Here is a 115343-nt window from a genome sequence, read left to right as displayed (position 1 = left end):
CCTGCCCGTACGCACGGCGTTGCCCGTTCTGACGAGGGCGCGCACCGGCAGCGACGCGTCGCCCGCCGCCGCGTTCTGGGGTGCGGCCACCGTGCTCGCGCTCCAACTCGTCGCTCGCGGGCTGCTGTTGCCGGGGCTGACCGCTTACGATCACGACACCTGGCGCGTCGGACCGCTGACGCCCGAGGATCTGGAACGCATCCGCCGGCTCGCCGCGTCGATGCCGCCCGCCGCCCACGCCGTGCCACTGGACGCCGCGGCCGAACCTCTCCTGCTGCACGAGCCCGAACGGCTGTTGCGCTCGTTCCTGGACGCCGTGGCGGACGGTCTGCCGCGTACTCCTGCCGCCCCTCAGGCCGCCGGCGGTCCCGCCTTCGCCGTCCACAAGGCGCAAAGGCTGCCCGCCGCGCGGACCTGGGCCGCGGATGTCGCCGCGGGTCACGACGCGGGCGTCCGTCTGTCCCTGCGTATCGAACTCACCGAGCTGGATTCGGCACAGGGCCCGGCCTTCCGTGCCGTGCTCCAGATGCACCGCGTCAGTGATCCGGCCGTCGTCGCGGACGCAGCCGACGTCTGGGCGGGCAGCAGGTCGAGCGCGGAGTTCGGGCCGCGCGCCCGGATGGACGCCCTGCTCGCGCTCCGCCGGGCCGCCCGCGCCTGGAGTCCCCTCACGCCGCTGCTCCACGCCGCCGTGCCCGACGCCATCGAGCTCGCCGACGAGGAGATCACCGAACTCCTCGGCGAGGCGGCACGCGCACTCGCGGCCGGCGGAGTCCAGGTGCACTGGCCGAAGGAGATGGCGCACCGGCTCACCGCACGTGCCGTCGTCGGCCCACCCGACGAGGGGCCCCGCACTCCCGGCGCGGAGGGCTCCGGGATGCCCTCGTTCCTGTCCGCCGACGCCCTTCTCGCCTTCAACTGGTGGTTCGCGCTGGGCGACAAGCAGCTCAGTCGCGAGGAACTGGACCGGCTCGCGGAGGCCGGCAGACCCGTGGTGCGGCTGCGCGACCAGTGGGTCCTGATCGACCCCGAAGAGGCTCGGCGCGCCCGCGAACGCCAGAACCGTACGCTCTCTCCGGTCGACGCACTCGGTGCCGTCCTCACCGGTTCGACCGAGGTCGACGGACGCCGTGTCGACGTCGAGGCATCCGGCTGGGTGGCGCAACTGCGTGACCGGCTCGCCGACCCCGAGGGCGGTACGCAGGAGATCGAACAACCCGCCGCGCTGAGGGCGACCCTGCGCGACTACCAGCTGCGCGGGCTGAACTGGCTGCACCGGATGACCTCCCTCGGCCTCGGCGGCTGCCTCGCCGACGACATGGGCCTCGGCAAGACCATCACCCTCATCGCGCTCCATCTGCACCGGCAGACCGACGCATCGGCCGCCGGTCCCACCCTCGTCGTCTGTCCGACGTCGCTGATGGGCAACTGGCAGCGGGAGATCGAGAGGTTCGCCCCCGGCACGTCGGTACGCCGTTTCCACGGCGCCTCCCGCAGTCTGGAGAACCTCGCCGGCGGCGAGTTCGTGCTCACCACCTACGGCACGATGCGGCTCGACGCCGTCCGCCTCGGGCAGGCCGCGTGGGGCATGGTCGTCGCCGACGAGGCGCAGCACGTCAAGAACCCGTACTCCGCCACCGCGCGGCAGTTGCGCACCATCGGCGCCAAGGCCCGGGTGGCGCTCAGCGGGACACCTGTGGAGAACAATCTCTCCGAGCTGTGGGCGATCCTCGACTGGACGACACCCGGGCTCCTGGGGCGGCTCGGCACCTTCCGCAGCCACTACGCGCAGGCGGTGGAGGGCGGGAGCGACCCCGCGGCGGCCGGCCGACTCGCCGCGCTGGTACGGCCGTTCCTGCTGCGCCGGCGCAAGTCGGACCCCGGCATCGCACCCGAACTGCCCCGAAGACCGAGACCGACCGGGCCGTGTCACTGACCGTCGAGCAGACCGGGCTGTACGAGGCGGTGGTGCGCGAGACCCTGGCCGCGATCTCCGAGGCCGACGGCATGGAACGCCGTGGCCTGGTGATGAAGCTGCTGACCGCCCTCAAACAGATCTGCAACCACCCGGCGCAGTACCTCAAGGAGGAGCAGCCCCGGATCCCGGGCCGTTCGGGCAAGTTGGAGCTGCTCGACGAACTGCTCGACACGATCCTGGCCGAGGACGCGAGCGTGCTGGTCTTCACGCAGTACGTCCAGATGGCGCGGCTGCTGGAGCGGCACCTGGCCGCGCGCGGTGTACGGACGCAGTTCCTGCACGGCGGTACGCCCGTCGCGGAGCGCGAAGCCATGGTGAACCGCTTCCAGGACGGTGAAGTCCCCGTCTTCCTGCTGTCGTTGAAGGCCGCGGGCACGGGACTCAACCTCACCCGCGCCGGTCATGTCGTGCACTACGACCGCTGGTGGAACCCGGCTGTCGAGGCCCAGGCGACCGACCGCGCGTACCGCATCGGGCAGACGCAGCCGGTGCAGGTGCACCGGATGATCGCGGAGGGGACCATCGAGGACCGCATCGCCGAGATGCTGGCGCGCAAGCAGGAGCTGGCCGACTCGGTGCTCGGCTCCGGCGAGGCCGCGCTGACGGAACTGACCGACACCGAGCTGGCGGATCTGGTGGAGCTGCGAGGGGGCGCGCGATGAGCGTGGGGGACGACAACGAGCGAACGTTCGCGGCACTGCAGCCCGAGGGCGGCCGCGGCTTCGCCCACACCTGGTGGGGCCGGACCTGGCTCAAGGCGCTGGAGGACACGGCGCTCGACTCCGGGCAGCTCAAGAAGGGCCGGCGGCACGCCCGCGAGGGTGCGGTCGGTGCCGTGTCGGTGCGCCCCGGACGGATCACCGCCGTCGTACGCGACCGGGACGGCACCGGGCAGCGCGCCGATGTGCTGCTCCAGGAGTTCGACGAGGCCGCGTGGGACCGGTTCCTGGACATGGCGGTCGACCGCGCCGGGCACATCGCGGCGCTGCTCGACCGGGAGATGCCGCCCGTCCTGGTGGAGGACGCCGCCGCGGCGGGCCTTGAACTCCTGCCGGGAATCGGCGATTTGGAGCCAGAGTGCACGTGTGGCGCCTGGGACCTGTGCCCGCACACCGCGGCCCTCTGCTACCAGGTGGCGAGGCTCCTCGACCAGGACCCGTTCGTCCTGCTGCTCATGCGGGGGCGCGGTGAGCGCCGGCTGCTGGACGAGCTCCAGGCCCGGAGCATGGCGCGGGCTTCGGGCGACACACCCGAGGAGGAGGCCGGGCCGGCATCGGAAGGAGTCCGGGCCGACGAGGCGTTCGCGGCCGGGGGCATACTCCCGCCGCTGCCCGCTCCCCCGCCGCTGCCGAACGAGCCGGGTCAGCCGCCGTCTCTGGACACCGAGACGGAGCCACCGCCCGGCATCGACCCCGGCGCGCTGGAGTTCCTCGCCGCGGACACGGCCACGCGAGCGCACCGGATGCTCGCCGAGGCGATCACGCCAGGTCACCAAGGCCAGGCGGTTGAGGCAGAGCTGACGTTCGATCAGGATCTGGTGCGTCTTGCGTCGTCTGCGCCCGCGGGTGTGATCGCGTCCCGTCTTGCCTCGGCCACCGGGCAGCAGCGCGCCGAGCTGGATCTGGCGGTTCGCGCGTGGCGTTCGGGAGGCCCGGCCGCGCTGTCCGTGTTCGACGAGGAGTGGACGCCGGAGCCGGCGGATCTCGCCCGGGCGACGACGCTGCTGGAGGAAGCCTGGGAGGAGCCGGACCGGCCACGGTTGCGCGTGTCGGGGCCGGGACGGTGGGCGGTGCCGGGCTCCGGTGCGCAGTTGCGTCTGGGCCGTGACGGCCGCTGGTGGCCGTACCGCAAGGAGAGTGGACGCTGGGCCCCCGCCGGTCCCGCGGACCACGATCCGGCGGCGGCGCTCGCAGGGGTACTGGAACAGGCCTGACCGTCCGGCCAGCGCTGATCCGGGCCACCCCTCGCGCGGCTGAGGGTGGAAGTGAAGCGGCCGACCGCTCGTGGCCGGCCGGCCCTTCACGCACCCCTGAAAGAGCCGAACAGGCCTGCCGCGCACGGGCGATGGCGGCACGTCAGGCCGCGTTCACCCGGATGTCTCGTGACGTTCGGCGTGAGCGCACAGCCTGTCCGCTGTCAGTCGATCTGTAGGCCAGGAGGCCCGATGTCCCCGTCTGCGCGTGTGTTGCCGCGTTCCGTGCGCCGTTCTCTTGCCGCGGGGCTGCCGATCGCCCTCGTCGCCGCGATCGCCGTGGCCGGCACCGCCACGGGCGCGCCCGGCCACACGGGCGGGCACGGAACGGCTCCGCGCGTGACGGGCACCGCCGTGCTCGGGGACATCCCGCTGGCCTCCTTCAGCAACTCCCTGCTCAAGGGGTCGGTCGCCGACGACCGTGGGGTCGACCTGGGCGGGATCGGCAGCGACATCTTCCCCGCGGGCCGCAAGGGCGAGTTCTGGACGGTGACCGACCGCGGACCCAACGGTCAGATCAAGGTCGACGGCACAAAGCGCCGTACGTTCCCGGTACCCGGGTTCGATCCGGCCATCGTGAAGGTGCGGGTGTCCGGCAGCCGGGTGACGGTGCTGACCGCACTTCCGATCACCACGTCGCGCGGCAAGGCCGTCACCGGTCTGCCCAACCAGGCGTCCCGCGACGAGGCCCCGTACACGTACAACGCGTCGACGCCGCTCTCGTACGACCCGAACGGTCTGGACACCGAGGGCATCGTCCGGGCTTCCGACGGCACCTTCTGGCTCGCCGACGAGTACGGGCCCTCGCTCGTCCATGTCTCCTCGCGCGGCCGGGTGCTGGCGCGCTATGTGCCCAAGGGCCTGGGGCTGCGGGGCGCCGGCTACCCGGTCGTCGAGGCGCTGCCGTCCATCCTGCTCCAGCGCAAGATCAACCGCGGTTTCGAGGGGCTGGCCCAGCTGCCCGGCGGTGATCTCGTCCTCGCGGTGCAGAGCCCGCTGTCCGTGCCGGACGAGGACGCGGGTGAGGCATCGCGCAACACCCGCCTGCTGCGCTTCTCGCCCGTGAAGCGCGCAGTGACCGCCGAGTACGCCTACCGTTTCGACGCGGTGGACGTCGTCGATCCGGGTGCGGACGACCCCTCCGAGCTGAAGATCTCCTCGCTGGTCGCCCTCGGCCGCGACACCCTGCTCGTGCAGGAACGCACAGACGCCTCGTCCCGGGCGCACCGTGTCACGCTGCCGCGTGGCGCGGGCATCCTCGGCGGCCGCTGGGACAGCGCCACGACCTCCCCCTCGTACGAGCAGCTCGAGGACCCGGCGGCGGCGGGAGTCCCGGTGCTGCGCAAGAGCCTGGTCGCGGACTTCGGCAAGGTGGCGGGCGTCCCGGGGAAGGTCGAGGGCATCGCTGTGGTCGGCCGGAACACCCTCGTGCTCATCAACGACAACGACTTCGGCATGACGGACGGGCCCGAGGCCTTCGACACGCAGGGCCGGCTGGTGGACAGCGGCATCGAGACGAGAGTGACGTACGTGCGTCTGCCGCGCCCGCTGCACGGCTGAGCCCGCTCACCGGGAGCCGCCCCCGCCCTGCGCACGGGGTGGGCTTCCCGTATCAACTCCCCATCCCTGGGCCGCCTTTGATCGCTGCCGGCGTCTTCCGCCCCCGTGCGGCCGACCGTACCGTGATCCCGCGGCCGGTCCGCCCGGGGCCGGCGGACGGGAGCAGTGGACCTTGAGCGACCCGCGGATCGTGACCGTGCGCCCGGGGCCGGGCGAGTACGCCTGGACGTTCGGCGGCGCGCCGCCCGTGGCGCGGATCGCACCGGGCACCGTCCTCGACCTGTTCACGGAGGACTGCTTCGCGGGCCGCGTCCGCTCCGCGAAGGACCTGGTGTCCGAGGTCTGTGAGTTCCCGTTCCTCAACCCGCAGACCGGGCCGTTCCACATCGAGGGCGCCGAGCCCGGTGACACGGTGGCCGTGCATTTCGTCTCGGTGGAGCCGGCTCGCGACTGGGCGGCATCGACGACCGTGCCGCTGTTCGGGGCGCTCACCTCCACCCATGCCCACGGCCACCCTTCAGGACCCGCTGCCGGAGGTGGTGTGGATGTGGCAGCTCGACCGGGAACGCCGCACCTGTCTGTTCAGCGCCCGGGACAGTGACATCGAGATCGAGCTGCCGATGGACCCCATGCACGGCACGATCGGCGTCGCGCCCGCCAACCTGGAGGTGCGGTCCGCGCTGGTCCCGGACGCGCATGGCGGGGCACGGCGGGGCACGGCGAGAACATGGACACTCCCGAGATGCGCGCCGGTGTCACCTGCTACCTGGGCGTCAACGTTCCCGGTGCGCTGCTGAGCCTGGGTGACGGGCACGCCCGGCAGGGTGAGGGCGAGACCTGCGGTGTGGCGGTGGAGTGCGCGATGAACACCGTGGTGGTGGTCGAGCTGCTCAAGGGGGGTGCCGACGCCCTGGCCGCCTATCGAGTCCGACTCGCACATCATGTCGACGGGCTCCGCACGCCCGCTCGAAGACGCGTTCCGGATCTCCCAGTTGGACCTGGTCCAGTGGCCGGCCAGGGACTACGGACTGTCCCGGCTCGACGCGTACCAGCTGGTCGGCCAGGCGGGTGAGGCTCCGCTCGCCAACGTCTGCGACACCAACCACACCTGCGTCGCCAAGATCCGCAAGGAATGGCTGCCGGCAGGAGATCCTCATGGCGGCCTCCACCGTCATCTGCGGGAGGTCGCCTCCGTACTGCCCCGCTTCTGACACCCCCACCAGGAGAGGCCCCATGGACCGTAGACGACTGCTCAAGGGCGCCGCGTCCGTGGCCGCCACCGGCGTCCTGCTGCCTGCGGCTCACGCTCGGGCCACCACCGCGGACACCGACTTCCCCACCGCCGAGTGGCTGCCGGCGACGGCGTCCAACTTCACCCCGTCGAGCCGCCCTTCGTCGTACCCCGTGAACTTCGTCGTCGTCCATGTCACTCAGGAGACCTTCGGCGACACGATCGACATCTTCCAGGACTCGGCCCGGCAGGTCTCCGCCCACTACGTCGTGCGCTCCGCGGACGGACATGTGGCGCAGTGCGTGCGGGAGCGGAACGTCGGCTGGCACGCGGGCAATTGGGACTACAACACCCGCAGCATCGGCATCGAGCACGAGGGCTGGGTGGACAGGCCCGAGTACTTCACCGACGTGCTCTACGAGCGGTCCGCGGCGCTCACGTCCTCGATCTGCGACCGCTACGGCATCCCCAAGGACCGCACGCACATCATCGGCCACAACGAGGTCCCCGGCGCCACGCACTCCGACCCCGGACCGTTCTGGGACTGGGGCCGCTACATCCGCCTCGTGAACTTCACCTGACGCCGGGACGCTTGTCGCGCCCCTCCGCCTGGGTCACGATGGGCCGGGGAGGCCGAGTTGAGCGACGCATGGGTGGCTCTCGAACCGGGCGCGGATCCGTCGGAACGGATCGCCGTGCTGCGCAGGGCCTACGACGCCTATCTGACCGCGGGCCGTGTCGAGCAGCCCGTGCGATCCGTGGTGGCCGACTCATGGAAGCGTTCGGCCCGCGCCCATGTCAGCCCCGACGGCACGGCCGGCGTCGAACTGGACGACGACGCCCTCACCGCCTGCCGCGAGGATCATCCGCTGGCCCGGGTCATGCCGCTGATGCGGGAGCTGATGGGCGCGTACGCCATGGACGGCGAGCACCTCGTGGCGGTCTGCGACGCGCATGGACGGCTGCTGTGGGTCGAGGGTCCGCCCACCACCCGGCGCAGGGCCGATCTGATGAACTTCGTGCCGGGCGCCCGCTGGGCCGAGGCCGTCGCGGGGACGAACGCCCCGGGCACCGCGATCACCCTCGACCGGCCGGTCCAGGTCTTCGCGGCCGAGCACTTCCGCCGTCCGGTCCAGGCCTGGACGTGCGCCGCTGCCCCGATCCACGATCCCGCCACCGGGCGACTGCTCGGAGCGGTGGACATCACCGGCGGCGACCGGCTGGCGCACCCTCACAGCCTCGCGTTCGTCGGGGCCGTGGCGCGGGCCGCCGAGTCCCAGCTGGCACTTCTCGCCCCACCGCCGTCCGCGGAGAGCGTGCAGCTGTCGGCGCTGGGCCGCGACGAGGCGCTCCTGGTGACGGGCGGCCGCAAGCTGCGGCTGAGCCGCCGCCACAGCGAGATCCTGGTGCTGCTGGCCCACCGGCCGGAGGGTGTCGGCGGCGACGAACTGATGATCGAGCTGTACGAGGACGAGTCGGTCACCCCCGTCACCCTTCGGGCGGAACTGTCCCGGCTGCGCGGTCTGCTCGGCCCCGATCTGCTGCTCTCCCGGCCCTACCGGCTGGGCGCGCGCGTCGACGCGGACTTCGACGCGGTGACCCGGCGGCTCGCCTCGGGTTCGGTGACGGGCGCGCTCACCGCGTACGGCGGTCCGTTGCTGCCGGCGTCCCAGGCACCGGCCGTGGCGCGGCTGCGCCGGCGTCTGGAGAGTCAGCTGCGGGCCGCGCTGATCGCCCGCGGCGATCCGGGCCTGCTCGCCGACTGGGCGTACAGCCCCTGGGGCGAGGACGATCTGGCGGTGTGGCGGGCCCTGGCCACCGCACTCCCGTCGGCGCAGCGTCCGTCCGCTCTCGCCCGCGTACAGGAACTGGACGCCTGGCAGCGGTCCTGACGAGAGCCGGGCCGGGATCCTTCGCGTACCCGTCGGGCGGGGTTCCGCCACCGAATGACCGCTCCGTACTGCGAATCCCGCGCTACCTCCTTACTGTCAGTTGATGGAGCACCAAGGTCCGACCCCGCCGCGGCGGGGTCGCCCGACCGTCCGACCCGGAGGAGCACGCCATGCCGGAGCTGTTCATCGGCGGCAAGTGGACTGCCGCCCTCGACGGGCAGGTGCGTGAGATCCGCTGCCCCGCGGACGGCACCCTCGTCGCCACCGTCGACGAGGCCGGCCCGAAGGACGCGGCGGCCGCGATCGCCGCCGCCCGCGACGCCTTCGACCGGGGCCCGTGGCCCCACACGGCGGCCGCCGACCGCGGCAGGGTGCTGCTGCGCGTCGCCGGCCTGCTGGAACGCGACAAGGACGCGTTCGCCCGAGCCGAGTCCCTGGACACCGGGAAGCGGCTCGTGGAGAGCGAGTACGACATGGACGACATCGCGAACTGCTTCCGGTACTTCGGCAACCTGACGGCCGCCGGCGGCGAGGACCGGATCGTCGACACGGGCAATCCGGAGGTGGACAGCCGGGTCGTGCACGAACCCGTCGGGGTGTGCACGCTGATCACGCCGTGGAACTATCCGCTGCTGCAGACCGCCTGGAAGGTCGCTCCCGCGCTCGGCGCCGGCAACACGTTCGTCCTCAAGCCCAGCGAGCTCACTCCGCACACCTGCATCATGCTGATGCGGCTGCTGACCGAGGCGGGAGTCCCCGCCGGCGCGGCGAACCTGATCCTGGGCGCCGGTCCCACGGCAGGTGCCCCGCTGAGCGAGGACCCGCGGGTCGACATGGTCTCGTTCACGGGCGGTCTGGTCACCGGACGGCGCATCATGGCGGCCGCCGCGCCCACGGTGAAGAAGGTCGCGCTCGAGCTGGGCGGCAAGAACCCCAACATCGTCTTCGAGGACGCCGACTTCGACGCTGCCGTCGACTACGCCGTGATGGCGATCTTCCTGCACTCCGGCCAGGTCTGCTCGGCCGGGGCCCGGCTGCTGGTCCAGGACGATCTGCACGACCGGTTCGTGGACGCGGTGGTGGCCCAGGCCAAGGAGATCAGGCTCGGTGGCCCGTTCGATCAGAACGCCCGTACCGGACCGTTGATCTCCGCCCAGCACCGTGACAAGGTCGAGGCTTATGTGGCGGCAGGTCTCGCCGAGGGCGCTGTGCTGCGCTGTGGTGGCAAGCGTCCCGACGACCCGGCGCTGCAGGACGGGTTCTACTATCTGCCGACCGTGCTGGACGAGTGCGCTCCGGGCATGTCCGTCGTCCGTGACGAATCGTTCGGTCCGGTGCTGACCGTCGAACGGTTCCACGACGAGGAGGAGGCGGTCGCCCTTGCCAACGACACCGTCTACGGCCTGACCGGCGCGGTCTGGTCGCAGGATGTCGGCCGCGCCCACCGGGTGGCTTCCCGGGTGCGCGCCGGAACCGTATGGATCAATGACTTCCATCCGTACGTCCCCCAGGCGGAATGGGGCGGGATGAAGCAGTCCGGCTTCGGCCGCGAACTGGGCCCCGCGGGTCTCGCGGAGTACCAGGAGGCCAAGCACATCTGGCGCAACCTCAGCCCACGTCCCCAGCGGTGGTTCTCATGAGTGTTCATGACGACAGCAAAAGCAGCAGGGCCAGTGCCCAAGGGCAGGAAGACGACGACGCGCTCGGCGCACTCGGCTACAAGCCCGAACTGAAGCGCACCCTCGGCAACTTCCACACCTTCGCGGCCGGCATCAGCTACATCTCGATCCTCACCGGCACCTTCCAGCTCTTCTACTTCGGTGTCTCCTTCGGCGGGCCCGCCTACTGGTGGTCGTGGCCGATGGTGTTCGTCGGACAGCTGATGGTGGCCCTGTGCTTCTGCGAGCTGGCCGCCCGCTATCCGGTGGCGGGGTCCATCTACAACTGGGCCAAGACCATGGGCGGCCCGCACGTCGGCTGGCTCGGCGGCTGGATGATGATGACGGCCACCATGGTGACGCTCTCCGCCGTGGCCCTGGCCTACCAGATCACGCTGCCGCAGATCGACAGCTGGTTCCAGTTCGTGGGCGACGGCAGCGGCAAGAACGACGCGGCTGCCAACGCCGTCCTCCTCGGCACCGTGCTCATTCTGTTCTCGACCCTGGTCAACGCCTTCGGCGTGAAGCTGATGGCGCGGATCAACTCGGCCGGCGTCTTCATCGAGCTGGTCGCGGCCGTGGCTCTGATCATCCTCCTGGCGGCCCACATCACGCGCGGTCCGAGCAGCGTGCTGACGGACACCTACGGACTCGGTGAGGGCCAGACGCTGGGCTACTTCGGCGCCTTCCTGACGGCCTCGCTGGCCTCGGCCTACGTGATGTACGGCTTCGACACCGCCTCGTCGCTGGGTGAGGAATCGCACGACCCGAGCCGCAACGCGCCCCGGGCCATCCTGCGCGCGCTGGTCGCCTCGTTCCTCATCGGCGGCCTGATCCTGCTGTTCGCCCTGATGGCTGTCCCCAACATCAACGCCGAGGAACTGTCCACGGTCGGCCTGCAGTACGTGGTGCTGGCGACTCTCGGTTCGACCATCGGCGAGATCGTCCTGTGGTGTGTGGTCATCGCCATCACGGTCTGTGTGCTGGCGGTCCAGGCCGCCGGTATCCGGCTGATGTTCGCCATGGCACGCGACAACAACCTCCCCGCCGGCACTCATCTCGCCAAGGTCAGCCCCCGCTTCAAGACGCCTGTCGTGCCTGCCGTCGTCATCGGTGTGGTGGGCGTGCTGATCCTGGTGATCAACGTCAACCAGCCGCAGATCTTCTCGGTGATCACCAGCATCGCGATCATCATGATCTACGTGGCCTATCTTCTGGTCACCACGCCCATGCTGATCAAGCGACTGCGTGGCAAGTGGACGCCTGCCGAGGGCAAGTTCTCGCTCGGCAAGTTCGGTCTCCCCATCAACCTCCTCGCGGTGCTGTGGGGCCTGGCCATGTCCATCAACCTCGCCTGGCCGCGCGCCGAGGTCTACAACGCCACCGGGCCGCAGCACTGGTATCTGCGCTGGGGCGCGTTCGTATTCGTCGGCATCGTCGGGCTCGGCGGCTTCGCCTACTACTGGTTCGTGCAGCGGCACCGGACCGGTGTCCTCGAATCGCACCGCTACGTCGCATCGACCGGCACCGGTGAGCCGCCGGCACCCTCCGCCTGACTCTCCCCACGAACCAGTTCTGGAGACGCCATGTCCACACAGAGCCCCGTCCAGGAGTTCGACTACGTGGTGGTCGGCGGCGGCACCGCCGGCGCCGTCATCGCCGCGCGCCTGTCCGAGGATCCGGACGTGAGCGTCTGTGTGCTGGAGGCGGGCCCCTCCGACGTCGGAGACGACAACATCCTGCGGCTCGACAAGTGGATGGCACTGCTCGAGTCCGGTTACGACTGGGACTATCCGATCGAGCCGCAGGAGAACGGCAACAGCTTCATGCGGCACGCCCGGGCGAAGGTGCTCGGCGGCTGCTCGTCGCACAACTCCTGCATCGCGTTCTGGGCCCCCGCCGAGGACCTCGACGAGTGGGGCGCGATGGGCTGCGCGGGCTGGAGCGCGAAGGACTGCTTCCCGCTCTACCAGCGTCTGGAGAACAACGACGCGCCCGGCGACCACCACGGGCGCACAGGCCCGGTCGTCATCCGCACCGTCCCGCCGATGGACCCCTGCGGGGCGGCGCTGCTGGAGGCATGCGCCGCCGCCGACATCCCGACGACGCCGTTCAACACCGGCAGCACCGTGGTGCGAGGCGCCCACTGGTTCCAGATCAACCGCCGTGAGGACGGCGTCCGTTCGTCCGCGTCGGTGTCGTATCTGCACCCGATCCTCGGCAAGCGGCCGAACCTCGACGTACGCACGGGACTCCAGGCCCGGCGGCTGCTGTTCGGTGACGACGGCCGGTGCACCGGGGTGGAGTACCTGGAGCCCGACACCATCCACACCGGATCGGTCACCGCCCGGCGTGAGGTCGTCCTCTCCTGCGGCGCCATCGACTCGCCCAAACTGCTGATGCTGTCCGGCATCGGCCCCGCCGGTCATCTGCGGGACGTGGGGATCGACGTCCGCGTCGACTCCCCCGGTGTCGGCTCCCACCTCCAGGACCACCCGGAGGGCGTGATCATGTGGGAGGCCAAGCAGCCCATGGTCGACCGGTCCACGCAGTGGTGGGAGATCGGGATCTTCACCAACACCCGGCCCGGTCTCGACCGGCCGGACCTGATGTTCCACTACGGCTCGGTGCCGTTCGACATGAACACCTACCGACGCGGCTACCCCACCACCGACAACGCGTTCTGTCTGACACCGAACGTGACCCGCGCCCGGTCGATGGGCACGGTCAGGCTGCGCACGCGCGACTTCCGTGACAAGCCGAAGGTCGACCCCCGCTACTTCACCGACGAGCACGACATCCGGGTGATGACCCACGGCCTGCGTCTCGCCCGCGAGATCGTCTCCCAGTCGCCCATGGCCGACTGGGCGGGCGCGGAACTGGCGCCCGGACCGGCGCTGCAGAGCGACGACGAGCTGTTCTCCTACATCCGCGAGACGCACAACACCGTCTACCACCCCGCCGGGACGGTGCGGATGGGCCCGGTCGACGACGCCGACTCCCCGCTGGACCCGCAGCTGCGGGTCAAGGGCGTGCCGGGGCTGCGGGTGGCGGACGCCTCGATCATGCCGTTCCTGCCGGCGGTCAACCCGTGCATCACGACCATGATGATCGGCGAGAAGTGCGCCGACATGATCAAGTCGGGCTGAGGTTCCGCCGACGGGCCCGTGCAACGTCCTCGCAACCTCCCGGTCCCTAGCCTCCCGTCAGGCGCCGCCCAAAGGCGGGCGGCACCCTCACCGGGAGGCCCTGGAGATGACCCGATACGCAAGCCCGGGCAGTGACGGCGCGATCGTCTCGTACCGCCCTCGCTACGACCACTGGATCGGCGGCCGGTACGTACCGCCGGCCCGCGGCGAGTACTTCGAGAACCCGAGCCCCGTCGACGGCCGCCCGTTCACCGAGATCGCCCGCGGCACCGCCGACGACGTCGAAGCCGCACTGGACGCGGCGCATGCCGCGGCGCCCGCGTGGGGCCGCACCTCGGCGGGCGACCGTGCGGGCATCCTGCTGAAGATCGCCGACCGGATGGAAGCGCATCTGGAGGAGCTGGCGGTCGCCGAGAGCTGGGAGAACGGCAAGCCGGTCCGCGAGACGCTGGCCGCCGACATCCCTCTGGCCATCGACCACTTCCGCTACTTCGCCGGAGCGCTGCGCGCCCAGGAGGGGTCGCTGAGCGAGCTCGACGACGACACCATCGCGTATCACTTCCACGAGCCGCTGGGCGTCGTCGGCCAGATCATCCCCTGGAACTTCCCGATCCTGATGGCGACATGGAAGCTCGCCCCCGCCCTGGCCGCCGGAAACGCGGTGGTCCTCAAGCCCGCCGAACAGACCCCGGCCTCCATCCACTTCTGGCTGAGCCTGGTCGCCGACCTGCTGCCGGACGGTGTCGTCAACATCGTCAACGGCTTCGGCGTGGAGGCGGGCAAGCCGCTCGCGTCCAGTCCGCGCGTCGCGAAGATCGCGTTCACCGGCGAGACCACGACGGGGCGGCTGATCATGCAGTACGCCTCCGAGAACATCAAACCGGTCACCCTGGAACTCGGTGGCAAGTCGCCCAACATCTTCTTCGACGACGTCTGGGCGGCCGACGACGATCTGCGGGACAAGGCGCTCGAAGGCTTCACCATGTTCGCCCTCAACCAGGGCGAGGTCTGCACCTGCCCCTCGCGGGCACTCATCCAGCGCGGCCACTACAGCGAGTTCCTCGAGGCGGCCATCGCCCGCACCGAGAAGATCGTGTCCGGCCACCCCCTGGACACCGACACCATGATCGGCGCCCAGGCCTCCAACGACCAGCTCCAGAAGATCCTTTCGTACCTCGACATCGGGCAGCAGGAGGGCGCCAAGATCCTGACGGGCGGTCAGCGCATCGAGCACGAGGGGGAACTGGCCGGCGGGTACTACGTCCAGCCCACGATCTTCGAGGGCGACAACCGTATGCGCGTCTTCCAGGAGGAGATCTTCGGCCCGGTCGTCGCGGTCACCTCCTTCTCGGACTTCGACGACGCGATAAAGACCGCGAACGACACGCTGTACGGCCTGGGCGCGGGCGTCTGGACCCGCGACATCAACACGGCGTACCGGGCCGGCCGCGCCATCCAGGCGGGCCGGGTGTGGACGAACTGCTACCACGCGTATCCGGCACACGCGGCGTTCGGCGGCTACAAGCAGTCGGGGATCGGGCGGGAGAACCACCGGATGATGCTGGAGCACTACCAGCAGACGAAGAACCTGCTGGTGTCGTACTCGCCGAAGAAGCTGGGCTTCTTCTAGTCACAGACATAGGGCGCCTGAGCAGGTATTTCACCTGTCAGGCGCCCTTCGTGGCGTGCATCCAGGCCGTGGTGCGAATGACGAAGCAACTTCCGACATCTCCCACTCCCATCCCGCCTTCCGGGCACGGGGACGTCGGAGCGCACAATCGGGAGACCCATGGCAACGACGCCCGCACCGCACCCGCATCGAGACCACGCCCGCAGGCCCGCGACGCGGTCACCGGAGCAGGTGGCGCCGACCCGGTCGAGCCGCTGACCACCTGGCGAGGCTGGCACCAATTCGCCACAATCCGGGGTCGACTGTCGAGTCCTGACGTCCACGCGCGGCCCCGGGCTTGCTGGAGTTGTTCGGGAACCTACGGCGTGACGTTGTTCACCTCCGGCACGGGAGGAAGCGACACCAACCGCCGCGATCATGACACGTGTGACATACGCCAACCGCCGCACCGTACTGACCGGCCTCGCCGGCGCCGCCCTCAGCGCCTCCGTACTCAACGCCTTTACCGTCGCACCCGCCTACGCGGCCGACCTTTACGCATCGAACACCGATCTGTACATCAAGCTCGCGGGGAAGGAGGGGACGGACTTCACCCGCCGCTACAAGCGTCATGAGCCGTTCGACAACAGCAACGACCAGAGAGGCCCCGTCAATCGGACCACGATCATGGCCCTCCACGGCGGCGGAGTCGAGGGCGGGACCTCCGAGCTGTGCCTGGCGATCGCCGGCTACCACCCTGCCACGCTCGCGGTCAGCCCGGCAGGCGGCCCGGTCCACGACTACTGGATGTTCGAAGGCGTGCGCCGGTCCGGCAACAGCGACCTGCACGTCCCCTCGACGAACAATGACGACCGGGCCGCGCTTTCCATGGCCGCCGGCAGCCTCAATGTCCTGAGCCTGCACGGATGTACGGGGGCGCAGGCCGGAGTTCCCCATGACCAGCCTGAGGCCGTCGTTGTCGGCGGTCTCCATACCAACTTCAGGACGTATCTGCGTGAGGAGTTCCAGGCCGCCGGTTTCCAGACCATCGACGGCTCAACCGTCCCTGCCCTCGCAGGCGAGGACCCGAACAACATCTGCAACAAGACCCTGCTCGGCATGGGCGCACAGCTGGAGATGACCACCGAACTGCGCCAGAGCATGTTCGACCCCGGCTACTTCAGCCAACTCGAGCGACCCACCCATACGAACGGCCGCTTCGACGCCTTCGTCGGTGCCGCTCGCAAGGCCATCGCCCGCTTGGAGGCCGGGACGGACCAGGTCGTCCTCTGATCCGGTTACATCGAATGCCTGTCCACCGAGGAGGTGGGCAGGGCCTTCGTGCTCCGCAACCGACGATCCCTCACAGTGGCCCGGGTCGAGCCGACGGTCCATCCAGTCGACGAGACGAAGCCTCGCGGCTGCCGTCGCGGGCGTACGGGCGGGTCACAGCCGCTTGGCGCTGCGCAGCGTCTTGGCGTAGTAGCCGTTGCCGTCCAGCCGGGAGACCCCGCCGACGTCGCCGATGGTGGGACCGTTGACCTCCTCGCGGCTGGAGACAAAGATCAGGTGACCCCCGGTGTCGTAGCCGAGCACCATGCCGACGTGGTCGAGCCGGTCCTTGGTGCGGGCGTCAAGCTTGAAGAAGACGAGGTCGCCGGGCTGGAGCTGGTCGATGGAGGACGGTCGGCCTTCGGCCCCCACTCCGGCCAGCGGCAGCACGTCGACGCCCTCGTCGGAGCGGGCCATACCGTTCGCGGTGCGCGGCAGTCCGTCGCCCGACTTGTCCGAGGACATCAGCGGGTAGCGGGTGCGGTAGCCGAGCACCATCCGTATGAAGCCCGAGCAGTCCAGGGACTTGGCGCGCAAGGTCTCGGGGGTGCCGGTCTGGCCGTCCCGGAAGGGGTAGGGCAGGCCGAGATAGTCGTAGAAGTCGGACTGCTCCAGGCGCAGATCGCCGCCCTCTGCGCCGGCGGTGTTCAGCGGTCCGAAGTTGGCGTCACCGGCATAGACAGTGCCCTGCTGGTCCTTCTTCTGCGGGGCGCCCGCCACATACTGGAAGGCGGTGGCAAAGAGGTCGTCCTCCTTACTGTCCTTGTACTCGGTGTACCAGTCGGTGAACCACTTCTCCTTCTCGCCGCCCTTCTTCCAGGACTCGGGCATCAGCCGCACCCAGTCCGTGGTGGAGACCTTGGAGGAGGTAGAGGCCGGTTCGGCAAAAGTACGGGCCGGGCCGGTGAGTGTGGCCAGACGCGCCCCGTCCGTGAACACCGCCTGGATCTGGCCGTCGGAGCCGCGGAGCACCGAGCGCGCGGGGTTCTCCAGCCGGGACCACTGGGCCTCGCCCTTGTCGTCGGGGGCGGAGCTCTTGCCCTTGCCGCCTTCCAGAACGCCGACGTTGCGGACCTCCGTCACCCCGGGCGCCTCCTGCTTGCGCAGTTCCAGGGTGAGGTACCCGGAGGTCGCGACGAGACCGAGCACCGCCAGACCCGAGACGACGGGCCGCGACTTCTTCTTTCCTGCCATCGGTTACTCCTCGGTTGTTCTGTGGCGGCTTGTCAGACGGTCGGCATGATGCCGAGCAGCAGCCCGGCGGCGACGACGATGTAGGCCATGAGCGAGACCGTGCCGGTGGCCAGGAGGGTGGGGCCCTTGGGCTGGCGCACCATCTGGTAGGCGATCAGGCCGGGCACGATGAAGCCGAGGGTCTGGTTGCCGTAGAGCAGCGGGAACTCCAGCGAGAGCAGGATCATCACCGTGCCCTGGAGCAGCACGCCGAGGAGCACCACCGAGGCGAACAGTCGCTTGCCGTAGAGGATCACCAGCCGTTGCATGATCTTGGTGCCGCCGTAGGTGAGGGCGGTGACGCCCACCACCATGGCCGCGCGCTGGACGTCCTCGATCAGCGTCAGGGCGAGCCAGCCCGGAGTGATCATGCCGCCGGGCGAGAGATTGGTGGTGAGGTAGCACAGCAGCGAGAAGAACAGCCCTACGGCGATACCCAGGGCGGCCATCTCGGGGGTCAGTGCGGCGGTGGTCAACGGGGTCTCCGGGCGTCATCGTGCGGCTGGTCGTGGGGCGGCCAGGTCTGTTGGGCGGATTCGTACGGCTGCTGCCGCGGCGCTTCGACGTACTGCTCGAAGGGCTCGTACCGCTCCTGCTGTGCGTAGTGCTGATGGGGCTCGTGCTGCCGGGACGGCCGGGCCGGGATGCGGACCACCGGGATCTCCTGGGTCTGCGAAGCCTGGTACCGCTCCTCGTACGCATGGGGGTACGAGGCGAACGGGTCCAGACGGGACGCCTGCGCCGGGACCGCCGTGGCGGCAGGACTCGGCGCCGCCTCGTCCGTGTCGCTCTCGTCGGCGGGGAGTTCGGCGAGGTACTCCAGCAGTTCCTCGCCCTGGCCATGGATGTTGCCGATGGCCACCAGGGAGGAGCCGTCGGACATGCGGCCGAGCAGAGCCGGCATGAATTCCTCGGCGGCCCGCTTCTCGCCGCCCAGGTCGACGGCCCGGTCCCGCCACTCGGCGGGGATGGCGTCGATGGCGCTCTTGGCGGGGTGCCCGATGACGAAGACGTGGTCCGGCTGGAGGTCAGGGATGATCTCGCCCATCTGCCCGTTGCGCTCGACGCGGTCGGGGCGGCAGTTGATCACCACGTTCAGGGGGCGGCGGATGGCGCCGAGGTCGAGGAGCTGGTTGATGTTCATCAGCGTCGACTCGGGGTCATTGGCCGCGAAGACGTTGGCGAAGGCGAGCCGGTTGCCGTCGGGGGCCACATAGCGCTCCACGGAGAGCACGCCCGGGTCCGGTGGGGCGTCGTACATGCCCTGGAGGGCGACGTCGCGCTCCACGCCGACCAGGTCGGCGACGACCAGGGCGATCGCCACGTTCTCCTTGAAGGTGAACCAGCTGAAGCCGCGCAACTCCTCGTCGCTGACGGTCTCCGGGTCGGCGTAGACCAACTGGCAGTTCCGGGCGTCCGCCTCCTCCTGGAGGATGTGGAAACGCTCCTTCTCGGCGGTGACACAGATGCCGTCCTGGGGCATCGAGCGGCACAGCGAGCGGGCCACGTCGTCGAGGGTGGGGCCCATCTCGGCGAGGTGGTCCTCGCGGACGTTGCACAGCACGCCGATGGTGGAGCGGATCAGCTTGCTCTGGTTGACTTCCTGGAGGGCCGGCATCACGGCCATGCACTCGATGACGAGTGCGTCGGGCCGGTAGGTGGCGGCCCGGCGGACGATGCCGATCTGCTCCACCACGTTGGCGATGCCGAACTTGCGATAGACCGGCTCCTCGGTGGCGTCGGGATGGATGAAGCGGGCCGCCGTCCCGGTCGTCTTGGCGACGGTGATCAGGTCACCGCCTCGCAGCGCGCCCGCGCAGAGGCGGGTGATGGAGGACTTGCCGCGGATGCCGTTGACGAGGACTCGCGTGGGGATGGTGTGCAGCGCGGCATAGTGCCGCCGCTGCTCCACGATGCCCGCGACGAGCAGCGACAGACTGCCGATCAACAGGACGAAGTAGAGGTAGAGCACGCTTGGTCACCTTCCTCCGGCGTCGAGCCGGGGCTCGGCGGGCCGGCGCGCCTGGTTCTGCCGACGGGCCTGCAACTGCTGGCGGATCAGTTCGAGGCTCCGGACGACGGCGCCGACCTCGTCCTGGTAGCGGGGGTAGTGCACGGTCTTGAGGTCGCCGTCGGCGAGGTTCTCGGCGTCGGCCGCGAGTGCTCGCAGGGGCCGTACGACAACGAGGTGGATCCAGCCCAGGCAGACCACGATCAAGGCGAGGCCGAGGAGACCGGCGAGCACCGCCCGGTCCTCGCGCTCGTAGGCGGTGATCTCGAAGCGGTCGGCGTTCTGCCAGCTCACGACGGTCCAGCCGAGGTCGGAGGCGATGCCACCGCCGGTGAACGGCGCTGCGGCGGCCACGGTGACGGCGCCGCGGTCCCGGATGAGCAGGCCATTCTCCACGGGCCCGGCGCCCACCTGCACATTGCCGGCGCGCACCAGGTCGGGCAGCGCGTCGTTCGGCAGCCCCTCGAAGGCGAGGAAGCCGTCGCTGGCGGCGAGGGTCCGGGCGTCGGCGTTCACGATCCGGACCTCGCCGAGGCCGGGCCGTTTCAGCAGCGAGTTGAGGAACTCCACCCGTACCTCACCGACGAGGGTGGTGCCCTTGTGCTTCGGCACCGGCGCCCCGGTCTGGACGACGGGCTTCTTCTCGCCCTTGCCGGACACACGGACCAGTGACCGCTCCTCCTCGCTCCACGCGTGGGGGTCGCCACCGGCCCGGGCGACGACGTTGCCGTCCTCGCCGACGACGTACAGCGCCTGGTAGCGGGTGTGCTCGCGCAGGGCGTCCTTCAGCAGGGTCTCGGTGGCGCCGGGGTCGTCGACGTCGATCAGGCGTGAGATGGAGAGCACGTCGGCCTGGGCCTCGTTCAGCGCCCGGCGGACCCGGTCGGCGACCAGGTCGGTGCGGTCACGCTGATCGTTGACCATGGCGGCGGGAATGCTGACGGTCCCGTCCGTGCGGTTGAGCAGGAGCCCGACGGGGACGCACCAGAGCAGCAGGAGCACCGCCGTCAGCGCCAGCGGCCCGCGCCCACCGCCCCGGAACCTCCTGCGGCGGGCATCGCCGGCACCGTCAGGAGCGCTCACGCCGCCGAGTTGGCCGCGGGTGCGCTCCAGTGCGGAGCCGATGCGGGCGGCCTCGCCCCAGCGGGGCACCGTGACGGGGCGGATCAGGTCGCCGCGGGCGAGCCGGCGGGATTCCAGGAACAGGGCGAGCAGCGGACGTTGCACGGTCACCCACAGCACTGCGACCGCGAGCAGTCCGAGCAGGACCAGGGCGCCCGCCGCGAGCAGACCGTAGAGCTGCCTGCTGTCCACGGTGGTGGCATGCTGCTGGACGACGGGGAGCATGGCGACGACCGTGAGGCCGAGGCCGGCGGCAACGCTCTCCCCGTCCTCCGGGTCGGCGGCAGCGAGGGAGGCGTACCCGGCGGTGGCGACGCGCCCGTTGTAGCCACCGCCGAGCAGGGTTCCGCTGACCCCGGGGTAGCCGCCGGAACCGGGTTCCCTGACGCTCAGGGGGTTCTGTTCGGTCTCCTCGGCGGCTCGGTCGGACAACCGGGTCATCTGCTTCTGCAGAAAGGTGAGTTCTTCACGCTCCGCGTCCGAGTTGAGTGCCTCGGACTGCTCGAAGCCGGCTGTGGCGAGGACCTCGCCGCCCCGCGCGACGACGGCCATGCTGCGGAACGGGCCCAGGTTGATGGAGGGCACGGCGAGGCTGTTGGAGGCGATCAGCAGTTGCTGCGTCTCCCCCTTCCCCTCCAGCACGGCCATCGTCATCAGGCGGACGTCGCCGGTCTCCAGCCGCACCATGCGCGGGGTGAGGGCCTCGTCACCGGTGAGGACGTCCTTGTCCAGCCAGGCGAGCGGGATGCGCTCCCCGCGGGCGGCGAGCACCTCGCCGCTCTCCAGGTCCAGCACCGTGGTGCCGGTCCACTTCTGGTACGCCTTGCCGAGGTCCGACAGGACGCGCTCGGGGTCCGCCCCACTGCCCGCGTTCAACGCGGTGGCGGTGCGTTCGAGGTCGGTGACGCGCTCGTCGATCGAAGCGCGCAGGGCGATGGCGCCGTCCTGGGCGAAGTGCTGCTGCGAGGAGAGCACCGCCTTCGGCACGACCGGTTCCGCGTCCGGGCCCAGGACCTTGGCCGTCAGACCCGCGAGGGCGAGGACCAGCACGCACAGCAGCGCGATGGGCGGCCGGATGCCGCCCAGCAGCGGCATGTCCGCGCGTCTGCGGCTGCGCCGCCGGCCTTTCGGCACCAGAGGCGGGGCAGGAGTCGATGTCACTGGTCTTCTTCCTTGATCGCTGCGGGTGCTCAGCGCCCGAAGGAAGCCGCGCTGTCGCGCGGCAGCGAGACACTGCCACAGGAAAGACTGATAAGCGCCGACAAGGTTGTGTCCGCCGGGACGCAGGGGGGTGTGGCCCTGCTCACTTCTCCAGCGACAGCCGCTTCAGGCCGTCACCGCCCGGCGCTCCCCGGTTGTAGAGGAAGCCGCGCGTGCGGTCCTCGGCCAACCGGTAGCGGGCGATCCGGTCGTCGGACAGTCCTTCGGGGTTCTCCAGCGCCTGCTGGACGTCCACCACCCGGAGGTCCTCGACCGCGCCCTCGGGCGCCTTCTTCCCGGCCTCGATCTCGGGCGGGATGTCCACCAGTGTGGTGCGGTAGCGGGCGGAGACGTCCCAGCCGTCGGCGGTCTCATGGAACTCGAACCAGCCGATGGCCCCCTCCTCGGTGAGGCCGGTCGGCGAGGAGTGCCGGGCCACCTGGTTGCCGAGGCTGTAGGCGGCCCAGGTGCCGTTGACTTTCTGGATCGGCTGCACCACATGGGAGTGGTGCCCGATCACCAGGTTGACCCCGGTCTCCTCGGTGATCCGCTGGGCCATGTCCAGCTGCGGGACGCTCGGCTCGTTGTAGTGCTCCAGGCCCCAGTGCAGGGAGAGGATCACCACCTCGGCGCCCTTGTCGCGGGCTCGCTTCTCGGCCTTCTTGATCTCGTCCGTACTCGATCGGTTGAAGGCCCAGCTCTCCTTCGCAGGGGTGGGATTGAGGAAGGACTCCCAGGAGTAGGCGAGGTGGGCGACCTTGACGCCGTTGACGTCACGGATGTTGATCTGCTCTGCTTCCTTCGGTGTCCGCGCCGACCCGGTGTGCCCGAGGCCCACCTTGTCCATGGTGTCCAGGGTGCGCCGCACCGCCTTCAGCCCGTGGTCGAAGGTGTGATTGGAGGCCGTCGAGCAGGTGTCGTACCCCACATCCTTCAAGGTGGTCAGGATCTGCGGCGGAACGAGGAACTCCGGGTATCCCTCGAACGGTCCTTCGGGCTTCCCGACGGGCGTCTCCATGTGACAGATCGCCAGGTCGGCCTTGCTGATCACGGGCTTCACCCCGGCCATCAGCGGGCCGAAGTCCAGCCCCGCCTCTCCGTCCCCGGTCTCTTCGGCATCCTTGGCGGCCTGCTCGACCAGCTCGGGATGGATGAGAACATCACCGGCCGCGGCGACGGTGAAGCTGCGGCCGCCAGCCTTGGCCTGGGGCTGAGCGGCCTGCGAGCCGCACGACACGGTCAGACTGGTGGCTATCGCCACTACCGCCAGCAAACGACCTATACGGAGAGACTTACGGAATGTCACTGAGACATATTTACATGATCCGCACAGGCGACTGCCGGATTCCCATCACGAGAAGATCACACTTCCTTCGCGTTTTGACTCAAGTAGGTTTGCTCCTGGCTCTGTTCGCTTGCCAGGCTTGTACGTCCCCGAACTCGGAAGAATCCGCTCCGCGCGCCCGGGAACTGGTCGACCTGCGCAGCCGCATCCTCGGATACACGGCGAAGTTCCGCGCCGACTCCCCCTACACTCCGCCCGGCAAGGCACAGCGCGCGCGACTGGCGAAGGCGGTCGGAAGTCTACTGTCGGGCGACACCCAGCAGGCGGAACGGCAGCTCGCCCCGCTCGGCCTCGGCCTCACCCACCTCACCGACACCGACTCCGGCCGCCGCTACGACGAGATCGCCGCCACCGGCACCGGTGAGAGCACCCGCTGGGGCCGCCTGTACCTGAACGCCGACGCCACCGTCCGCTGGAACGCCCAGGTCCCACACCCCGTCTCCGACCGCGACACCGAGGCCCTCGGAATCCGGCTTCTGGAGGAGAACCCCGGCGGCGCTCTCGTCATCGCCGGCACACACCGCCGGGCCGGCCGCGACGACGACGCCGATGTCGCCCACCGCGAGAACAGTGCCTTCCACACGGTCGTCGTGGAGCTGCAGAAGCGCGGGGTGCCCGGCGTCCAGCTGCACGGTTTCGCCGACTCCTCCGACCGCCCCTACGACGCCGTCGTCTCCACCGGCGCCGTCGAGTCCGCGCCGGCCGAGGTGGCCACCATGGCCGACCGCATGGACGACGACGGCCTGCGGGTCTGCCGGGCCTGGGCGGCGCGCTGCCCGCTCGAGGGCACGATCAACGTCCAGGGCCGCTCGGCGCAGCGCGAACACGCCGGGTTCGTCCACGTCGAGCTGGCCCGGCAGGCCCGCGCGGACGACGGCCGCGACACCGAGGAGGCCACCGAGGCCCTGTCCGGGCTGATCACCGCATGGAATGAGGGCTGACCCGAGCCCGGAGGAAACTTCGCCCTCGGCAGCAGCTCTCCCGGCAAAGATCTTCTTTTGCCCGTCTCCCTGCTCCGTGGCGTGAGCAGTTCGTCGGCCTGCCTCGCCCAACTGCCGCGCCCCACGTTGCTTTTGTCGTGTGTCGTAGCTGGTGGTCGTGCCGACGCGACCCGGCCGCCGTCGGCCGTCGCCTTCCCTTCCGCGCGCGCCCACCTACGAGCGCGCGAAGCGCCGCCGCACGTCGGGCCGTTCCCTGAGCTTCTCCGGGTATCCGGGGCCCATCCGCGCCGACGTGTTCTCGGACCGCATCGGGTCGCCGCACGCGGAGCACACCACCTCGGGGTGGGCGTCGTGGCCGCACGCGTCGTGGTGGAGGGTGACGGGAACGCCCTCCTCGCCCGCGAGCCACTGGTCGCCCCACCGCGCCATCGCGGCGAGGACCGGAAAGAAGTCGCGCCCCTTCTCGGTCAACAGGTACTCGTGACGAGGAGGCTCGCTCTCGTAGAGCCGTCTCTCCATCAGCCCCTCGTCCAGCAGCCGGCGCAGCCGGTCGGCCAGCGTGTTGCGGGCGATGCCCAGCTCCTGCTGGAACTCGTCGAAGCGACGGCTTCCGTAGAACGCCTCCCGCAGCAGCAGGGACGTCCAGGCGTCACCGAGCAGGTCCACCGTGCGGGCGATCGAGCAGGGCCAGTTCGCGAAGGACTTGCGCGCGCTCATGACTCGCCACCGACCTCGTGAACCAGTTCGATCGCCCTGCCCAGTGTGGCCAGCCGGGCATCCAGGGTCTCGCCGGCCGGGTAGAGACGGACGGTGTCCACACCCGAGTCGCGCCACACACGCAGTCGTCGTCGCACCATGTCCTCCGTGCCGATCAGCGTGGTTGCCAGCACCATCTCGTCGGTGACCAGTCCGGCCGCACCGTCGCGATCACCTGCCTGCCAGCGCTCTCGTACCTCCGCGGCCACGTCCGCCCAGCCCTGGCGGCTGTAGGCATGGTTGTAGAAGTTGGTCGACGCCGAGCCCATCCCGCCGAGGCTGAAGGCGAGTTCCTTCTTGCGGTCGGCGACCATGGCACCGAGGGCCTCCTCGTCGGGAGCGAACGCCACCTCGGCGCCCTGGCAGACGTCGAACTCCGTGCGGCTGCGCCCACTGCGGGCCAGTCCTTCGTCCAGCGGGGTGAAGTAGGCCTCACCCGCGCCTTCGGGAACGAAACTCGTGCCGAGCCATCCGTCCGCGATTCGCCCGGTCAGCTTGAGCATGGCGGGTGACAGGGCGGCCAGGTAGATCGGAATCCGGTGCTGGGCCCGCTGGGAGATCCGCATGGGCACGGCCTCTCCGCCCGGCAGCGGGATCTGGAACTCGCTCCCGGAGTAGGAGATCTTGCCGCCGTCCATCACCTGCCGCACGATCTCCACGGTCTCGCGGACACGGGCCAGGGGGCGGGCGAACGGTACGCCGTGCAGGCCTTCCATCACCTGGGGACCGGACGGGCCGAGGCCCAGCAGGAACCGTCCACCGGAGAGGTTGGACAGGGTGATGGCCGTCTGCGCGAGGGCGACCGGGGTCCGCGTGCCGACCTGCATCACGGCGGAGCCGAGCAGCATCCGGTCGGTGCGTGCCGCGTAGAAGCCCAGCGCGGAGGGGGCGTCGGAGCCCCAGGCCTCGGCCACCCAGCAGATGTCGAGGCCGAGCTTCTCGGCCTCGACAACGAAATCCGTCTGATCGGACCAGGCCGCACCGCCGGCCGCCTCGATCGTGGTCGCGGTCCGCATCACGCCTCCGCCAGCTTCCTGATGTGTTCGAGGACGCCGGCCATGTTGCGCTCGAACTCCCGTAGGCGCACGAAAACGATCTTCTGCTCCTTGTCGGGCATCGCTTCGATGGCGAAGGACAGCCCGGAGCGGCCGGGGCCCATCTGCATCCACTGCGACAGATCGGTCCCGCCGTCCTTCGGCTCCAGCCGGAAACGCCAGACCGCGCTGGGATTCTCCGTGTCCCCCACGGCCCAGGCGAAGACACGTCCTCGGTCGTGCTCGATCACCTGCGAGGTGGTTTCCCACTCCCCGAACGAATCGTGCTTGTTGCGGCCGACGAACCTGGCTCCGAGGGCGGGCCGAGTGGCTCCGTCCAACCATTCGACCGACTGGAGCTCATCGCTCATGGCCGGCATCAGGGTCACATCCGAGACCAGCTCCCACACCCGGTCCGGTGGAGCGCCGACCCAGGCCCGTACCTCGACTGTCGGCTTGTCGGCGTAGCGCGCGCCTGTCCATTCCACGATGGTCCAGCCTCCTCGTCCGCGACGTGGAGGCATAGTTGCGTAACGAGACTCAGCAAGTCAATGGGATCGACAGCGTTGTTGCGACATGCAGTGGACCGCGATCCCCATGGCCGGCTCCTACGGGCGCAGGCCGTCGATCTCGACGTTCAGATGGCGTGGCCCCCGCAGGACGGCGTTGCGGCGATACGGCGGAGGGTCTTCCACCAGGCGGGGGTTGTCGAGTCTGCGGGCGAGCTCGGCCAGGGCGACCTGGGCCTCGAGGCGGGCCAGCGGTGCGCCGAAGCAGCCATGGATACCGCTGCCGAGTCCCAGGTGCTCGATGTCCTTGCGGTCCGGGTCGAAGCGGTCGGGATTCTCGAAACGCTGCGGGTCACGGTTGCCCGACGCCAGGACCAGCCACAGCGACGCGCCCTTGGGGATGGTGACACCGCGGATCTCGATGTCGGTGATCGGTGTGCGCTGCGGTAGCAACTGCACCGGCGGTTCGTAGCGCAGCAGTTCCTCCACGATCGGCACGGCCATGCGCGGCTCGTCCCGCAGACGCTGAAGGACATCGGGGTGGCGAAGCAGCGTGAGCATCCCGTTGGTGATCAGGTTGACCGTCGTCTCATGGCCTGCGATCAGCAGCAGGGCCGCGGTGCTGAGCACCTCCATCGTCGACATGGGTCCGCCCGGTCCGACATTGGTGACCAGCGCGGACAGCATGTCGTCGCGCGGCGACTTGCGCCGCTCCTCGATCAACCCGGCCAGATACATGCCCAGTTGGGTCTTGGCCTCCTCCGCGACACGGGCTTGCTCGGTGCGGTCCTCGCTCGGCGCGGGATCCAGACTGGCGGCGAGCGTGTCGGCCCAGGTGTGGAAGCGTGACTCGTCCTCGCGCGGCACGCCGAGCAGTCGGCAGATCACTGTGACGGGGAAGGGGTACGAGAACTGCTCGACCAGATCGACGCGCCCCCCGTTCGCGAGACCGTCGATGAGACCGGAGACGATCTCACCGAGTTCCGGGCGCATGTCCTCGACGCGCCGCGGGCTGTGCGGCGGCCCGAAGGGACGGTTGGTCATGCCACGCAGCCGGTCGTGCTCCGGCGGGTCGAGTCGCAGGAAGCTGGGCGGCAGGCTCGTCTCCTCGGGCGGCTGAAGGTCGTCGGCCACCGGCGCGGAGAGGTTACGGGCCTCGGAGCTGATCCGCGGATCGTGCAGCAGGCCCAGGATGTCGTGGTAGGTGCTGATGATGTACGGGCCGTCCTCGTCGTGGATCACCGGTGTTTTTCGGAGCTCCGCGTAGAGGGGGTAGGGGTTGGCGCGGTTGGCGTAGTCGGTGATCTGGTGCAGGAGAGACGTCATCGCGGGTCCTTGTGGGCGTGGGCGCCGGCCGGGGAGGCGTTGCCGGAGACGGTTCGGGCGGAGGAGTGGTCCGGCTCCCGGACGGACCCGTACCGGGGCTGCCGTGGGACGGCGGGAGGTCGTCGCGCGGCCGGCAGTTGTCGTTCGGCCGGCCATGGCCGCGGGGACGGCAGCCGTCGGACGACCGGCAGGGGCCGCACGGTCGGCAGTCGTCGTACGGCGGGTGCTGGTTGTACGGCGTGCGGTCGTCGGGCTGCTGCGGTCGTCATCATCGGCCGGGGGTGAAGACCATCCGCCGGTCGTCGGGCGAGTAGCCACTGAGGGTGACGGTCGGCGTGTGGGTGGGCACGGAGGGGTCCGGGAAGTCGGCCGGGAGCGGGCGCTGCCCGTCGGACCGCCTGTCCATGGTCGTGAACGGGAGCGGGAACGGCGCGGTCGACTCGATCAGCCGCTGGTAGAACGGCAGCCATCGCGAGTTGTCGAAGGTGACGGCGCCAATGACGCGCCCCTGGTAGCCGTACACGCCCGTGAACTTGCGGTCCGCCAGCGCTCCCTGGCTGATGAGGATCTCCTCGCCCATGGACGGCACCCCGACCGACTTGATGTTCACGCCGAACTGGGAGGACCAGAAGGCCGGGACCCACATGTGCGGGCGGCGGTCCGCGGCGGCGCTGATCATGTTGTGGGCGGCGGTGTCGGCCTGCGCCACGGCGTTGCCCCAGTGCTCCAGGGACAGGAACTGGTACCCGAACAGCGCATGCGGGGACCTCGCCACGTCGCCGGCGACGAAGACGTCGTCGGTCACGATGCCCCGGATGTCGAAGGCCCGGCATCCGGCGTCACAGGCGATGCCACGGGGGCCCGCGCCCAGTCCTGATCCCGCCAGCCATTCGGTGTTCCGGGTGGCACCGAGCGAGACGACGACGATGTCCGCCTCGATCTCGCTGCCGTCGGACAGATGGGCGGCGCGCACGCGTCCCGCGGAGTCACCCTCCAGCGAGGTGACCATGATGCCGGTGCGCAGGTCCACGCCGTTCTCGCGCTGGAGCTGTGCGGCGACATCGCCGATCACACCGCCGAGGGCACCGACCAGGGGGGCGGCGGCGCGTTCCGCGACGGTGACCGGGATGTCCCGCGCGCGGCAGGCGGAGGCGATTTCCGAGCCGGTGAATCCCGCCCCGATCACGAGCACTCTGCGTGGTACCTGTGAGAGCCGGCTCTGCAGCCGGGCGGCGTCGTCGCAGGTGCGCAGGACGAAGACCCCGTCGAGCTCCGCCTCGCCTTCGATCGGCCACGGACGGGCACGCACACCGGTCGCGATCAGCAACCGGTCGTACGGCACCTCGTCGCCGTCGGCGAGCCGCACCCGCCTGGCCGCCATGTCGAGGCCGGTGGCCGCGACTCCGAGACGCCACTGCGCATCCGGATCCCGTCGCCGGGGAAGCGCGGTGCGGTCGGCGGTCGCCTTCCCCAGCAGGACCTGCTTGGACAGGGGCGGCCGGTCGTACGGCTCGTACGGCTCGTCGCCGATGAGGGTGAGGGACCCGGCGAAGCCCTCCTCCCGCAGCGTCTCCGCGGCCCTCAGACCGGCCAGTGACGCGCCGACGATCACGATCCGTCCCTCGCGTCTCAACCATTCCAGCTGGTGCTCACCGTCCATGGGACGCCTCCTCGCGGGGAGCATGGGCAGCCGGTTCGTCCAGGCCCTCGACGAGGATGGCCTGGACGGGACACGCGGCTACGGCACGCGCGACGTGCTCCTTCTGCGCGGCGTCGGCCTGCGGGTTGTACAGCAGTCCCTCGTCGCCATGCATGGTGAAGACGTCGGGTGCGAGGAACGCGCACTGCGCGTACCCCTGGCAGCGGTTCAGATCGACGACAAGCCTCATCAAAGGGTGCCTTTCCCGTGGTTCCGTGCCCAGCTTGCGGCTGTTGTCCGGTTGTCGCGAGCACAGAGGGCCAGAAGCGTCATGCGTCCCCGACCGCGGGGATCGGCGTCATGGCGAGGGGGTCGGTGCGGCGGGCCGGCGACGCAGACTGGCCACGAGGATGTGCAGGCTGACGATCAGCGCCCACAGCGGGAAGACCAGCTCCGACCAGGCGATGCTGTCCGTCACGAAGAGCAGGGTCAGGGCGACGAGGTAACCCAGGATGGACAGCCATCGGGGAAGGACGCCGAGCTGGTGCCCGATGGAGGAGGTCGCCAGGGTGAACACCGCCGCCATGCGCATCGAGTAGGTGGTCAGCAGGCCGTAGGTGAAATCCAGACCGAAGGACTGCAGTTGCGGGCCGGATGCGGCCCCGGGCGCATCCGCCGCCGCCAGCAGACCTCCCGCTGCCGCCGCCGCGCCGAAGAGTGTCGCCACGAAGAGCAGACCGCTGCCCAGGAACACGGTGGAGACGAACTTGTCCTCGGCGTCGCCGATACGTGCCCGGACGGTGCCCATGAACCACAGGAAGAAGATGCCCGCGAAGGGGATGAGGCCGAGGGCCGTCTGCACCGCGTCCCGCCGCGAGGTGTCGGAGATCCAGGCCTTGCTCACGTCATCCAGGTCCTCGGGCAGCGTCAGACGCACCAGAACGATGGCGGTGCCGAGCAACAGAGCGAAGATGACGCCCACCACGCCCGCGGCGCGCGGGGTACGCAGCGCCTGATGTCGCTTTTCCATGGGCGGCGCTCGCTCCCTCTCCGCGTCCGTGATCGCCCGCCACCGGGACGGACCTCTTCAAACAGGAAGCGGCAGCATGCGTGGCGGCGCCACTCCGAAGGTGCGTGCGAGTGACGGGCGGTCGGTGGGGGCGTCTCAGGCACCGCCGCTCGGTGGCGCGGAGGGCTCTGTCACCCGATTACGTCCTGCCTGCCCTCAGGACAGACCCCTGCCTAGTTCCGCCGCCGGACCCGATCAGTGATCCACGCCCCCAGACCCACCAGCACAGCCACTCCGATCGCGTAGACCGGCAACCACAGCGTCGTCGTGGCGGACAGGCAGTCAGCAACCGCGACGTGACTCTGTACTTCCTGTGCGTGGGACAAGGCGGCACTGTCCCGGCCGGCCAGGTCCGACACCGTAGCCTTCGCGCGCATGCGCTCGTATGTCCCCAGCGAGGGGCACATGGCACGTGTGCCAGGCATCGGGAACAGCCACGCCCAGCGCTGCAGCATCGGAGCCAGTGTGATCGCCACGCACAGGCCGACGACCAGCGAATACACCGTCAGGTTCCCCACGTATGCCAAGCGGAGACCGGGCGTTGGCGTCGGCAGTCGATACAGGGAGAAGAGCACCGCGAGAAGCGTCACCCCGATGTAGGCCGCGAACCACTGCCACGAACCTTGCCCCAGCATTGCCGTCAGCACGGCACCGAGTGCAATACCGATGACCCCCGGCTGGGCGGAAATGTCACGGCCCGCGCGGGTGGATTCTGCGCTTCGGGCCCCTTGGAGGCTGGGTTCGTCCACGGTCTCTCCTGCCTGGGTCGGCCATCAGCATCTCGGCTCACCGCACCGACGGCCTGCCGCCATGCCGGACCGGGTCCCAAGCCTGGCCCGGTTGGCGGGTCCCGCGGCCGGAACCGGACTCGGTTCGAACGGTGCGCAGCCTGGTGGCAGCGGCAGTAGCCTGACCGCAGGGAGGCCGTAACCGTGACCAGGGCCCGCACGCTCGCTCAGGTGTACCGGCACTTCGGGGAGGCCGACGCCGCCAAAGCGTCGCCGTTGTACGAGCGGGTCGCCGTCGCCATCAGCGAGTCCGACGAGGCGCTGCGGGCCATCGAAGCGGCGCCGGTGCGCAAGCGGCACCCCACGGTGATCCTCGCGGCGTTGCACGACCTCGCCCTCGCCGGACGCGCCCCGGCGCTTGCCGCGGCCTATGCGGCGGCGGACGGCGACGCTGCCGCCGGCGCGGCGATCGACACGCTGCTGCGCATGACCGACTCGGTCGTGGCCGTCGCCGTGCGCCGGCCGACTCGGGTCAATGAGACCGGACGATGCGCTGTGCTGTATCCGGCCATCGCCGAGGCGGCCCGCCGGGTGGGCGGGCATACGGTCGGGCTGATCGACGTGGGCTGCTCGGCCGGGTTCAATCTCCATGTCGATCGCGTCGGCATCGGCTACAGCAACGGCCAATCGCTGGGCGATCCGTCGTCGCCCGTGCAGATGTCGTGTTCGGTCGTGGGAGAGGGGCCCATCCCGGCGCGGGCGATGCCCCAGGTCGTCGCAAGGATCGGCATCGACCTCGATCCGGTCGATGTCACCGACGCGGACGAGGCTCGATGGTTGCGAGCCTGCCTCTGGCCGGATCAGACGGAGCAGGCCGCGCGACTGGAAGCGGAGATGGCGTTGGCGGCGGCAGTCCCTCCGCTGCTGCTGCGAGGTGATGCCGTCGAGGTGATGTCCGACGCCTTCGCGCGTGTGCCCGCAGACGCCTTGCCTGTCGTCACGACCACCTGGGCGCTGTCGCGCTTCTCGCTCGAGAGCCGCCTGCGCTTTCTGCACCGGCTCGATGAGGCGTCGGCCGGGCGGCCGGTGGCCTGGGTGTCGGTGGAGGGCGTCGGAGTCGCGCCGGCGATTCCCACACTCGGCGACCGGCGCGCCTCCGGTCACAGCATCATCGGTCTGGCGGTGTTCGACGGGTCGAGTCTGCGCGCCGAGGCCGTTGGACGCTGTTGGTCGCAGGGCCGTTTGATGGCGTGGCCGGCGGACTCCTGAGGTCCTGTCAGGCAGCCGATGTGTCCAGCACATATCTGCGGGAGGCTTGTACCTCCGTGCGCAGGGCGGACAGGTCGACATCGAGGACCTGGCCGTTCCATTTGCGGGGCTCGCCGTTGATCAGGACGGCGCTGATGTTGCGGGCGTCGGAGCCCAGTACGACGGTACCGATCGGGTCGTTGAGCGGCATGTTGTTGAGGTCCTCGGCCTGGATGACCAGCAGGTCCGCCTTCTTTCCCGGGGTGAGCGAACCGGTGACGCCGGCCAGGCCGTTGGTGCGGGCGCCCTGGAGGGTGGCGAAGTCCAGGACGTCGTGGGTGGTGATGCGGGACGGCTGCTGGTCCGTGCCGTACACGGCGTTGACGGCACGCATGCGCTGAATGGCGTGCAGCGCTCGCATCTGCGTGAACATGTCGCCGGCCAGGGCCACTTCGACGTCGATGCTCAGACCGGGACGGATACCGACGGACAGCGCCTCGTCGACGGCGGGTACCGCGGTCTCCAGGCCGATCTGGGCGTCGGAGGTGGGGGCGAGCGAAACGGTGGTGCCGCTCTCCCCCATCGCCTTCCACGCCTCGGTTGTGAGTCCGGTGGCGTGGATGAGGGTGACGTCGGGGCCGAGGATGCCGTCCTTGGCCCAGCGCAGTACCGCTTCGGAGCCGGGTGTGCCGAACACGGCGTCCACACTCACTCCGACGCCCAAGTCAGCCGCCGTGCGGGCGAGTTCGGATCCGTAGGCGAGCGCGGGTCCGGCGATCTCGTCGGTGGCCAGGGCCGCCACGCGCAGGGTCAGCAGTTGGTCGTCGCTGGTGAAGTACCGGTCCTTGATACGGGTCAGGTCACCGGGCCACTGCCGGTCCCAGTCACCGAAGTGCGGGCCCATGGAGGCATGCACACCGCGGATGCCCGCGTCGAGCAGCGCCTCGATCGCGGCGTCGGAGTGCTCGCGGGTCCGGGAGTTGTGGGAGAAGTCGAGCATCGTGGTGATGCCGCTGTCGATCGCGGTCAGGGCCGCCAGCCTGGTGCCGGTGTACATGTCCTCGGGCCGGTAGACGGTCGCGTAGCCGGCGAGCGTGGCCATGATGTAGCCGGCCAGGTCGTCGACGTCCGGCATGATCCGGCGCAGTTGGGCCTGCCAGGCGTGGCGGTGGGTGTCGATGAAGCCGGGGGTGAGGACCGTACCGGCGGCGTCGACGACCACCGCGTCGCCCGCGTCCAGGTCCCGGCCGACCGCGGTGATCGTGTCGCCCACGACGAGCACGTCGCCGCCGTCGACGATCCCGAGGTCGGGATCCATGGTCACCACGGTCGCACCCGTGAAGACGATGCGCCGCCGGTCGGCAGGAAGGCGCCGCAGTTGTTCGAGGACGGCAGGGCTGGTGGTGTCGTTCACGTTCACGCGAGAGGTCTTCTTTCCATACGCCGGAGGGGAAGTGGTCGGGACGACCGGCCACCAGCCTCGGGCGCGGTCGCCGCCACAACCAGGGCGCCGTTCTACCTGGGTTCGGCACACCCAGGGTCGGGACGGATGACAGCCGGGGCGGCAGCTTCGAGATCGGCGATGCTGCCCGACATGATCGTCCGCACGTGCTCGGTGATGTGCTCCGCGGGCCAGTCCCACCAGGCCACCGCCAACAGCCGGGCGATGTCCTGGTCGTCGTAGCGCGTGCGGATCAGGCGGGCCGGGTTGCCGCCGACGATGCCGTAGTCGGGCACGTCGCCGGTGACCACGGCGCCGGAGGCGATGATCGCGCCGTGTCCGATCCGTACACCGGGCATGACCATCGTGCTGTTGCCGAACCAGACGTCGTTGCCGACGACGGTGTCCCCCCGGTTCGGCAGACCGGTGAGCAGGTCGAAGTGCTCGGCCCAGGAGCCTCCCATGGTGGGGAACGGGAACGTCGAGGGGCCGTCCATACGGTGGTTGGCGCCGTTCATGATGAACCGCACTCCCGTGCCCAGCGCGCAGAACCTGCCGATGATCAGCTTCTCCGGCCCGTAGTGGTACAGCACATTGCGCGTCTCGAAGGCAGTCGGGTCGTCCGGGTCGTCGTAGTAGGAGTACTCCCCGACCTCGATCAGCGGGGACTTCACCAGCGGCTTGAGCAGCACCACCCGCGGCTGTTCGGGCATCGGATGGAGGACCGTCGGGTCGGCAGGCACGGGCATGGCGAGCGATTCCTTCCAGGTTGCTTGTCGGTGTCCCGCCCCATGATCGCCGTACCGGGCCTGCCTGGGTACGGATTTCCGCTCGCCGGCGGACCAGCCCTCAGCCGTCGGAGCGGCCGGGCTCCTCGTCCGGGGTCGTTTCGGGTTTCGTGTAGAGGACGTCGCGGGCCTGTTCCGCGGCGCGGGTGATGCTTTCGGAGACGAAGTCGACGAAGCGGGCGATGTTTTCGAGGCGGGCGCCGGCCGGGGTGCCGGGGCCGAGGACGGTGACACCCTGTCGTGCCGTGTCGACGAGATGGGCGTTGGCACGGGCGCTGGCCATCATGGACTGGTACCAGACGTCGTCGTCGACGACATAGCGCTCGCGGCGGCGGTCGTCGCGTTCACGTCGGACGAGACCCTGGGTGTCGAGGTACGCGATCGCCTTGGAGACGGATGCCGCGCTGACCTGGAGGCGCTGGACGAGTTCGGACGCGGTGAGGCTGCCCGCGTCGGTGGTGTAGAGGCAGACCAGCACCCGGGCCATCATCTTGGGCAGGCCGGACTGCATGAGGACGGTCGTGAACATCTCCTCGTATGCCAGCACCGCTTCGGCGTCGCGTCCGTGGGCCTGCGGAGCCGTCTTCGGATCGGCCGGTGCGGCCTGCCGGCGGCGCTGGGTGCGGTGTCCGGTGGCGCGGTGAGCGAGGTCCGCGCGATAGGTGGTGGGCCCGCCGTTGCGCATCACTTCGCGCGTGATCGTCGAGGTCGGCCGGTCGAGGCCTCTGGCGATCTCCGCGTAGGCGAGACCGTCGGCAAGTCCCAGCGCGATCTGCTGGCGTTCCTGCTGGGTGAGCCTGCCGCCCGGCATCGCGGCCTCCTTCATCGTCCGTGGTGCCCGCAGCATAGCGTTCACCTTCACTCCATTGCAACGAAAAGGGAGCCGCGATGTTGCATTAGGCTTCAGATCGTTGCAACGATTTACCACCTCTCACCTGCATGGATGCCATTCACGCGCAACGACTCCGTTGCCAGTCCAATGAACGCAACGTAGCGTTTCCATCATTGGAAACAGCGAGTCCAAGGAGAGCGCCATGCAGAAGTTCGACACCCTTGCCCCGGTCTCGGCCGTCGTCGACATCCCGGCGGGACGCATCCGGTTCATCGCCGCCGACCGCACCGACACCACGGTGGAGATCCTGCCCGCGGACGCCTCGAAGAGCCGCGACGTCAAGGCGGCCGAGCAGACCACTGTCGCTTACGGCGACGGCGTCCTGCGGATCGAGGCCGCTCCGCCGAAGAACCGGGTCCTCGGCAACTCCGGATCCATCGAGGTGACGGTCCAACTGCCCACCGGCTCCGGCGTCGAGGCGAAAGCGGCCGACGCCGAACTCCGGGGTGTCGGACGGCTCGGCGACATCGCCTTCGAAGGTGCGCAGGCCTCGGTCAAGCTCGACGAGACCGCGAGCGCCCGCCTCGCCCTCCAGGCCGGCGACATCGCCATCGGCCGGCTGGGCGGCTCCGCGGAGCTCAGCGTCCAGAAGGGCAACATCCAGATCACCGAGGCCCTGCGCGGCACGGTCGTACTGCGCACGGAGTCGGGCGAGTTGTCGATCGGCGCGGCCCACGGCGTGTTCGCGACTCTGGACGCGGGCACCACCTACGGCCGCATCCACAACGCTCTGAAGAACACCGACGGCGCTGCTGCCGACCTGACCATCCACGCGACCACCACCTACGGCAACATCACCGCCGCCAGCCTCTGAGAAGCACCCGCCGTGACCCACGTGGGGCCATCGCAGCGAACGGGCTGCGATGGCCCTGCGGCGCGCCACGGCCGCGCCCGACAACATCGACCCGGCCACGGACGCCGGCGACGACAGCGGCGGCCTCGGAGCCCGGGGCGCACACGAGCCCGCTCGACAAGCCCAGCTCCTGGGGTGCGGCCCCGGGCAGGCCCAAGGGCATGGTCCGGTGCGGCGCCGTGCATGACCGTCACGCCTATAGCGCCTGTCACCGCGTTTTTGTACACCGAGTGTGAGCAGACGGCTATTTTCGGTCAGAGGTGCGATTCGTCGTGCCCTGGGCCGGATCCGCCCGGGATCGGCCATACGTTCCGGGCGCCGATCGTCCCGCCCAGGCACCCCATGTGATGCATTCATCCGGGCGTTCCCCTCATCTGGCGAAGAATTTGCCGTTCCGGTGAAGGAAGTGACAAAGAAACGACCGAAAGTGACGTTTCCGTTTTGACGGGTGATCGGCCTGGCGGTGAAGGTCTGCCGCATGGCCCCCTCACCCCCCGTCGCCCCCAGCGGTCTGCTGCGTATGCGCGACTTCCGTCTCCTGCTCGCCGGCGCGGCCGCCGGACAGGTCGGCGCTCAAGTCACCCTGGTCGCGCTCCCGTTGGTGGCCGTTCTCGTGCTGAAGGCGCCGGCGTTCGAGGTGGGTCTGCTCACCGCGGCCGAGACAGCAGCGTTTTTGCTGATCGGGCTGCCCGCGGGCGCCTGGGTCGACCGGATGCGCAAACTGCCGCTGATGATCCGGGCCGACGTGGTGCGCGCCGCCGCCATGGCCAGTGTGCCGCTGGCGGCCGTGGCCGACGTCCTGACGATGGCGCAGCTGTACGTCGTCGCACTGGTCACCGGAGCGGCGACCGTGTTCTTCGACGTGGCCCACCAGAGCTATCTGCCGCAGCTGCTCCCCAAGGAGCAGCTGATGGCGGGCAACGGAGCGCTGGAGACCGTCCGCTCCTCGGCCCACGTCGCGGGCCCGGGGCTCGGTGGTGGGCTCGTCCAGCTGGTGGGCGCGCATCTGGCGATCGTCGCCGACGCGATCGGCTACGCCGTGTCCGCACTCTTCCTCATGGCCATGAAGCGGCCGCCCGAGCCCCGGCCCGAGCCCGTGCCGGGGGCCTCCCTGCGCTCGGACATCGGGGAAGGCCTGCGTTTCGTCCTCGGCCACCCCCTGTTGCGGGTCATCGCCGCGACCACCGGTCTCGGCAACTTCTTCACGGCGATGCTGATGGCCACTCAGACCGTCTTCCTGGTACGGGTGCTGGGCCTGGAGCCGGCTTCCGTCGGGCTGATGCTCTCCGCGTCCGCCGCGGGCGGACTCCTCGGCGCGCTCACGGCCGGCGCTCTGGCCGGCCGCCTCGGCCAGGCCCGCATCATCTGGCTCTCCGCACTGGCGACCGGCCCGTTCGCACTGCTGTGGCCGCTGTCCGGCCACGGGGCGGCCGCTGCCCTGTTCGCGGCCGGCTCGGGTGTCGTCTCCTTCGGCGCGGTCGTCTACAACGTCGCCCAGGTCAGCTTCCGGCAGACGCTCTGCCCGCCCCGGCTGCTCGGCCGCATGAACGCCACTCTGCGCTTCCTCGTGTGGGGCACCCTCCCGCTCGGCGCCGTGGTGGGCGGTGCCGTTGCGGGCTCGTTCGGCGCGCGCGCCGCGCTGTGGGTCTGCGCCCTCGGATTCCTCCTCGTACCGATTCCGCTGCTCTGCTCCCCCCTGCGCCGGATGCGCGACCTGCCGGCCCCGCCCGACGACATGGACGGACCGGGCGCGAGCGACCACGGCAGCGGTGCCGAACCGGTAACCGTCGCCTGACACACGCCTCGTTCCCCGTACGCCGCGCCCACCACTGCTCGCCGCCGTCCCACCCGAGCGTCATCGGGTGGGTCGCGCGCGCGTCCACGCCCGAGAGGATCACGTGCACACCAGCATCACCGGCCAGTACCTGGCCCGCTTCCGACGTATCGCCGACGCCGACACGGGGGCCGGGCTGCTGCCCGTCACCGGGGCGCAGCGGCGCTTCGTCCTGGTGCGGGCGATGGACCCCGCCGGACGGCCGGACACCGTCCCGATGTTCTTCGCCTTCCCCCGCGGCACCGTGGACCCGGTGCGGCTGTGGGCGGCGGCGAACCACCTGGCGGCCCGTCACCCGGTGCTGCATGCCCGCCCCGAGGTGATCCGTGGCACCCCGGCGCTGCGACGTGAAGCGGCGGACGTCCCCGTGGAGCGCGTACGGCCCGCACCGGACGAGAGCTCCGCCGACGCCCTGCGCCGCGCGGTGTCCGCGTGGAGTGCGCAGGGGTCTCCGATGCGCCTGTATCTGACCGATGACGAGCGGGCCGACGAGGAGATCCTCGGCATCGTGCTCGATCACATCGCCTGTGACGGCCAGTCGTTGGCGCGCGTCGTCGACGAACTGGGCGACGCCTACCGCGACGGCCTGGGACCGGCCGACCTCGCGCCCGCCGACGCCGAGGCGGAACTGGCGGCGTACCGCGAAGCGGTCGAGCTCCAGCTCGACGCCGAGCAGCGCGGCGGTTCACCGGCCGCGCTGGAGTACTGGGGCGACCGGCTGCGCGCGGTCCACGAACGCGCACCTCTGCCCCGGCCGCGGGATCCGGCGCCCGGCGTACTGCCCACCGGAGCCGCGGAGTTGCGACGGAGCGCCCCGGCCGGGGGCGTTCCGTTCCCCGCGCTGCTCGACGCCTGCCGTGCGACGGCTCGTGTCCTGTACGGACCCGGGCATGTGCCGCCGATCGGCTATCCGTGGGGCGGGCGCCCGGCAGCGGCGGCGCAGGTTCTGGGCTGCTTCCTCAACACGGTCGTCTTCCCCGCCCGTACCCACGACGCGCCGCAACTCCCGGAGAACGGCGGGTCGGAGACGACGGCCACCGCGTGGTGGGACGACCTGGACCGGGCGGACACCCCGTTCGACGAGGTGGTGCACGCCGCCCGGTCGGCGGGTGCCCGGTGGACCGGCCGGCTGGACGGCCTGCTGACCGTGGACGACGCCCGGCGGCGTCCTCCGCTGACTCTCGGCGGGGTGCCCGGCCGCGAGGTCCACATCGACGGACGCCCGGTGCGCGCGCCGTTCGCCGTGTCGCTCACCCAGGGGCCGGAACTGCACATCCGCATGGTGTGGGACCGATCGGTGCTCGACGACGCAGCGGCCGAGGACGGGTTCGCCGCCTTCTGCCGGGCGCTGCCCGCACCGGCATCGGCGGACCCCGCCCACTGAACCACCTGCCCGGCCCTCGACGTACGGCCGGCGGCAGCGCCCCCGGTACGAGACCACAGCAGAACACCACAGCTCAGCACCACAGCTCAGCACGGCCGCTCCGCGCGATCCGCGGACGGCCGGCCACCTCCGGGTGGGGGGCGCAACCGTTCCCGGCCCGCATCCGTATCACCCGACCCGACAACCTCAGGGATCGCCCATGCTTCCCCTCTCCTCCTCGCAGGAGATCGTCTGGCTGCACGAACAAGTGCAGCCCGGCAGCCGCGCCTACAACTTCACGGCCTCGCTCGACCTGTGGGGGGCGCTGGACACCGACGCCCTGCGCCACGGGCTCGCCGCGGCCCTCGAGCGTCACCCCGGACTCCGTCTGGAACTCGTGGCCGTGCCCGGCGCGATGCCCGGCCAGCAGGTGGCCGACACCTGCGCGCCCCGGCTGCACACCGTGGACCTGACCGGTGAGGCGGACCCCGAGGCCGCGTTCCTCGACCTGCTGCGCACCGAGGCCGAGACCCCGCTCGACACCTACGAGGCTCCGCTGCTGCGCTGGACGCTGGTCCGCCTCGCGGACGACCAGCACCGGCTCATCCACGTCGAGCACCATCTGATCCACGACGGCCACTCGTTCGCGATCCTGCTGGCCGACGTGTTCACGGTCTACCGTGCCCGCGTCCTCGGTGAGCCCGTCGTCCTGCCTCCCCCGTCGTCGTACGCGGACCATGTGCGGGCCCGGACCGACGACGCCCTGACCGAGGAGCGGCAGCAGAGCCTCGCGTACTGGGCCGACGAACTGCGCGACGCCTCCCACGACATGCCGCTGCCGGGCCTCGCCCGTCCCGGCGCGCGGCGCAGGCACCACGGCGGACAGCTGAGGCAGTCGATCGGCGCCGACCTGGCACAGCGGCTGCGCGGTCACGCCCGCGAGCGCGGTCTCACCCCGTTCTCCACCCTGCTCGGCCTCTTCGCGGAGCTTCTGCGCCGCCACAGCGGCCGCTCCCAGATGGTCGTCGGCACCGCTGTGGGCAACCGCCCGCGCGGATACGAGGACGCCGTGGGCATGTTCGTCAACACGATCCCGCTGCGGCTCCGCCTGGACCCGCGGGCTCCGGCCGAGGACACCATGGACGAGGTGACCGACACCCTGATCCGCGCCCTGCCCCATCAGGACGTGCCCGTCCAGGAGCTGACCCGTGCGCTCGGGATGCACACCTCAGGAGCCGACAACCCGCTGTTCGGCGTGATGTTCAGCGCCCATGACGCCGCCCTGCCCGAGATCGACGTGCCGGGTCTGGACATCACCCTCTTCGAAGGGTTCAACACCGGCACCACTCGCTTCGACCTCGATGTGGTGCTGCTCCCCGACGACCGGCGCGGTGTCAGCCTCCGCCACGGAGCGCCCGGTATGACCCTGGTCTGGGACTACGACGCGGATCTGTTCGGCGAGGAGGTCGCCACGCTGCTCGCGGACCGCTTCCTGGATCTGCTGCGCGCCTACCTCGACGCCCCCGCCACGGTTCTCGCCGACCTCGCCCTGCCCGCAACACCCGCTGTGACGCAGGCCGTTGCGGTTGCGGACGGACAGGCGGACGACGCGGACCCGCTCGACCCTGCGGCCGCCCACGACCCTTCGCTTCCCGCCCTGCTGATCGGCGCGCGCCGGCTCACCTACGGCGACCTCGACGAACAGGTCTCCTCCCTCGCCCGGCGGATGCGCGCCGCCGGGGTGACCGCCGGACAGCCGGTCGCCGCCGTCCTGCCGCGCGGCGCCGCGTCGGTCGTGGCGCTGCTGGCCTGTCTGCGGACCGGAGCCGTGTACTGCCCGCTCTCGCCGTCCGACCCGGCGTCGCGGCTCGAGCTGCTGCTCGACCGGCTGGGCCCCGCGCTGGTCCTCACCACCGCCGATGCGGGAGTGACCCTGCCGGCGCACCTTCCGACCGCCGACATCGACGCGGACTCGTTCCCCGCCGCACGCCCGGCCGATGTGGTCCCCGGTGCGGCGTACATCATCCACACCTCCGGCTCGACCGGGATACCCAAGCCCGTCGCCGTCGGCCGGGCCGCCCTGGAGAACCATCTGACGGGCGCCGCCCGGCGGTTCGGCCTGGCGGTCGGGGACCGGGCGCTGCTGTTCGCCCAGCCGTCGTTCGACGTCGCGCTGGAGGAAGTGCTGCCTTCGCTGTACGCGGGCGCCTGTCTCGTCGTACCGGACCGCGAGGTGCCCACCGGCACCGAGCTCGCCGAACTGCTCGCCACCGCGCGCGTCACCGTGGCCAACCTGCCGACCAGCTACTTCCTCGCCGTGCGGGAGGAGTTGCGCCCCGTGCTGCGCGAGCGCCGCTGGGCGCCGCGACTGCTGGTCCTCGGCGGCGAGCGCATCCCGGCCGACGCGCTGGACGGATTCCTGGCCGACACCGATGCCACCGTGCTCAACGTCTACGGAGTCACCGAGGCCGCGATCAGCTCGACCGTGCACGAGATCACCCGCGACGGCCTGGTGAACGGCGCGGAGGTGCCCCTCGGCACCGAACTGCCCGGCGAGCGGATCCACGTGCTGGACTCGGCGCTGAGGCCCCTGCCGTCCGGTGCGGTCGGTGAACTGGCCATCGCCGGCGCCGGTCTGGCCGAAGGCTATGTCGGCAACCCGGACGCCACCGCTGCCCGCTTCGTCCACGTCGACGCGCTGGGCGGCGAGCGGGTCTACCTCACCGGCGACCTCGGCTATCGGGACCGCGACGGCCTGCTGCACTTCCTCGGCCGGCGCGACCACCAGATCAAGCTGCGCGGCTACCGCATCGAGCTGGAGGAGGTGGAGGCCGCCGCCTCGGCCGTACTCGGCGGCCGCTCCTGCGCCGTCGTCCTGGACCGGTCGGCCTCCGGCGGACCGCGGCTGGTCGGCTTCGTGGAGAGCCTCGACGCGCACGAGCCGTGGGACGAGCAGGCCCTGCACGTCGAACTCGGCCGGCGTCTGCCCGCCGCGCTCGTCCCGGGCCGCTGGGCGCGACTGGACGCGATGCCCACTCTCGCGGGCGGCAAGCCGCACCGTAGGGAACTGACGCGTCTGGCGGCGGAGTTGGAGCAGGCCGCACCGGCAGAGGAGAGCGCGGAGCCGGCCATGAGCCCGGCGGCGTTCACCGATCCGACGCTCGCGCTGCTCGCGGAGGGCTGGCGCGAAGTGCTCGGCCACGACGGCTTCGGCGAGTCCACCCACTTCTTCCGGGCCGGAGGGCACTCGCTGCTGGCCGCCCAGCTCGCGGCCTGGCTGGAGCCGCGGATCGGCACACGGCCGCCGATGCGCCTGCTCTTCCAGAACCCCGTACTCGCCGACCAGGCCCGCGCCCTCGAACCGCCGGCCACTGCGGCCGTACCCGTCCCCGCCGCCGCGACCGCACCGAAGGAGTCCTGATGACCGACATGCTGACCGACACCGCCACGGCCTCCCCGCTGACGAACGCTCCCGCGGCGGCACCGAGCGTCATGCACGGGCGCCCCCTGCCTGCGTCCGCCACGACCGGTGTGTTCTCCCGGTACGAGGAGTGGGTACGCCGCAGCCCCGAGACACCCGCGGTGGTCGACGGGACGCGCACCTGGAGCTACCGGGAACTGGACGCGGCGGCCGACGAGATTGTTCGCGCGCTGAGCGGGCGGGTGCACGCCGGCGACCTGGTCGGGGTCTGCCTCGACCGTTCGGCCGGACTGGTCGTCACAGCGGTCGCTCTGGCGCGGATGGGCGCTGTCTATCTGCCGCTGGGACCGCGTCCGGGCGAGCGCCGGATCCAGGCGGTCACCGAGGACGTCGAAGTCGCCTGTCTGATCGGCGACCCCGCACTGCTGCCGGAACGCCACCAGGCGGCCGAGCGGATCACTCTGCCGCTGCCGGGTGAGGGTACGAACGCGGCAGCGACCACGGTCGCGGCGTTCGCCCCGCCCGCCGCGGGAGCGCGTCCCGCCCCGCCGGAGTCCTTCTACGCCGTGCTGACCTCCGGCTCGACCGGCCGGCCGAAGGCGGTCGCCGTCGCCGAGCCCGCGCTGTCCGCACTCCTGGACTGGTATCGCGCCGAGACGGAACTCGCCCCCGGGGACCGTCAGTCCCTGCTGATCGGCGCGGCGTTCGACCCGCACGTCATGGAGCTGTGGGCGGGACTGACGTCCGGCGCCGCCCTGGTGCCCGCGCCCGACGCGGTCCGCTGGGATCCCGCCGAGCTCACCGACTGGTGGCGCAACGCCGCCGTGACGGTGTCCGTCGCGGCCACGCCGATGGCCGAACCGGTGCTGAACCGGCCCTGGCCGCGGGACCTGCCGCTGCGTCATCTCATCGTCGGCGGTGACCGGATGCGCCGACGCCCCGGCGCGGACGTCACGGCGACCGTGCACAACGCGTACGGCCCGGCCGAGGCCACCGTGGTCACCACCACGCACGCCATGCGCCCCGACGACGACGGTGTGCGGGACGCGACCCCGCCGTCGATCGGCACCCCGATCCCGGGCGCCACGGTCCTCGTCACCGACGAGGAGGGCCGCATCGCGCCTCGCGGCGCGGCGGGAGAGCTGTGCATCGGCGGCGACTGCCTCGCGCTCGGCTATCTGGACCCCGAGCTGACGGCACGCCGCTTCACCACCCCGCCTGCGGGCATCGACCCGGAGGTCACGCAGCGCGTGTACCGCACCGGGGACCGGGTGCGGATGCTCGACGACGGGACCCTGGAGTTCCTGGGCCGTCTCGACGACCAGGTGAAGATCAGCGGAGTGCGCATCGAGCCGGCCGAGGTGGAGGCCGCGCTGGAGCAGGACCCGGCGGTGCGCAGCGCGGTCGTCACCGCGCCCCGCTCCGCTGACGGGAACGCCCGTCTGGTGGCCTTCGTCGTCGCCACGGACGCCGCCCCTGACACGGACGCGCTCCTGAGCGCGGTGCGTGCCTGGCTGCCCGAGCAGGCCGTGCCCTCGGCCGTGCGCATCGTGGACGCCTTCCCCCTCGACGCCAACGGCAAGGTCGACCGGGCAGCGCTGCTGCGCACGGCCGCCGAGCCCGCCCGGCCGGCCGGGCCCTCGGGCAACGACGGTCCGGGCGAGAGCCGTTCGGACGACGGCGCGACGGACAGCGAGCGTCTCGTCCTGCGGCTGGTCCGCGATCTGCTGGACTCCCCCGGCGCCGGTCTCGGCGACGACTTCGCCGCGGCCGGCGGCACTTCCCTCGTCGCGTCCCGGCTGCTGGCCGCGATCGAGAAGGAGACCGGCGTCCGTCTGCGCGCGCCGGAACTGCTGCGTCAGCCGGACCTGCGAGCGGTGGCCGCCGTGCTGGACAAGCGCCGTGCCGCCACGACGGCGGCGATCTGAGATGCCGGCCGTCCTCACTCACGCCCACATCCCGAACACCCCGGAGGAACAACGCGTGTCCGCCGACTCCGTATCCGCCGCTTCCGCTTCTTCCGCTGCTTCCGCTGCTTCCGCCGAAGGTCTGCCCGCGCTCGTGGCGCGGCACGCCGATGAGACACCGCACGCCCTGGCCGTGATGGACGGCGACACCACGCTGACGTATGCGCAGCTGGTCACCTCGGCGCGTTCTCTGGCGGCCCACCTGCGCGCGCACGATGTCAGACCCGGTGACCGCGTGGGCCTGCTCGTGCCGCGCTCGGCCAGAACCGTCGTCGCCCAACTCGCCCTGTGGTGGGCGGGCGCGGCCTGTGTGCCGCTCGATCCGGCCCACCCCCGCCCCCGTACGGACGCCATGCTCGCCGATGCCGGGGTGACCCTGACCGTCGGCGACAGCAAGCTGCTCGAAGCGATCGACACGGCCGGTCCCACCCTCGCCCTGCCCGACGAACCGCTGCTGACGGGCGAGGAGTCGGCCCTTGCCGGACACGCCCCGCACGCGGCCGCGCTCGTCCTGTTCACCTCCGGATCCACCGGACTGCCCAAGGGCGTCACCGTCACCCACGGCGGCATCGCGGGACTGGTCACCGCCCCGACGTATGCGACGGTCACGGCACGCGACCGGGTGCTGTTCCACTCCCCCGCCACCTTCGACGCCTCGACGTTCGAGGTGTGGTCGGCGCTGGCCAACGGCGCGGCGGTCGTGGTGTGCACCGCCGAGCGGCCCTCCTTCGAGGATCTGGCGCAGCAGGTGGAACGGCACGGCGTGAGCGTGGCGTTCTTCACCACCGCACTGTTCCACCAGCTGGCCGCTCGGCGTTCGCGCCTGTTCTCGCTGCTCCGTACGGTCGTGGTGGGCGGCGAGGCGATGGCGTCCCAACACGCCCGCGCAGTGCTGCGCGCCTTCCCCTGGCTGGAGTTGGTCAACGGCTACGGCCCGACCGAGACCACGACGTTCGCCACGGCCCACCGCGTGACGGACGCGGACTGCGACGGCCCGGTGCCCATCGGCCGCCCGATCGCGGGGGCCGTCACCCACGTCCTGGACGCGGACGGGCAGCCGGTCGCGGCCGGCGAGCACGGCGAACTGTGGATCGGTGGCAGCCGGTTGGCGAGCGGCTACGCCGGCCGCCCCGAGCTGACGGCGGAGCGTTTCGTGGACCATGTGTCCCTGGGCCGTCTCTACCGCACCGGCGATGTGGTCTCGGCCCGTCCGGACGGACTGCTGGACTTCCACGGCCGCGCCGACGACCAGGTCAAGGTCCGCGGATTCCGGATCGAGCCCGGCGAAATCGAGCACATCCTGCGTGAGCAGCCGGAAGTGGACGACGCCGCGGTGACCGTGCGCCGGGCCGCCGAGGACGACGCTCGTCTTGCCGCCTTCGTCGTCGCCGCGCCCGGGCCCGTGCCCGGCGCCGAGACGCTCAGGACCCGGCTCGCCGAGCGGCTGCCCGCCCATCTGGTCCCCGACGAACTGAGCTTCGTGGAGCGGCTGCCGCTGACCGTCTCCGGCAAGGTGGACCGCCGCGCCCTCACCGCTCTGCACAGCGCTCCCGCCGACGGCGGCACGATCGAGCCGCTGAGCCCGTTGCAGCAGGCGGTCGCCGAGGTGTGGAGCCGCAGTCTGGGCTGCGAGGTGAACCGGCCGGACGCCGACTTCCTCGCCCTCGGCGGGCACTCCCTGCTCGCCCTCGTCGTCACAGACGATCTGCGCGAGGAGCTCGGGGTGAAGCTGTCCCTGCCCGACTTCTTCGCCACGCCCACGGTGGCCGGACACGCGGCGCTGGTGGAACGCGCGCTGCTGGCCGACCACAGCGACCTCCACCCCGACGCGTCCGAGGACACCACCCATGGCCACTGACATGACCCCGAGTTCCGCCGCCCTCCAGGAGGAGCTGCTGCGCCGGGCACGTGCCCGCGCCGGCAGCCGCCCGGCCGCTCCCGCACCCTCCGCGGTCCGCAAGCCGTCCTCCGCGCCGCTCTCGCACGCCCAGCGGCGTATATGGCTGATGGACCGTCTCGGCCAGGGCGGTTCGCTGTACAGCGTGCCCTTCGCCACCCGGCTGCGCGGGCCGCTCGACATCGACGCGCTGACCGCCGCGCTCACCGGGCTCGTCCGCCGTCACCACATCCTGCGCACCCGCTACGGGCAGCGCGGCGACGAGGCGTACCAGGAGGTGCTCGCCGCACCCGACGCGATGGATGTCCTCGTGGTGGAGAGCGACGACGACGGCATGCGTGTCCTCAACCAGGAAGCACGCCGTCCGTTCGACCTGTCCGCCGGTCCGCTGCCGCGCGCCCTGGTGGTGCGGCACGGCCCGCAGGATCACACGGTGCTGCTGACGTTCCATCACATCGCCATCGACGGCGGTTCGCTGGAGACGGTCGCCGACGAGCTGTCCCAGCTGTACGCCGCGGCCGTGGACGAACGCCCGCACACGCAGCCCGAGCCGCCGCAGTACGCGGACTTCGCCCGCCGGGAACACGCGGCGGCGAAGCGTGTCGGCGAGGGCCTCGACCACTGGGTGCGCCGCCTCGCGGGAGCGACTCCCGTACGTCTGCCCCGGCCCGCGCACAGCCCGGGCGGGCGGGCCGCGGTCGCCCGGACCACTGCCTTGGACGCCCATGTCCTGCCGGCCCTGCGAGAGATCGGCCGAGAGCGCCGGGCGACCCTGTTCACCGTGTCCCTCGCCGCCTCCTTCGCGGCGCTGCACCGGATGACCGGTGAGGAGGACCTGGTCATCGGCTGCGCCGGCACCCACCGCGAGGGCGCGGCGATGCGGAACCTCGTCGGGTTGTGCGTCAACACCCTTCCGATACGGGTGAATCTGTCGGGCGACCCGGACTTCGGGACGCTCGTCGAGCGCGTACGGGACGCGCTGCTGGAGGCCCAACAGCACCGGGACGTGCCGTTCGACCTGATCCTGGAGCGGCTCGGCGCCGGCGCGCGGGGCGCCGACGGTACGGCACTGGTACGGGTGTCCGCCGACGTCCTGCGGGAACCCACCGCGCTCCGGCTGCCGGGAACGGTCGCCGAGCCGGTCGACATCGGGCTCGACGAGGCGAAGTTCGACCTGTCGTTCGGGCTCGTGGACTCCGACTCCCCTGCCTGCATCGTCCAGTTCGGGCAGTCGGCGCTGGACTCCGCCGCGGGAGACCGGCTGGCGGACGACTTCGGCGCCCTGCTGTCCGCGGTCGCGGCCGATCCGGGTCTGACGCTCTCACGGCTCGGCGGTGGTCCTCAGGCGATCGTGGCCGACGACTGCCATCCGGCCGAGGCGCGTCTGCGGGCGGATTCCCGGATCGCCGACGCCGCCGTACCCGTACCGGCCGCCGGTCCGCTGATCGCCTACGCGGTCCTGCGGGAGACGGGTGGCCCCTCCCCCGCGCAGCTGCGTTCCGACCTCCGGGCGGCCCTGCCGCGGGAGAGCGTTCCTGCCGCGGTGACGCTGCTGGACGCGATGCCGCGGACCGCCGACGGCTCGCTGGATGCGGCGCGCCTGCCCGGCGCGGCCGCGGTACCCGCCCCGCAGGGGCCTCGTGCGCACGCGGTGACGGCGGCCTTCGCCGAACTGCTGGGCCGGGTACCCGCGCCGGACGACGACTTCTTCGTCCTCGGCGGTCACTCGCTGGTCGCCGTGCAACTGGCCGAACGGCTGCGTACCGGCCTCACACTGCCGGTGACCGGGCTCGATGTGATGCAGTGCCGGACACCCCGGGCGCTGGCCGCGCTGCTGGACGAGCGGGAGAGCGAGCGTGCGGCCGTCGTCGCCACCGCCGCACCGGCGGCCGGCAAGCGTCGGGTCCGCGAGGGCACCGTGCTGGTAACGGGCGGCACCGGCGGTGTCGGCGCCTTCGTCCTGCGTGAACTGGCCGCCCAGGGACGGCCCGTGCTCGCCCTGGCCCGGCCCGAGTCCGCGCACCTCGTCGCCGGCGACGGTGTCGAGGTCGTCGAGGGCGATCTCAACGACCTGGACGGCCTGCGCGCCGCGGTGGAGAGCGCGGACGCGGTGATCCACGCCGCGTGCACCTTCACCCGACCCGAGGTGGACGTGGCCGCGATGGAGGCGATGGTCGCGGCCTGGAGCCGCGGACCGTTCGTGTTCGTCAGCAGCGTGGACGCGTACGGGAAGCCCGCGGACCGGCAGGTGGTCGAGGACGCGGCCTCTCAGCAACCGCTGACCGCGTACGGGCAGGCCAAACTCGACTGCGAACAGCTGCTGTTGCGCGCCGCCGGCACCGAGGGCCGCGGCGGCGCGAGCGTGGTCCGCTCGCCGATCGTGTGGGGTCCGCACGACCGTCTTCGGGACCAACTGCGCTGGGGAGCCACCGGAATGCTCTACCAGGCGGCACAGGCGGGAGACCCGATCCAGGTCCCCGGTCCCGGCGCCGAGGGCCACGACTGGCACGGCGCGCCCTGGGTCCACGCGTCCGCGCTGGCCCGCGCGGTGACCGCCTGCCTTGACACACCGGTCCACGGCACGGCCAACGCCGTGAGCGGTCACGTCGGGTGGGCGGAGCTGGCGGCCGAGCTGGGCCGGCTGCTCGGAACCGACAGCGAGATCAGCCTCGTCGACCGGGTGCACCCGGACCTCGACCACCGGTGGCACTACCGGGCCGACCGACTGGCCAGGTCCCTGGCCGAACTCCCGGGCGAGGACTGGCGGTCGGTGCTGGCGGCGATGATCGAGGGCCCGGGTCAGGTGCGGGCCGGACGCTGAGGTGAGGACGGGGGCGCCTGCCGGGGGGGCAGGCGCCCCTTTCGCCGTGGCGGGGCGGGCTCGTGTGGGGTGTGGCGTGGTCCGCGTGATCCGCGCCCCCCGCCACCTCCGTCACAAGTACGCGGCCGCCGCGTCCAGAAAGGCCCGCCGGCTCGGGCTGATGCACGCCCAGACCTTCTCGTCCTGCGGCTCCCCCGGATCGCGCGGTCCGTCTCGAATCACGTTCTGAACGGCGAAGGCGACACGTCGTGCCGCCTCGTTGACCTCGGACGTGCACAACAGGTGAAGCGTCTTCTGGGCCACCCACAGCCTGTCGACGGCCTGCTTGGCTCGGGCCTGCCACTGTTCGTCGGTCAGGTTGAAGTGGTAGCGGTCCACTGCCACCCGTTCGGCTTCCTGCACCGCTGACAGGAAATCGATCAGGTGGGTGAGGGCTTCGGTACGGCGCCCCTCGGCGCGCTCACGCCGGCTGCGTCGCGCTTCCATGCGCTCCGAGGCGCGTCCCTGCCAGAACTGGGCCGCAAACGATGTCAGCCCGCCGAGTACGACGCCCATGAGCGGCGCGAGCGTTGTCCACACCCCTCCACTGTGACCGAGCCCGGGGTTATTGTACGGTGGTTGCGGATATGTCGGACGGTGTCCCGCCCGGTGGTGTAGAGGAGTGGCGCTCTTGGACGTCCTCGTTGCTCTCCACGGGGGTGCTCGGCGCACAGCATCGGACGGCGGGGACGCGGGGCGCCCGCGGCACCGCCTCGGGGCTAAGGCCATCAAGCCCGCGGCCCGGGGCGCAGAACTCCGTCCGGGTCGTAGCGTTCCCACAACTCCGCGACGCGCGTGCCGGTCGGACCGGGATAGGCCCGTGCGAACGTCACCTCGTCGGGGTCGCTCTCGAAGTTCACGTAGGCGCCGTCGGTGAGCGGGGCAATCGGGGTCCAGGCGGCGGCCAGCGTGGGGTGGTCGTCCGGCGGGAACGCCGAGGCGACGACAAGGGTGTTCTGGTGGCGGTGGGGGAACGCCATGGCCGAGGGAGAAGGATCGTGCGTCGCACCGCCGAGCGAACGCAGTTGAACCAGGACGGGAGCGGGGGCCGCGGACGCGGCGACCAAGGCCCGGGCTGCGTCCGGGGTCATGTCGGTGAACAGTCCGTTGGTCGTGCTGGAGCGCATCTGCCCGGAGTTGGCGTGCAGATGAAGCATCGGGACCAGCTCTGTGTAGGGCACGACGTGGGCCTGTTGTGCCATCACGTCCCCGATTCCGAGCAGCGGTTCGACGGTGCGGCGGATGACGGACGGACTGTCCGAGGCCACGACGGCGGTGATGACCGCGGCAGTGGTGGCGCCCTGGGTGGACAGCATCACCGCCGTCGACAGCTCGCGCGGCGCGTGCGCCATGGTGTCGGCCCAGCGCCGCAGCGTCTCCCCGGTCGGGTCCACCGCCATGACCAGTTGTGCGTAGCCGACGTCACGAAGCTCCATGGCTTCGATCTCGAAGGCGACCGCGATACCTGCCCCCGCGCCGGCCCCGCGCATCACCCACAGCAGGTCGGGCTCGACATCGGCATCGGCCCGTACTGCCGTTCCGTCGGGCAGGACGACCTCGACGGCACGGATGCGGTCGATGGTGAGGCCGTACTGCCGTACGAGCCAGCCGATGCCGCCCCCGGTGGCGATGCCTCCGACGCCGACGTTTCCGTGGTCGCCGGAGCTGATGGCGAGCCCGTGCCGGGCGAGCGCCTGAGCGACGTGGGCCCAGCGGGCGCCCGCCTCGACGCGGACGAGACGGGAGCCACGGTCGAGGACGTCGACCCGGTGCAGCGCGGTGAGGTCGATGACGAGCCCGCCGTGGTTGGTCCCGCGGCCGGACAGACCGTGCCCGCCGCTGCGGACCGCCACCCGAAGACCCGTGTCACGCGCGAGCCGCAGGGCCGCCGCGACGTCGTCCGCGGACTCGGGCAGGACGACGGCGGCCGGCCGGCCGATGGTGGTGTACGTGGAGCGGAGCAGTCGGTAGCGCCGGTCGTCGGGGGTGACCACCTTGCCCGCCAGCTCGGTGGGCACGGTCGAGAGGGTGCGGTTCATCGCGCGCTCCGGAGGGCGTCGACGCGCTGCCGCACTGCCGGCACCACCTCGTCGGCGAAGAGTGCGAGCTGCCGTTCGGGATCGGTGGCGGGCCAGAACACGAAGGTGTCGAAGCCGAGGTCCACGGCCCACTCAGCGAGGGTGTCCACCCACCGCCGCACATCGCCGACGAGGCCGGGGCCCTCCGCATGGGTACCGATCACCCCGGTCACGTTGTACACGCGTCGCAGCGTCCGCGGGTCGCGGCCTGCCTCGGCGGCCGCCTCGTCGATGATCCGCTGCCGGGAGGGCACCTCGTGCGGCGGCACATAGAGGTTCAGCGGAGAGATCCACCCGTCCGCCGACCGGCCGACGAGGGCGAGCATCCGGGGCTTCTGGGCGCCGAGCCAGAGCCCGACGGGCTCCGGCGGCACCGGTCCGGCACGGTATCCGTCCACGGAGTGGTACGTGCTGTGCAGCTGTACGACACCTCCGGCCAGGGCCGTCCGCAGGATCCCCAGGGACTCCTCGGCGAACGCCACCATGTCCTGGCCGCGTCGCGCGGGGCCGCCCATCGAGGCGATGGCCTCGGGGATGCCGCCCCCGCCGACGCCGAGCTGGAGCCGTCCGTCGGTGAGCACGCTCAGGGACGCGGCGGCCTTGGCGAGCATCACCGGCGGGCGCAGCTGGAGGTCGGCGACGTCCGTGAGGAAGGAGATGCGGTCGGTGGTCGCGGACAGATGGGAGATCAGGGTCCAGGTGTCGAGGTGGCCGGGCTGGTAGGGGTGGTCCTGGACGGCGAGGTGATCGAGGCCCGAGCTCTCCGCCATGCGCGCGACGCGCAGGGTCCGCCCCCACGCTCCGGCAGAGGGATCGAGGCTCACTCCGAAGGAGAGTGGGCGTTCGTAGTCGGTCATGCGTCCACGGTGCGCGGGACCGACCTCACAGCCAAACAATGAGTAAGCTGCTAATCTTTTGTAAGTGGACTCCATTCATGACGACACCTGCCCGAGCTTCGAGGGCACCATCGAACTGATCGGACGCCGCTGGACGGGCTCGGTACTGCAGGCCGCCGACCGAGGGGCCCGGCGCTTCGGCGAGTACCGCGCGATGATCGACGGCATCTCCGACCGGCTGCTCTCCCAGCGCCTGAAGGAACTCGAGACCGCGGGACTCATCGAGCGCACGGTCATCCCCAGCACGCCCGTGCAGATCCGCTACCGGCCGACCCCGGACGGCCGGTCGCTGGTCGACGCCCTGCGGCCGCTCGCCGAGTGGAGCGTGCGCCGCGCCGGCCCGAGGGCCGCAGGACGGGCCCCGGCCGGCGCTCAGTAGGCCGCTCGAACCGTCGCTGCCGGGCGGCCGGCAACCAGGGGCAGGCCGGCGATTCCTCCCTGATCAACTCCGCCGCCCCGCCCAGAGCGGCCCGGCGACCCAACTCCCCACCCCTGTCGGGGAATTCACGAACGCGCACCCACCGTACGAACCGGGTCGGCGCGCCCCCGCCCCGCCCGGACCCTCACCGCCAGAAAATGCGGGCCCCCCGATCCGGTTCTAGACTTTTTCGGATACTGCGCCGGATGGCGAAGCGCGCCCATTCCATCGCCCCGGGCAGTTTCCAATCGAATTGAGGCGCTATGAAGCACGCCGATACTCAAGCGCGCCCGGGCGAAACCACACCGGAAATTCCCACGGTAGAGGTCACCCTGAACATCAATGGCGATGCGTATCGCCTGCGGTTCGACTCGCGCGTGACCCTTCTCGACGCTCTGCGTGATCACTTGGTGCTGACCGGGGCGAAAAAGGGCTGTGACCAGGGCGCTTGCGGTGCCTGTACCGTGCTCGTCGACGGGAAACGCATCGTGTCCTGCCTCGCGCTGGCCGCCCAGTACGAAGGCCGCGAGATCACCACGGTGGAAGGCCTGTCCGACAACGGTGAGCCGCACCCGATGCAGGCCGCCTTCGCACGCCGTGACGCGTTCCAGTGCGGCTACTGCACCCCTGGGCAGATCATGTCGGCCGTGTGCCTGGAGGCCGAGGGCCGGGCGGGCACGGACGAGGACATCAGCGAATTCATGAGCGGGAACATCTGCCGCTGCGGTGCCTATCCGAATATCCGTGCCGCAATCCGCGACGTCGTATCGGAGGGCTGATGATGCGTCCCTTTGAGTACGTTCGGCCCGCCGAGACCGAGCAAGCAGTCGCGGCCGTGACGGCCGACCCGAAAACGTCATTCCTGGCCGGAGGCACGACCCAGCTGGACCTGATGAAGGACGGCGTCCTGGATCCTGAGCGCCTGGTCGACATCACCCGGCTGCCGCTGAAGGGGATCATGCATGCCGAGTCGTCGGTGCACGTCGGTGCGCTGACGACGATGGAGGAACTGGCAGCGGATGCCGTGCTGCGCGAACGGCTTCCGTTCGTGCGTGAGGCGCTTCTGCTCGGAGCCTCCACCCAGCTGAGGAACATGGCCACCATCGGCGGCAACCTGTTGCAGCGTGCCCGGTGCCGCTACTTCAGGGACCCCACCGTAGGGGCCTGCAACAAGCGCGACCCCGGGTCCGGCTGCGCCGCGATCACAGGCTTCCAGCGCATGCACGCCATCCTGGGCACGAGCGATCAGTGCATCGCGTTGCACGCCTCGGACGTCGCGATCCCCTTCGTGGCGCTGGACGTCATCGTTCATATCCAGGGCCAGGACGGCCCCCGGTCGGTCCCCCTGACGCGGTTCTACCGGGAACCCGGTTCGACACCGCACATCGAGAACGTGCTGAACCACGGTGAGCTGATCACCGAGGTCGAGATTCCGCTGCTGCCGGAGGGAACCAGGTCCCACTACCTGAAGGTCCGGGACCGGGTGTCCTACGAGTTCGCGCTGACCTCGGCCGGCGTTGCCTTGGAGTTCGAAGGCGACACCATCCGCGACGCACGGATCGGGCTGGGCGGCGTCGGCACGGTCCCGTGGCGGGCCTGGGGCGCCGAGGAGGTACTGCGAGGAGCACCGGCGGGCGACGAACGCTTCCGGATGGCCGCGGAGGCAGCCCTGGAAGGCGCGCAGACGCTGCCGGGCACCGCGTTCAAGGTGGATCTGGCCAAGCGCACCCTGGTGCGCACGCTCGAGACCGTTGCAGGAGCCCCGTCATGACCACCCTCGAATCCCCCGGTCGCACGGTCGTCGGGGAAGGCATCGAGCGCGTGGACGCACCGCTGAAGGTCACCGGTGGCGCCCACTACCCCAACGACTTCAGTTATCCCGGCATGGTGCACGCCGCTCTGGTAGGGAGCACGATCGCCGCGGGCCGCATCCGCAGGATCGACGCCTCCGACGCGCAGTCCGCACCCGGCGTCCTGACGGTGATCACCCATCTGACCGCTCCCCAGCTGCCGCGCGGACCGATGACACAGCTCGGGTCGTCGCCACCGGCCCCCATGCAGGACGACCGGATTCTCCACTACGGCCAGCACATCGCGATCGTGGTGGCCGACAGCGCCGAGCAGGCGCGGCACGCCGCGTCCCTGGTACGCGTGGAGTACGAGCCGACCGAGGCGTTGCTCGACGTGGAGGATCCGAACGCGGAGATCCTGGACAATCCCTGGGGTCTGGACTCGGAGCGGGGAGACGTGTCCGCCGGCTTCGCCGAGGCGGACGTCGTGGTCGAGGGGCGCTACACGACGCCCGACAACACCAACAATCCGCTCGGCCTGATGAGCACCATCGCCTCATGGCACGGCGACTCGGTCACCGTGCACGACTCCACGCAGTGGCCCCACAACGTACGCACGACACTCGCCGCGGTCTTCGGCGTACCCGAGAGCGGCATCCGGGTGCTCGCGCCGTTCGTCGGCGGCGGCTTCGGTGCCGGGCTGCGGGTGTGGTCCCACGTCATCCTGACCGCGCTGGCCGCCCGCGAGGTCAGGCACCCCGTGAAACTGGTGCTGACGCGACCGCAGATGTTCACCTCGGTCGGACATCGCCCCAACAGCGTCCAGCAGATCAGGATCGGGGCCACCAGGGCCGGGAACCTCGTCGCCATCGAGCACCACGGCATCTCGTCGGTGGCGATGGAGGACGACGACTTCGAGCCGGTCTCCTCCTGCTCGGCGGTGTCCTACGCGTGCCCCAATGTCGTGACCCGCGACCGGCAGGCCCGGCTGAACATCCCGTGCCCCGGCTCCATGCGCGCCCCCGCCGAAGGCCAGGGCAACTTCGCCCTGGAATCCGCCATCGACGAGGCCGCCCACGCCATCGGCATGGACCCGCTGGAACTCCGTCTGCGCAACTACGCCGAAGACCACCCGCTGCTCGGTCTGCCCTGGTCGAGCAAGGCCCTCCGCGACTGCTACACCCAGGGTGCGGAGCGGTTCGGCTGGTCGCGCCGTACGCCCGACATCGGCTCGATGCGCGACGGCCGATGGCTCGTCGGGTACGGCATGGCCGGTGCGTCCTACCCGTTCTACCAGGCTCCCTGCCAGGCGCGGGCGTCCCTGCGCCGCGACGGCTCGGCGTATGTCCGCAGTGCCGCCACCGACATCGGCACCGGAACCTACACCGTGATGACGCAGTTCGCCGCCGAACTCCTCGGGCTGGAGATCAGCAGGGTCCGTTTCGACCTCGGCGATTCCGACATGCCCTACGCACCCCAGGCCGGCGGCTCCGGCCTGACCTCAGCGCTGGCCAACGCGATCCACACCGCGTGCGACAACCTCGTCCACGAACTGCTCGACATCGTGCGCGACGACGACAAGTCGCCACTGCGCGGTGCTTCGGCGGACGACGTCACCGTCGGCGAAGGACGGCTCCACCGCATCAGCGCTCCGGACCAGGGCGAGCCCTACACCGACATCCTCGCCCGCCACGGCCTGGAGGAGGTCAGCGCCGACGGCCGCAGTACCCCGCCCGACGGGCAGCAGATCGGCATGGCTCCCTCCGGTGCCTTCGGAGCCAAGTTCGTCGAGATCCGCATCGATCCCGGGCTCGGCCTGCTGCGGGTCAGGCGGGTGGTCTCCGCCATCGACGGCGGGCGCATCCTCAACGAGAAGACGGCCACCAGCCAGATCGTCGGCGGCACCGTCGGCGGCATCAGCCAGGCGATGTTCGAGGCGACCGAGACCGACGAGGGCACCGGCCGTATCGCCAACCCCACGTTCGGCGACTACCTGATGCCCGTCAACGCCGACGTTCCCGACATGGAGGTCATCTTCTGCGGCACTCCCGACCGCGCGACGAAGGCCGGCACCAAGGGTGTCGGGGAGATCGGCCTGGTCGGCGTGGCGGCAGCCATCGGCAACGCGATCCATCACGCCACCGGCCGCCGGCTGCGGTCCCTCCCCTTCACCATCGACCAGCTTCTGTGACAGCTTCACCGATCGGATGGGCCGACCGCCGACGTGGGGTCAACTGCGGAGTGTCCGCACGTACTTCGAGAACTTCTCCAGGCCGTCGATGTTCCTCGGTCCGCTGATGCCCTCGTTGTAGTCGAGGACGAAGAAGTTGTTCTTCTTGACCGCGGGAAGTTCCCTCGTGTGCGGGGACTTCCTCAGAAAGTCGATCTTCTTCCGGGCCGGCAGGTCGCCGTAGTCGAGGATCATGATGACCTCGGGTTCGGCCGCGGCGACCGCCTCCCAGTTCACCTGGGTCCAGCGTTGGTCGAGTCCGTCGAAGATGTTCCTGCCGCCCGCGGTCCTGATGATGTCGTTGGGCGGGACCTGATTGCCCGCGGTGAACGGCTGATCGGTACCGGAGTCGTAGAGGAAGACCGGCACCGGGTCACCCTGGGGCGCCTGTTCCGCGACCGCCTCGACGCGGTGTTTCAGGCCGGCGACGACCTTGTCCGCCCTGTCCTCGACCCGGAAGATCGTGCCCAGCCGGTCGAGGTCGGTGTAGAGGCCTTCGAACGGGGTGACCTTCTCGGGGTACTCGGGGTAGTTGAAGCAGCTCTCGGTGTGCAGGAAACTCTGGATTCCGAGCTGGTCCAGGATCTCCGGGGTGATGCCCCGCTCGTCCTTGAAGCCGGAGTTCCAGCCGGCCACGACGAAGTCGGACTTGGCCTCCACCACCAGTTCCTTGTTGAGGAGGTCGTCGCTGAGCATCTTCACCTTGGCGTACTCGGACGCCCAGGGGGACTCGCTCACCGGCGGGTTCGCCGGCGGCATCACATAGCCGTGCACGTGCTCGGTCAGGCCGAGGCTGAACAGCTTGTCGGCGCTGCCGCCCTCGTAGGCCACGGCACGCTTCGGGGTCGTGTACTCGACCGGCTCGCCGCAGCGCTTCACGGTGACCTTGTCGGACGCCTCGGCGTCCGTCCCGACCTCGGCACCGCAGCCGCTGAGCAGCAGGACGGCGGCGAGCGCGGATCCGAGGGCGGTGCCGCGGGACACCGCGCCGGACGATCGATTCATACGCATCTGGTGGATGTGCCTTTCACGAGGAGGAGTTGAGCGAATACAGCAGTTGGGGAGCGCCCGTGAGCGGGTGGGGCACCACGCTGGCCTCGACGCCGAACACCTCGTCGACGAGTTCCGGGGTGAGGACACGGGCGGGCGAACCCGCCGTCACCAGGCGGCCGTCGGAGAGGACGCCGATGCGATCGCAGGCCGCCGCGGCCAGGTTGAGGTCGTGCAGGACGATGAGGACGGTGAGCCCCGAGCCGCGCAGGAGCGAGAGCAGCTCGACCTGGTGGCGTACGTCGAGATGGTTGGTCGGCTCGTCGAGTACGAGGATCTTCGGCTCCTGGACGAGAGCCCGGGCCAGCAGGACGCGCTGACGCTCCCCGCCCGAGAGGGTGAGCACCCCGCGCCGGGCGAGGTGGCGGATGTCGAGCCGGTCCATCGCCCGCTCGCACAGCTCCCGTTCCCGTCGGCCGAGTGCCTGATTTCCCTGGAGGTGGGGCGTACGTCCCAGGGCGACGAGTTCCTCGACCGTGAAGTCGAGGTCGACGGCGCCGTCCTGGGTCATGGCGGCGACGGTCTGCGCGCTGCGGCGCATCGCGAGACGGGAGAGATCGTCCTCGCCCACCCACACCGTGCCGGTGCTGGGGCGAAGCGCCCGGTACACACAGCGCAGCGCGGTGGACTTGCCGCTGCCGTTCGGGCCGACCAGGCCCACGACCCGGCCGCTGTCCACCCGCAGCGTGAGGTCGCGCACCAGACGTCTGCCATCGGTCACCACCGAGAGCCCGTCGAGTGTCAGATCCATCTCAACGACCCCCGAACAGATAGCTCTTGCGACGCATCAGCATGATGAACACCGGCACTCCGACCAGTGCGGTGATGACGCCCAGCGGCAGCTCACGGGGTGCCACGAGCGTCCGCGACACCAGGTCGACCCACACCATGAAGATCGCCCCAGCCAGAGGGGCGACGGCCAGCACCCGGGCGTGGGCGGCCCCGACGACCATGCGCACGACATGTGGCATGACCAGTCCGACGAAGGCGACGGCACCGCTGACGGCGACCATCACACCCGTCACGAGCGAGACGATCACAAGCAGGCCCTTGCGATGCCGGTCGGGGCCGACCCCGAGGCTCGCGGCCGTCTCGTCCCCGAGGGCGAGGACGTCCAGCACCCGGCCGTGCCGGTGGAGCACGGCCAGACCGAGCAGGACGGCGACGCAGACGACGGGCAGCGAGCCCCAGCTCGCGGCGCCGAAGCTGCCCATCGTCCAGTGGAGGATCATGCTGGTCGCCTCGCTGTCCGGGGCGGCGTAGATGATCACGCTCATCACCGCCTGGAAACCGAGCGACATGGCCACTCCGGTCAGGACCAGACGCAGCGGTGAGAGCGTGCCCCGGCTGGATGCGGCCGCGTGGACCAGGACCGCCGCCACCAGGGCGCCGATGAAGGCGCCGGCGGACACCGCGTAGATGCCGAGCGCCGCAAGGCCGCCGGTGACCGTGACGCCGACGGCGCCGACGGACGCCCCTGAGGAGACGCCGAGGACGAAGGGGTCGGCGAGGGCGTTGCGCACCAGGGCCTGGATGGCGACGCCGACCGCACTCAGCCCCGCGCCCACGAGGGCCGCGGTCAGGACCCGCGGTGTACGGATCTGCCAGATGATCTGATACGTCGTCACCTCGTCAGCCGCGATGTGTCCGCCGCTGAGAGCCGCCCACAGATACCGGGCGGTCTCCCCCGGCGTGATCACCGCGGATCCCAGACCGACGGCCACGACGACGGAGACGAGGAGGACAGCGAGCAGGACGACGCAGGCGGCCGACAGGCCCTGACGCGAGGCGAGCCGGCCCCTGACACCCGCCGCGCGTGCGGAGGGTGGGACGTCGGCTGACCCGGTACCGCCGGTGCCGACCGGCGGTGAGGAGATCGCGGGCGGAGGCATGGAGCCGGCCTTTCACTGTCGGGAGGAGGAAACATGTTCGGGAGGAGGTCGCGTGCGTGGTCTGTGACAACTGGCGGACGGTACGACCCGAGGACTTGTCGGCTACGCGGAGTCGGCCGCCTCCTGCTCCCGTTCCTGGACGCCTTGGCGGGACACCACGACGGCCGCGCCGAGTGCCGCGACGACGAGGGCGCCGAAGGCGGCGGCGATGCCGGGGAAGCCCGCCAGGCCGAGGCCGGCGCCGCCCAGGGCCGCGCCGACGAAGACCCCGAGGCTCTGGCCCGCGGCGTTGACGCTCAGGGCCGAGCCGCGCAGCGAGCCGCAGCGCCGTACCAGGAGACTGACGGCGCACGCGGCCACGACGGCATGGCTCGCCGCGTGGAGCGAGGTGAGCGTGAGGGCGAGCGGCAGCCAGTGGGTGAAGTAGAAGCCCACGACCGACACCAGCGCACCGACGAGGCCGATGACCAGCAGGCGTTCGGTACTGATCCGGGGTTCGGCGGAGTTCGTGAGGCGCCCGGTGAGGAGGTTGCTCAGGAAGTACGACGCGCCGCTCAGCGTCCAGACGAACGCGAAGAGCCCGGGGTCGAGCCGGAAGCGGTCGGCGTAGAAGGCTGCCAGATAGGCGAGGTAGCCCATGAAGACCGCGGTGCGCAGCAGGGAGATGAGAAGCAGGGGCACAGCTCCGCGCACCGCTCCGAGTGCCCTGAACGAGGCGAGATAGCCCAGGCGTTGTTCCTTCCCGCTCTCCTCGGCCCTCTTCGGCTCGGCCCGTGCGAGGAAGACCACGGCGAGGAGAAGCGAGGCCGCGGTCACGGCGAGGAGGTCTCCCTCCCAGCCCCAGAGGAGGGCGGGCAGGGCCACGACCGGCGCCGCGAGCATGGCGGTCATCGACTGCACCGCCGTGACCAGGGTCGCCGCCCGGCCGGCCGCCTTGCCCCTACCGAAGCGGTCGGCGGCCGCCGCGGTGAGGGCCGGGTTCAGTACGGACGTACTCGCGCCGACCAGCAGACAGAACACCGCCAGCAGGACGAAGTCCCCGCTCGCACCGAACGCCGACGAGGCGCCGAGAGCGACGAGTCCGCCCGCGGCCGCCCACTCCTTGCGCACCCGGTCGATGAACGGGGCGAGCGCGGTGCCGACCAACAGGGCGGCCAGGCCGCCGAGTCCGCGCAGTCCGCCCATCGCGGCGACGCTGCTCCCCGCCTCGTCCGCGATCGGCACCAGGTAGGTGCTGAAGATGGTGAACGGCAGCAGGCCGACGGCCGAGGCGAGCAGGACGGGCCACAGGGCACGGGCCATCCTCAGGTCGCCCGGAAGCGGCTCCTCCTCGGTCTCGCGGTCTGTCGCGCCCCCCTTGGCGTCGGTGGTCACGAACCGTCCCCGCCCGTGAGCACCGGCTTGTCGGCGCGGTAGCGGTACATGGGTGTCGGGTCGGCGCTGAACTGCGAGAAGGGGAAAGGCTCGGCGTTCAGAGCGGTGACTCCGCCGGACAGGAACGCACGGGCGACGGCACTGCCCGTCTGCGCGTAGACGACCAGGGGAACGCGCTGCTCCCGGCAGTGCTCGAGAATCAGGTCGAACGTGCCGTTGCTCAGGGTCATACCGGTGGCCACGACGGCATCGGCTTCGCCCAGCACCTCGGTCATGTCGTCGCCGACCCGGTCGCCCCACTGGGTGGTGCGCAGATTGAGGTCGCAGGGGAGGCACACACCTCCGCGGTCGCGTATCGCCGCGACGAGCGGGTTGACCACACCGATGAGGGCCACCTTCGCACCCGGCTCGATGTCGAGGAGACCGGCGATGGAGGCGTCGCGGGCCCGGGCACGGATCTCCGGCGTCCCGGCCGGAAGGGTGACCGGTTCGGCATCGGCCGCATCGCGGTGCGGCCGCACGTGCGAGAGGTAGGCGTCGAGTGCGGCGACCCTGACCGGGGCCGACTCGTTGCGCAGCAGCGTGTCGAGGGTGTGGCCGGAGGCGTTCTCGCAGAAGTCGGGGGCGAGTTCGCCGGCTTCGAAGGAGCAGGCGCCGAAGGTGTGACCGACCCGGAGCACGAGGTAGTGGTTGTGGTACGTGACCTCTCCCCCGGCGAGCCGGGTGGTGTGGTAAAGCCAGAAGGCGCTGGTGACGGCCAGATTCCTGGGGTCGGGACCGTGGGCGCCCGACAGTACGGCATCGGTCAGTTCCGCGACGGTCTGCGGCATGGGGTGTGGCATCTCGGGTTCTCTCGTCGGGGTTGTACGTGCTGCGGTGCGGGGAGTTCGGTGGCGGCGGGGAGTCGGCATACTCAACTCCCGCGCGGCACACGGAGGTCGGACCACGACGCCGTCGACCAGGGGTGACTGAGTTCGTCGAGCGAGGTGATCTCGTGCGGCTTGAGGGTGTCGATGTCCGGGGCTTCCGCGTGCCTGGCATAGGCGCTCTCGACGTAGCGGTGACCGGTGTCGGCGGCGATGAAGACATGGGTGCGGGAGGCGTCCCTGCTGCGTTCCCAACGAGTGGTGAGGTACGCGGCGCCGGCCGAGAGGCCGGCGAAGATGCCGCTGCTCCGCAGGAGTTCGACAGCGCCGGAGAGTGCGCAGTCGAAGTTGACCCAGTGGATCCTGTCGTAGAGCTCGTGCCGGACGTTCCGGAACGGGATGGCGCTGCCGATCCCGGCAATGATCATGTCCGGGTCCGACACGTGCTCCGAGCCGAACGTGACACTGCCGAAGGGCTGCACGCCGACGAGGGACACATCCCGGCCGGCCTCGCGCAGAAAGGTGGCGATGGCGCCGGTCGAGGCGCCCGAGCCCACACCGCCCACCAGGGCCAGGGGGCCGTCGGGGACCTCCCGGGCGATCGTGGCTGCCACGTCGCGGTAACCGAGGTAGTGGATGGAGTCGTGGTACTGCCGCATCCAGTGGTACGAGGGGTTCGCCTCCAGGATCTCGGCGATTCGCCGCACCCGCAGTTCCTGGTCGAGACGCAGGTTCTTCGACGGCCGGACCTGTTCCAGCGTGACGCCGAGGATCTCCAACTGCGCGCGGAGGGTGCGGTCCACCGTCGTGGATCCCACGATGTGGCACTGCATTCCGTAGCGGTGACAGGCCAGTGCCAGCGCCTGTGCGTAGATGCCGCTGGAACTGTCGACGAGCGTGTCGCCGGGTTGGACGGCACCCGACTCCAGGAGATGGCGGACCGCCCCCAGGGCCGAGTAGATCTTCATCGTCTCGAACCGCAGACAGATCACGTCCGGCCGCAGGGAGATGAGATCGGGTTTCTTGATCGCTTCAGCTATGTGTGTGTGCATGCCCGTCTTCCTGTCAGCCGCCCCTGTGCCGGAACCGCTTGAACAGGTAGGTCTGAACGGTGTCGGTGTCCCCGGCGCCTGGTGACGACCGGATCGAGCCGAGAGCATCACACTAATTGAAAATGATTGTCAAGACCGTTTGTGACTCGGGGCCCGGACTTGCCCCGCAGTGTGGGACTCAGATAGAAACGATTATCACTTTCGTCTGATGCGCCACCAGGGAGGAGTCCCGTGAAGCCGACCCAGGAGGCCGGGGCACGACGATGTCCGCCACGCGGAGAACCGGCGGGAGGGACGATCGGCAGTGGAGTGGGGACCGCCTTCGGGACCTTCGGCGAGCTGCTCCAAGGCGTGCTGCCGGAGAAGGACGGGGACTTCCTCGTCACTCTGCCCGTCGCGCGCTGGACGAGGGCGACCTTCCGCCCCGATCCGCACATGAGCGGGGTGGTGGTCCGGCCGGCCCGAAAGCGGAAGGCTCTGCAACTGGCACGCGCCATCGTCGAGCAGGCTCCGCGGCCGACCGGCGGGGTGCCGACCGGCGGGGTGCTGACCGTCAACAGCGTCATCCCGGAGGGCAAGGGGCTGGCCAGCTCATCGGCCGACCTGGTCGCGACGGCGCGGGCCGTGGGACAGGCCCTGGGCATCGCGATGCCCGCCGCCCGGATCGAGCGGCTCCTGGCAGGCATCGAACCCACCGACGGCGTGCTCTATCCGGGTATCGTCGCCTTCCACCACCGCAGCGTGCGCCTGCGCGCCGTCCTCGGATCCCTGCCGGCCATGACCGTGGTGGGGATCGACGAGGGCGGAGCGGTCGACACCGTCGACTTCAACCGCATCCCCAAACCGTTCACGACAGCGGACCGGCACGAGTACGCACGCCTGCTGGACCGGCTCACCGGCGCCATACGCTCCCGTGACCTCGCGGAGGTCGGCCGGGTCGCCACCCGCAGCGCGCTGATGAACCAATCCCTTCGGCACAAACGGTCGTTGGAGCGCATGCGGGAGATCTCCCGCGAGGTCGGCGGACTGGGCGTGGCCGTCGGACACAGCGGCACGACGCTGGGAGTGCTACTGGACGCAGCCGACCCCGCGTGCCCGCACCGCGCCACCGCCGCGGCACGGGCGTGCAGAGAACTGGCGGGAGGCGTGTCGGTCTACCGGACCCTGAGCTTCCCGAACACCCACTCCAGGGAGCCGAGCCTCGCCCTCCCCGCGTGAACCTTCCCCGCGCGAACCCACCCCGCGCGAAACCGTCGAGCGCGCGGGCCGGCAAGGCCCTGTCCTCGCAGCACCTCCCGCGAGAAGTCTCTGACCTGCACTTTTCCCGCCGAGCGCCATCCGCGCACCCTCGCACAAGGCGGGACCCCATCCCATCGCGCGCGGATCACCGCCGTCCGTTCTACGCTGTTTTCTGGACAACCCGGGCAGTCGACGACCGGTCCCGAACCGGCGGAAGCAGGCTCCCATGGCTGGGCGATTCCCCGGACGCGTTCCGGCCCCGGAAGGCTGACCGAGCCCTCCGCGCACCACGCGGAGGCCACAACCCCAGCCCATCCGACAGGAGAGGCGGCACAGCCATGGCGGACTTCGTCGGCGCGGTGGATCAGGGAACCACCAGCACCCGTTTCATGATCTTCGACCACGCCGGAAACGAAGTGGCGAAGCATCAGCTGGAGCACGAGCAGATCCTTCCCCGATCGGGGTGGGTCGAGCACGACCCCGTCGAGATCTGGGAGCGCACCAACTCGGTGATCCAGAACGCCCTCCGGCACGGAAATCTGTCGCCGGCCGACCTGGCGGCGATCGGTATCACCAACCAGCGGGAGACGACCGTCGTCTGGGACCCGCGCAACGGCCGCCCCTACTACAACGCCATCGTCTGGCAGGACACCCGGACCGACTCCATCGCCGCCGCCCTGGAGCGTTCGGGCAAGGGCGACGTCATCCGCCGCAAGGCGGGTCTGCCGCCCGCGACGTACTTCTCCGGCGGCAAGATCCAGTGGATCCTGGAGAACGTCGACGGCGTCCGTGAAGCCGCGGAGCAGGGCCATGCCATCTTCGGCAACACGGACGCCTGGGTGCTGTGGAACCTCACGGGCGGTCCCGATGGCGGCATCCACGCCACGGACGTGACCAACGCCAGCCGCACCATGCTGATGAACCTCGAGACGCTGGACTGGGACGACGAACTGCTGGGATTCTTCGACATCCCGCGGTCGATGCTGCCGAGCATCAAGCCGTCCTCCAGCGCGGATGCCTACGGCGAGACACGTACCTCGCGGCCCCTGCGCGAGGCCATCCCCATCGCCGGCGTGCTCGGCGACCAGCAGGCGGCGACCGTCGGCCAGGTCTGCTACTCGCCGGGCGAGGCCAAGAACACCTACGGCACCGGCAACTTCCTGGTGCTGAACACCGGTACGGAGCTGGTGCGTTCGGAGCACGGCCTTCTCACCACGGTGGCGTACCAGTTCGGCGACAGCCCTGCGGTCTACGCCCTGGAGGGCTCCATCGCGGTCACCGGTTCCGCGGTCCAGTGGCTGCGTGACCAGATGAAGATCGTCAAGACGGCCGCCGAGAGCGAGACACTGGCCCGCACGGTCGAGGACAACGGCGGGATGTACTTCGTCCCCGCCTTCTCCGGACTGTTCGCCCCGTACTGGCGTTCCGACGCCCGCGGCGCGATCGTCGGCCTCGCCCGGTACAACGACAACGGCCATCTGGCACGGGCCACGCTCGAAGCCATCTGCTACCAGAGCCGGGACGTGGTGGAGGCCATGGAGCAGGACTCCGGCGTCCACCTCGACGTGCTCAAGGTCGACGGCGGTGTGACCGCCAACGACCTGTGCATGCAGATCCAGGCCGATGTCCTCGGCGTACCGGTCAGCCGTCCGGTCGTCGCCGAGACCACCGCGCTCGGCGCCGCCTATGCGGCCGGCCTGGCCACCGGCTTCTGGCGCGACACCGACGAACTGCGCACCCACTGGCAGGAGTCGAAGCGCTGGGAGCCGCAGTGGTCCGAGGACCAGCGTGCGGAGGGCTACGCGGGCTGGAAGAAGGCCGTGGAGCGCACGCTCGACTGGGCCAAGGTCGAATAGACCGACACCCTGGCGGGTGCGCGTGCGCCACTGACGGCCTTCGGACGGGCCGTCAGTGGCCCTCGGGCACCCGCTCCAGCACGAAGACGGGGATCTCCCGGTCCGTCTTCTTCTGGTAGTCCGCGTAGTCGGGGTACGCCTCGACCGCGCGGGCCCACCACGCGGCCTTCTCCTCGCCGGTCACCTCACGTGCCGTCATGTCCTGGCGCACCGCGCCGTCCTGGAGCTCCACCCGGGGATCGGCCACCACGTTGTGGTACCAGACAGGGTGCTTCGGCGCCCCGCCCAGCGACGCGACCACGGCGTACTCGCCCTCGTGCTCCACCCGCATCAGCGGGGACTTGCGGATCTTGCCGCTCTTGGCGCCGCGGGTGGTCAGGATGATGACCGGCATCCCGCGCATCGTGGTGCCCTTGGAACCGCCGGAGCTCTCGAAGAGCTCCACCTGGTCACGCACCCACTTCTCCGGGCTCGGCTCGTACTCACCCTCAAGAGGCATGGCATCCATCCCGTCGTCGGTAAAGGTCTCTGGGCAGTTGTTCAACGCGCCGCGCGCCCGGGATCATCCCGGATGCCCGTGCGGCGCGGGGGTGTCCGAGGGGTCCCTCAGGGGACGATGGAGTCGACGTAACCGCCGTCGACCCTGACGGCCGCGCCGGTGGTCGCAGACGCCTGCGGGGAGCTGAGGTAGACGACCAGGTTGGCGATCTCCTCGGGCTCGATCAGCCGCCCCAGCAAGGACTGTGGACGGTGCAGTCGCATGAACTCGCGCTGCGCCTCGTCCCAGGGTCTGTCCTTGCCCACCAGGTCGTACACGAAGTCCTCCACACCCGGCGTGTGGGTGGGTCCCGCGATGACGGAGTTCACCGTCACCCCGGCGCCCGAGGCGTCCTTGGCGAAGCCGCGTGAGACGGCCAGCAGAGCCGTCTTGGACATGCCGTAGTGGATCATCTCGACCGGGACGACGAGCGCCGAGTCGCTGGCGATGTTCAGGACCCGGCCCCAGCCGCGCTCCTTCATCCCGGGCAGATAGGCACGGATGAGGCGCACGGCGCTGAGGACGTTGGTCTCGAAGTACTCGCGCCACTGGTCGTCGGTGATGTCCAGGGCGTCGGTGGGTCCGAAGATGCCGAGGTTGTTGACGAGGATGTCGGCGTCGGGGACCGCGTCACCCAGCAGCCCGGCGCCCTCCTCCGTGGTCAGGTCGCAGGTCACGGTCGCCACGTCGGCCGCCGGCACCGCCTCGATCAGGCTGCCCGCGGCCTGCCGCAGACGCTCTTCGCCCCGCCCGGTGAGAACCGTTCTCGCACCCGCCCTCGCAAGGCCCGTGGCGATGGCGAGTCCGATGCCCTGGGACGATCCGGTGACGACCGCCGTCCGGCTGCTCAGATCAATGTGCACGCGTCGCACGCTCTCATATCTCCGCAGGGCGGATCGGCTTCGCCACGCGCGGGAATCCGCGCCGGCCTCGTCCCCGGTGCACGGTACGAGACCGACGCGGATTGCCGCGTGCGGAGACCTCAGATACGGCCACCGGTCGCACGGGTCACGGGGCCGAAACCGCGTCGTGCGGTACGCCGGCCGACCGCGAAGGCAGCGGCGCCCACCGCGACGGCGCTCGCGCCACCGCCCGCGACCAGCAGGGTGCGGGCCTTCATGAACAGCCAGGCCGTGCCGGCTGCCGCGCCCACCGCCTTCGTCGCCGTACCGGCCGCACCGCCCACCGTCTTGGAGGCCGACTCCAGAGTCGTGGTGACCGACTTGCCGGCGCCCGCGAGGGCCGACGCCGTGGCGTTCCGCGCCTCGTTCGCACCGTCCGACGCGGCGTCCGCGGCCCGGGACGAAGCCTGCTTGGCGCGCCCGCCCGCGGCTCGCGCGGCATTGACGTGTTCGTTCTTCGACGCTGTGGTTACTCGCTTGTTCGATTCAGTCATGGGGCTCGGGTAACCCCGTATCGGCGCCGAAAACCGATGTCCGCCATCCGGCTGTCGTGCCCGGTACACCTTCCCGTCCGGCCCGTCGGCACAGAGCGCACAGGAAGGGGGCGGGCCGGTGATCCGGTCCGCCCCCTTCCCGACACTGACTCAGGTCAACGTCTGCGGCTGCGCGTCGACCAGCTGCTTCCTATCCCCGCCACCTGAAGACCCAGCAACATCAGGCCGATGAGCATGATGTTGGTGGCGGTGAATGTGTCGTTCGTCGAGATCTCCGCCGCGTTGATGAGGAACGCGATGAAGAACAGCACAGCTGCTGCGATGCCAAGCATGGAGGTTCTCCCCTCGAATCGGTGAGGACCGTGTGCCCCGCGCAGCGGGAAAGAGACCTGTTTCCCTTCAGGTGTGCCGCGGCGGCGAAACGACGAAGGAAAGGACCAGTGCGGCCGCGACCAGAGTCGTCGGCAACCCGACGGCCGCGGGCCGGGCCTGAGTGAGCATCAGCCCGCCCAGCGCCGCGCCCGCCATCAGGACGAAGACGAGGACCGCGTTGTCCCACTGGAGGCGGCCGGTGGTCATGAGGCTCGTCAGCGCACCGGTCAGCGCGCCGGTCAGGTACGTCGTCGACAGCCCGGGGGCCCCGGCGGCGCGCACGGCCCCGCCCTGCGCTCCCATCGCCACCGACATGACCGCGAGCAGGGCGAGCCGGCCGCCGCTGTGCGGGGCGCCGCCCCACAGGGCCCAGGCGACGGTCGCGCCGCACAGGACGACGGTCTCCACGAGCAGCGCGCACCGCGCGCCCGTCCACCGCGGCCCGGTGCGGCGCACGGTGATACGGCTCCCGAGGAGTACGCCGCAGACGTAGCCCGCGATCGCCAGCAGCGAGTGGCCGGCCAGCGGGAGCTCCCAGCTGCCGACGGAGAGTCCGAGGAGGGCCAGATTCGCCGTCATCACGCTGGTGAAGACGCCCCCGAGGGCGAGGAAGCTGATGGCGTCGACCGCGCCGGTCGCCAGGGTCAGGAGCAGCACCGGGGCCGAGGCGAACAGATGGTGCGGCTCGGTGAGCCACGGGTCCGTGTCGTGTGCCATGCGACGGCTCCCGGCTCGTCAGACGCGTGCGCGGTCCGCCGGACGGCGGAGCAGATAGATGCCGGCGGATCCGGCGAGCACCACCATGCAGCAGATGAAGACCAGTCCGGCGTCCTCCAGGCCGAGCGGTTCGGCGAGCACGCCGATGCCGATGACGGGAATCGAGATGCCCGTGTAGGCGACCACGAACAGCGAGGAGATGACCCCGGCCCGGTGCTCCTCGGGCGCCGCGCCTGCGACCGAGGCGACGGCGCCCCTGAGCGCGAGCCCCTGGCCCGCTCCCCCGACCAGCGCGCTGAGGACCACCAGCGCCAGCAGGTCCCACGCAAGGGCTCCGGCCAGCAGGGCCAGCCCGGCGACGAGTGTGAAACAGCCGGCCGGCAGCGCCCGGGCCACACCCAGTCTGGGCACCAGCAACTGCCCGACGGTGGAGGCGAAGAAGGCGAGGAAGACGATCAGCCCGACGACCGCGTGGTTCTCCACACCGAGGCTCTGTGCGAGGAAGGCGGGGCTGACGGAGGTGAACACGCCGAGCAGGGAGAAGCCGACGAACGCGGCGAGGCCGGCCGGTACGAACAGCGCGCGCACCTGGGGCGGCAGGCTGGGCCACTGCGGGCGGACGACGCGGAGCGGCTTCGGCTCGCGCACGGTCTCGGGGAGGAACCAGAGCACCGCGAACGAGACGGCGACCAGGGCGAGATGGACGAGGAAGGGGAGCTTCAGGGGCCAGGGCGCGTACTCGGCGAGCACTCCCGCCAGCAGCGGACCGCAGCCCAGGCCGCCCATGTTGGCCGCGGTCGAGGCGAAGGCGGCTCTGCCCTCCTTGCCCGGCGGTGCGCATTCCATGACGAACGCGGTCGCGGCACCGGTGAACAGTCCGGCGGACAGCCCCGACAGGAAGCGGCCGAGGAAGAGCAGAGGCAGTCCGCTCTCGGCCAGGAAGCACACCGCGCTGAGGGCGGCGAGGACGAGGCCGCACAGCAGCACGGGGCGGCGGCCGACCGTGTCGGAGATGTTGCCCGCGAGCAGGAGGACTCCGATGACGCCGAAGGCGTAGACGGCGAAGACGACCGTCACGATCAGCTCGGAGAACCCGATCTCCTCCTGGTAGAGCCCGTAGAGCGGGGTGGGGAGTGTGGTTCCCGCCATGCACACCGCGAAGATGCCGGCGGCCCGGAGATAGCCGCCGCGGCGCAGGTCCGGCTGCGTGTTCAGGCGATCACTCACAGGGTGAACGGTAGGGGGCGGCGGGCGGCGGGGCACGTCCGGGGCGGCCGTGCGCCTGACGGCGGCGGAGTGGGCGCGACGGCTCTGTCAGGCGGCTCGGGCGGGACCGCCGTGTCAGGGGTGGGTGCGGGCGCGGGCGATGAGGAGGGCGACGTCGTCGTGGTCCCCCGGCTGCCGCAATGTCTGAAGGAGCACCTCGCAGGTCGCGTCCAGGGTTCGTTCGGGCTCGCCGAGGAGCGAGAGGAGGAGGTCGAGCCGGACGTCGATGGCCTCGTCCCGTGTCTCCACCAGACCATCGGTGTAGAGGACGAGCTCATCGCCCGGCCGCAGGTCGAACGTGGTGGTGCGGTAGGGGAAACCGCCGACGCCGAGCGGAACGCCGGTGGGCAGGTCGAGCAGTTCGGGCGGCCGGCCGGGGCGGGCCAGAACCGGCGGCAGATGTCCGGCGGTGGAGATGAGGCACTGGGCCTGGTGGGGGTCGTAGACCGCGTACACGCAGGTGGTGATGGTCTGGCCCATGCGGTCGGTGATGCGGTCGAGGTGGCGCAGCACCTCGTCGGGGGCGAGGTCGAGTTCGGCCAGGGTGCGGGTGGCGGTGCGGAGCTGGCCCATGGTGACGGCGGCGTTGATACCGCTGCCCATCACATCGCCGACGACGAGTGCGGTCTTCTCGCCGTTCAGCGGGATGACGTCGAACCAGTCGCCGCCCACCTCGCTGGCGGCCTGGGCGGGCTCGTAGCGGTTGGCGATCTCCAGGCCGGGCTGGTCCGTCGGCTGCTGCGGGAGCAGGCTGCGCTGGAGGGTGAGCGCGGTGTTGCGGACCTGCCGGTGCCAGCGTGCGTTGTCAATGCAGACCGCGGCGCGCGCGGCCAGCTCGCCCGCGAGGAGCTCGTCGTCGTCGTTGAACGGTTCGGGGTTGCGGGTGCGCTTCAGGTCGAGGGCGCCGAGGACCTCGCCGCGGGCGATCAGGGGAACGGCCATGTAGGAGTGCACGCCCGCGGCGGCCAGCAGCTCTGCGGCTTCGGGGCTGCGTGCGATCCGCCGCAGGTCGTCCTCGTCCACGTGGGACACGCGGACCGGGCGGCCCGTGTTCACGCAGTGGGTGACCAGCCGGTCGACCTCGTAGCGGGCGACCTCGCCGGGCTGGTCGGCGGCGCGTATGGCGTCGGTCGAGAACGCGGCGGCCACGGCGAGAGCGCGGAAGGTGGCGGGGCCGTCGTGCACCACCGGGCCCGTGCGGCCGTTCAGGGCGCTGTCGAGCACGTCCACCGCCGCGACGTCGGCCAGATCGGGCACCGCGACCTCGGCGAGCTCCCGTGCGGTCCGGTCGAGGTCGAGGGTGGTGCCGATCCGCATCGAGGCATCGGCCACAAGAGTGAGGCGACGGCGGGCGGCGGCCACCTCGCTCGTGGCGCGATGACGCTCGGTGACGTCCACGACGGACACGGCGAGTCCGAGCACACGCCCGTTCGAGGACTCCAGCCGGTAGAAGGAGACGGACCAGGCGTGCTGGTGGTCGGGGTCGGCCGGGGTGTGTCCCACCGACTCACGGTCGAGGATCGGCACACCCGTGGCGAGTACCTGGCGCATGTCGGACTCTATGGCCACGGTGTCCAGGAACGGCAGGGCTTCACGGACATGCCGTCCCACATGTTCGTGGGCGGCGAGACCGTTGATGCGCTCCAGGGCCGGATTCACGGTGATGTACCGCAGCTCCGAGTCGACGACGGCGAGGCCGATCGGGGACTGGGCGATGAGCCGGGTCGACAGCGCGAGATCCCGCTCCACCTGCCGCAACGTGGACTGCTCGGTGGCCAGCCCCAGGGCGTAGAGGTGCTTGCGGTCGTCCTCCAGCCTCATGTTGCGGAATTCCACGAGCAGGGACGTGCCGTCCTTGTGGCGTACGGGGAAGACCCCCGCCCAGTTCCCCTCGCCGCCCATGACCTCGGCAAACAGCCGTTGCACCAGCTCATGGTGCTGCTCGTGCACCATGACCCGGGCGGCGGGCCGTCCCAGGGCCTCCTCGGCGCTGTACCCGAAGAGTTTCTCCGCCTGAGGGCTCCACAGCGCGATCTTGCCCTCGGCGTCCAGCATGATGGCGGCGACGTTCAGGACATCCATCAGGCCGCCGGACTCGGACGTGATGGCCCCGGGACGCACAGCCCCCTCCACCGGGTCAGGGGAAGGCTCCGCAGCGCGCATCCCACGACCTCCGTCCGCCTGTCGTCACCTCTTGAGGCGCTCTGTACCCACTCCGGGCCTCGGCATCAGTGTGCCCCTCCAGGAACCCTCCCATCGTCCCTCCGGCCAGGCGGAGGCCGCATCCGGCGGGCGCTCCCCCGCCGGGCGGGAGAGGATCACCAACGATGCAGGCGCGGACCATCCTGCACCAGTGGTATGGCTTGATTCCACAGGTATGACAACCCCGGTTGCCGTCCGAAGGATCAGCCGGGCGTCCTGCAACGGGATTGCAACCTCCCCCGTGCTTCGCTCGGCCCATGACCGAGACCCCGCGCGTGGAGCTGACCCCGGCCGCCGCCGATCTGCTGCGGCGGCTGCGGGCCGTACACGGACCGCTGATGTTCCACCAGTCGGGCGGCTGCTGCGACGGCAGCGCCCCCATGTGCTACCCGCAGGGAGAATTCCGTACGGGGTCCTCCGACATCCTTCTCGCGGACCTCCGGGTGGAGGGCGTCGAGGAGGACATCTCGTTCTGGATCTCCAGGAGCCAGTACGAACGGTGGAGCCACACACGGCTCGTCGTCGATGTCGTCGAAGGCCGTGGCAGCGGATTTTCGCTGGAGGCCCCGGAGGGGGTGCGTTTCCTGATCCGGTCACATCTCGTCGGCGCCTGACCGGCCGGGTACGCCGGGCGGTTCAAGCACGGTTCAGGGACGGTTCAAGGACGCAGACTGCTGACGACCTCGGCCGTGGCGGCGACACCTTCGCTGATGGTCGGCGCCATGCTCGTGCCCGCGAGGAAGAAGCCGAGCAGGCAGCACACGATCGCGTGCGAGAGCTTGAGTCCACCGTTGCGCAGAAAGATCACCGCGAGGACCACCAGAAGCAGTACGACCGAAATCGACACAGCCATCGTCAACCTCCTCCGCCGCGCCGGATCCGCGGCATCCGGCCGTCAGTCTGGCGCAGCGGAGGGCCCGTACGGCCGACTGGCGTGTCCGCCGTACGGGTGCAGTCTGCGGGAGTGTCCGGCTACCGGCCGCGCCTGCGCAGGAAGGTTTCGAGGCCCGCCAGATCGTCCGAGTTGAGGTGGTCCACACCGGCGGCGAGCAGCTCGGTCCAGACGGCGTCGCGGGCCGGCCCGGGCACATCGGGTGTGGCCCAGAAGCGGACGCGCTGACCGCGGTCGTGCGCCGCGGAGACGAGCGTGTGCAGCGTGCCGCGTTCGGCCGCGGGGAACGGTCCTATGCCCTGCCAGGTGAAACTCGACGTCCAGTTGCTGGAGATCAGCGGGATGAAGGAGGCGGGCGCGGCGGTGCCGAGGTCGTCGAGCCGGCCGTCGTAGAACGCGTACCGCTGCCGCTGGGCCTCCATGGGTACGCGCGCCGCGCGGTCGCCGGAGATCACCGGGGTGACGGCGCCGGGGCGGACCCGGCCGTGCGCGTAGCCGGTCAGTATCCGGCTGTAGCGCCGCAGCTGGCGGTCGAGTTCGAGGTAGCACGCGACGCCGTCGGTCTTGATGTCGACGAGCAGCTGCACCGGCTTGCCGTAACCGCGGTAGACCGAGCCGTGGCCCGCCCGCACGCGCGCCAGCAGCGGGTCGAGGTAGAGCGAGCGCAGGGTGCGGGTGGGGTCGAGCTCCTCCGGGGTGTGCGCGACGAGCAGCTCGCCGTTCACCAGGAAGATGTCGGCCTCCAGGCTGGTGAATCCGTGCGACAGGGCGTCGTGGAGCGGCCGTTCGTGCAGGTAGTCGTTGTGGGCGTGCGCCTGCCTCAGCGGCCGCGGGCGGTGCTGCCCGCCGCGGTTCTCCGCCGCCTGCGCGGCGGCGGGTACGGCGACGGCGCCGGCCAGTGCGGCGGCGAGGGTCGTGACGGCTCTGCGACGGGTGGTCAGCACAGTGGTGCCTCCGGGCTCGTGGGGTCGGGAGGGACACCCGAGTATCAGCCCGCCTCGTCGCTGATCGGCAGTACTGCACCAAGAGTTCGGCCATCCGTCACCTGGTGACCGTGCCGGGCGGCACCGCCCCGCGTGGCTCAGTGGGTCCAGGCCTCGGACCAGTGCACCGTCCGGTCGCACCAGCGCTCCAGCAGGGTCCGGTCGTGACCGACGGCGAGGAGGCCGGCGCCCTGCTCACGGCGGTAGTCCTCGACGACCGCCACCAGAGCGGCCGTTGTCGAGGCGTCGAGCATGGCGGTCATCTCGTCGCAGATCAGCCAGCGCGGTTCGAGCACCAACGCCCGGGCGAGGCAGGCGCGTTGCAGCTGCCCGTCGCTGACCTCGTGCGGACGGCGGCCCAGCAGTTCCCCGGTCAGGCCCACCCGGTCGGCCAGTTCCCCGGTCCGCCGGACCGCCTCGTCGCGTCTGCCGGTCGCCCGCAGCGGTTCGGCGATCAGATCGCGCAGCGGCAGCCGGGGGTCGGCGGAGAGCCTCGGCTGCTGGAAGACCACGCCGATCGCGGTGCGCTGGGCCCGCGGGGCGGTGTGCCGCCAGCCCCGGGCGGGCTCGCCGTCGATGACGACGCGGCCGCCGTAGGGCCGGTGGAGCAGTGCGGCCACGCGGGCGAGGGTGGACTTGCCGCAGCCGCTGGGGCCGAGGAGGCCGACCGCCTCGCCGGGCGCGAGGGTGAGTGAGGCGTCGCGTACGACGGGGTGGCCGCGGTCGTACCCGGCGGTGATCTCCTCGAGTTCAAACACGGGCGGGCTCCCGGTCGTCGGGGGCGTTCACGGGGTGGTGGCACGCGACTCCCGCGCCGAGAAGGGGCTGCGTCCCGCAGCGTTCGCTCACGCGCTCGCAGCGCGCGGCGAAGGCGCACCCGGGCGGCAGGTCTCCCAGCTCCGGCGGCAGCCCGGGCACCGGGACGAAGTCCCGTTCGGGGAGCGCCGCGAGCAGTCCTCGGGCGTACGGGTGGCGGGGGCCGGGGCTGCCGAAGAAGGCGTCGGCATCCGTGAGTTCGACGATCCGCCCGGCGTACATCACGGCGACGCGGTCGGCGATCCGTTCCGCCGCCGCCAGATCGTGGGTGATCATCAGCAGGGCCCGGCCCTCGTCGGTGTGGCGGCGGAGTTCGTCGGCCGTACGGTTCACCAGGTCACGGTCGAGTCCGGTGGTCGGCTCGTCGGCGAGGAGCAGGGGCGCGTCGCCGACGAGGGCGAGCGCGGTCGCGGCCCGCTGGGCGAGGCCGCCGGACAGCTCGTGCGGGTAGCGGTCGAGGTGTCCGGCCGGAAAGGCGGCCCGCTCGGCCGCGGCCACGGCGGTCCCGCGCAGTTCGCCGCGCGGTGTGCCGGTGAGTGCGCGCACCGTCTCCGACACCTGCACTCCCACGGTACGGACCGGGGTGAGATGGGCGGCCGGGCTCTGCGGGACGAGGCCGATCCTGCGCCCGCGCACCGTGCGGGCGAGGGTCCGCTCGTCGGCACCGAGCAGTTCGACACCGTCGACGGTCGCGGTGCCGGCGGTCTGGGCGTTGCCCGGCAGCAGGCCGAGCAGGGCGGAGGCGAGCACGGACTTGCCGCAGCCGCTCTCACCGACGAGGGCCAGGCACTCCCCTGCCGCGAGGTCGAAGGTGGCTCCGGTGACGGCCGCGATGTGCCGGCCGCCGCGCATCCGGAAGCGTACGGACAGGTCCCGTACGGACAGGACGGTCACAGCATCAGCTCCGATCTCCGGCGCGGGTTGATCCGCTCCCGCCAGGCGCCCGCGAGGCCCGCCACGGCGAGCGTCGGGACGATCAGGAACAGGCCGGGGAAGAGGGTGGGCCACCAGTCGCCGGCGAGGAGGGAACCGCGGGCGGACTGGACGAGGTTGCCGAGGCTCGCCTCGTGGGCGGGCAGTCCGAGCCCGAGGAAGGAGAGCGCGGATTCGTGCCACATCGCGTGCGGGACCATCAGGACGGCCGCGAGGCCGGCCTGGGGCAGCACTCCCGGCAGCAGATGCCGGGCGGTGACGCGCCATCGCGAGGCACCGCCGGAGATCGCCGCGTCGATGTACGGACGGGAGCGCAGGGACAGCACTTCCGAGCGGACGATGCGGGCGGTGGACAGCCAGTGGGTGAGCGCCACGGACACGATCACCGGCCAGACCCCGGGGCGGAACATCGCCACGATGAAGATGCCGAGGAGCAGGTGGGGAACGGACGCGAACGTGTCCACGAGCCGCATCACCAGCCGGTCTGTCCAGCCGCCGAAGGCCGCGGCGGCGGCACCCACCAGCGTGCCGATCACGGTGGCGACCAGGGCCGCGACGACGCCCACGAGCAGCGAGATCCGCAGTCCGTAGACGCACCGCAACAACAGATCGCGGCCCACGTCGTCGGTGCCGAAGGGGTGGGCGAGCGACGGCGGTTGCAGCTTCATCGACAGATCGACCGCCTGCTCGTCGAGCTGCGCGATCGGCGGCACGACCAGCACCGCGAGGACGACCGCGGTCACCACGACGGCGGAGACGGAGACCCGGACGGTACGGGTGGAGCGCCGGGTGCGCCCGCGACTGCGCCACACCGCCTCAGCCATCGAAGCCCACTCTCGGGTCGGCGAGTCCGTACAGCACGTCGGACAGGAGGTTGCCGGCGAGCACCGCGGCGGTGGCGAGGACCGTGAGCGCGGCCAGCAGCGGGAAGTCGACCGAGGTCGCTGCCTGGACGGTGGCGGCGGCGATGCCGGGCCAGCTGAAGACCGTCTCCACGAGCAGCGCACCCGTGATGAGTTCGGGGACACGCGAGCCGATGAGGGTGAGCATCGGCAGCATGCCGGACCGCAGGGCGTGACCGAGCAGGACGGTCGGCTCGCCGAGTCCGCGGGCGCGGGCCCCGCGCACCGGGTCCTCGTCGAGCGCGTCGGCGACCCCTTGGCGTACGTACAGGAAGAACCACGGCAGTTGGGAGATGCCGAGGACGGCCGCGGGCAGGACCAGGTGCGAGGCGACCTGGCCGAAGGTGACGACGTCGCTGGCGGTGTCGGTGAGCCCGCCGGCCGGGAGGGCGCCCAGTTCGAGGGCGAAGAACCAGATGGCGAGCAGTCCGAGCCAGAAGGCGGGTGCCGCTTCGAGGGTGTAGGCGGCCGAGCTGACGCAGCGGTCGAGCCAGCCGCCGCGGCGGCGGGCGGCCAGTACGCCCAGTGCCGTGCCGAGCAGGATGGCGACGGCGAACGCGGTGACGGCGAGGAGCGCGGACCAGCCGATCCGCTCGCCGACGACCTCGGCGACGGGCCTGCGCAGGACGCTGGAGTTCCCCAGGTCGCCCTGGAGCGCGGACATCAGCCAGTTCCACCAGCGGGTGACGAGGGGCTGGTCGACGCCGAGGTTGGCGCGGATCTGGTCCAGGTTCTCCTGGGTGGCGGTCAGTCCGGCGGTGCCGGTGTACGCCTTGACGGGGTCGAAGGGGGATGCGGCGGCGACGGCGAAGACGCCGAAGGTCACGACCAGGAGCACGGGGGCGGCGAACAGTGCCCGCCGCCCCGCCATCCGCGCCATCGCCTCCCAGGGAAGGCGGCGGGTCACTGCTTCGGGGTCCAGTCCTCGACGTTCCACCAGGGGCCGGAGGCGAGCCCGTGGTCGTGCGGCTCGACCTGGGTGGTCAGTCCGTCCCAGCGGTCGGCGACGACGTAGAGGTGGTCGATGTGGGTGAGGAAGGTGTAGCCGGGGTTCTTCACCAGTTCGCGCTGAACGGTGTCGTAGGCCGCCTTGCGCACGGCCTTGTCGCCGCTCTTGCGGCCTGCGACCAGGGCCGCGTCGACGGCCGGGTTGTCGTAGCGGGCCATGTTGTTGAAGCCGTCGCCGCCGAACGAGGACGTGAGCAGCAGGTACTGGTCGAAGTCGGGGTCGGCAGGGGCACCGCCGCCGGCGAGGACCGCGTCGTCCTTCATCCGCGGCTCGATGACCTCCCAGGTGCCGGCCTGCGTGGTGACGGCGATGCCGGCCTTCTTGGCGTCGGAGGCGTAGGCGAGGGCGTGTTCCTGGCGGAGCTTGTCACCGGCGAGGTACCAGAGCGGGAAGGCGGCGCGTACGCCGTTCTTCTCGCGGATCCCGTTCTTGCCGGGCTTCCAGCCGGCGTCGTCGAGGATCTTCTTCGCCCGGGCCAGGTCGTGCGGGCGCTCGGTGCCCTGGGTGAACCACTCGCTGCCGGTGGGGACGGGACCGTAGGCGGGCTTGCCGGCACCCTCGAGGATCTTGTCGACCATGGTCTGCCGGTCGACGGCCACATCGAGGGCCTGACGGATCGCGGTGTCGCCGGCGACCCTGTTGTGGGTCGGCAGCGTGACGGTCCGGTAGTCGTACGTCGTGGCCGCATAGGTCTTGTTCGCCCGGTCGCCCTTGAAGCCCTTGGCGAGGTTGGGCGGCAGGATCGCGCCGTCGAGGTCGCCCGCGCGCAGTCGCGTGGCGCGGACGTCGTCGTCCTTGATGACCGCCATGGTGAACTTCTTCACCTTCGGCTCGCCGCCCCAGTAGTGGGGGTTCGCCTTGAGGCTGATCTTCTCGCCCTTGGACCATCCGGTGAGGACGTACGGCCCGGTGCCGATCGGCTTGGTGGTGAACGGGCCGGTGTTGACGTCCTGTCCGGCCACGACGTGCTCGGGAACGATGGGCAGGACGGTGCGCTCGGCGAAGGGCGCGTAGGGGTACTTCAGCGTGAAGACCACGGTGTCCTCGCCGGTCGCCCTGACGTCCTTGATGGCGTCGAGCTCGGACTTGGAGGGGTTGTTGGTCTTCTTGTCCAGGATGGTGCGGTAGGTGAAGACGACGTCCTTGGCGCCGAACGGCTTGCCGTCGCTGAACGTCACGCCCTGGCGCAGTTTGTAGGTGTACGTCAGCCGGTCCTCGCTGATCTTCGGCAGCGCGGCGGCGAGTGCGGGCTTGAGGTTCATCCCGCGGTCGAGCGCGAGCAGACCGTCGAAGATCTTCGCGTTGCCGTCCTTGCCGTAGCCCAGCAGCGGGCTGAGGCTCTCGGGCTCGTACGCGATGCCGACGACGGCGGAGTCCCCATCGCCGTTTTTGCCGGCCGCGGCGCTGTCCGGGTTGGAGCAGGCCGCCGCGCCGACGGTCAGCGCGGCGGCCAGCGTCGCTGCGGCCAGCCCTCGTATCGATCGGGCGGACATGGCCCACTCCCCTAATGAAGATCAACTGTTATTGCGAACGATTCGCAATTAAACAGCACGCCGCGAGGAGCGGAGTGCCCAGGTCCGCAAGGCGGTGCGGAGAGGGCCTACGGAGCCTCGATGTCGACCAGTTCGGCCAGAGCCTCCTTGTGACTGCCCGCGGTACCGAGGGCGATCGAGTCCGACTTGGCCCGCTTGAGGTGGAGATGCGCGGGGTGTTCCCAGGTCATGCCGATGCCCGCGTGCAGCTGGACACACTCCTCGGCGGCGTGCACCGCGACCCGGGAGGTGTAGGCCTGGGCGATGGCGACCGCGAGAGCCGCTTCCGGGCTGTCGGTCGCCAGGGCGTCGGCCGCGTTCCTGACCGCGGCGCGGGCCGAGACGACCTCCAGCCACAGCTGCGCCATGCGGTGCTTGAGCGCCTGGAAGGAGCCGATCGGCCGGTTGAACTGATGGCGCTCCCGGGTGTGCCGGACGGTCTCCTCCAGGCACCACTCGGCGACGCCGAGCTGCTCGGAGGCCAACAGCCCGGCCCCGGCGAGCAGTCCACGGCGGACCGCCGCCTCCGCGGCGTCGGAGTCCGCGAGCCGGGTGGCCGCCGCGGTGGCGGAGACGGTCACGGCCGCGAGGGGCCGCGTCAGATCCAGCGGCGTCTGCGCCTCGACACCGGCTTCCCCGGCCTCGACCGCGTACAGGCCGTCGGACCGCAGCACCAGGAACACATCGGCGGCCGCCGCGTCGGCGACACCGGAGACCCGGGACGCTCCCGCGGCGAGCGGGCCGTACGGGGAGGCCGACAGCGGGACGGCGAGCACGGCCACCGTACGGCCGGACGCCAGCGCGGCCAGCAGGCCGGCGACCTCCGGCGTTTCCGTGTCGAGCGCGAGCAGTACCTCGGTCGCGATGACCGAACTGGTCAGATACGGCGCGGGAGTCACCTGACGGCCGAGCTCTTCGAGGACCACGGCGGCCTCACGGTGACTCGCGCCCTGGCCGCCCAGCTTCTCCGGAACGAGCAGCCCCGCGGCGCCCATGTCGGCGGCCAGCGCCTTCCAGAGCCCCGCGTCGTAGGGCGTACCGGCCTCGGCCCGCGCCAGCAGCGCCGCGGTGTCGGCGCGGTCGGTGAGCAGGGACCGGACGGCCGCCCTCAGGTCGTCCTCGGCCTCGGAGTAGAGCAGATCGGGCTGGGTGCTCCGCGTCGGCGCCTTCGTCATCGGGCGAGGTCCTTCCAGGCGATGTCCTTGTCGTTGCGCGGCTCGGACGGCAGCCCGAGTACGCGTTCGGCGACGATGTTCAGGAGCACCTCACTGGTGCCGCCCTCGATCGAATTGCCCTTGGAGCGCAGATAGCGGTAGCCGGCGTCGCGGCCGGTGAAGTCGACCAGTTCGGGCCGGCGCATGGTCCAGTCGTCGTACAACAGACCTTCCTCGCCGCGCAGTTCGACCTCCAGGCCGCTGATCTCCTGGTTGAGCCGGGCGAAGGCGAGCTTCATGCCGCTGCCCTCGGGGCCCGGCTGGCCGGCGACGAGCTGCTGGCGCAGCCGCTCCCCGGCGAGGCGGGCGACCTCCGCCTCGACCCACAGGGTCAGCAGACGCTGGTGCAGATCGTGGGTGCGCAGTTCGGGACGCTCGCGCCAGGTCTGCGTGACGGGGCCGATCATGCCTCCCTCGCGGGGGATGCGGCTGCCGCCGATGGAGACGCGCTCGTTCATCAGGGTCGTCTGCGCGACCTTCCAGCCCTCGCCCACCTCACCGAGGCGATGTGCGTCGGGGATGCGCACGTCGGAGAGGAAGACCTCGTTGAACTCCGCCTCGCCCGTGATCTGGCGCAGCGGACGCACCTCGACGCCGGGGTCGGTCATGTCGCAGATGAAGTAGGTGATGCCGCGGTGCTTGGGCAGATCGGGGTCGGTGCGGGCGATGAGGATGGCCCAGCGCGCCACATGGGCGCTGGAGGTCCACACCTTCTGTCCGCTCACCACCCAGTCGTCGCCGTCGCGCACGGCCCGGGTGCCGAGCGCCGCGAGGTCGGAGCCCGCGCCCGGCTCGCTGAAGAGCTGGCACCAGACCTCGTCGCCGACCCACAGCGGCCGCAGGAAGCGCTCCTTCACCTCCTCGGAGCCGTACGCGAGGATCGTCGGGGCCGCCATGCCGAGGCCGATGCCGATGCGGCGCGGGTCGTTGTCCGGCGCGTCGGCGGCGTTCAGTACGGAGTCCACGACGGCCTGAAGGGAGCGCGGCGCGTCGAGTCCGCCGAGGCCCTTCGGATAGTGGACCCAGGCGAGGCCGGCGTCGAAGCGGGCCTTGAGGAAGGTGGTGCGGTCGGTCGTGGCCGGCGGGTGTGCGGCCAGCAACTCCTCTGCACGGGTGCGCAGTTCGGCGGCGTCCGTCATCGGGTGGCTCCTTCCGGAATGACCACCAGACGACCGGTGGTGGTGCCGTCGGCCACGCGCTGGACCGCGTCGGCGGCGTCCTTCATCGCGACCCGTCCGCTGATCAGCGGCTTGACGGCGCCTTCGGCGGCGAGCCTGGTCAGCTCCTCGTGGCAGGCGAGGATCGCGGCCGGGTCCTTCTGGTTGTACAGGCCCCAGTGCAGGCCGACGATCGAGTAGTTCTTCACCAGTGCGTGGTTGAGCGCGGGGCTCGGGATGGCACCGCTCGCGAAGCCGACGACGAGGATGCGGCCCTCGAAGGCGACGCACTTCGCGGACTTGGCGTAGGCGTCACCGCCGACCGGGTCGTAGATCACGTCGGCGCCCCGGCCACCGGTCGCCTCCTTGACGGCGGCGACGATGTCGTCGGTGCGGCGGTCGACGACCACGTCGCAGCCGAGCTCCCGCGCCACGCGGGCCTTGTCCTCGCCGCCGACGACGCCGATCACCCGGGCGCCGGCCGCTTTGCCGAGCTGGACGGCGGCGCTGCCGACGCCGCCCGCGGCCGCGTGCACGAGCAGGGTCTCGCCCGCCCGCAGCGCGGCCCGGCGGTGCAGCCCGAACCAGCCCGTCTGGTAGCCGATGTGCAGGGCGGCGGCCTCGGCGTCGTCGAGGGCCTCGGGGGCGGGCAGCACGGCAGCGGCGTCGGCCACGACGTAGTCCGCGAGCCCGCCGTTCGGCAGGGCGGGGTTGGCGATGACCCGGCGGCCGTCCTCGGTCTCGCCGCAGATCTCCACGCCCGGTGTGAAGGGCAGCGGAGGGCGTACCTGGTACTGGCCGCGGCACAGCAGTGCGTCGGGGAAGTTGATGTTCGCGGCGCGGACCTTCAGCAGGAGCTGCCCGTCGCCCGGCGTGGGCCGCTCCACCTCTTCGAGCCGCATCACCTCGCTCGGCTCGCCGTTCCGGTGCACTCGCCATGCCTGCATTTCCGGGCCTCCACAAACCGTAGGCAGTACTGCGCTCCGGTTCGCATACTAAGCGGTCGCTTGCCGCTCGGGAAGCCCCCTTCCAGCCGCACCGGTCCCCCGTCCGCCGCGAACCTCGGCCTGCTCCGGCCGGGAGCGTCAGCCCTGCTTCGGCCTCGCCCGGACGTGCATGCGCTCGCCCTGCGGCCCGAACAGGCTGAGGAACTCCACGCTCTCTTCGCCGGCCGCGCCGAACCAGTGCGGGACCCGGGTGTCGAACTCCGCGGCCTCGCCCGCTCCGAGCACCACGTCGTGCTCGCCGAGCACCAGCCGGAGCTTCCCGGACAGGACGTACAGCCACTCGTAGCCCTCGTGCGTCCGGGGGTCGGGCTGCTGACCGCCCGGCTCCTGCACCACCTTGTACGCCTGGAGCCCGCCCGGCTGACGGGTGAGCGGCAGCATGGTCCTCCCGTGCCGCACGATGGGCTTCGCCCGCACCCTCGGATCCCCGACGGGCGGGGCGCCGACGAGCTCGTCGAGCGGCACCTGATGGGCGCGGGCGATGGGCAGCAGCAGTTCCAGGCTGGGCTTGCGCTGACCGGACTCCAGACGGGAGAGGGTGCTGACGGAGATCCCGGTCACCTCGGAGAGGGCGCCGAGGGTGGCACCGCGGTCGCGGCGGATACGGCGGAGACGGGGACCGACCTCGTCGAGGACGGAATCGAGCGCAGGTTCGTCGTTCATGGAACCATTGCAGAAACAGCAAGGCCATGTGTCAATCCCGAAGCCTTCGGGCTCCCGGCACGGGCATCGTCGAGATCAAAGATCAGTGCAAGCCCATGGACGATTCGGCCGCCACCGGATACTCATGCCCTCATGACAGATCGTCTCGGCATTCCCGCACCTCCGCCCCTCGGCGCCGCCGCCCTGCCCAAGGGGACGTTCGAGGGCAGGAGCGTGATCGTCACCGGCGGCGGCTCGGGCCTCGGGAAGGCGATCGCGACGGAGTTCGCCCGGCTCGGCGCCGACCTCATGATCGTGGGCCGCAAGGCCGACCGGCTCAAGGCCGCGCAGGACGAACTCGCCGGGCTCGGCGGCCGCGTCACCGCCGCCCTGTGCGACATACGCGAACCGGACCGCATAGCGGAGGTCATCGATGCCGCCGAGGCCGCCTTCGGCCTGCCGGGCGTGCTCGTCAACAACGCGGCGGGCAACTTCCCCGTGCCCGCCGAGGAGCTGTCCGCCAACGGATGGCGGGCCGTCGTGGACATCACTCTCAGCGGGACCTGGTTCATGACGCAGGAGTTCGGCCGCCGGCACCTGACCGCCGGCACGCCGGCGTCCATCATCAACCTCGGCGCCTCGTACGCCTGGACGGGCGGGCCGGGGTTCGTGCACTCCGCGGCGGCCAAGGCGGGGGTGCAGAACATGGTCGAGACCCTGGCCGTCGAGTGGGGGCCGTACGGCATCCAGATCAACGCCCTGGTGCCGGGGCTCGTGCCGCACGACGACATGAGCGCTGATCTGCGGGGCGGCCTCGACCGGGCGGAGGACAAGGACGTCCGGCAGCCCGCGCTGCGGGTGGGGCAGCCGAGGGAGATCGGGTGGGCGGCGACGTTCCTCGCCTCCCCCTACGCCCAGTTGATCACCGGGCACACCCTGGTGGTGGACGGCGCCAACTGGCAGCGGAGGGCGTTGGTGAACGAGCCGGTGGTGACCGTGCGCGAGCAGCTCGGACGGGGTCCGTTCGCCGGCTGACCCACGGCCCCTGCCGTCCGGATCGTGCCGGACTCGCGTGCCCTTCCCCCGCCGCGCGCGTTCACCGGCCCTCGAAGTCCGGGGGCCGGCGCGCCGCCTTGGCCGTGTATCCCTCGCGGCAGTCGTCCGAGGTGAGCGTGAGTGCCGCGCTCTGCGCCGTACGGTCGAGCGCCTCCGCGAGACCGGCGTCCGCGAACGCGTCGATGTCGCGTTTGACGGCCCGCACGGCGAGCGGCGCGTTCCGGGCGATCTCCGCGGCCAGTTCCTGCGCGGCAGAAGCCAATGCGCTTGCTGGGGTGACCAGTTGGACCAGACCCAGGCGTGCGGCCGTCGCCGCGTCGATACGCCGGCCGGTCAGCGCCAGGTACTTGGCCCAGCCCGCGCCCGCCTCGCGCGCGATCCGCAGATCGCCGCCCGCGTCCACCGCCACCCCCAACTGCGCCTCGGGCAGGGCGAAGACGGCGTCGTCCGCGGCGACGCGGATGTCCGCCATCAAGGCGAGCTCGAAGCCGAAGCCGAGGCAGTAGCCCTGCACCGCGGCGACGACCGGCTGCGGCAGCCCGGCGAAGGCCGCGAAGCGCTCGTGCGCCCAGCGGATGCCCTCGTGGTAGCGCTGGGTGCGCTCGGCCGCGGACCTGCCGGTGATCGCGCCGCCGGGGGCGGTGACGTCGATGCCCGCGCAGAAGGCGCGGCCCTCGGCCCGCAGCAGCACCGCTCTGACGCTGTCGTCGAAGCGGATCCGGTCGGCCATCAGGCCCAGTTGACGCGTGGACTCCCAGCTCCAGCCGTTCAGCGTGGCGGGCCGGCAGAGGGTGAGGACGCCCACCCCGTCGGCGATGTCGAGGCGGATGCGCTCCTCACCCCCGGCGATCTCCCGGTCCAGTGTGTCGATCATCGCCACCCCCTCTGACGCACCATCAGAAATCAGGGCAGCGTACCTCCGCCGTCAGCGGCCGAACAGCTCGAAGGCGACGGCCGGGCGGCCGCCGAACCGCGCGCCGACGGCTTCCGCACTGCCGATGAGGAAAGTACGGCAGTACTCCTCCGGATCCTCGTCGGTCAGGACCTCGATGTAGCTGCGGTGCTCCAGGAGCGAGCGGACCGAGCGTTCGAGGCCCGCGGTCGCGTCGACCGCGTGCGTGGGCGTGGTGGAGCCGGCGATCGCCACCCAGCGGACGCCGTTCCACGGCTGGAGGCCCTGCTCGGAGATGAGCTCGGGGAAGATCCAGCGGTTTCCGGCGTCCCCGGCCGCGTCCAGCGTCGCCCGGCCCACCGCCCGGTGGTCAGGGGTGTTCCAGGCGACACCGCCCCAGGTGTCGCGGTGGTTGAGGGTGATGACCAGTTCGGGACGGTGGCGCCGGATCGCCGCCGCGATGTCCCGGCGCAGCGGGACGCCGTACTCGATCACGCCGTCCTGATGGTCCAGGAACTCCACCGAGGACACCCCCACGACCGCGGCGCTCGCCCGCTGCTCCCGCTCACGCAGCGGGGCGCACTCCGCGGGCGCGATGGTGTCGATGCCCGCCTCGCCCCGGGTGGCGAGGAGATAGGAGACCTCGCGCCCGCCATCGGTCCAGCCGGCGATCGCCGCGGCACAGCCGTACTCCAGGTCGTCGGGGTGCGCGACGACGGCCAGTGCTCTGTGCCAGTCGTCGGGCATCGGTTCCAGCTGATCCGTCACGGGAGCGCTCATGGCCGCAGGATACGTCGCTGACCTGGCGTCAGCACGGCTCGGCGAGTGTGCGGTTCTGACCTTCCCGGGTGCTGCGCGGAGCAGCGGCGCTCCCCGGCGGGCCGGCGGATCAGAGCTCCCCGCGGGCCAGGCCGAGCAGCCGGTCCAGGACCCGTGAGCCGCTCGCCCGCACCCCGTCGTGCTCGTACTCGTCCGTGACCCAGGTGCGCAGCCCGCGGATGGTACGCGCGGTCCGCAGCGCATGCTCGGTGTCCACGTACATGTCGTCGTGGTAGACGGCCGCGGCGACCGGTACCTGGTTGGCGGCCAGACGTGTGGCGTCGTACAGCGGTTCCCAGTCGGTGCGGGCCGCGAGCGCGTCGGCGCATTCCCGCAGCGGCCGCAGGGCCGGGTCCACCTCGAAGTGCCAGGGGTGTACGGACTCCCCGGTGAACAGCAGCGGACCGTCGCCCGCGAGGGCCGTGGCAGTGTCGAACTGCGGGAACTCGGCACGCACCCGCTCGGCCGCCCAGTCCGTCGCCCGCTCGCCCTGGGCATAGATCGCCTCGTGCAGGACGGCGTAGAGCGGATGCGCCGCGAAGGACAGCGTGGCCAGGACCGCCTCCTGGAAGGCGTCCGAGAGTTCGTGCCGCCGGCCCACGCGGACGAAGGCGCTTTCCAGCAGATAGTGCAGTTGGTGGCTGCCGTCGCCCGACCCGAGAAGGATGCCCAGCGACTGGAAGGCCTCGGGGGTGAGCGTGTAGCCCCCGGGCAGGACGGTCGGGTGCTCGGCGAGGTGGGCGGCGATCCGGCGTGCCCGCCGGATGTCCTGCGGGTAGCGGGCGTAGTGGGCCTCGGCCTTGCGCTGGATGCGGGGGTACGCGGCGCGGTAGACGTCGTCCGCGGAGGCGTCCAGAGAGGGCAGTCCCCCGGTGACGAGCACGGCGCTCAGCCCGTGGGGCGCCGTGGAGAGATAGTGCGTGGCGCAGAATCCGCCGAAGCTCTGGCCGAGCACGGTCCACGGCGCACCGCCGGTGAGGCGGTGCCTGACGACCTCGCAGTCGCGCACGATGCTGTCGGCCCGGAAGCCGGCGAGGTGCTCGGCCTGGGCCTCGGGCCCGCCGCGCTCCGCCAGCGTCTGCCGGTTCTGCGGACCGGAGCGGCCGGTGCCGCGCTGGTCGAGGAGGAGGACGCGGTACTCCTGCACCGCGCGGCCGAGCCAGGCCTGCCGGCCGATGAAGCGGCGGGCGCCGAAGCCGGGTCCGCCCTCCAGATAGACCAGCCACGGCAGCTCGTCCCCGGCGCGTGACCCGGCGACGACCTCGCGGCCGAACAGTTCGAGCTGTTCGCCGCCCGGGTCGCGGTGGTCGAGAGGGACGGCGAAATGCCGGTCGGTGAGGACGACTCCCGGCTGGCGGTATGTGCTCACTGGTGCTCCTGTTCTGTACGCCCCACGCCCGCCCATGGGATCACATGGGCGGGCGCGAGTCGCAGGGAACGGAGGTCAGCCGGTCGGGAAGTTGTCCGCGGACCGGATCCGGTCACGGACCCACACACCGGCGGGCTTCAGGGGCCCGGTGCCGGTCCAGGGACCGTTGCTGTTGCAGGTGCCGTCCTTGAAGACGGCGCCGGAACGGCTGTCGTCGGAGTAGTTCCAGTTGACCCAGCTGATCTTCTTGCTCGCCATCAGATCGATGTACTGCTGGGAGCGGGTGAAGTTGTTCCCGCCGTCGCCGGAGGCCGTCTGGGTGCCGAACTCCGTGACGAACATGGGCAGTTTGTCGGCCGCGCGCGAGAGCGTGTCGAGGTACTCGCTGTCGTGCGACGCCGCGTAGAAGTGGAAGGTGTACATGATGTTGGACGCGTTGACCGGGCTGTTCACGATCTCGGTCTCGCTCGCCCCCTCGGAGACACCGAGGGAGGACCAGGCGCGGGTGCCGACGAGGACCGGGGTGTCCGGGTCGTTCTGCCGGATGACCGGGATGAGCTGCTCGGCGTAGCTCTTGATCCGCGACCAGCTCACTCCGCTGGGCTCATTGGCGATCTCGTACAGCAGGTTGTTCTTGTTGCCGTGGCGCTGGGCGATCTCGGTGAAGAACGTCTTGGCACGGGCGAGGTTGTGGTGGGGGTCGCCCGGGGTGAGCATGTGCCAGTCGACGATCGCGTACATGCCGCGCGCGGTGGCCTGTTCGATGATCGAGTGGACCATGTCGGTGAACCTGCGCGGGTCGGTCTCGTAACCGCCCTCCTGGATGTACATGGAGATGCGCAGGACATCGGCGTTCCAGTCGGTGGCCAGGGCGTTCAGCGAGCCGGTGGTCACGCACTGGTTGTACCACTGGAGCCCGTGGGTGGACATGCCGCGCAGCTGGATGGGCTTGCCGTACTGGTTGCAGAGCTTGGTGCCGCAGACCTTGAGTTGTCCGTTGATCTCCACGGGGGTCCGGCCGGCGGGCGGCGGGCCTGAGGCGTCGGTGGCCAGACTGTCCACGTTGGGGCCGCCGTTGGCGGTGGTCGCGGTGGCCCGGACGGTGTTGGCTCCGGCCCTGAGGTCGGCGGTGACGGTGGCGGTGTTCCAGGAGGTCCAGGCGCCGGTGCCGGGGAAGGCCCGGCCGGCGGCCACGACGGCTCCGTTGACGGTGATGTTCATCGGACGGTTGACCGTGGTGCCGTTGGCGTAGCGGAGGGTCAGCGTGGTGCTGCCCGCCTGTGCCGCGTTGACGGTCCACTCGACATGACTGCCGGTGCTGTTGTTGTAGTTGACGAAGCCGCTGCCGGTGAAGCCGACGTGGTTGGACTCCACCACTCCTTGCGAGACGACGGCGTTCTCGGCCTCGTGGGTGACGGCGGCCGCTGCTTCCGGGGCCTCGGCGGCCGTGGGGGCTGCCGGTGCGGTGGGGGCCGTGGTGAGGCCGAGGAGCAGAGCGGCGGCGAGGGTGCCGACGCCGCCGAGTGAGCGTAACCAGTTCCTTGACGGTCTCATGGGTCTCCGTTGCCTGTTCGTGAGGGGGGCCCGGACTAAAAGGAAACTTTCCTAACCGGATGGAATAGCAGCCCGGGTCCCCCGCTGCAAGGGCCATGACAAGAATGATCGGCAGCTGTGATCGCGCGTGACTCGGACAGTCGCGGCCCGTGTGCGCGGCCGCGGACCCGCTTCTAGCGTGAGGACATGATCCGGTTCGAGCAGGTCAGCAAGGTCTATCCGGACGGCACGACCGCCGTCGACGGCCTGTCCTTCGAGGTCGCCGAGGGGGAACTGGTCACGCTCGTCGGCCCCTCGGGCTGTGGCAAGACGACCACGATGATGATGGTCAACCGGCTGATCGAACCGACGTCGGGCCGCATCTTCGTCGACGGCAAGGACATCTCGGGTGTCGACCCCGTCGCACTGCGCCGCCGGATCGGCTACGTCATCCAGCAGGTCGGCCTCTTCCCCCACCGGACCGTCCTCGACAACACCGCGACCGTCCCCGCGCTGGTCGGCTGGAAGAAGGCGAAGGCACGCGCACGGGCGGCCGAACTGCTGGATCTGGTGGGCCTGGACCCCACGACGTACGGCTCCCGCTATCCGTCGCAGCTCTCGGGCGGCCAGCGCCAGCGGGTGGGTGTCGCCCGCGCCCTGGCCGCCGACCCACCGGTGCTGCTGATGGACGAACCGTTCGGCGCGGTGGACCCGGTGGTGCGCGAACGGCTGCAGAACGAGTTCCTGAGCCTCCAGGCCACGGTCCGCAAGACGGTGCTCCTGGTCACCCACGACATCGAGGAGGCGGTACGGATGGGGGACCGTATCGCCGTGTACGGAGAGGGGCGCATCGAGCAGTTCGACACCCCGGCGGCCGTACTCGGGACGCCGGCAACCCCGTATGTCGCGCACTTCGTCGGTGCGGACCGCGGGCTGAAGAGGCTCTCGGTCACGGTGATCGAGGAGGACGATCTGGAGCAGCCGCCGGTCGCGCGTCTCGACGAGACGGCGAGATCGGCCGCGGACCGGCTCCGCGAGGAGGACTCCCGCTGGGCGGTGGTGCTCGGCCCGGGCGGCGAGCTGCACGGCTGGGTCTCCGCGGACGCCCTCACGATCGCCGGCGAGCAGGGCACGGTCGGCGGCCTGGCCCGCCGGATGGAGGCGTGGGTACCGCTCGGAGCGCCGCTGAAGCAGGCGTTCAGCGAGATGCTCCAGCACGACGCGGGGTGGGTCGCCGTGGTGGACGGCTCCCGCTTCGTGGGAGTACTCACCCCGGCGAAGCTGCACGAGGCGCTGCGCCGTTCCGTGGACGCGGACGCGCAGGGAGTGGGGCGCGACGAGGTGGACTTCGACTCGGTGTCGGACGCGTAGGGCGGGACGGTCGCGGGGCGGGTGCTCGGTGCTCGGTGCTCGGTGCTCGGTGCTCGGCCGGAGGGTGCGGGGCCCGGCGCTCGCCCGGGCCCCGCAGCGGCCGCTACAGAGCCCGGGCGAGCGCGATCGCGCCCTGGAGCCGTTCCCCGGCCTCGTAGACCATGTACCCGACCCCGTCCTGCGTACCGAACGACGGTGCCGCGACCCGTCCGTTGTCCGGTGCCCCGTTCAGGGAGTTGTGGAAGACACCCAGGTGGTTGCGGCGGCTGAAGTCCTTGCCCACCTCGGTGATCATGAGGTCGCCGCCGCTGCCCTTGTCCTTGTTGTAGACGACGTACGCGCTGCCGCCCCGGGTCAGCAGGTGAGGACCCCCGATGTTGACCGCGCCCACGTCCAAGTGCCGGACCAGGGGGCGCTGGTCGAAGGTGAAGGTGCGGCCGTCGGGTGACCAGCCCCAGCAGATGTCGCGGTGGTTGGTCGTGTTGTTGAGCATGAAGAGCATCACGTACCGCGCGCCCTTAGCCGGCAGGTCGTGACGGAAGACCCGGGCGTAGGACGTCTCCGTGGTGCCCGCCGGCATCATCGAGGTGCTCAGCACGACCTTGTCGTACGTGAAGTGGATGCCGTCCTTGGAACGGGCGAGGCGCGTCGTGGTGTTCTCGCCGTGGAAGTACAGCCACATCTCCTTCTCGTCCTCGTTCCACAGGACATGCGGGGAGGAGACATGGCTGACCCGGTAGTGGGGCTGCCAGTTGTTCGAGACGATCGGGTTGGCCGGGTACTCCGTGTACGGGCCCTCCAGCGAGTCGCTGTGTGCGAGACAGATGCCGCCGGGGGCGTCATGCGGCGCGTAGTAGAGGTAGTAGCGGCCGAGCGGCGCCGGGACGCGGCCCGAAGTACCCCGGATGCAGGGGAAGATGATCTCGCCCGTGGGGTTGTACCGCAGCTGCGAGGGCGTCAGCAGGGTCTTGAGGTAGCGGTGGTCGGGGAATCCGCCGGGGGCAGCGGCCGCGGTGCCACCGGCCGCTCCGCCGACCGCGAGGACGGTGGCGGTGGCGGCCGCACCGCGCAGGACGTGGCGGCGGGTGGGGCGTGGGGGCTCGTTCATGTCGTGACTCCGTCCCGGGAGTTGATGCCGGTGATGGGTGTGTCAGAGATAGGTGGCGGCGGTGACGCAGAAGCCGCCGAGCGCGACGGCCCAGACGTACGGCAGGGTCCGCAGCATGACCTGTTGCGGGGTGACCCCGGAGTACTGGGCGCTCCACACCGTCTGCGTACTGGTGGGATCGGCGACGCCGAAGACCTGGTTGTAGGAGGTGGCGAGGCCGAGCACGGCGGTGGCCGGGTAGATGCCCGCGGCGATGAGGACGCCGGCGATGCCCGCGCCGAGTCCGAAGACATTGAGCGGGCCGCGGTACAGGCAGAGCGGAACCAGCAGGGTGAACACGATGACGAACAGCACCGCGTTCTGCGGGCTGACGGCCTTGACCAGCGGTTCGAGCGCCTCGACCGCCCCGGGAAGCTTCACCGCCGCGAGCAGGATGCCGATCGCGATGAACAGGGCGATCGGTGGGGCCGCGATCTCGAACCCGCCGTACAGGGTGCGCAGCAGCCGCTTGTTCATCTCGCCCGGGCGTGTGGTGGTGACCAGGGCGTAGAGCACCCCCGCCAGCAGCGACGGGATGATGGCCACCTCGAGGCCGAGGGCGAGCACCAGGGGCACGACCGGAGTCAGCAGCGCGTACCAGGGCGCGTCCCCGAGGTGTTCGCGACGCGAACGCGTCTTGGCAGTGGGGGACTTGAGCGACCAGGCGTGTTCGACACCCCGGCGGCGCGACTCCACGAGGACGAAGGCGACGGCGGCGATCAGGGCGAACGGGAACAGCTTCACCATGAAGCCGCGGACGGTGGGGACCGGCAGTTCGAGTGCCGTGGAGAAGAACTGCCAGATCGGGAGCTCGAAGGGAATGCCCACGGCGATGCCCATGAGGATCGTGCCGGCCGCGGTGACCTTGGGAATACCCACGGCGATCATGGCGGGGATGCCGATGATGCCGGCGAGCATCGCCGCGGGGGCGGACCCGGTGACGGTACCCACCAGGGCGGAGACCGCGAGGACGCCGAGCGCGACCACCGTCGGCCGGTCGCCGCCGAATTCGACGATCTTCCGGACGAGGGTGCCCGCGATACCGGTCTCGTCCAGCAGCTTGCCGAGCCAGGAGCCGAGCAGCACCGCGATCATCGTCGCTGCGAGCGCCGGGGCGCCCTCCTGGAGGACTGTGTCCAGCACGCTCTCCTTGCCGGTGAGCGGGGCGCCGGCGGCGAAGGCGATGACGACGGCCAGCACCACGAGAGCGAAGGCCGTGGGGAGTTTGCGTGCGAGCATCGCGGCGACACCGGCCGCCATGACGATCAGGATGACGATGCCCATGGCGGTCAGTTCTCTCTTCCGTACGAGGCGAGCGCGGCAGTGAGCAGGAGGGGACTGCGGCCGAGTCCGCAGACGGTGCGGGCATGCGCGTGGGCGGCGATCTCCTCGGCTCCCGCGACATGGCCGAGGACCCGGTGGCGGCCGATCCGCAGCACGACATGCCCCAGCGACCGCTTCAGCGCGGCCTTGGGCGGTCCGTGGTGGAGCTGTTCGTGCACGGCTTCATGGGCGAGGGCGGCGGCGCGCACCGAACCCTCCGGGTACCAGTGGCGCCAGCCGCGACGCTCGATCAGCTCTTCGGCGAGGGCGAGGGTGTCGGTGTAGAGCTCGACCGTCGGCGTGGGCCGGGAGGTGTAGCGGGCGAGCAGGCCGAGTTCGAGACCGCCGTCGCGATCGATGACCCGGGCGCGGGACGGCGTTGACGGGACGGCGGACCCGAAGTCCTCCGCGGCGCGCGCCCAGGCACGCAGCAGGGCACGGTCACGGCCCTCGTGCGTGGGTGTCGCGGCGAGGAAGTCGGTGGCGAGGTCGAGGTCGTCGGCTGCTTCGAGCCGGGCGATCACCTCCGGTGCGGCCGCGCTCGCTGCCCTCGGGCGGGGCGCGCCCGTCTGTGCCGGCGCGGTGTGGCGCGTCGCGGTCATGACCGCACCTCCAGGACGGCGACGACGGGCTCGTCGGCGGGGCGGTCGCGCAGCTCGCTGCGGGCGAGGGCGAGGAGCGGTTCGGGATCGAGTACGCCGGAGAGGTCGGCGATCCTCGACCCGAGCAACAGCCGGACGGCTGGAGCGCGCACTCCGCCGTCTCCGTACGAGGTGGTCTCCCGCACCAGTGCGGCCAGCACATCCCCCGCCCGGGCCACCGTGGTGGACTCCACCTGTGCGTCGGCCACATGGAGCCTGACCACACCGTCGGCGTCGACGACCCGGACGGGGCGAAGGGTGGCGCGGAACCGGCGGCGGGTCCGCGTGCCGTACACGCTGTGCGCGGGGGTCCCGGCCAGCTTCAGGACCGCGGACGGGTCGGCCTTGAGACTGGCCGCCGCCGTACGCAGCCGCTCGGCCTCGTCGGCCCGGTGCGCCCGGTCCTGGGTACGCAACTCGGTCGCGCCGGTGGCGACGGCCCGCACGGTACTGGTCTGGGGGTCGACCGTGACCTCGACCTCGACTCCGTCGGCGGCAGCGCCCTGGGCGACGACGGCCGCCTCGGCCTCGGCCCGGACCGCGAGGATCTGTTCCTGTCCGGCTCCCGGGATGATCCGCTCGACCTGCTCACGGACGAGGGCGAGCGCGACACCGATGGGACTGATGACCTCGTTGTGGCGGGCGATCCTGCCCTGCATGCCGCTGACGGAGGCCAGATGGGGGGTGACGGCGGCCGCGCCCCCTCCCCCGCCCACGAGCACGGCGGTGTCCTCGTCGAGCCGGTAGTCGCGGATCATCGCGTCCACGACGGTGCGGACCTGTGCCGTGCCCGCGTCGAGGATGCGGGCGGCGGCCGTCGCGACATCGACGCCGAGACGGGCCGCGAGCGGGGCGACGGCCGCGCGGGCGACCTCCTGGTCGCAGCGGGCGAAGTCTGAGGCGGGGACCCGGCCGAGCGCGTTGGCGGCGCAGGTCATGGTGACGGCGTACCTGCCGCCGGCCGCGTCGAGCACGGCGTAGTCCGCCGGATCGCCTTCCATCGGCCGGACGGTGGTCACCATCGCGTCCCGCAGGTCGTCGAGGGTGGCGTAACAGGCGTACGGCAGACCGGCGATGTGCGCGCTGCGCGGGCCGACGCCGATGATCCTCGCGTCGCCGATGCGCACCATCGACCCGCCGCCGACACCGACGGTCCGGACGTCCAGGGCGTTCAGATACGACGTCCGGCCGAGGACGGTGGCGTGCCGGACGGCGACCTTTCCGCGCCGTACGACACTGATGTCGGTGGACGTGCCGCCGGTCTCCAGGAACACGCCCTCGCTGATCCGTTCCTGCATCAGCGCGCCCGCGACACCGGCCGCCGGTCCCGACAGCACGGTCAGCAGCGGCCTGCGCCGCATCTCATCGAGCGACATCACACCGCCGTCGCAGCGCATCACCATCAGCGGGGCGCCGACGCCGGCCTTGGTGACGGCGGCGTCGACGAGATCGGCGGTGGCCAGCATCCTCGGCAGGATCGCCGCGTTGACCACGGCGGTGCGGGTCCGCTTGTGCAACCCGTACAGCGAGGTGATCTCGTGCGCGGCGGTCATCGGCAGGCCGTGGGCGCGCGCGGCCTCCAGCACGGCCGCCTCTCCCTCGGGCCGGTCGACGCTGAACGGCTCACTGGCGACGAGGACCTGGGCGCCCTCTGCCACCACGGCGTCGACGGCGGCCCGGACCGCGCCGGTGTCCCCGGGGTCGACGACATGGGCGTAGGCGAGGGGAAGTCTTTTGCCGGGGGTGAGTTGGAGCTTGCGCAGTGCGGCGAGCCGACGGGTGAGGAACGCACCGGGACCGGTGCCGACGCCGATCAGTCCGACGGTGGCGACATCGCCCTCCAGCAGGGCGTTGGTAGCCTGGGTCGTGCCGTGGGCCAGGAAGGCGATGTCCTGCGGGGCGTGTCCGGTCTGCTGGAGCAGCCGGTCGAGCGCGTCGACGATGCCGTGGGCGACACCGTCCTCGTGATGGTGGCTGGTGGGGACCTTCACCTGTCCCAGCAGTTCCAGGGTCGCGGCGTCGACCGCCACGGCGTCGGTGAAGGTTCCGCCCACGTCGATGCCGACGCGGATGCGGTGGGTGGTCATGGTTGGGCACCTCCTTGTGCGGGTCGGCGGAGCCGCGGGCGGGCCGGGTGGGACAGGTGGAGCTGTCCCGCCCGGCGATCCGCCGCACGGCCCGTCGGCGGTCAGTAGCCGCGTACGTCGGGCCAGTGGCGCTGGACCCCGTCGCGGTCGAGCAGCCGGGCGAACTCCTCGAACCTCTTGTCCTCGGACTGGACCTGGTGCGGTTCGACTCCCTCGGCCAGGCAGTGGGCGGCGAGGGCCCCGGCGACCTCGCCGGCGTTCCACTCCACCGGGTGGAGCCGGTAGCAGCCGTTGGTGATGTGCGTGGTGCCGATGTTCTTGCCGGCGGGCAGCAGATTGCGGACACGGCGCGGAAGCAGAGCGCCGAGCGGGATCTCGAAGGGCACCGATCCGATGTCGATGTAGTTGTCCCCGCCGGTGGAGGGATGCAGATCGATGCGGTAGCCGCCGACGCCGACGGAGTCGCGATGCCGTGTGCCGCCGTACGGTCCGACGAGGTCGATGGCGACGTCGTGTTCGGTGACGGTGGTGACGGCCTTGATGCGCCGGGACTCGCGGAGGTAGGGGGCCTTGGCGAGGCCGTCGGCGGTTCCGGTGACGTCGGGGCGGATCCGCAGCCCGGGGAAGCCCGTCCCGCCGTCCTGGCGGGGAGCCGCCGTCTGGAGCCAGTACAGGAGCGACAGCGACAACTGCCGTGCCCCGCGCAGCGCTTCGGTCTCCTCGCCGATGAAGGGCTTCAGCCAGTAGTCGTTCAGGGGCCAGTTGACGAGGGTGATGTCCGAGTCGAAGGCCCCCGGCCGGTGCAGCTTGCGGGCGAGGATGCGGCGGAAGCCCCATAGTTCCTTGTCGCCGGCGTCCGCGCTCTGGTCCGCGGTGACATCGAGCGGGTCCAGAGCGGGGTTCGGTACGAAAGTGCGCGGCACGGACTCCAGCGAGCGCGGATCGGGTGCCTCGAAGCCGAGCAGCGGTCCGGGCCAGAAGTCGGGACGGTAGGAGCTCCAGAAGTCGTGGTCGGCCGGCCGGTCGATCGTGTGGTCCTCGCCCTCGTGGTGCGAGAGCGCGAAACAGACCGTGATGCCCTGCTGGTTGAGGGGGTCGGCCCGGTCGGGGGCGTGCGGCTCGTCGAACTCGGCGCGGGACTCGGCTCCGACGGCGTGCTCGACACCGGCGAGTTCGAGCACTTCACCGGTCTCGGTGGCGTCGACGACGTATCGCGCCGTGATCGTACGGCGGCCGCCGTCGCGCAGATCGTCGAGTGTAACGGACCGGACGACATCGTTGTCGGACTCGGCGGCGACGGGCCGGTGCTCCGTCAGCAGGGTGAGACGGCCCGCAGCGCGGTGCGGCGCCAGCATCGACTCCAGCACCGCCAGCGCCACACGCGGCTCGTGGCAGAGCTTGCTCACCCGCCCGGCGCCCGGGTTGAGCCGGCTCAGTGCGAGCGCCTCCGACCGCAGCGGGTACCAGCGGCGGTAGTACTCCCGGATGCCGTCGCGCAGCGCCCGGTAGGACGCCGTGGTGCCGAACTGCTCGACCCAGGGGTGCTCGTCGGGCGGCACGGCCTGAGAGGTGAGCTGGCCGCCGATCCAGTCGGTCTCCTCGGTCAGCACGACGGTGCGCCCGGCACGGCAGGCGGCGAGTGCCGCTGCCACACCGCCCAGTCCGCCGCCCACGACGAGGATGTCGGGTTCGGGTATCTCCGGTATCACGTATCTCCTTGTGCTCGTTCGGTGCTGCGGTGCTGATGCGGACTCAGGTCCCGGCGGGCGGCGGCCCGGCAGTGGCGCCGGGCCGGAAGACACAGGTCACCAGGGGTTCGTCGGCGGCCTCCCCGGCCACCAGGGCGGCGAGCATGCGGACGGCCGCCGCGCCCAGGGCGGGGCGCGGGATGTCGAACCCGGTGGGCTGCGGCCCGTCGGCGAGATCGGCCGGCGGGCTGCCGAGGAGAGCGAGCGAGGCGTCGCGCGGACACGCGATCCCCGCGTCCCGTACCGCGCCGCGCAGTGCTCGCCAGGCCGCGCCCGTGTCGGTCTCCTCGGCGACGAATGCGGTGACACCGTCCGCGAGCCAGGCGCGCAGCCGTCCCGCTCCGAGGTCCCGCTGCGGGTCCGCGGAGCGGAAGACGGCGGCGGGCCCGGCCGGCAGCCCGGCTGCTTCCAGGCCCTTGAGAAAGCCGTGCTCACGATCGGTCGAGGCAGGGGCGTCGTCGTCCTCCCGGACCAGAACGATGCGCTCGTGCCCCGCCCGGGCGAGGTGGTCGACTACCTCACGGCTGGCGCTGACATAGTCGGCGCCGACCCAGGCCAGGCCCTCCAGTTCGTCCCTGCGTCCCAGGTGGACCACGGGATATCCGTCGGCCACCAGCCGGCGCAGTTCCGCGGCGGGTGCGTGGCGGCCGAGGAAGAGGCAGCCGTCGGCGAGTCTGACGCGGCTGAGCGCGTCCGGCCCGCCGGCCCCCGCGCCACCGCTGCTGGACCCGGTGAAGAGCACCAGGTCGTAGCCGCGGGCTGCGGCCTCCTGCTCCACGCCGACCAGGAAGGGGTAGTACGAGTGCTGGACGTCGGTGGGGAAGGTGGCGGTGAAGCTGAAGACGCCCAGCAGGTTGTTGCGCACGGCCGCGAGTCTGCGGGCCGCCGGGTCGGGCACGTACCCCAGTTCGCGGGCGGCGTCCAAGACCTTCTGCCGGGTCTCCTCCGAGATCGCCGCGCCCTGCTTCTTGTCCGCCAGGACCAGCGACACCGTGGCCTGCGAGACACCGGCCAGCCGTGCGACCTCGGCCTGCCGCGGCCGGGACGTACGGCCCGCCGGTGCGGGCGTCCGACCGGGCCTGACACGCTTCCGGGGTTCCTCCACCCTTGCTCCTCCACGTAGTTAATGCGTATTACTAATGCGCATTAACGAGTACTGTGAGGGCGCTCCGGTCCTCGGTCAAGGGGTTGGACACGACTTCCCGGCTCCCTCTCCCGTGTTCCTGCGATCGCGTTCCCGAGCCAAAGGCGGTGCCTCATGGCCCACTTCGACCTGCCTCTCGACGAACTCCGCACGTGGCGGAGCCGGTCCGTCGAGCCGGAGGACTTCGACGTGTTCTGGGCGGACACGCTCGCGGAGGCACGCGGCCATGAACTCGGCGCCCGCTACGAGCCGGTGGAGACGGGACTGAGGACGGTCGAGGTGTACGACATGACGTTCGCCGGCTTCGGAGGACATCCCGTCAAGGGCTGGCTGGTCGTGCCTGCCGGAGCGCGCGATCCCCTGCCGCTGGTCGTCGAATTCGTGGGATACGGCGGCGGCCGCGGGCTCCCCCACACCCATCTGCTGTGGGCCTCCGCCGGATTCGCCCACTTCGTGATGGACACCCGCGGCCAGGGCAGCGGTTGGGCGGGCGGGGCGACCGCGGACCCGGTGGGCAGCGCACCCGCCTACCCCGGCTTCCTGACCAGGGGCATCGAGGATCCTCACGCCTACTACTACCGACGGGTGTTCACCGATGCGGTACGGGCCGTGGAGGCCGCCCGGGCCCATCCGCTCACCGACGCCACCCGCACAGCGGTGACCGGGGTGAGCCAGGGCGGCGGGATCACCCTCGCCGTGGGCGCGTTGGTGCCGGACGTGGTGGCCATCGCGCCGGACGTCCCGTTCCTCTGCGACTTCCCGCGCGCCACGACGATCACCGACCGTGTGCCGTACCGGGAGGTGGGCCACTACCTCAAGACGCACCGGGGCAGCGTCGAACGGGTCGCCGGCACCCTGGCGTACTTCGACGGGGTGCACTTCGCCGCCCGCGGGCGGGCGCCTGCTCTGTTCTCCGTGGCTCTGGAAGATGTGACGTGCCCGCCGTCGACCGTCTTCGCGGCCTTCAACGCCTACGCCGGCCCCTCGAAGGCCATCGAGGTCTATGACTTCAATGACCACGAAGGCGGCGGGCCGTTCCAGGAGCAGGTTCAACTGCGGTGGCTGGCCGGGCTGTTGACGGCCTGAGGCGCTTGGGGCGACCTGCCCGTGAAGCCGTACCCGGCCGGTGGCGTGCACGGCGTCGGCTACGGTGCTGAGTGTGGTGATCACGGGAGGGGACACGGCGGCACCAGGTACCGCGTTGCTGATCGCGGCCGCGCCGGTCGGTAAGGGGCGTCTGATCGACGCGAGTTCGGTGCTGCCCGCGCTGGCCGCCGTACCTCCGAGCGCGCTGACGGGCACGGCCGCCGCGACGGTGGTCGAACTCGCGGACCCGCTCGACCCGCAGACCGTCCTGACCCGGATCCGGGCCGCGGCCGCCGCCGAGGGCCCGGTGTTCCTGTACATCGCCGGTCAGCTCCAGCTCGACCGCAAGCAGCGGCTGCCCCACTTGGCGCTCGCGCGGTCCACACCCTCGACGTTGCGGTACACCGCCCTGCCCTGGCACTGGCTCGGCGCGGAGCTGATGATCAGGCGTCCCGGCACCACGACGATGGTCGTGGATCTGGTCGCGGACGCGGAGACGTGGCCACGCGTGGCCCGGGAGGGACTCGGCCTGGGCGCCGGCGTGCAGCTGTACGGCCGCGTCGCACCGCCCCCGCAGCGCAGGGACGCGGTGGGCCCCGCCTATCTCGCGGCCTGCGCCTCCATCTGGCGCAGCGGCTCCCGGCCGACCCTCGCGGCCCTGCACGAGCAGGCGGCGCTCCAGGCGGGGGTGGAGGGTGCGCTGCTGCTGGCGCCGACGGCGGGCACGCCACCGCACGGAACGACAGTGGGTGGCGGGTATGTGTCCCTGCCGCACGGGGCGACGGAAGGGGGCGGGTACGCGACCCACCCGCCCGCGGCTCTCCCGGTGGCCCCTCCGGTCCCGGCGAACGGCGCGTACGCGCCCGTCACCACCGTCCCGCACGCGCCCGTCACCACCGTCCCGCACGCGACCGCGCCTGCCGGAGCGGGTGGCGGCGCGCAGACCGATGCCCGGCCGGCGCCGCTTCCCGTCCCGCCCGTCGTCGCGGCCGACGCACCCGCGCCCCTGCCTCTCTCCCCGGGCGCCGCTCCGGCGCCGCTCCTCCCCGCACAGACCGTCGGCAGCAGCACGCCCCCGACGGCCGCGGGACCCGGTGCGGCCTCCGTGAGCGGTCCCGCGGACGGTGGCGACCCCCATCCCGGCATCCTCGCCGCCGCGCACGCCGGGCGGCATCACGAAGCCGCGGCGGCCGCCGCCTCGTGGGAGCAGCAGACCCTGCGCAGCCATGGGCCCGCATCTCCCGAAGCCCTTCACTGGGTGGAGGTACGCGCCGATCTCGCTCGGCTCGCGGGTGATCCCGCCCTCAGCTGCGAGTTGTGGACGGCCGCCGCCGAGACCCGGCTCACCCGGCAGCAGGCCGCCGACGATCCCGATGTCGAGGGCGCCGTCGACCGTGCGCACCACCAGTGGGAGCAGATCAGGGACGTCGTACGGGCACGGTCGCTGGCACCGGGGCTCGTCGCCCTGCGGCGGCGCGTCCCGGGCCGTCAGCGCGGGGCCCTTCAGGTGCTGCAGCGGCGCCTGGAGAATCTGCACGCCGAGCGCCCGGCCGGCAGCGGCACCTCCTGACCCCTCCCGGACGTGTGGCCGTGGTCACGCTCCCCCGACCCGCGCGGCCCACGGACGGCCCCCTGGGGCACTGGGCACCACGGCTGTGACGTACGCCCTGTCGGCGCTCCGGCGGACGCCCTTACGCTGGCCGGCCCCGCACGCCCCGGGCACGCGACGCCTCGCGACCCGACCACGCAGTGGTGACAGCACCACGGCGGGCACAGGGAAAGGACCGTCCACCATGCCCAGTGATCTCTCGCCGGTCATCGCCGCCTCCGCGCGCTGGCTGCTGTCGGCGTTCCCCCCGGCCGCCGGCCCGCTGAACGACGCCCTGGCCGAGGCCCAGGCTCGGCATGCGGTCACCATCGCCGCCGCCCTGCGCTACCCCACCGCTCTGGACGCCGAACTGCTGGACCTGCTCGGTCCCGGCGGCTCGGGCCGGCTGGACGCCGTCACCGGCGTCGATACCCTCCCGCTGTGGGCGGCGGAGATCGACTGGCGCACACGGGTGGACGAAACCGTCGTCAGCTGGGCGGCCTGCCTGCTGGCCGACGCCGATCTTGCCGTCGTCGCCGCTGCCTGCACGGCCGCGACGCATCACGGCGCGGGCGGGATCGGCGGTGCGGGCGGCGGCATCGGCGGTGCACGCCGGCTGACCGTTCCGAGCCCCCGCGATCACCGTGCCGCGCCACTGCTGCGGCATCCGGACCTTCTCCACCCGATCGCGGACCTCCACCGCGCGGCACTGGTCGAGCTCCTCGCGCCGGCCCCCACCGCAGTCGCGCGAGGCCGTGCGTGACGGCGTGGTCGAGGCCGTGCGTGAGGTACCGCGTGACGTCGTGGTGGAGGTCCGGTCACGTACCGGACCTGGGCAGCAGGCCATTGGACTCCAGGTAGTCCCTCGCCACGTCCTCGGGCAATCGCCGCCAGCTGTCCACCTGTTCGTTCATGGACGCCAGATCCGCCGTCGTGAGCACCGAGTTGAGCTTGCCGAGTGCCTTCGTGACGCCGGCGCTCCCGGCGCGTGAGCGGTTCACCACCGGCACGATGTAGTCCGCGTTCTGCAGGTGCTTGTCGTCCGCCAGCAGCACCAGTCCGAATTCGTCGAGCGTCCCGTCCGTCGTCGTGGTCAGCACCATCTGGTCCTGTCCACTCTGGACCGCCTGCTTGGCCTGGGTGGTACCGACGCCCTTGGGATCCACCGCGGTGATGTCGATGCCGTACGTCTTCTTCAGCCCGGGCTCACAGTACGGCCGCTGGACGCACTCGTCACCGGCCGCGAGCCGTACGGGTCGGTGCGACCGGCCCAGGTCGCTCAGCGTCTTGAGCCCGTGCTTCTCGGCGAACGCCGCGCTCACCGCGAACGCGTTCTGGTCGACGGCCTTCCCGGCGTCGAGCACGGTGAGACCGCGGGGCGTCGCCAGCCCCCGCAGGGCCGTCATCGTCACGGCGAGATCGGGCGAGCCGACGGTGCCCGCCTTCGGCCCGTTGGCCTTGGCGTTCAGCCAGTCGGCGAAGGTGGCCGCGTACTCCGGCACCACGTCGATCTGCCCGCTCTCCAGCGCGGGTTCGTAGATCTCTCGGTTGGTCACGGACAGGATCTCGGTGCTGTAGCCGGCGTTCTGGAGCAGCAGGGCGTACATCTGGGCCAGCAGATCGCTCTCGGTGAAGCCCGCGGATCCGATCGTCAGATGCTGGCTGTCGCCGGGCGATTCGGTGACAGCGCCCTGGTTCTCCAGCGACGGGCCCGTCGCACAGGCCGTGACAACCACCAGCGAGGCGACGGCGAGCGCGTGGCGGGGCCTCATCCACCGCTCCCCCGCACCCACCCGGGTGCCAGCCGCTGCCCCAGTTCGAACAGGCCCTCCACGAGCAGGGCGAACACCGCGACCAGCACCGCACCGGCGACCACCTGCGGGGTGGAGGCGAGGTTGAAGCCCGCGGTGATGATCCGTCCGAGTCCGCCGCCGCCCGCGAGTGCGGCGATGGTCGCGGTGGCGACCAGCTGCACGGCCGCGATCCGTACACCCGTCAGGATCAGCGGCAGTGCGAGCGGGATCTCCACGCCGAAGAGCATCTGACGACCGGTCATCCCCATCCCGCGGGCCGCGCGGACGACGTCCTGGTCGACTCCGCGCATGCCCACATAGGCGTTGGTCAGCAACGGCGGAACGGCGAACAGCACCAGAGCGATGATCGTCGGCCAGGAGCCGTACCTGCCGATCGGGCTGAGCAGCAGCAGGACCAGTACGGCGAACGTGGGCACCGCGCGCCCGATGTTGGAGATGTTGACGGCCAGCGCGCCGCCCTTGCCGAGGTGTCCGAGGACGAGGGCGACGGGCAGAGCGATCAGACAGCTCAGACCGAGGCACACGGCGGTGAGGAACAGGTGCTCGCCGAGCCGGTTCCAGACGCCGTTGTCGCCGGACCAGTTGGCGGCGCTGGTGAGCCAGTCCCAGGCGGCTGAAAGGGTGTTCATGCCTGTCCCCGTCGCGTCCAGGGCGTGGCGAAGCGCTGGACGAGCAGGAGCAGCAGATCCGCGGCGACGGCGATGACCACGCAGAGCAGCGAGGCGGTGAGCACCTGGGCCTTGAAGTAGGTGTTCATTCCCGCGTAGATGAGGTTGCCGAGACCGCCGTAACCGACGATCGCGCCGATGGTGACCAGGGAGACCGCGGAGACCGTCGCGATCCGCAGTCCGGCCATGGCGGCGGGCAGCGCCAGCGGCAGTTCGACGGCGAGCAGCAGGCGGATGGGGCCGTAGCCCATTCCGCGCGCGGCCTGCCGGGTCTCCTGCGGTACCGCGCGCAGTCCGGCGAGGATGTTGCGGACCAGCAGGGTGAGCGAGTACAGGACCAGACCCGCGATGACGAGCGAGGCGGAGAGCCCGTAGGCGGGGAGGAGCAGCGAGAACATCGCGAGCGACGGGATCGTGTAGAGGACGGTCGTCACCCCGAGCACGGGTCCGGCGGCCCAGCGCCAGCGGCGTGCCGCGACGGCGAGAGGGACCGCGAGAAGCAGGGCGAGCGCCACCGCGATCAGCGTGAGCTGGAGGTGCTGGAGGACGGCGTCCCAGAGGATCTCACGGCGGGTGGACACATAGTCACCGCAGATCCAGTCATTGTGCGCGAGGCAGTCGTCGGGGGTCGCGGTCACCTGTTCATTGCAGCCCGGCCGCGGCCCTGACCGCGCGTTCTGCTCGCCTGTCCGGGTGCCGGCGCTTCCCGCCCGGTCGCCGTGGGACGCCGTGGGACGCCGTGGGACGCCGTGACCAGGTGATCCAGATATGTGATCGGACACAAGTTACCTAAAGGTATGTAGTGACTTCCCATGCGGGCAGCAGTAGAACGTGTTCCCATTCGTCAAGAGTGAGGAACATCACATGACCGACGCTCACCTGCACGACAAGACCCCCAAGGGCGTATCGCGCCGTCGATTCATCACAGGAACCGGTTCCATTCTGGGCGCCGTGACGCTCGCCGGTCACACCACCCCCGCCCAGGCGAAAGCCGCCCTCGTGCCCGCTCCGATTCCGCCGGGCGCCCATGTCCCGGCTCTCGTGATCGGCACCGGGTACGGCGGCTCGGTCGCCGCCCTGCGTCTCGCCCAGGCGGGCATCGACGTGCACATGATCGAGATGGGCATGGCCTGGGACACCCCCGGCCCGGACGGGAAGATCTTCGCCAACACCACCAAGCCGGACAGACGCTCCTACTGGCTGCGCACCAAGACCAAACAGCCCCTCAGCAACTTCCTCGGATTCCCGATCGACAAGGCCATCCCGCGCTACACCGGGATCCTGGACGCCGAGGAGATGGGCGGGATCATCGTCTACCAGGGGCGCGGAGTCGGGGGTGGCTCCCTGGTCAACGGCGGTATGGCGGTCACACCCCGCCGCGAGAACTTCCCGGCGGTCCTCCCCTCGGTGAACACCGACGAGATGTACAACGTCTACTACCCGCGCGCCAACGCCGCGCTCGGGGTCAGCACGATCGACCCGGCCTGGTTCGAGACCGCCGAGTGCTATCAGTACGCCCGGGTGGGCCGTAAGCACGCCCAGCGCTCCGGCTTCCCGTTCGTGTTCGTGCCCGATGTGTACGACTGGGACTACATGAAGCAGGAGGCGGCCGGCACCGTTCCCAAGTCGGCGCTGGAGGGCGAGATCCTCTACGGCAACAACTACGGCAAGAAGTCCCTGCAGAAGACCTACATCGCTCAGGCCAGAGCGACCGGCAGAGTCGCCATCTCACCGCTGCACAAGGTCACTTCGGTCCGTCCCGCCGCCACGGGCGGGTACACCGTCGTCATCGACGAGATCAACACCAACGGTGACACGGTCACCACCAAGAGCGTGACGGCGGACAGGGTGTTCTTCGCGGCCGGGAGTGTCGGCACCAGCAAACTCCTGACCAAGCTCAAGGCCACCGGCGCGCTGCCCGGCCTGAACTCCGAGGTCGGCAAGGGCTGGGGCGACAACGGCAACGTCATGTGCGGCCGCGCCAACCACCTGTGGGACCCGACCGGCAAGCTCCAGTCGTCCATCCCCTGCTCCGGCATCGACAACTGGGCCGCCGGAGGCGCGTTCGCGGAGGTCGCACCGCTCCCCACCGGAATCGAGACGTTCGCCTCGTTCTATCTGTCGATCACCAAGAATCCGCACCGGGCCCAGTTCACCTGGAACGCCGCGACGGGAACAGCCGATCTGAACTGGCAGACGGCCTGGAAGCAGCCCTCGATCGACATGGCCAAGACGATCTTCGACAAGATCAACGCGAAGGAAGGGACCATCTACCGGACGGACCTCTTCGGCGCCTACAAGATCTGGGGGGACCATCTCACCTACCATCCGCTCGGTGGCGCGGTCCTGAACAAGGCGACGGACAACTACGGCCGCCTCCACGGCCATCCGGGTCTGTACGTCATCGACGGCGCGCTGATCCCCGGCAACACCAGCGTCAATCCGTTCGTCACCATCACGGCGCTCGCCGAACGGAACATCGAGAGAATCATCGCCGCAGACCTGTAGCAACGAACTGACCAGCGCAGACGTGGAACAAAAAAACTGACCGGCAACGACCGGCGGAGGCCGAGGGACGAGCCTTCACGCGGGTCGGCCGGGAGCCGGGGCCGGCCCATCTCACCGAGCGGCCCCGGACACCTCAGTGGCCGGGCAGGACGCACACCGCGTCGAGGCCCAGCACATGATTGAGCCTGCCGAACGCCAGCCAGGAGCCGATGCTCATACTCAGCTCCACGATCTCGTGCTGGCTGTAGTGAGCGGTCATCCGGGTCCAGAACTCGTCGTCGAGGCCGTGGTGATCCAGGGCGTACCGCTCCGCGTACTCGGCGGCCAGCCGGGTGCGGCCGTCGAACGCCGCCGTGGTGCGCCACTGCGTCACCGCCTCGGCGAACTCGTCCTCGACCTTTTCGCCGTCCCGGTCGGTACGCCAGTCGAGGCAGAAGAGGCATCCGTTGATCTGCGCGATCCGCAGCCGTGCGGCTTCGAACTCACGGAGTCCCAGGGTCGTGTGCTCGTAGACCGACAGCGAGAAGTTGGCGGCGGCCATGCCGATGCCCGGGACCATGTCGCCCCACACATAGCCGATCGGCTCCTGGCCCTCGGGAATGTCGATGTTCATCGCCGGCTCCTTCCGAGCCTGCCGACTGCGGCACGCAGTGGGACGTCGAGTGCGTCATAGAGTCCCGGTTCCGCCTCCACCAGCCAGTCGATGGCGTTGACCAGCCGGCCGACCGCCGTGGCGTTCCCGCCCGCCGAACGGTTCTCTCCCTCGTCGGTTGCCTCGACCGTGACCTCGATGCGCGGGCGGCCCTCGATGATCACCCGGTGTGCGCCGGCGCCGTCCGGTGGTGTGGGCCAGTGGGGAGCACAGGACGGGTGGATACGCGTGACGTGCTCGATGACGATGCGCGCCTCACCCTCGACGATGCCCTGCACCTCGAACCGCACGGCCCCTTGGGTACCCGCTTCGAAGTCGCCCATGGTCCTCGTGCTGACCGTGGTGTCGAGCGGGCACCGGTCCAACGTCTCGCGGATCTCGTCGAGTTCGACACCGAGCGCCCTGGCCATCAGCCGTATCTGTCCGCCCCACACCATGGTGGGGATCGACGGGGCCAGCATCAGCGGCTCGTAGTCCATCGGCTGGCCCATGCCGACCAGATACCGGACCGAGTCCGGCTGGTCGTAGGTGGAGTAGTCGAAGATCTCCTGGCACCGGATCACGTCCACGGATGTACCGAGGCCGCTGATCAGCAGCGGCAGTACATCGTTGCCCCATCCCGGGTCGACGCCGGAGACGAACAGCGAGCCACCGCCGTCCGCGATCGCCGCCAGTACCGGGTCGCGCAGTTCCTGGGGGGCGTTGCGCTGGTCGTAGAGGGCGTACAGCGCGGGAGTGACGACCACCGCGCCGGCCCGGACGGCCCTGACGATGTCGGCCTGGGCCTCGTCGGGGCGGATGTCACCGGATGCCGCGTACACGACGGCGCGTGGACTCGCGGCCAGCACCGTGTCGATGTCGTCGGTGGCCGTGACGCCCAACTCTTCGGTCAGGCCCGCGAGATGGCCCGCGTCGCGGCCCACCTTGCCGGGGTTGTGGACGATGACGGCCGCGAGTTTCAGCGCGGGATGAGCCTCGACGGCGCGGATGGCCGCGCGGCCGACATTGCCGGTACCCCAGACCACCGTGGAAATCATGCGGCGGAGGGTAGCGCGGGGCCCTTGACGTTCCTAGAGCCATGAACGACCCGAAATGAGGAGATGCATGACCGGTCGGTACGCACGTGTTGCGGGCCCGGGTGCGCGATGCACCCGGGCCCGCAGATCGCCATGACGAACCGTCAGGCGGCCTGTCCCGCGGCGCCGGCGCCCGCCTCGGCCGGCGTGACACCGAAGATGTCCACTGCGTGGTAGTACGTCCAGGCGGTGCTGTTGCAGGCGGTCCTGGTCGCTCCCGAGTAGCCGGCGCAGACGCGCTTGAGGTCCTCGTAGAACGCCGAGTCGATACGGGACTTGTTGGCGGAGAACGTGCCGACGGCCTTGTAGTTGCGATACCCGAAGTCGTGGCGGGCGCAGGCCGTCTGGAAGGGGAAGCCGAACGGGTTGTCGGGCGAGGAACTGCAGTAGTCCGTCGTCCAGTTGAAACCGTACGCGGCCCAGGCGCCCTGGTTCTGACGGGCGGCGTTCCACGCGTTGTAGCTGGAGGCGCTGGTCTGGGTCCAGGAGCTCAGGACCTGCGGCTTGTCGGCCGGTGCGGCCGAGGCGGACGTGGCGGGGATCAGCGCCAGCGGTACTGACAGGGTGACCACGGCGAGAGGGAAGGCGAAACGGCGGCGCATGCGGAACCTCCGTGACTGGGGCCTTGTCGCCTCGCGGGCTCTCACGAGGCTCTTTCAGCGTGACGTCATGTCCCTGTCAGGGATAGATGGCGGATGTCACGTGCCACTGAATTTCCCTCACCTTCAGTTCCGCGCCTCCGTACTTCGCCGACCGAGGGGCGAAAGTTCAGGCGAATGGCCCCTCGGCCCGGCGTCAACTCCGGTATGGAGAAGGGTCAGCAGTGACGCATGCCGGCTGCCGGGTCCCTGCCGATGTCGACGTTGCCGCCCCAGACCCACGCGCCGGAGTGCATGAGGCCGATGTCGTAGCCGATCACCGTGCCGAAGTACCAGTCGTCGGCGGTGTATCCGCCCGCGGTGACAACGGGACGGGCCCGAAGCGTCATTCCCGCCGAAGCGTCAGTTCTCGGCCGCCACCTTGTTCAGCACCGTGCCGTCGAAGTCGGCCGCGAGATATCCGGACGAGCTGTAGTCGTCCGTGAGGTAGACGTTCACCGTGGGGACGTCCTCGAAGACGGGCCCGCGGACGATGACGTAACGCATCGTCGGCTCGCTGATGCCCAGCTCACGGTTGGCCCGGGTGATCAGCGTCGGCAGCTTGTCCCACGTGACCTTGCTGACGTCGACCGGTCCCTCGTCCGTGCCGATCACCGTGCCGCCCGGCCCCTGCTTCGACGCGCGGCCGTCGCGGTACTCGTAGCGGTCGTACTTCTTCCGGCTGCCCTTCATCGGGACTTGGGCGATCGCGTACTCCTCGTACACGACGAGTTCGAAGAACTCCGTGGTGTGCGCCGTGGTTTCGAGCGCCTTGATCACCTCGCGAACGCCGGCAGGCGTCAGCAGGTCGGCGGACTTCTGCGACGGCGGCAGCGCTGCCTGGTCCGGCTGCTCCGTGCCCTTCTCCGTGTCCGAGGCCCCGCCCGGCGTCCTGGCCTTCTCCGAGCCCGAGGCACCGCCCGTCGCGGTTGGGGACTTCCCTCCCGAATCCTTGGTCCCCTCGCCCCCACCGGGAAGGACCTGCAGCAGCAACAGCGACACCGCGGTGATCGCCGCGGCGGCACCGACAACGACGGCGATCCTTCTGCCGCGCTTCGGCCGACGCGCGGCGGACCCCGGCCCGGTGGCCGGCTGAGGCGTGTGGCCGAGCAGCAACGTGGCGGGGTGCGGCGGACCGAAGGTACCGAGCGGTGTGCCCGGTGGGAGGTCCTGCACCGCGTTGACGGGTGCTGGGGTGGGGAAAGCCGCGTTGTGGAGAGGCGCGTTGTGGGGTGCGGGCGGTGGCGGCGTCCCGCCCGGAACCTCCCGGCCGGCGCCGTCGAGCATGGCCGCGAGCCGTTCCGCGTCCGGACGCGCGGCCGTGTCCCGCACCAGCAGTGCGTCCAGTACGGGAGCGAGCGCTCCGGACCGCACCGGCGGCGGAATCGGCTCGTCGAGGACCGCGACCAGGGTCGACAGACTCGTGGCGCGCCGCAGCGGATGCGCGCCCTCCAGGGCGACGTAGAGCAGCATGCCGAGCGACCACAGGTCGGAGGCGGGGTTGCCCTCCTCGCCGCGGATGCGTTCGGGAGCGATGTATTCGGGCGAGCCGATGAGGTCACCGGTCGCGGTGAGACCGGCGGACTCGCGCAGCGCGGCGATGCCGAAGTCCGTCAGCACCGGACTGCCGTCCCGCCGCAGGAGCACATTCGCGGGCTTGACGTCCCGGTGCTGGATGCCCGCGCCATGGGCCGCGCGCAGCGCGGACAGCACGCCCCGGCCGACGCCGAGCGCCTCGGGGACGGTCAGCGGACCGCGCGAGAGCCGGTCGTGCAGCGACTCACCGTCCACCAGCTCCATCACGATCCACGGATAGGGGTCCTCGGGGCCGTCCACGATGTGGAAGACGGTGACCACGTGCGGGTGGGCGATACGGGCGAGCGCCCGGGCCTCGCGCAGGACGCGCTCACTGAGCATGCGTGCCCGGGCGGGGTCCGACTCCTCCACCGCCGGGTCCGCGGGCCGCACCTCCTTCAGCGCCACTTCGCGGTGCAGAACGATGTCGCGGGCCCGCCACACGGTGCCCATGCCGCCGCTGCCAAGTCTGCCGAGCAGTTCGAAACGGCCGTCGACGATGCGTCTGCCGGCCCCCCTGGTGTCCATGGCCGGTCAGCTTACGAGGCCGGGGCCGGCCGCATGGACTCGCGTCGGGTATCGACGGGGCGTGCCGGGCGCTGATCGGCCGCCCGGGCGGCTTCCCGGCGGCCGTCGACACGATCAGGCGCGGCCCGTCGTACGGCGCGCGGTGAACGGCGGGTGCGCAGGGCGGTCCGGCCGGCAGGGACGAGTCGCCGGTGGCCCGGGGCTGCCGACGTGGCTGCCGACGCAAAAATTGCAGCAGCGAAGTCCGCGCTCGGAGAACGACTCGGGACCCGCGTGAGGTGCGCACCTCACGGCGGTGCATCCGAGCCGGCGGGCCTTCGAGGAGGCCATCGATGCCGCACCATCTGTTCCACGATCGTCGGGACGCCGGCCGTGAGCTGGCCGGGCTCCTCGGGCACATCGACGATCCGGAGGTGATCGTTCTGGGGCTGCCGCGCGGCGGTGTCCCGGTGGCGTACGAGGTCGCCCTGTCCCTGGGCGCCCCGCTGGATGTCTTCCTGGTCCGCAAACTGGGCGTTCCCGGTCATGAGGAAGTCGCGATGGGAGCGATCGCCGGCGGTGGCGTGACGGTGCGCAACGACCATGTCATCCGCAGCCTGCGCATCACCGACGAGGCGCTGCGGAGTGTGGCGGAGCGCGAGGGCCGCGAGTTGCTGCGGCGGGAAGAGGCGTACCGCGAAGGCCGTCCCTGGCCCGAACTGACCGGCAGGCCGGTCGTCCTGGTCGACGACGGCCTGGCGACGGGCGCCAGTATGAAGGCTGCCGTCCGCGCGCTGCTGGACCAGGTACCCTCACGCGTCGTTGTCGCGATACCCACCGCACCGGCCTCCGCCTGCCGGGAGTTGAGGGCTCTGGTCGACGAGGTCGTGTGCGCCACCACGCCTTCCCCCTTCTCGGCCGTCGGCAACTCCTACGCGGACTTCGGGCAGACGACGGACGGCGAAGTACGGGAACTGCTGCGCGCGGCGCGGGATCCTGGTCGGGCGCGGCCGGCTCGGCGCATCCCTCGCCGAGACTCCGGGGGCGGCCGAGGGGCGGAGAACGGAGGTCGTCCGTAAACCCTTCATTCCCTGCTCGCAGGACTTTCCAGGACTGTCGCGAGCACACGAGAAGACCGCGTAGGTGCATGCGCACCATGGCGCGGACTCGGCTCGGCCGACCCGTCTGCGATATCCTTGACAAGGAGTCCTGCCCGTCCCCTCGAGCCGTCAGTCGGCCGCGGTCGGAATGAGATTCTCTCGCTCGAGGTTGCGCCGCTCCCAGGGCACATCAATGACGCGCCGACGTTCGGTTGTCGCGGCGAGAGAGACCAGTCCTCATGGACCTCAACACCATTACCGAAGTCGTCCGGCGACCCTCCGACCGGCCGGAGGAGGAATGGCGCGACGGCGACGCGTGGCTCGCAGGCGGTACGTGGCTCTTCTCGGCGGAGCAGCCGGAGCTGCGCCGGCTGATCGACCTGACAGCGCTTCCCTGGGATCCCCTCGTCCCGAGCAAGAGCGGCCTCGGCATCGGGGCGACGTGCACCATCCGCGAGCTGTACGCCTTTGCTCCGCCGAGCGACTGGATCGCGGGCACCCTTTTCAGAGAATGCTGCGAGGCGTTCCTGTCCTCGTTCAAGGTCTGGAACTCGGCGACCGTGGGCGGAAACATCTGCCTGTCGCTGCCTGCCGGCCCGATGATCACCCTGACGGTCGCGCTCGAGGCGAGTTACGAGCTGTGGAACCCTGACGGTTCCACGCGTTCCGTCGATGCTCTCGATTTCGTCACCGGCAACAACCGGAACATCCTTGCTCCCGGGACAATCCTGCGCCGCATCGACATTCCCGCGCGCGCTCTGCGGAAGCGCACCGCGCATCGCCGCTTCTCGTTGACCCGCCTCGGCCGGTCGACGGTGTTCCTCATCGGTACCCGGACACCGGGAACGAGCGATCTGCTGCTCACCGTCACTGCCGGCACCACACGGCCGGTGCGCCTCGCGTTCGACACCATGCCCGATGCCGGGACCCTGAGGCAGAGCATCGACGCGATACCCGCAGACGTGTGGTTCGCCGACCCCAACGGGACCCCCGGACACCGTCGCCATCTCACACACCACTTCGCGGAGGAGATTCGCCGTCAACTCACCCCTGGTGGCCCGTCATGACGTACATGGTGAACGGCACGAGCTTCGACGACGACCCGGATCCCGGCCAGTGCCTGCGCACCTTCCTGCGCTCTCTCGGTCACCACGGCGTCAAGAAGGGCTGCGACACAGGAGATTGCGGCGCGTGCACGGTGTGGCTGGACGGCGAACCGGTCCACAGTTGCATCACCCCTGCCTTCCGTGCGGACGGTCGTGAGGTCACGACGATCGAGGGCCTCGGATCACCGGGCAACCTGCATCCCGCGCAGCGCCGGTTCCGCGATGCCCCCGGGTTCCAGTGCGGCTTCTGCACCGCGGGGATGATCATGACGACAGCAACGTTCAGCGAGGCCCAGATCGAGGACCTGCCGTGGGCGTTGAAGGGCAACCTCTGCCGCTGCACCGGCTATCGCGCGATCGAGGACGCCGTGAAGGGCGTCGTCGGTGTGGAGACGGCCGCACCGGGAAAGGCCGTGGGGACGAGCGTCGGTGCACCGGCGGCCGACGACGTGGTGACCGGTCGCGCCGAGTTCACGATGGACACGCGGATCGACGGCATGCTGCACCTCAAGGTCCTGCACTCACCCCACGCACACGCCCGGATCATCTCCATCGACAAGACCGCCGCACTCGCGGTCCCCGGCGTGCATCGGGTCTACACCTGGGAGGACGTGCCGCGCAGGCGATTCACCACGGCGATCCACACCGACCATCTCGTTGATCCGGACGACACGTTCATCCTCGACGACACGGTCCGCTTCATCGGTCAGCGCGTCGTTGCCGTCCTCGCCGACACGGAGGGCGCGGCAGAAGAGGGCTGCCGACGGGTCGTCGTCGAATACGAGCCGCTACCGGCCGTGTTCGACCCCGAAGAGGCGATGGCCGCGGGGGCGCCACAACTGCACGGCGAGGGTGATCCGTTCGCCCGTGACCCCGTCCGCAACATCCTGCTCGAGATCCATGCGCACGTCGGCGACATCGAATCAGGCTTCGCGGCGGCCGACGTGATCCACGAAGGGACGTACTTCTCACCCCGCGTTCAGCACGCACACCTCGAGACCCATGGGTCGATCGCCTGGATGGAGGATGGCCGCCTGAACGTCCGCACCAGTTCGCAGTCTCCGTCCATCGCGAAGGTCAAACTGGCGCATCTCTTCGCGCTCCGCCCGGACCAACTCCGCGTGTTCTGCAAGCGCGTCGGTGGCGGCTTCGGCGGCAAGCAGGAGGTGATCTCGGAGGATCTGGTCGCACTCGCCACTTTGGACACCGGGCGTCCCGTCTGCTTCGAGTACACCCGCGAAGAGGAATTCACCACAGCTTCGCCACGGCACCCGATGACCCTGACGGTCAGGCTCGGAGCGAGGGCGGACGGAACGCTCACGGCGTTCCAGGTCCGGAATGTGTCCAACACGGGCGCTTACGGCAACCACGGCGGTGAAACGCTGTATGCCGGTGGTGCCGCCGTCATGATCTACCGCTGCCCCAACAAGAAGTACGACGCGTTCTCCGTCTATACGAACACCGTGCCGAGCGGCGCACTGCGCGGTTACGGCATGACGCAACCGGCGTTCGCCGTGGAATCGGCGATGGACGAACTGGCTCGCGCACTGCACATCGATCCGCTCGAACTGCGGCGCCGCAACATCGTGCGACCGGGCGAACCGCTGGTCTCCCTCCACGACGGCCCCGACGACGTGGTGTTCACCGAGGACGGGCTCGGGCGGTGCATCGACCGGGTGGATGAGGCCCTTGCCCGGAGGGCCGACGATCCGTCCCCC

Annotated in this window: 97 protein-coding genes and 1 pseudogene (2 of these 98 running past the window's edge); 37 read left to right on the top strand and 61 right to left on the bottom strand. The window is 70.8% G+C overall.

Annotated features, from left to right (window positions below; translation table 11 throughout):
• The 12 genes and pseudogenes from ACQPWZ_RS32430 to ACQPWZ_RS32375 all read left to right on the top strand — a co-directional run.
• Window positions 1-1936, top strand: the 3' portion of a protein-coding gene (locus tag ACQPWZ_RS32430) for a DEAD/DEAH box helicase (protein WP_433573165.1). 146 nt of this gene lie to the left of the window's left edge; only the last 1936 of its 2082 coding nucleotides appear in the window; its start codon lies off the left edge, out of view; its stop codon occupies window positions 1934-1936.
• Complete coding sequence (locus ACQPWZ_RS32425; RefSeq protein ID WP_433573164.1) at window positions 1927-2640, top strand: DEAD/DEAH box helicase; 714 nt, start codon at window positions 1927-1929, stop codon at window positions 2638-2640. Before ACQPWZ_RS32430 ends, ACQPWZ_RS32425 begins: the two co-directional genes overlap by 10 nt.
• Entirely contained in the window at window positions 2637-3911 is a 1275-nt protein-coding gene (locus tag ACQPWZ_RS32420) for an SWF or SNF family helicase (RefSeq protein ID WP_433573163.1), read from the top strand. Before ACQPWZ_RS32425 ends, ACQPWZ_RS32420 begins: the two co-directional genes overlap by 4 nt.
• A 231-nt stretch (window positions 3912-4142) precedes the next feature.
• The gene (locus ACQPWZ_RS32415) at window positions 4143-5510 is read left to right on the top strand and encodes an esterase-like activity of phytase family protein (protein ID WP_433573162.1); all 1368 of its coding nucleotides are present in this window, start codon (window positions 4143-4145) and stop codon (window positions 5508-5510) included.
• 172 nt (window positions 5511-5682) lie between these two features.
• Window positions 5683-6721: pseudogene (locus tag ACQPWZ_RS32410) on the top strand (acetamidase/formamidase family protein).
• A gap of 22 nt (window positions 6722-6743) precedes the next feature.
• Window positions 6744-7322, top strand: a complete 579-nt coding sequence (locus tag ACQPWZ_RS32405) for an N-acetylmuramoyl-L-alanine amidase (RefSeq protein WP_433573161.1) — start codon at window positions 6744-6746, stop codon at window positions 7320-7322.
• 57 nt (window positions 7323-7379) lie between these two features.
• Window positions 7380-8633: a GAF domain-containing protein gene (locus ACQPWZ_RS32400; protein WP_433573160.1), complete on the top strand. Its 1254-nt coding sequence runs from the start codon at window positions 7380-7382 to the stop codon at window positions 8631-8633.
• A 170-nt stretch (window positions 8634-8803) separates the two neighbouring features.
• Window positions 8804-10273 (top strand): aldehyde dehydrogenase family protein, encoded by a 1470-nt coding sequence (locus ACQPWZ_RS32395; protein WP_340476968.1) that lies wholly within the window; start codon window positions 8804-8806, stop codon window positions 10271-10273.
• On the top strand, window positions 10270-11847 hold the full coding sequence (locus ACQPWZ_RS32390; protein WP_433573159.1) for an APC family permease: 1578 nt from the start codon (window positions 10270-10272) through the stop codon (window positions 11845-11847). Before ACQPWZ_RS32395 ends, ACQPWZ_RS32390 begins: the two co-directional genes overlap by 4 nt.
• A 30-nt stretch (window positions 11848-11877) precedes the next feature.
• Window positions 11878-13440 (top strand): GMC family oxidoreductase, encoded by a 1563-nt coding sequence (locus ACQPWZ_RS32385; protein WP_356700258.1) that lies wholly within the window; start codon window positions 11878-11880, stop codon window positions 13438-13440.
• A gap of 106 nt (window positions 13441-13546) precedes the next feature.
• Entirely contained in the window at window positions 13547-15070 is a 1524-nt protein-coding gene (gene exaC, locus ACQPWZ_RS32380; protein WP_433573158.1) for an acetaldehyde dehydrogenase ExaC, read from the top strand.
• A 417-nt stretch (window positions 15071-15487) separates the two neighbouring features.
• Entirely contained in the window at window positions 15488-16342 is an 855-nt protein-coding gene (locus ACQPWZ_RS32375) for a poly-gamma-glutamate hydrolase family protein (RefSeq protein ID WP_433573157.1), read from the top strand.
• A gap of 153 nt (window positions 16343-16495) precedes the next feature.
• Here ACQPWZ_RS32375 and ACQPWZ_RS32370 read toward each other — a convergent pair whose 3' ends face one another.
• The 5 genes from ACQPWZ_RS32370 to ACQPWZ_RS32350 all read right to left on the bottom strand — a co-directional run bounded on the left by ACQPWZ_RS32370 (window position 16496) and on the right by ACQPWZ_RS32350 (window position 23208).
• Complete coding sequence (locus ACQPWZ_RS32370; protein ID WP_356700523.1) at window positions 16496-17575, bottom strand: C40 family peptidase; 1080 nt, start codon at window positions 17573-17575, stop codon at window positions 16496-16498.
• 32 nt (window positions 17576-17607) lie between these two features.
• On the bottom strand, window positions 17608-18090 hold the full coding sequence (locus ACQPWZ_RS32365; RefSeq protein WP_340476810.1) for a poly-gamma-glutamate biosynthesis protein PgsC/CapC: 483 nt from the start codon (window positions 18088-18090) through the stop codon (window positions 17608-17610).
• A complete protein-coding gene (pgsB, locus tag ACQPWZ_RS32360; RefSeq protein WP_433573156.1) occupies window positions 18087-19586 on the bottom strand; it encodes a poly-gamma-glutamate synthase PgsB in 1500 nt (499 codons plus the stop codon). Before pgsB ends, ACQPWZ_RS32365 begins: the two co-directional genes overlap by 4 nt.
• 6 nt (window positions 19587-19592) lie before the next feature.
• A complete protein-coding gene (locus ACQPWZ_RS32355) occupies window positions 19593-21842 on the bottom strand; it encodes a HAMP domain-containing protein (protein ID WP_433573900.1) in 2250 nt (749 codons plus the stop codon).
• Between the two features lie 208 nt (window positions 21843-22050).
• Entirely contained in the window at window positions 22051-23208 is a 1158-nt protein-coding gene (locus tag ACQPWZ_RS32350) for a CapA family protein (protein ID WP_433573155.1), read from the bottom strand.
• Window positions 23209-23246: 38 nt separating this feature from the next.
• On the opposite strand from ACQPWZ_RS32350, the gene ACQPWZ_RS32345 reads away from it, so the two are divergent.
• Entirely contained in the window at window positions 23247-24233 is a 987-nt protein-coding gene (locus ACQPWZ_RS32345) for a hypothetical protein (protein ID WP_433573154.1), read from the top strand.
• Between the two features lie 213 nt (window positions 24234-24446).
• Here ACQPWZ_RS32345 and ACQPWZ_RS32340 read toward each other — a convergent pair whose 3' ends face one another.
• The 8 genes from ACQPWZ_RS32340 to ACQPWZ_RS32305 all read right to left on the bottom strand — a co-directional run bounded on the left by ACQPWZ_RS32340 (window position 24447) and on the right by ACQPWZ_RS32305 (window position 31315).
• Window positions 24447-24950, bottom strand: a complete 504-nt coding sequence (locus tag ACQPWZ_RS32340; protein ID WP_433573153.1) for a winged helix-turn-helix transcriptional regulator — start codon at window positions 24948-24950, stop codon at window positions 24447-24449.
• Window positions 24947-26005, bottom strand: a complete 1059-nt coding sequence (locus ACQPWZ_RS32335) for an LLM class flavin-dependent oxidoreductase (protein ID WP_433573152.1) — start codon at window positions 26003-26005, stop codon at window positions 24947-24949. The genes ACQPWZ_RS32340 and ACQPWZ_RS32335 overlap by 4 nt, the downstream gene beginning before the upstream one ends.
• The gene (locus ACQPWZ_RS32330; RefSeq protein ID WP_433573151.1) at window positions 26005-26511 is read right to left on the bottom strand and encodes an SRPBCC family protein; all 507 of its coding nucleotides are present in this window, start codon (window positions 26509-26511) and stop codon (window positions 26005-26007) included. Before ACQPWZ_RS32330 ends, ACQPWZ_RS32335 begins: the two co-directional genes overlap by 1 nt.
• Before the next feature lie 120 nt (window positions 26512-26631).
• Window positions 26632-27858 (bottom strand): cytochrome P450, encoded by a 1227-nt coding sequence (locus tag ACQPWZ_RS32325; protein WP_433573150.1) that lies wholly within the window; start codon window positions 27856-27858, stop codon window positions 26632-26634.
• A 268-nt stretch (window positions 27859-28126) separates the two neighbouring features.
• Entirely contained in the window at window positions 28127-29518 is a 1392-nt protein-coding gene (locus ACQPWZ_RS32320) for an NAD(P)/FAD-dependent oxidoreductase (RefSeq protein WP_433573149.1), read from the bottom strand.
• Window positions 29508-29747 (bottom strand): ferredoxin, encoded by a 240-nt coding sequence (locus ACQPWZ_RS32315; protein ID WP_340476801.1) that lies wholly within the window; start codon window positions 29745-29747, stop codon window positions 29508-29510. The genes ACQPWZ_RS32320 and ACQPWZ_RS32315 overlap by 11 nt, the downstream gene beginning before the upstream one ends.
• 108 nt (window positions 29748-29855) lie before the next feature.
• Window positions 29856-30527 (bottom strand): hypothetical protein, encoded by a 672-nt coding sequence (locus tag ACQPWZ_RS32310; RefSeq protein ID WP_433573148.1) that lies wholly within the window; start codon window positions 30525-30527, stop codon window positions 29856-29858.
• A 212-nt stretch (window positions 30528-30739) separates the two neighbouring features.
• Window positions 30740-31315 (bottom strand): hypothetical protein, encoded by a 576-nt coding sequence (locus tag ACQPWZ_RS32305; protein ID WP_356700542.1) that lies wholly within the window; start codon window positions 31313-31315, stop codon window positions 30740-30742.
• 183 nt (window positions 31316-31498) lie between these two features.
• Between ACQPWZ_RS32305 and ACQPWZ_RS32300 the strand changes: the two genes are divergently transcribed.
• Window positions 31499-32563 carry a DUF2332 domain-containing protein gene (locus tag ACQPWZ_RS32300; RefSeq protein ID WP_433573147.1) on the top strand — a complete coding sequence of 355 codons (1065 nt, stop codon included), beginning with the start codon at window positions 31499-31501 and terminating at the stop codon, window positions 32561-32563.
• Window positions 32564-32570: 7 nt separating this feature from the next.
• Here ACQPWZ_RS32300 and ACQPWZ_RS32295 read toward each other — a convergent pair whose 3' ends face one another.
• The 3 genes from ACQPWZ_RS32295 to ACQPWZ_RS32285 all read right to left on the bottom strand — a co-directional run bounded on the left by ACQPWZ_RS32295 (window position 32571) and on the right by ACQPWZ_RS32285 (window position 35582).
• Window positions 32571-33962 (bottom strand): amidohydrolase family protein, encoded by a 1392-nt coding sequence (locus tag ACQPWZ_RS32295; protein ID WP_433573146.1) that lies wholly within the window; start codon window positions 33960-33962, stop codon window positions 32571-32573.
• Between the two features lie 95 nt (window positions 33963-34057).
• Window positions 34058-34732, bottom strand: a complete 675-nt coding sequence (locus tag ACQPWZ_RS32290; RefSeq protein WP_433573145.1) for a CatB-related O-acetyltransferase — start codon at window positions 34730-34732, stop codon at window positions 34058-34060.
• A 100-nt stretch (window positions 34733-34832) separates the two neighbouring features.
• A complete protein-coding gene (locus ACQPWZ_RS32285) occupies window positions 34833-35582 on the bottom strand; it encodes a helix-turn-helix domain-containing protein (protein WP_356700810.1) in 750 nt (249 codons plus the stop codon).
• Window positions 35583-35805: 223 nt separating this feature from the next.
• On the opposite strand from ACQPWZ_RS32285, the gene ACQPWZ_RS32280 reads away from it, so the two are divergent.
• The 7 genes from ACQPWZ_RS32280 to ACQPWZ_RS32250 all read left to right on the top strand — a co-directional run bounded on the left by ACQPWZ_RS32280 (window position 35806) and on the right by ACQPWZ_RS32250 (window position 49819).
• Window positions 35806-36477, top strand: a complete 672-nt coding sequence (locus ACQPWZ_RS32280; protein ID WP_433573144.1) for a DUF4097 family beta strand repeat-containing protein — start codon at window positions 35806-35808, stop codon at window positions 36475-36477.
• A gap of 517 nt (window positions 36478-36994) precedes the next feature.
• A complete protein-coding gene (locus ACQPWZ_RS32275) occupies window positions 36995-38311 on the top strand; it encodes an MFS transporter (protein ID WP_433573143.1) in 1317 nt (438 codons plus the stop codon).
• A gap of 103 nt (window positions 38312-38414) precedes the next feature.
• Entirely contained in the window at window positions 38415-39734 is a 1320-nt protein-coding gene (locus ACQPWZ_RS32270) for a non-ribosomal peptide synthetase (RefSeq protein ID WP_433573142.1), read from the top strand.
• A gap of 199 nt (window positions 39735-39933) precedes the next feature.
• Window positions 39934-43134, top strand: coding sequence for a non-ribosomal peptide synthetase (locus ACQPWZ_RS32265; RefSeq protein ID WP_433573141.1), 3201 nt, complete (start codon window positions 39934-39936; stop codon window positions 43132-43134).
• Entirely contained in the window at window positions 43134-45062 is a 1929-nt protein-coding gene (locus ACQPWZ_RS32260) for a non-ribosomal peptide synthetase (RefSeq protein ID WP_433573140.1), read from the top strand. The genes ACQPWZ_RS32265 and ACQPWZ_RS32260 overlap by 1 nt, the downstream gene beginning before the upstream one ends.
• Before the next feature lie 55 nt (window positions 45063-45117).
• On the top strand, window positions 45118-46959 hold the full coding sequence (locus ACQPWZ_RS32255) for an amino acid adenylation domain-containing protein (RefSeq protein WP_433573139.1): 1842 nt from the start codon (window positions 45118-45120) through the stop codon (window positions 46957-46959).
• Complete coding sequence (locus tag ACQPWZ_RS32250; RefSeq protein WP_433573138.1) at window positions 46949-49819, top strand: condensation domain-containing protein; 2871 nt, start codon at window positions 46949-46951, stop codon at window positions 49817-49819. Before ACQPWZ_RS32255 ends, ACQPWZ_RS32250 begins: the two co-directional genes overlap by 11 nt.
• Before the next feature lie 111 nt (window positions 49820-49930).
• Here the strand turns inward: ACQPWZ_RS32250 and ACQPWZ_RS32245 are convergent, their stop codons facing one another.
• The 3 genes from ACQPWZ_RS32245 to ACQPWZ_RS32235 form a co-directional block, all read right to left on the bottom strand.
• Window positions 49931-50398: a hypothetical protein gene (locus ACQPWZ_RS32245; protein WP_356700563.1), complete on the bottom strand. Its 468-nt coding sequence runs from the start codon at window positions 50396-50398 to the stop codon at window positions 49931-49933.
• 188 nt (window positions 50399-50586) lie between these two features.
• Window positions 50587-51897, bottom strand: coding sequence for an FAD-binding oxidoreductase (locus tag ACQPWZ_RS32240; protein WP_433573137.1), 1311 nt, complete (start codon window positions 51895-51897; stop codon window positions 50587-50589).
• On the bottom strand, window positions 51894-52793 hold the full coding sequence (locus ACQPWZ_RS32235; RefSeq protein WP_433573136.1) for an LLM class flavin-dependent oxidoreductase: 900 nt from the start codon (window positions 52791-52793) through the stop codon (window positions 51894-51896). The genes ACQPWZ_RS32240 and ACQPWZ_RS32235 overlap by 4 nt, the downstream gene beginning before the upstream one ends.
• A gap of 64 nt (window positions 52794-52857) precedes the next feature.
• Here ACQPWZ_RS32235 and ACQPWZ_RS32230 point away from each other — a divergent pair, with 64 nt between their 5' ends.
• The 4 genes from ACQPWZ_RS32230 (at window position 52858) to ACQPWZ_RS32215 (ending at window position 57231) form a co-directional block, all read left to right on the top strand.
• Window positions 52858-53211, top strand: a complete 354-nt coding sequence (locus ACQPWZ_RS32230) for a winged helix-turn-helix transcriptional regulator (protein ID WP_433573135.1) — start codon at window positions 52858-52860, stop codon at window positions 53209-53211.
• Between the two features lie 302 nt (window positions 53212-53513).
• Window positions 53514-54029, top strand: a complete 516-nt coding sequence (locus ACQPWZ_RS32225; protein ID WP_405574636.1) for a (2Fe-2S)-binding protein — start codon at window positions 53514-53516, stop codon at window positions 54027-54029.
• Window positions 54029-55021, top strand: a complete 993-nt coding sequence (locus tag ACQPWZ_RS32220) for an FAD binding domain-containing protein (RefSeq protein WP_433573134.1) — start codon at window positions 54029-54031, stop codon at window positions 55019-55021. Before ACQPWZ_RS32225 ends, ACQPWZ_RS32220 begins: the two co-directional genes overlap by 1 nt.
• A complete protein-coding gene (locus ACQPWZ_RS32215) occupies window positions 55018-57231 on the top strand; it encodes a xanthine dehydrogenase family protein molybdopterin-binding subunit (protein WP_433573133.1) in 2214 nt (737 codons plus the stop codon). The genes ACQPWZ_RS32220 and ACQPWZ_RS32215 overlap by 4 nt, the downstream gene beginning before the upstream one ends.
• 39 nt (window positions 57232-57270) lie before the next feature.
• Here the strand turns inward: ACQPWZ_RS32215 and ACQPWZ_RS32210 are convergent, their stop codons facing one another.
• From ACQPWZ_RS32210 to ACQPWZ_RS32185, 6 genes are all read right to left on the bottom strand, one after another.
• The gene (locus ACQPWZ_RS32210) at window positions 57271-58281 is read right to left on the bottom strand and encodes an ABC transporter substrate-binding protein (protein ID WP_433573132.1); all 1011 of its coding nucleotides are present in this window, start codon (window positions 58279-58281) and stop codon (window positions 57271-57273) included.
• 16 nt (window positions 58282-58297) lie between these two features.
• Window positions 58298-59071, bottom strand: a complete 774-nt coding sequence (locus ACQPWZ_RS32205; RefSeq protein WP_433573131.1) for an ABC transporter ATP-binding protein — start codon at window positions 59069-59071, stop codon at window positions 58298-58300.
• Between the two features lies 1 nt (window position 59072).
• Entirely contained in the window at window positions 59073-60212 is a 1140-nt protein-coding gene (locus ACQPWZ_RS32200) for a FecCD family ABC transporter permease (RefSeq protein WP_433573130.1), read from the bottom strand.
• 102 nt (window positions 60213-60314) lie between these two features.
• Window positions 60315-61586 (bottom strand): MFS transporter, encoded by a 1272-nt coding sequence (locus ACQPWZ_RS32195; RefSeq protein WP_433573129.1) that lies wholly within the window; start codon window positions 61584-61586, stop codon window positions 60315-60317.
• Window positions 61583-62428, bottom strand: coding sequence for a Rossmann-like domain-containing protein (locus ACQPWZ_RS32190; protein ID WP_340476779.1), 846 nt, complete (start codon window positions 62426-62428; stop codon window positions 61583-61585). Before ACQPWZ_RS32190 ends, ACQPWZ_RS32195 begins: the two co-directional genes overlap by 4 nt.
• Window positions 62429-62499: 71 nt before the next feature.
• Window positions 62500-63504 carry a pyridoxal-phosphate dependent enzyme gene (locus ACQPWZ_RS32185; protein WP_433573128.1) on the bottom strand — a complete coding sequence of 335 codons (1005 nt, stop codon included), beginning with the start codon at window positions 63502-63504 and terminating at the stop codon, window positions 62500-62502.
• Window positions 63505-63801: 297 nt separating this feature from the next.
• Here ACQPWZ_RS32185 and ACQPWZ_RS32180 point away from each other — a divergent pair, with 297 nt between their 5' ends.
• Together ACQPWZ_RS32180 and glpK are read left to right on the top strand one after the other, a co-directional pair.
• Window positions 63802-64722, top strand: coding sequence for a kinase (locus ACQPWZ_RS32180; RefSeq protein WP_433573899.1), 921 nt, complete (start codon window positions 63802-63804; stop codon window positions 64720-64722).
• Between the two features lie 359 nt (window positions 64723-65081).
• Window positions 65082-66599, top strand: a complete 1518-nt coding sequence (gene glpK, locus ACQPWZ_RS32175) for a glycerol kinase GlpK (RefSeq protein ID WP_327677842.1) — start codon at window positions 65082-65084, stop codon at window positions 66597-66599.
• A 52-nt stretch (window positions 66600-66651) separates the two neighbouring features.
• Here glpK and ACQPWZ_RS32170 read toward each other — a convergent pair whose 3' ends face one another.
• From ACQPWZ_RS32170 to ACQPWZ_RS32140, 7 genes are all read right to left on the bottom strand, one after another.
• Window positions 66652-67098, bottom strand: a complete 447-nt coding sequence (locus ACQPWZ_RS32170; RefSeq protein ID WP_340478100.1) for a nitroreductase family deazaflavin-dependent oxidoreductase — start codon at window positions 67096-67098, stop codon at window positions 66652-66654.
• 107 nt (window positions 67099-67205) lie between these two features.
• Window positions 67206-68000, bottom strand: a complete 795-nt coding sequence (locus ACQPWZ_RS32165) for an SDR family NAD(P)-dependent oxidoreductase (RefSeq protein WP_356700593.1) — start codon at window positions 67998-68000, stop codon at window positions 67206-67208.
• Window positions 68001-68119: 119 nt separating this feature from the next.
• Complete coding sequence (locus ACQPWZ_RS32160; RefSeq protein WP_383235669.1) at window positions 68120-68533, bottom strand: hypothetical protein; 414 nt, start codon at window positions 68531-68533, stop codon at window positions 68120-68122.
• 155 nt (window positions 68534-68688) lie between these two features.
• Window positions 68689-68865: a hypothetical protein gene (locus tag ACQPWZ_RS32155; protein ID WP_313942684.1), complete on the bottom strand. Its 177-nt coding sequence runs from the start codon at window positions 68863-68865 to the stop codon at window positions 68689-68691.
• 67 nt (window positions 68866-68932) lie between these two features.
• Window positions 68933-69622, bottom strand: a complete 690-nt coding sequence (locus tag ACQPWZ_RS32150; RefSeq protein WP_433573127.1) for a YoaK family protein — start codon at window positions 69620-69622, stop codon at window positions 68933-68935.
• An 18-nt stretch (window positions 69623-69640) separates the two neighbouring features.
• Window positions 69641-70837 (bottom strand): MFS transporter, encoded by a 1197-nt coding sequence (locus ACQPWZ_RS32145; protein WP_433573898.1) that lies wholly within the window; start codon window positions 70835-70837, stop codon window positions 69641-69643.
• Between the two features lie 126 nt (window positions 70838-70963).
• Window positions 70964-73051: a SpoIIE family protein phosphatase gene (locus ACQPWZ_RS32140; protein WP_433573126.1), complete on the bottom strand. Its 2088-nt coding sequence runs from the start codon at window positions 73049-73051 to the stop codon at window positions 70964-70966.
• A 296-nt stretch (window positions 73052-73347) separates the two neighbouring features.
• Between ACQPWZ_RS32140 and ACQPWZ_RS32135 the strand changes: the two genes are divergently transcribed.
• Entirely contained in the window at window positions 73348-73704 is a 357-nt protein-coding gene (locus ACQPWZ_RS32135; protein ID WP_313942686.1) for a DUF779 domain-containing protein, read from the top strand.
• A gap of 44 nt (window positions 73705-73748) precedes the next feature.
• Here the strand turns inward: ACQPWZ_RS32135 and ACQPWZ_RS32130 are convergent, their stop codons facing one another.
• The 11 genes from ACQPWZ_RS32130 to ACQPWZ_RS32080 form a co-directional block, all read right to left on the bottom strand.
• Window positions 73749-73943 carry a hypothetical protein gene (locus ACQPWZ_RS32130; protein ID WP_313942687.1) on the bottom strand — a complete coding sequence of 65 codons (195 nt, stop codon included), beginning with the start codon at window positions 73941-73943 and terminating at the stop codon, window positions 73749-73751.
• 119 nt (window positions 73944-74062) lie between these two features.
• Complete coding sequence (locus ACQPWZ_RS32125; RefSeq protein WP_433573125.1) at window positions 74063-74926, bottom strand: phosphatidylinositol-specific phospholipase C/glycerophosphodiester phosphodiesterase family protein; 864 nt, start codon at window positions 74924-74926, stop codon at window positions 74063-74065.
• Window positions 74927-75063: 137 nt separating this feature from the next.
• Window positions 75064-75723 carry an ABC transporter ATP-binding protein gene (locus tag ACQPWZ_RS32120; RefSeq protein ID WP_356700603.1) on the bottom strand — a complete coding sequence of 220 codons (660 nt, stop codon included), beginning with the start codon at window positions 75721-75723 and terminating at the stop codon, window positions 75064-75066.
• A complete protein-coding gene (locus tag ACQPWZ_RS32115; RefSeq protein WP_433573897.1) occupies window positions 75716-76633 on the bottom strand; it encodes an ABC transporter ATP-binding protein in 918 nt (305 codons plus the stop codon). Before ACQPWZ_RS32115 ends, ACQPWZ_RS32120 begins: the two co-directional genes overlap by 8 nt.
• Before the next feature lie 38 nt (window positions 76634-76671).
• The gene (locus ACQPWZ_RS32110) at window positions 76672-77538 is read right to left on the bottom strand and encodes an ABC transporter permease (protein ID WP_356700605.1); all 867 of its coding nucleotides are present in this window, start codon (window positions 77536-77538) and stop codon (window positions 76672-76674) included.
• Complete coding sequence (locus ACQPWZ_RS32105) at window positions 77531-78496, bottom strand: ABC transporter permease (RefSeq protein WP_405576040.1); 966 nt, start codon at window positions 78494-78496, stop codon at window positions 77531-77533. Before ACQPWZ_RS32105 ends, ACQPWZ_RS32110 begins: the two co-directional genes overlap by 8 nt.
• Before the next feature lie 23 nt (window positions 78497-78519).
• Window positions 78520-80118, bottom strand: a complete 1599-nt coding sequence (locus ACQPWZ_RS32100; protein WP_433573124.1) for an ABC transporter substrate-binding protein — start codon at window positions 80116-80118, stop codon at window positions 78520-78522.
• Between the two features lie 107 nt (window positions 80119-80225).
• Window positions 80226-81332 (bottom strand): acyl-CoA dehydrogenase family protein, encoded by a 1107-nt coding sequence (locus tag ACQPWZ_RS32095; protein WP_405574593.1) that lies wholly within the window; start codon window positions 81330-81332, stop codon window positions 80226-80228.
• Window positions 81329-82510 (bottom strand): acyl-CoA dehydrogenase family protein, encoded by a 1182-nt coding sequence (locus ACQPWZ_RS32090; RefSeq protein ID WP_356700611.1) that lies wholly within the window; start codon window positions 82508-82510, stop codon window positions 81329-81331. Before ACQPWZ_RS32090 ends, ACQPWZ_RS32095 begins: the two co-directional genes overlap by 4 nt.
• Window positions 82507-83475 (bottom strand): NADPH:quinone oxidoreductase family protein, encoded by a 969-nt coding sequence (locus ACQPWZ_RS32085; protein ID WP_433573123.1) that lies wholly within the window; start codon window positions 83473-83475, stop codon window positions 82507-82509. Before ACQPWZ_RS32085 ends, ACQPWZ_RS32090 begins: the two co-directional genes overlap by 4 nt.
• Window positions 83476-83613: 138 nt before the next feature.
• Window positions 83614-84198, bottom strand: coding sequence for a helix-turn-helix domain-containing protein (locus ACQPWZ_RS32080; protein ID WP_340476765.1), 585 nt, complete (start codon window positions 84196-84198; stop codon window positions 83614-83616).
• A 132-nt stretch (window positions 84199-84330) separates the two neighbouring features.
• On the opposite strand from ACQPWZ_RS32080, the gene ACQPWZ_RS32075 reads away from it, so the two are divergent.
• Window positions 84331-85212: an SDR family oxidoreductase gene (locus ACQPWZ_RS32075; protein ID WP_433573122.1), complete on the top strand. Its 882-nt coding sequence runs from the start codon at window positions 84331-84333 to the stop codon at window positions 85210-85212.
• Window positions 85213-85273: 61 nt separating this feature from the next.
• On the opposite strand, the gene ACQPWZ_RS32070 is transcribed toward ACQPWZ_RS32075, so the two are convergent.
• From ACQPWZ_RS32070 to ACQPWZ_RS32055, 4 genes are all read right to left on the bottom strand, one after another.
• Window positions 85274-86107 carry an enoyl-CoA hydratase/isomerase family protein gene (locus tag ACQPWZ_RS32070; protein WP_340476764.1) on the bottom strand — a complete coding sequence of 278 codons (834 nt, stop codon included), beginning with the start codon at window positions 86105-86107 and terminating at the stop codon, window positions 85274-85276.
• Window positions 86108-86158: 51 nt separating this feature from the next.
• Window positions 86159-86905, bottom strand: coding sequence for a PIG-L deacetylase family protein (locus ACQPWZ_RS32065; protein ID WP_433573121.1), 747 nt, complete (start codon window positions 86903-86905; stop codon window positions 86159-86161).
• A 109-nt stretch (window positions 86906-87014) separates the two neighbouring features.
• Window positions 87015-88313, bottom strand: coding sequence for an alpha/beta fold hydrolase (locus ACQPWZ_RS32060; protein ID WP_433573120.1), 1299 nt, complete (start codon window positions 88311-88313; stop codon window positions 87015-87017).
• Between the two features lie 75 nt (window positions 88314-88388).
• Window positions 88389-89867: a cellulase family glycosylhydrolase gene (locus tag ACQPWZ_RS32055; protein WP_433573119.1), complete on the bottom strand. Its 1479-nt coding sequence runs from the start codon at window positions 89865-89867 to the stop codon at window positions 88389-88391.
• Between the two features lie 186 nt (window positions 89868-90053).
• On the opposite strand from ACQPWZ_RS32055, the gene ACQPWZ_RS32050 reads away from it, so the two are divergent.
• Window positions 90054-91217, top strand: a complete 1164-nt coding sequence (locus tag ACQPWZ_RS32050) for an ABC transporter ATP-binding protein (RefSeq protein WP_433573118.1) — start codon at window positions 90054-90056, stop codon at window positions 91215-91217.
• A 103-nt stretch (window positions 91218-91320) separates the two neighbouring features.
• On the opposite strand, the gene ACQPWZ_RS32045 is transcribed toward ACQPWZ_RS32050, so the two are convergent.
• From ACQPWZ_RS32045 to ACQPWZ_RS32020, 6 genes are all read right to left on the bottom strand, one after another.
• The gene (locus ACQPWZ_RS32045; RefSeq protein ID WP_356700624.1) at window positions 91321-92325 is read right to left on the bottom strand and encodes a hypothetical protein; all 1005 of its coding nucleotides are present in this window, start codon (window positions 92323-92325) and stop codon (window positions 91321-91323) included.
• Window positions 92326-92367: 42 nt separating this feature from the next.
• On the bottom strand, window positions 92368-93648 hold the full coding sequence (locus tag ACQPWZ_RS32040; protein ID WP_433573117.1) for a TRAP transporter large permease subunit: 1281 nt from the start codon (window positions 93646-93648) through the stop codon (window positions 92368-92370).
• Between the two features lie 5 nt (window positions 93649-93653).
• Window positions 93654-94289 (bottom strand): hypothetical protein, encoded by a 636-nt coding sequence (locus ACQPWZ_RS32035; RefSeq protein WP_340476757.1) that lies wholly within the window; start codon window positions 94287-94289, stop codon window positions 93654-93656.
• On the bottom strand, window positions 94286-96415 hold the full coding sequence (locus ACQPWZ_RS32030; protein ID WP_433573116.1) for a hydantoinase/oxoprolinase family protein: 2130 nt from the start codon (window positions 96413-96415) through the stop codon (window positions 94286-94288). Before ACQPWZ_RS32030 ends, ACQPWZ_RS32035 begins: the two co-directional genes overlap by 4 nt.
• Window positions 96416-96516: 101 nt before the next feature.
• A complete protein-coding gene (locus ACQPWZ_RS32025) occupies window positions 96517-98124 on the bottom strand; it encodes an FAD-dependent oxidoreductase (protein ID WP_433573115.1) in 1608 nt (535 codons plus the stop codon).
• Window positions 98125-98167: 43 nt separating this feature from the next.
• Complete coding sequence (locus ACQPWZ_RS32020) at window positions 98168-99268, bottom strand: LacI family DNA-binding transcriptional regulator (protein ID WP_433573114.1); 1101 nt, start codon at window positions 99266-99268, stop codon at window positions 98168-98170.
• Window positions 99269-99421: 153 nt separating this feature from the next.
• Between ACQPWZ_RS32020 and ACQPWZ_RS32015 the strand changes: the two genes are divergently transcribed.
• From ACQPWZ_RS32015 to ACQPWZ_RS32005, 3 genes are all read left to right on the top strand, one after another.
• Entirely contained in the window at window positions 99422-100393 is a 972-nt protein-coding gene (locus ACQPWZ_RS32015; RefSeq protein ID WP_433573113.1) for an acetylxylan esterase, read from the top strand.
• Window positions 100394-100466: 73 nt separating this feature from the next.
• On the top strand, window positions 100467-101963 hold the full coding sequence (locus tag ACQPWZ_RS32010) for a hypothetical protein (protein ID WP_433573112.1): 1497 nt from the start codon (window positions 100467-100469) through the stop codon (window positions 101961-101963).
• 223 nt (window positions 101964-102186) lie between these two features.
• The gene (locus tag ACQPWZ_RS32005; RefSeq protein ID WP_433573111.1) at window positions 102187-102744 is read left to right on the top strand and encodes a hypothetical protein; all 558 of its coding nucleotides are present in this window, start codon (window positions 102187-102189) and stop codon (window positions 102742-102744) included.
• A gap of 55 nt (window positions 102745-102799) precedes the next feature.
• Here the strand turns inward: ACQPWZ_RS32005 and ACQPWZ_RS32000 are convergent, their stop codons facing one another.
• The 3 genes from ACQPWZ_RS32000 to ACQPWZ_RS31990 are packed head-to-tail and all read right to left on the bottom strand — an operon-like array spanning window position 102800 to window position 105101.
• Window positions 102800-103753, bottom strand: coding sequence for an ABC transporter substrate-binding protein (locus tag ACQPWZ_RS32000; RefSeq protein WP_433573110.1), 954 nt, complete (start codon window positions 103751-103753; stop codon window positions 102800-102802).
• Window positions 103750-104424, bottom strand: a complete 675-nt coding sequence (locus ACQPWZ_RS31995) for an ABC transporter permease (RefSeq protein ID WP_340476749.1) — start codon at window positions 104422-104424, stop codon at window positions 103750-103752. Before ACQPWZ_RS31995 ends, ACQPWZ_RS32000 begins: the two co-directional genes overlap by 4 nt.
• Window positions 104421-105101 (bottom strand): ABC transporter permease, encoded by a 681-nt coding sequence (locus ACQPWZ_RS31990; protein WP_340476748.1) that lies wholly within the window; start codon window positions 105099-105101, stop codon window positions 104421-104423. The genes ACQPWZ_RS31995 and ACQPWZ_RS31990 overlap by 4 nt, the downstream gene beginning before the upstream one ends.
• Before the next feature lie 226 nt (window positions 105102-105327).
• Here ACQPWZ_RS31990 and ACQPWZ_RS31985 point away from each other — a divergent pair, with 226 nt between their 5' ends.
• The gene (locus ACQPWZ_RS31985) at window positions 105328-106971 is read left to right on the top strand and encodes a GMC oxidoreductase (protein ID WP_433573109.1); all 1644 of its coding nucleotides are present in this window, start codon (window positions 105328-105330) and stop codon (window positions 106969-106971) included.
• 133 nt (window positions 106972-107104) lie between these two features.
• On the opposite strand, the gene ACQPWZ_RS31980 is transcribed toward ACQPWZ_RS31985, so the two are convergent.
• The 5 genes from ACQPWZ_RS31980 to ACQPWZ_RS31960 all read right to left on the bottom strand — a co-directional run bounded on the left by ACQPWZ_RS31980 (window position 107105) and on the right by ACQPWZ_RS31960 (window position 111440).
• On the bottom strand, window positions 107105-107584 hold the full coding sequence (locus ACQPWZ_RS31980; RefSeq protein WP_433573108.1) for a carboxymuconolactone decarboxylase family protein: 480 nt from the start codon (window positions 107582-107584) through the stop codon (window positions 107105-107107).
• The gene (locus ACQPWZ_RS31975) at window positions 107581-108660 is read right to left on the bottom strand and encodes an NAD(P)H-dependent amine dehydrogenase family protein (protein ID WP_433573107.1); all 1080 of its coding nucleotides are present in this window, start codon (window positions 108658-108660) and stop codon (window positions 107581-107583) included. The genes ACQPWZ_RS31980 and ACQPWZ_RS31975 overlap by 4 nt, the downstream gene beginning before the upstream one ends.
• Window positions 108661-108803: 143 nt before the next feature.
• The gene (locus ACQPWZ_RS31970; RefSeq protein WP_433573106.1) at window positions 108804-109301 is read right to left on the bottom strand and encodes a phospholipase; all 498 of its coding nucleotides are present in this window, start codon (window positions 109299-109301) and stop codon (window positions 108804-108806) included.
• A gap of 215 nt (window positions 109302-109516) precedes the next feature.
• A complete protein-coding gene (locus ACQPWZ_RS31965; RefSeq protein WP_433573105.1) occupies window positions 109517-109687 on the bottom strand; it encodes a hypothetical protein in 171 nt (56 codons plus the stop codon).
• A 13-nt stretch (window positions 109688-109700) separates the two neighbouring features.
• Window positions 109701-111440 carry a serine/threonine-protein kinase gene (locus tag ACQPWZ_RS31960; RefSeq protein ID WP_433573104.1) on the bottom strand — a complete coding sequence of 580 codons (1740 nt, stop codon included), beginning with the start codon at window positions 111438-111440 and terminating at the stop codon, window positions 109701-109703.
• Window positions 111441-111772: 332 nt separating this feature from the next.
• Here ACQPWZ_RS31960 and ACQPWZ_RS31955 point away from each other — a divergent pair, with 332 nt between their 5' ends.
• The 3 genes from ACQPWZ_RS31955 to ACQPWZ_RS31945 form a co-directional block, all read left to right on the top strand.
• Complete coding sequence (locus ACQPWZ_RS31955; protein ID WP_433573103.1) at window positions 111773-112498, top strand: phosphoribosyltransferase; 726 nt, start codon at window positions 111773-111775, stop codon at window positions 112496-112498.
• A gap of 260 nt (window positions 112499-112758) precedes the next feature.
• Window positions 112759-113586, top strand: a complete 828-nt coding sequence (locus ACQPWZ_RS31950) for an FAD binding domain-containing protein (protein ID WP_433573102.1) — start codon at window positions 112759-112761, stop codon at window positions 113584-113586.
• A protein-coding gene (locus ACQPWZ_RS31945; protein WP_433573101.1) for a molybdopterin-dependent oxidoreductase crosses the window boundary here: on the top strand, window positions 113583-115343 show its 5' portion. Its footprint extends 960 nt past the window's final position; 1761 of the gene's 2721 nt are visible here — the first part of the coding sequence; it begins with the start codon at window positions 113583-113585; the stop codon falls past the right edge of the window. The genes ACQPWZ_RS31950 and ACQPWZ_RS31945 overlap by 4 nt, the downstream gene beginning before the upstream one ends.

The organism is Streptomyces sp. CA-251247 (assembly GCF_050952975.1).
Classification (GTDB): Bacteria; Actinomycetota; Actinomycetes; order Streptomycetales; family Streptomycetaceae; genus Streptomyces; species Streptomyces achmelvichensis.
The sequence above is the reverse complement of the archived record's forward strand: the minus strand, read 5'-3'. Positions and strand labels throughout refer to the sequence as shown.

Bases quoted from the DNA above. Each gene is read 5' to 3' on its own strand.
- ACQPWZ_RS32290 (WP_433573145.1), bottom strand. From the start codon at position 34,732: ATGCCCGTGCCTGCCGACCCGACGGTCCTCCATCCGATGCCCGAACAG.
- ACQPWZ_RS32005 (WP_433573111.1), top strand. From the start codon at position 102,187: ATGCCCAGTGATCTCTCGCCGGTCATCGCCGCCTCCGCGCGCTGGCTG.
- ACQPWZ_RS32285 (WP_356700810.1), bottom strand. From the start codon at position 35,582: ATGCCGGGCGGCAGGCTCACCCAGCAGGAACGCCAGCAGATCGCGCTG.
- ACQPWZ_RS31950 (WP_433573102.1), top strand. From the start codon at position 112,759: ATGGACCTCAACACCATTACCGAAGTCGTCCGGCGACCCTCCGACCGG.
- ACQPWZ_RS32205 (WP_433573131.1), bottom strand. From the start codon at position 59,071: ATGGATCTGACACTCGACGGGCTCTCGGTGGTGACCGATGGCAGACGT.
- ACQPWZ_RS32090 (WP_356700611.1), bottom strand. From the start codon at position 82,510: ATGACGGACGCCGCCGAACTGCGCACCCGTGCAGAGGAGTTGCTGGCC.
- ACQPWZ_RS31970 (WP_433573106.1), bottom strand. From the start codon at position 109,301: ATGCGCCGCCGTTTCGCCTTCCCTCTCGCCGTGGTCACCCTGTCAGTA.
- ACQPWZ_RS32415 (WP_433573162.1), top strand. From the start codon at position 4,143: ATGTCCCCGTCTGCGCGTGTGTTGCCGCGTTCCGTGCGCCGTTCTCTT.
- ACQPWZ_RS32160 (WP_383235669.1), bottom strand. From the start codon at position 68,533: ATGACTGAATCGAACAAGCGAGTAACCACAGCGTCGAAGAACGAACAC.
- ACQPWZ_RS32220 (WP_433573134.1), top strand. From the start codon at position 54,029: ATGATGCGTCCCTTTGAGTACGTTCGGCCCGCCGAGACCGAGCAAGCA.
- ACQPWZ_RS32095 (WP_405574593.1), bottom strand. From the start codon at position 81,332: ATGACGAAGGCGCCGACGCGGAGCACCCAGCCCGATCTGCTCTACTCC.
- ACQPWZ_RS32325 (WP_433573150.1), bottom strand. From the start codon at position 27,858: ATGACGTCTCTCCTGCACCAGATCACCGACTACGCCAACCGCGCCAAC.
- ACQPWZ_RS32105 (WP_405576040.1), bottom strand. From the start codon at position 78,496: ATGGCGCGGATGGCGGGGCGGCGGGCACTGTTCGCCGCCCCCGTGCTC.
- ACQPWZ_RS31975 (WP_433573107.1), bottom strand. From the start codon at position 108,660: ATGATTTCCACGGTGGTCTGGGGTACCGGCAATGTCGGCCGCGCGGCC.
- ACQPWZ_RS32235 (WP_433573136.1), bottom strand. From the start codon at position 52,793: ATGACCGACTACGAACGCCCACTCTCCTTCGGAGTGAGCCTCGATCCC.
- ACQPWZ_RS32345 (WP_433573154.1), top strand. From the start codon at position 23,247: ATGTCACTGAGACATATTTACATGATCCGCACAGGCGACTGCCGGATT.
- ACQPWZ_RS31960 (WP_433573104.1), bottom strand. From the start codon at position 111,440: ATGGACACCAGGGGGGCCGGCAGACGCATCGTCGACGGCCGTTTCGAA.
- ACQPWZ_RS32110 (WP_356700605.1), bottom strand. From the start codon at position 77,538: ATGGCTGAGGCGGTGTGGCGCAGTCGCGGGCGCACCCGGCGCTCCACC.
- ACQPWZ_RS32265 (WP_433573141.1), top strand. From the start codon at position 39,934: ATGCTTCCCCTCTCCTCCTCGCAGGAGATCGTCTGGCTGCACGAACAA.
- ACQPWZ_RS32000 (WP_433573110.1), bottom strand. From the start codon at position 103,753: ATGAGGCCCCGCCACGCGCTCGCCGTCGCCTCGCTGGTGGTTGTCACG.
- ACQPWZ_RS32140 (WP_433573126.1), bottom strand. From the start codon at position 73,051: ATGCGCGCTGCGGAGCCTTCCCCTGACCCGGTGGAGGGGGCTGTGCGT.
- ACQPWZ_RS32385 (WP_356700258.1), top strand. From the start codon at position 11,878: ATGTCCACACAGAGCCCCGTCCAGGAGTTCGACTACGTGGTGGTCGGC.
- ACQPWZ_RS32070 (WP_340476764.1), bottom strand. From the start codon at position 86,107: ATGATCGACACACTGGACCGGGAGATCGCCGGGGGTGAGGAGCGCATC.
- ACQPWZ_RS32080 (WP_340476765.1), bottom strand. From the start codon at position 84,198: ATGAACGACGAACCTGCGCTCGATTCCGTCCTCGACGAGGTCGGTCCC.
- ACQPWZ_RS32250 (WP_433573138.1), top strand. From the start codon at position 46,949: ATGGCCACTGACATGACCCCGAGTTCCGCCGCCCTCCAGGAGGAGCTG.
- ACQPWZ_RS32030 (WP_433573116.1), bottom strand. From the start codon at position 96,415: ATGACCACCCACCGCATCCGCGTCGGCATCGACGTGGGCGGAACCTTC.
- ACQPWZ_RS32215 (WP_433573133.1), top strand. From the start codon at position 55,018: ATGACCACCCTCGAATCCCCCGGTCGCACGGTCGTCGGGGAAGGCATC.
- ACQPWZ_RS32405 (WP_433573161.1), top strand. From the start codon at position 6,744: ATGGACCGTAGACGACTGCTCAAGGGCGCCGCGTCCGTGGCCGCCACC.
- ACQPWZ_RS32065 (WP_433573121.1), bottom strand. From the start codon at position 86,905: ATGAGCGCTCCCGTGACGGATCAGCTGGAACCGATGCCCGACGACTGG.
- ACQPWZ_RS32135 (WP_313942686.1), top strand. From the start codon at position 73,348: ATGACCGAGACCCCGCGCGTGGAGCTGACCCCGGCCGCCGCCGATCTG.
- glpK (WP_327677842.1), top strand. From the start codon at position 65,082: ATGGCGGACTTCGTCGGCGCGGTGGATCAGGGAACCACCAGCACCCGT.
- ACQPWZ_RS32200 (WP_433573130.1), bottom strand. From the start codon at position 60,212: ATGCCTCCGCCCGCGATCTCCTCACCGCCGGTCGGCACCGGCGGTACC.
- ACQPWZ_RS31995 (WP_340476749.1), bottom strand. From the start codon at position 104,424: ATGAACACCCTTTCAGCCGCCTGGGACTGGCTCACCAGCGCCGCCAAC.
- ACQPWZ_RS32185 (WP_433573128.1), bottom strand. From the start codon at position 63,504: ATGCACACACACATAGCTGAAGCGATCAAGAAACCCGATCTCATCTCC.
- ACQPWZ_RS32420 (WP_433573163.1), top strand. From the start codon at position 2,637: ATGAGCGTGGGGGACGACAACGAGCGAACGTTCGCGGCACTGCAGCCC.
- exaC (WP_433573158.1), top strand. From the start codon at position 13,547: ATGACCCGATACGCAAGCCCGGGCAGTGACGGCGCGATCGTCTCGTAC.
- ACQPWZ_RS32280 (WP_433573144.1), top strand. From the start codon at position 35,806: ATGCAGAAGTTCGACACCCTTGCCCCGGTCTCGGCCGTCGTCGACATC.
- ACQPWZ_RS32375 (WP_433573157.1), top strand. From the start codon at position 15,488: ATGACACGTGTGACATACGCCAACCGCCGCACCGTACTGACCGGCCTC.
- ACQPWZ_RS32170 (WP_340478100.1), bottom strand. From the start codon at position 67,098: ATGCCTCTTGAGGGTGAGTACGAGCCGAGCCCGGAGAAGTGGGTGCGT.
- ACQPWZ_RS32320 (WP_433573149.1), bottom strand. From the start codon at position 29,518: ATGGACGGTGAGCACCAGCTGGAATGGTTGAGACGCGAGGGACGGATC.
- ACQPWZ_RS32275 (WP_433573143.1), top strand. From the start codon at position 36,995: ATGGCCCCCTCACCCCCCGTCGCCCCCAGCGGTCTGCTGCGTATGCGC.
- ACQPWZ_RS32340 (WP_433573153.1), bottom strand. From the start codon at position 24,950: ATGAGCGCGCGCAAGTCCTTCGCGAACTGGCCCTGCTCGATCGCCCGC.
- ACQPWZ_RS32210 (WP_433573132.1), bottom strand. From the start codon at position 58,281: ATGCGTATGAATCGATCGTCCGGCGCGGTGTCCCGCGGCACCGCCCTC.
- ACQPWZ_RS32130 (WP_313942687.1), bottom strand. From the start codon at position 73,943: ATGGCTGTGTCGATTTCGGTCGTACTGCTTCTGGTGGTCCTCGCGGTG.
- ACQPWZ_RS32260 (WP_433573140.1), top strand. From the start codon at position 43,134: ATGACCGACATGCTGACCGACACCGCCACGGCCTCCCCGCTGACGAAC.
- ACQPWZ_RS32310 (WP_433573148.1), bottom strand. From the start codon at position 30,527: ATGGAAAAGCGACATCAGGCGCTGCGTACCCCGCGCGCCGCGGGCGTG.
- ACQPWZ_RS32040 (WP_433573117.1), bottom strand. From the start codon at position 93,648: ATGGGCATCGTCATCCTGATCGTCATGGCGGCCGGTGTCGCCGCGATG.
- ACQPWZ_RS32390 (WP_433573159.1), top strand. From the start codon at position 10,270: ATGAGTGTTCATGACGACAGCAAAAGCAGCAGGGCCAGTGCCCAAGGG.
- ACQPWZ_RS32190 (WP_340476779.1), bottom strand. From the start codon at position 62,428: ATGCCACACCCCATGCCGCAGACCGTCGCGGAACTGACCGATGCCGTA.
- ACQPWZ_RS32075 (WP_433573122.1), top strand. From the start codon at position 84,331: ATGACAGATCGTCTCGGCATTCCCGCACCTCCGCCCCTCGGCGCCGCC.
- ACQPWZ_RS31985 (WP_433573109.1), top strand. From the start codon at position 105,328: ATGACCGACGCTCACCTGCACGACAAGACCCCCAAGGGCGTATCGCGC.
- ACQPWZ_RS31980 (WP_433573108.1), bottom strand. From the start codon at position 107,584: ATGAACATCGACATTCCCGAGGGCCAGGAGCCGATCGGCTATGTGTGG.
- ACQPWZ_RS32150 (WP_433573127.1), bottom strand. From the start codon at position 69,622: ATGGCACACGACACGGACCCGTGGCTCACCGAGCCGCACCATCTGTTC.
- ACQPWZ_RS32395 (WP_340476968.1), top strand. From the start codon at position 8,804: ATGCCGGAGCTGTTCATCGGCGGCAAGTGGACTGCCGCCCTCGACGGG.
- ACQPWZ_RS32115 (WP_433573897.1), bottom strand. From the start codon at position 76,633: ATGCGCGGCGGCCGGCACATCGCGGCCGTCACCGGAGCCACCTTCGAC.
- ACQPWZ_RS31965 (WP_433573105.1), bottom strand. From the start codon at position 109,687: ATGACGCTTCGGGCCCGTCCCGTTGTCACCGCGGGCGGATACACCGCC.
- ACQPWZ_RS32355 (WP_433573900.1), bottom strand. From the start codon at position 21,842: ATGCCGCTGCTGGGCGGCATCCGGCCGCCCATCGCGCTGCTGTGCGTG.
- ACQPWZ_RS32050 (WP_433573118.1), top strand. From the start codon at position 90,054: ATGATCCGGTTCGAGCAGGTCAGCAAGGTCTATCCGGACGGCACGACC.
- ACQPWZ_RS32055 (WP_433573119.1), bottom strand. From the start codon at position 89,867: ATGAGACCGTCAAGGAACTGGTTACGCTCACTCGGCGGCGTCGGCACC.
- ACQPWZ_RS31955 (WP_433573103.1), top strand. From the start codon at position 111,773: ATGCCGCACCATCTGTTCCACGATCGTCGGGACGCCGGCCGTGAGCTG.
- ACQPWZ_RS32225 (WP_405574636.1), top strand. From the start codon at position 53,514: ATGAAGCACGCCGATACTCAAGCGCGCCCGGGCGAAACCACACCGGAA.
- ACQPWZ_RS32155 (WP_313942684.1), bottom strand. From the start codon at position 68,865: ATGCTTGGCATCGCAGCAGCTGTGCTGTTCTTCATCGCGTTCCTCATC.
- ACQPWZ_RS32045 (WP_356700624.1), bottom strand. From the start codon at position 92,325: ATGAACGAGCCCCCACGCCCCACCCGCCGCCACGTCCTGCGCGGTGCG.
- ACQPWZ_RS32315 (WP_340476801.1), bottom strand. From the start codon at position 29,747: ATGAGGCTTGTCGTCGATCTGAACCGCTGCCAGGGGTACGCGCAGTGC.
- ACQPWZ_RS32035 (WP_340476757.1), bottom strand. From the start codon at position 94,289: ATGACCGCGACGCGCCACACCGCGCCGGCACAGACGGGCGCGCCCCGC.
- ACQPWZ_RS32100 (WP_433573124.1), bottom strand. From the start codon at position 80,118: ATGTCCGCCCGATCGATACGAGGGCTGGCCGCAGCGACGCTGGCCGCC.
- ACQPWZ_RS32370 (WP_356700523.1), bottom strand. From the start codon at position 17,575: ATGGCAGGAAAGAAGAAGTCGCGGCCCGTCGTCTCGGGTCTGGCGGTG.
- ACQPWZ_RS32240 (WP_433573137.1), bottom strand. From the start codon at position 51,897: ATGAACCGCACCCTCTCGACCGTGCCCACCGAGCTGGCGGGCAAGGTG.
- ACQPWZ_RS32335 (WP_433573152.1), bottom strand. From the start codon at position 26,005: ATGCGGACCGCGACCACGATCGAGGCGGCCGGCGGTGCGGCCTGGTCC.
- ACQPWZ_RS32085 (WP_433573123.1), bottom strand. From the start codon at position 83,475: ATGCAGGCATGGCGAGTGCACCGGAACGGCGAGCCGAGCGAGGTGATG.
- ACQPWZ_RS32015 (WP_433573113.1), top strand. From the start codon at position 99,422: ATGGCCCACTTCGACCTGCCTCTCGACGAACTCCGCACGTGGCGGAGC.